Source organism: Streptomyces sp. NPDC058525 (genome assembly GCF_042719495.1).
In the GTDB taxonomy this organism is placed as follows: Bacteria; Actinomycetota; Actinomycetes; order Streptomycetales; family Streptomycetaceae; genus Streptomyces.
Window position 1 is genome coordinate 1 of sequence record NZ_JBHXNP010000006.1, and the last position, 110,837, is coordinate 110,837.

Sequence of the window (110,837 nt, forward strand, 5' to 3'; positions counted from 1 at the left end):
GTTTTTTCTTGATGTTGTTGGTGTTTGTCTGTTTACAGGTGACTTCGTCCATTCCCTGCAGGTAGACGTCGGTCGGCGAGCCCCACGTGGGCGCGACGGCGGTCCACGCCGAGCAGGACCGACCCGGCTTCGGCGGGGTCCGGCCAGAGGTTCATCCGGTAGTTGACGTCGAAGGACACGCGCGGGCGGCCGGGACGGGGGGCGGTCAGCGCACGCAGGAGGTCCAGGCAGTCCGGGGAGAGGGCGGCGGTGATGCCGGTCAGGTGCAGGACCTTGGTGGCGTCGAGCACGGCCCTGTCGACCGTGTCCGGGGACATGGCGGATGCGGCGGAGGCCTCGCGGTAGTAGGCGACCTCGGCCAGTTCCTGTTCGGGTTCGCCCTCGGCTCCGGTGGCGCGCTCGCCGACGGTGCGGAAGTAGACCCCCGTCGGGCGGTGGGGGTCCCGCGTCACGTGGGCGGTGTCGACGCCTCGGGCGGCTATCTCGCGTACCAGGTACTCGCCGAAGCCGTCCGCTCCGACGTGGCCGACCCAGCGGGCGCTGTGCCCCATGCCGGCCACCCCGCAGGCCACGTTCGACTCGGCACCGCCGAATCCCCGTGTGAATCCGGACACATCTGCGAGCGGGCCGGGGGTGGTGGGCCGTAGCGCGACCATCGACTCGCCGACGCAGGTCACGTCGACGACGGAGGCCCGGCCGCCCGCTGAGGTTGTGGACACGCTGGACTCCTTTGCGCTGTATGCCCGGTTCATCAGGTTTGTTGACCTGGCGTTGATCGGGATGTTAAGCACGGTGTAGCGAATAACGCAACGACCGTTGCACAGGATGCAACGCAGGTCGTTCGAGTCCAGGGAGCGCCGCATGACTGCCGACCACGCCGACCCCACCGCGCGCATCACCGCCCTCGCCGACGAGCGCGTCGACTTCCGCTTCAAGGGGCTGCCGCCGGACGCGGACGGTCTGACCGTCGGCGAGCTGGCGGCCCAGCGCCGCAACCTCTTCACCGGCGGATTCACCACACCGGCGATCGCGCTCTCCGCCGAACGCGTCGAGCACAACCTCGGCCTCATGGCCGACTACACGGCGCGCCACGGGCTCGTCTTCGCCCCGCACGGCAAGACCTCCATGGCTCCCGCCCTCTTCGCACGCCAAGTCGCCCACGGCGCCTGGGGCGTCACCCTCGCCACCCCCCACCAGGTACGCGTGGCGCGCGCCTTCGGCATGGAGCGCGTACTGCTGGCCAACGAGGTGGTCGACGCGGCCGCGCTGCACTGGATCTCCCGCGAACTGGACGCCCACCCGTCGTTCCGTTTCGTCTGCTACGTGGACTCCGTGCGCGGCGTCGAGCTGATGGACGAGGCGCTGCGCGCGGCCGGCGGCACCCGCCCGGTCGACGTCGTGGTCGAACTCGGCGCCGGCGCCGATGCCCGTACCGGCGCCCGTACGGAGGCCGAATGCGCGGCGGTCGCCGACGCCGTGGCCGCCACCCGGACGCTGCGCCTGATCGGGGTCAGCGGCTACGAGGGCGAGGTACCCGGGGCCGACCCGGAAAGCGTCAGGGCCTGGCTGCGCCGCCTCGTCTCCCTCCTCGCCGACTTCGACGCCGCGGGCCGCTTCACCGCGCTGGACGAGATCCTGGTCAGCGCGGGCGGCTCCGCCTGGTTCGACGCGGTGGCCGAGGTGTTCGCCGAGGTCCCCGCCCTGTCCGCGCCGGTCCTCAAGGTGCTGCGCTCGGGCGCGTACCTCTCGCACGACGACGGCCACTACCGCCGCTTGACCCCCTTCAACCGCGTCCCCGAGGAGGGCCGCCTCGAACCCGCCTTCCGCCTGTGGGCCCAGGTGATCTCGCGGCCCTCCCCGGAGCAGGCGTTCCTGAACGCGGGCAAGCGCGACGCCGCCTACGACCTGGACCTGCCCGAGGCCCAGGTGGTGCGCTCGGCCCGCGACGGCGCCCTGCGGGACGCGACGGGCATCACCGTGTCCGCAATCTCCGACCAGCACGGCTGGGTACGCACCGCACCGGACGCCCAGCTCGAGGTCGGCGACTGGCTGGGACTCGGCCTGTCGCACCCGTGCACCAGCTTCGACAAGTGGCAGCTGATCCCGCTGGTGGAGGCGGACGGCACGGTGCGGGACTTCGTACGCACGTACTTCTGACCGCCGGGCCGCCGGGCCGCCGCACGTCCTCACGTCCGCACGTCCGCACGTCACACCCCGCCCGCCCCACACCCACCCCGTCAGCCCCACGCCTCACCCCCACCGCAGGAGCACCGCCCACCATGGACCTGGTCATCCGCAACGCCCGTGTCATCGACGGCTCCGGCGCAGCCTCCTACCGCGCCGATGTGGCCCTTCGGGAGGGCCGCATCCAAGAGATCCGACGGGAGGGCGACGGTCCCAGGCCGTCCGCCCACCGGACCCTCGACGCCGACGGGCTCGCCCTGGCCCCCGGCTTCATCGACATGCACGCCCACAGCGACCTCGCCCTGCTGCGCGACCCCGACCACAGCGCGAAGGCCGCGCAGGGCGTGACCCTGGAGGTCCTGGGCCAGGACGGCCTGTCCTACGCGCCCGTCGACGACCACACCCTCGCCAAGGTCCGACAGGCCATCACGGGCTGGAACGGCGACGGCTCCGACATCGACTTCGACTGGCGGACGGTCGGCGAGTACCTCGACCGCCTCGACCGGGGATTCGACGGGCAGGGCATCGCGGTCAACGCCGCCTACCTCATCCCGCAGGGGACCGTCCGCATGCACGCCATGGGCTGGGAGGACCGCGACCCCACCGAGAGCGAACTCGACGGGATGCGCCGGCTCGTCGCCGAGGGCCTTCAGCAGGGCGCGGTGGGCATGTCATCGGGCCTCACCTACACCCCGGGCATGTACGCCAAGGACGGCGAACTCACCGAACTGTGCCGGGTGGTGGCCTCGTTCAACGGCTACTGCTGCCCCCACCACCGCTCGTACGGATCCGGCGCCCTCCAGGCCTACCAGGAGATGGTGGACCTCACGCGGGAAGCCGGCTGCGCGCTCCACCTGGCGCACGCCACCATGAACTTCGGCGTCAACAAGGGCAAGGCACCCGACCTGCTGGCCCTCCTGGACCGGGCCCTGGACCAGGGCGCGGACATCACGCTGGACACCTACCCCTACACACCCGGCTGCACCACCCTCGTCGCCATGCTCCCGAGCTGGGCCGGCGAAGGCGGGCCGCAGGCGGTGCTGGCCCGCCTCGCGGACGACGCGACGGCCGAGCGCATCCGGCACGAACTGGAGGACATCGGCTCCGACGGCTGCCACGGCGTGCCCATCGAATGGGACACGATCGAGATCTCCGGAGTCTCCGACCCGGGCCTGGCCTCGTGCGTGGGGAAGACCATCGCCGAATCGGCCCGGATGCGCGGCGAAGCCCCGTGGACCACGGCGCGCCGACTGCTGATCAACGACCGGCTCGGGTCGACGATCCTGCAACACGTCGGCCACGAGGAGAACGTCCGCCTCATCATGAAGCACCGCGCCCACACCGCCGGTTCGGACGGCATCCTCCAGGGCTACAAGCCCCACCCGCGCGCCTACGGCACCTTCCCCCAGTACCTCGGGAAGTACGTCCGCGAGCTCGGCGAGCTCTCCCTGGAGGAGTGCGTGGCCCACATGACCTCCCGCCCCGCCGCCCGCCTGCGGCTGCCGGACCGGGGCCTGGTCAGCGAGGGCTACCGAGCCGACCTGGTCCTCTTCGACCCCGAGACGGTCTCCGCGGGCTCCTCGTTCGAAGCACCACGCACCCTCCCGCACGGCATCCCCCACGTCCTGATCGACGGACGCTTCGTCATCCAGGACGGCAAGCGCACGCAGGTACTCGCCGGCAAGTCGGTCCGCCGCACGCCGTGAGCCCCGTAGACCCGAATTCACCGAAGTCACTGAACTCACCGAAGTCACTGAGCTCACCGAACTCACTGCACGCACTGCACGCACTGCACGCACTGAAGTCACCCAACTCACCGACGAACCAGGAGCCCTCCCCCATGACTTGCCACCCGTACGCCGTCATCGCCGCGCAACGCCTGCTGCCCGTACTGCGCAACGCCGACGCGGACGAAGCCGTACGCCAGACCACCGCACTGCTCGCGGCGGGCTGCCGTGCGGTCGAGCTGACCACCACCACCCCGGGCTGGGCGGAGGCCCTGGCCCGCACGGTCCCCCTCACCGACCACCGCGGCCGCCCGGCGGCGATCGGCATGGGCACCGTCACCACGGCCGAGCAGGCACACACCGCTCTGGACGCCGGCGCCGCCTTCCTCATCTCCCCCTATCCGGCGCCCGAAGTGCGCGAGGTGGCACGAGAACGCGGCGCCGTCTTCATCGAAGGCGGCTTCACCCCCGGCGAAGTGGCGGCCGCCATCCGCGCGGCCGGAGCCGCGAAGGTCTTCCCGGCGCACGTGGGCGGCCCCCAGTTCATCCGCTCCCTCACGGCCGTGCTGCCCGGAGCCGTCATCATCCCCACCGGCGGCATACGCCCCGACGGCGTCCAGCCCTGGCTGGACGCGGGCGCCACCGCGGTCGGTGTGGGCAACGGCCTGCCGGCCGATCCCGCCGACCTGGCCGCCCTCTTCACCGAACTCGCGCGGCCCTGCTGCTCCGAGTGCGGGTAGGGGCGTGAGGGCGGGGGTCTAGATGAGGAGCCCTGCGCGTTCGGCGTGGAGCGCGGCCTGGACGCGGCCGATGACTTCGAGTTTGGCCAGGATGGTGCTGACATGGTCCTTCACGGTGCCGACGCCGAGGTGGAGGCGACGAGCGATGTCGGCGTTGGAGAAGCCGGCGGCGAGCAGGACCAGTACGTCGTGTTCCCGGGCCGTGAGACGTGAGGTGCGCGTGGTGTCGGGCAGCTGCCCGATGTGGTCGAGGAAGGCGCCGACGACGGCCGCGTACTCCGGGTCCGCCGACCTCGACAGGACACACACCGCAGGCGGCGCGACAAGCCGTCCCAGCCCTTCGCCGATGTGGGCCGCTTCGGTGGTGCAGCAGTCCAGCAGCACCACCTGAGGCTGCGCGTCAGCGATCGCGGCCACAGCCTCGCCCACGGGCACGGCCGCGGACCTGTGTGAGTCCGGCTCTGATCAGCGGTTCGTCGTCTACGACCACTACGTCGATCATGGCGCTCCCAGCGAGTGCCCCCTCGTACCAGTCTTCCCGCCACACCAAGCGACAAAACGGACATCACTTCCCCCGCCGGCCACCGGCCACCGGCTCCCTGGGAACTCGACGCTCCTCAGAGCCCGCGGCCGGGCGCGTCAGTTCCGGCCGGGCTCGGCGTTCTCGCGGGTGCCGACCTTGCCGAGTGCGTAGGTCATGGCACCCGCTATGACGGCGGTGGCCACGAGCTCACCCCAGTACGGGCTGATCAGGAACCTGTTGACGATGACCAGGATGGCGAACGACACGGCGACGATGATGATTCTGGGCAACATGGTGCGGGCTCCTGTCAGCCGAGCATCGAGCTGATGCAGCCGGTGGCCTCGGCCGCGACGGTGTTCACGGCGATCTCCCGGGCCACCTTCTTGTTGACCCTACCGACGATCAGCGCGGCGGCACTGCCCACCCCCGCCCTGATCAGGCAGTCTTTCGCCGCCAAAAAAGGTGGATCCAGAGCAGGAACGACATGCCGCCGCCGCAATGGCCATCCCCACGTGCAGACTCAGCCACCCCAACACATCCCCGGCTCACCCTTCCGAGCTGGTGAGGCCCTCGACCTTCCGGGCCGCCGCATCCGCCCGTGCCCGCGCCTTCGCAGCCGCTCGCTCTGCCACCCTCAGGCCCGCGGCCGCGTCCTTGCTCACCGTACGTGCCGTCTCCAGCCGTTCCTTCGCGGCCTGTACGTCTTCCTCGGCGGCAGCCAAGTCGGCGGCCGCACCATCCACCAGTTCCTGCGCGGCAACCTGCTCCGCTTCAAGGCGATCCGCTTCCGCCCGAGTGCCGGCCAACTCCGCCCGGGCCGCCTTCACCCGCTCCCGTCTCGCCTGCACCCTCCGCCTGTCCACGTCCGGCTCCGATTCCGGTTCTTGGGACGGGACGCGCCCGGTCCCAGATCCGGCGGTCGAGGCCTTCGGAGCCCGTTGAGGAGCCGCGGCGCCGGGCAACGTTTCCAGCCCGGTGAACCCCGACCCCACATCCGGAGCCTTCGCCAGCCGACCTCCCACCCACTGCTCGGCCACATCAGCATCAGCGAGAACCGCACGGAGGATCTGCTCGACCTCGTGCAGCACCGGCTCACTCACCGCCTGGCCGGCTTCGGCGGCCAGAGCATGCGCCGTACGCGCGAGCTCGCCGATCACCGCATGCTGATCGTGTGACAGCTTCCGCAGCTGCCCGGCGTCCAGCGTCCGGTGTGCGACACGGAGCGCCTCGCCGAGCTGCACGAGGCCGAGCGCCTCCTTCGGCCGCCGGCGGGCCAGCAGGCCGGCCGTCCACACCGCGACGGTCGGCTTCCGCAACGCCGCAATCGCGGCGGCCAGGCGCTTGTCCCCCGCTTTGCGCGCCTTGGCCACGTAATCGTCCCGGGCCGCGGTGAACTCCCCCGGCCGCAACCCGTACAACTCAACCGCCACCGACTCCACATCCATGCCCTGAAGTCTCCCGCCGACGCCTCCGCCGCGCCGACACCCCGCAGGACTCCGCGCGTCGACCGCCAGTGCGCCCGAGGCTCTACTCGCGGTGGGCCGGGTGCCCGTCGGTGAGGAGGGTGCCGTAGGCCAGGGCCAGGACGGGGAAGCCGAGATCGGCCAAGGCGAGGCGTGCGGTCTCCGCGCTGGAAGGGCGGAGGCCCGTGGCCTTCTCGATCAACGCGACGACGTAGTGCAGGCCACCGCCGACAAGGGCGAACCACGCCTGGTTCTTGCTGAACTGTTCGCTGTGCGCGGGCGGCAGGACAGCGGCGGCCTGCTGGATCTGGGCGCGCGTGACCTCGTGCCTCGTGCCGTCGGAGAGGAACGTGGTGGGGGTGCTGGGCAAGGTGGTGGCCTTTCAGTCGTTGCAGGTCACCGAGACAGTGACCGTCACTTCGCCGGGCTTCGTCTGGGGCCGGCGGTCGGTGAAGTCGTGGGTACCTATGACCCGGCACCCGTCCTGCTTCTCGGCCCGTAGCAGACTGGCGTCCGCACCGGCAGGCTCAACCTGCCAGCCCCGCCGCTGAGCGAGATTGTCGAAACCCTTGGTGAAGGATGCCCTCACCGTGGCTTCAGGGTGCGTGCCCATCACGACGGCACTGGTGCGAGTCACCATCGCCTGCGCGGTGACTCCGGCGTCCGCCAGAGCCGCATTCACTTCATCCGCTGCGGCACGGACCTTCTTCTGATGCGCCTCCAGGTCCGCGCGCTGCTTCGCCGTCCCGCCCGGCGAACCAGTGGCTTCACCCGCCGGTGTCGCCCCTTCGGAGCCCGCACCACAGCCCGCGAGCACCATCGTCACGGCCAAGGCCACGGCTACGGACCCGATGCTTGTTCCTGCTCTTGTCTTCAACGCATCTCCATCACACTCACAGTCGGGCGTGCATGATCGCCAGACTGAATCCGGGGCCGGCTCTCCCACGAAAGGGAGACCGCGGGGGTGTGAACATCCCGGCAACACCGGCGTCACGGGTGGCCAAGCACCGGCCACACCGCCAAGCTACACGCCACGCACCCCACCTGACCTGCCAATTATGTACGGCCCCAGCAGTGCCCGGTGGCCGGCGTCGATGGGCCAGAACAGGGGCTCGGCCAGGAGCTCGGCCTGGTGGGGGTGCTGCGATGGGTGGACCCGGGCATGGGGAGTGTCATACGGCTCTGGTCGGCTGCGGTCCATGACGGACGATCCCATCGAGGAGACACAGACGCCGAAGCGCCGCATCACGGATCCGGCAGAGCCTCTCGCAGCGCTTGAGCGCTCTCCCGGGCTTGGTCGACCATCGCCGGTCGGCGCCGGCCGTGCTCGACTGGGCCTTGGTCGAGGAGAGCCTGGGCACGGCGCTGCCCGCCGACTACAAGTACCTCGCCGAGTGGTACCCGGCGTTCACGATCGGCGCCTACATTCTCGTCGCGCTGCCCGCGCCGGGCGAGGAGCACCTCGTGCACCGTGAGTTCCAGAGCACGCTGGATGTACTTGTCGACGCGTGGCTGGAACCGGATCTCGGCCTGCTGGCCTATCCCGCACCGGGCGGCCTGCTGCCTTGGTCGGAGTCGGACGAGAGCGACAAGTTCATGTGGAGCACTGCCGGAGAAACCCCGCAGGAGTGGTTCGTTACCGTGGCCGGTCGCGGTGGGGCTTGGTGGCACTACGTGGGTGGAGCGGTTCAGTTCCTGGCCGAACTCTGCGACAGCACAATGGAGCCCTGGGGCCTGCGCATTTTCGAGCCCGAGGTGACGCGCTGCTGATCTGCTGCCGGGGACGTCACCGCAGCACCAGGAGCCCAGCAGCACAGGCCGGCCGCCGCCGCGAGCCGCCGAAGCAGGACCGCCCCGCGCGGGCCTCGGGCGCGGTGACGTGGTGTTCCTTCCGGCTCCGTACCTGTTCAATCAGCAGGTGAGCGAAAGCGATGCCGACCTGGGTGCATGGGCCGCGCTGTCCGACGGCTACGGCCCGGCCCCCTGCCAGCGCGTAGCCCGCGCGTGGTTGCGCGGTCTGGGTGCCAACCGGGGAGCACCGGCGGATGTGCTGGTCGCCCTCTTCGATACGGGGAATCCCCTCTTCCTGAGCTTCCTGTACCGCGCTGACCTTCCGTCCGGCGTCCTGGACGCAGCCGTGGTCCACCCTGCGAAGGCGGTCCGCGGCACAGTCGCGGAATCGGGGCGGCTCTCGCCGGAGCAGTGGAGTCGGATGCTTGCTTCGACTACGGAGCCGAAGATCCGCGATGCTCTGGCGGAGCTGGCTATGGAGCAGGCTGCGCATCGGGACTCCGGGGCGCGGGTCGGTGTCGAGAGGGCGCCGGACTCAGACTCCCGGCCGCCTGCGGGTCCGGCCGAGATCGCCGCGATGGCAGCCACCGTTCCGGACGTCGCCACCGGTCATGTCTCGTACGCGGTGTGGTGGATCGCTGCCCTCCACGGTGACGCCGACGCGATGCGCCAGCTCGCGGCGTCGCCGAACCGGTGGATCCGGCGCAGTGTGGCCCGCGCCCGGCACCTTCCGCCGGACGTGATGGAGCTCCTCGCCCACGACGAGGACCGCATCGTGCGCCTCTTCCTCACGGAGTCCTGCGAGGACGCACCCGCCGACGTGCTGCTGGACGTTTGGAGCTGGTGGGAGGGCAGCTTCTCCTTCCCGGGCCGCCCCCGCAACCACCCCAACTTCCCTCGCCACGACCTGCTCCGCTTCGCCCTGGACCCGGAGCCCCGCCTACGCCTGCTCGCGCTCGCCGATCCCGCATCGGATGCCGCCCTCGTCGAACGGTTCAGCCGCGATCCCGACGCTCATGTACGAAGCGGCGCCGCGGGCGACCCTCGCCTGTCTCCCGAGTCCGCTGCGAGGCTGACCGCCGACGCCGACCAGGCTGTCCGCGGCTGCGCCCGACGGAATCCGGCCCTGCCGCCCGCAGCCCTGATCCGTTTGCTCCTCGACGAGCACAGCGCCGAAGACGCCGCCCAGAACCCGGCAATTCCGCCGGTCGCCATGCACCGCATGATCGACCTGGCAGCTGCACGCCTCTGACGTCCTTGCGAGCCAGCACGTACCCGTCGTGGCTGGCACAAGCGCACCCGCTTGGGCGCGCCTTCGGCTACGCAGGCTCGAACGGCGGCGTGCTGGTCGGCACATCAGCGCGCCGGCTGACGGAACGCGACGAACGGCCGTCCGTCGCATCGGGTCCGAGGTGTGTCAGCGGTGCTGTCCGAATCGCCAGAGGACATGAACGACACGAATCACAGCGAGAACTCCGGCAACCCAAGCCCCGGCGACCAGAAGGGTCTTCTCGAGGGCAGAAGGCAGGTGCCAGACCGCAGCCGGCCCGGCGATCGTCGCGAACACGATCGCGCCGAGGAAACACGCGCTCAGCAGCGCGTACCCGATCTCAACCGGGATCGCGTCTCGTTCGGCCTGGCTGCGTCGTCTCGTCGTCATGGGTGAAGAATCGCACTGGGGCCTGCCGGTGGTCCATCAGGTAGCCGGCCTTGGCCGACTCCTCGGCACGGGCTCGGGCGCAAGCCCCGGCGAGGCGGCAGGCGTCGGTCGGCGGCAGCCGTACGCGGCCGAACCACAGTCGCGCAACCGCGCGCGACCACCTCGTGGCGCCCTCTCCCCCTGCCTGACGTCGGAACGCACGGCCAGGTATTCCGACCAGCCGGGACCGCATCCGCCCGGCCAGGCAGCGGCCGCCCAGACCCCCGGGCGCCCGGCAGGGCGTGCGGTCGGGCGCTGTGTGTGGCCAGGAGCATGCGGGGGGGTCCAGGCACCCGGGGCCGACTCCGGTCAGAGCGGCCAGGTGTGCGTCGGCGGTGTCGGGAGCGACGCGGCAGGCGGCTGTGACGTGCGAGGTGAGCGGGTGGCGGTGGCGCTCTGGCCTGTCTGGGGGGAATCGTGATTTAAGATTCAGGCTGGCCGCGGGGCTGCGGCTCGTCGCTGTGCGCGGCGGCTGCGGAAAAGGGCAGGTCGGCCGGTCGATGAGGGCGGCCTGTGTCGGGGTTCTGGTGCGGGTGGGGACCGTACGGCGCTGATCATGAAGCTCCCGGGGAATCGCGCGCCCGTCGGTGTGCGTCTCAGTGGTGCGGGGTGCCCAGCCCGCCCGTCCGCGAACAGAAGATCCCCAGGGAGAAGTGAGGTATGTCAGTGATCTGCGTCGGAGGCATGATCGGGATCGGCAAGACGAGTGTTGCCGAGCTGCTCGCCAAGGAGCTCGGCAGCGAAGTCTTCTACGAGAGTGTCGAAGACAACCCGATCCTTCCGCTCTTCTACACGGCGAGCCCCGAGGAGATCCAGGCCAGGCGTTACCCCTTCCTGCTCCAGCTGTACTTCCTGCAGACCCGGTTCGCCTCGATCAAGGAGGCGTACAAGCAGGGCGACAACGTCCTGGACCGGTCCATCTACGAGGACTGGTACTTCGCCAAGGTCAATCACGACCTGGGCCGGATCAGCTCCCTCGAGATGCAGGTGTACGAGGGGCTGCTGGGCGAGATGATGCGCGAGATCGACGGCCTGCCCTACCGCAAGGCACCCGATCTCATGGTCTACCTCAAGGCCGACTTCGAGACCGTCCTGCACCGCATCGGACTGCGCGGCCGCGATTTCGAACAGGACGAGAGCCTCATCGAGTACTACCGGACGCTGTGGTCCGGCTACGACGACTGGGTGCACAAGCACTACTCGGCCAGCGAAGTCCTCATCATCGACATGAACCGGACGGACGTGGTGAACAACCCCGACGACGCCGCCCGCGTCGTCCAGGAAGTGAAGAACGCCCTGGCTATGGTCAGGCACCAGGGCTGAACACGCAGCCCGTGACGCGGGCAAGCCCCCGCCCCCGCACTCCGCATCGAGGAGACGCGGGCGCGGGGGCTTCCTGGTGAAGCGGTCAGGTCGTCGAGGGGGCCGGGCTCGCGGGTGTGCGGAGGGTTCGGCGGATGGCGTTGCGGAGCCAGTGGTGGGCTCGGTCGGCTGCGTGGCGGGGGTGCCAGGCCATGCCGACGGTCACGGGCGGCAGGGTCAGCGGGATGTCCAGGAGGTGCAGTCCGAGGGCGATGGCGTCGCCGGTGAGGGGTGAGGGGGCGGCGCCGGGGGGTGCGGCGGGCACGAGGCAGACGACGTCGCTGCGAGCGGCGAGGGTCATGGCGGCCAGGTGGCTGGGCAGGACGATGCCGACCCGCCGTTGAAGGTCCTGCTCGGCCAGGGCGGCGTCGAGGGGGCCGGTGAAGCGGCCGCGGCGGCTGACCGCGACGTGCTGGGCGGCGGCGAGCCGGGCCGGGGTCAGGGGGCCTTCGGTCAGCGGATGGCCGGGCCGGACGGCCGCCACCATGCGGAGGCTGACCAGCTCCTCGACCCTGGTTTCGGGTTCCACATGGTCGATGGACCCGACCTCCAGGTCGATCCGGCCGTCGCGCAGCGCGGGGCCGGCCTCCCACTCCTCGGCCCGGAGCCGGAACGAGACCCCCGGCGCCTCCTGCTCGGCCAGGCGCAGCAGTCCGGGGGCCAGCGCCGCGCCGACCAGGTCGGCCGTCTGGAGCGTGAAGGTGCTGCGCAGGGTGGCGGGGTCGACACCGGTATCGGGGCTGAGCAGCGCTCCGAGGCGCTGCACCACGGCCGCGGCTTCCTCGCGCAGGGCCAGGGCGCGCGGGGTGGGGACCATGGCCTGCCCGGCCCGGACCAGCAGCGGATCCTGCAGGGTGCGGCGCAGGCGGGCGAGCGTACGGCTCATGGCGGCGGGCGAGGTGTGCAGGCGGGCCGTGCGCGACCCCGACCGGCTGCCGGACACGGCGCGCGGACGCGTCGAGGTGATCACCGGCTCGCACGGAGACGCCGAGGTCGTCGACCGGGCCTTCGAGGGTGCGGACGCCGTCTTCTGGCTCGTCCCTCCGGATGCCTCCCTGACTCCGCGGGACGCTTTCAGCGGCTTCACCGGGCCCGCCGTGAAGGCGCTCGCCGCCCACGGCATCGGCCACGTCGTCGGCGTCTCCGCGCTCGGCCGCGGGACCCCGCTCGCCGACCGGGCCGGCCTCGTCACCGCCTCCCTGGCCATGGACGACCTCATCGCCAGCAGCGGAGTCGCCTACCGGGCCCTGGCCTGCCCCTCCTTCTTCGAGAACCTCTTGGAGGAGACCGACTCGATCCGCGACAGGGGCGTCTTCACCGATGTCGTCGACCCCGACCGGAAGGCGCCCCTCGTCGCCACCGCCGATATCGCGGCCGTCGCCGCCGGCCTGCTCCTGGACCGCTCGTGGACCGGAACCGACAGCGTCCCGGTCCTCGGCCCGCAGGACCTCTCCCCCGTCGACCTGGCCCGCATCATGACCGAACAGTTCGGCCGCCCCGTCCGCTACGCGCGCCGGCCGCTCGGCGAACTGCACACCACCCTCGTCGGCCACGGCCTCAACGAGGCGTTCGTCCAGGGCATCGTCGACATGAAGCGGGCCAAGGACCAGGGCCTGGACGCCGCCGTCGCCCGCACCCCGGGCACCGCCTCCCCCACCGGCTTCGAGCAGTGGTGCGCCCGGACCCTCAGGCCCGCCGTCTTCTCCTGAAGCCGTCGCGCGACTGCCGCGATGCCCTCCGGCCCGTCGTGGCCGGAGGGCATCGCAGCAGTGTGAACCAGAGACGTCAGCTCTCGGACCGGGCTCGCGGAGCGTCTAGCACTCGCGCAGGCCCGGCGCGGGGTCGACCGACGTGTGGACGTCCACCGCCGCCACGTTGCCCCACTGGCCGTTGTCCAGCTTGGTCCAGTACCAGACGTTGTTGCCGCCGGAGTGCTGGTCGCCGCGGCCCCAGCACTGGAACCAGCTGGGGCTCGTGTTCAGCGGCCCGCGCACCGCGGAGTTGTAGCGGCGGTGCTCGTAGCCCTTGGCCCCGACCCGGTTGCCGCACCACAGCTTGCCGTCGGCACGGACACCGCATTCGGCGGCCGCGCTCTGCCCGGTGGCGGGCGTCGCCACGGCGGGCCCGGTCACGGTGGCCATGCCGCCCGCCAGTGCGGCGGCGGCGAGACCCAGGGCGATCTTCCTGCTTGCAGACATGCTTCCTCCTCGAAAGGGCTCCCTCGGGAGCCGGGTGATGGGTGTGTCCGATGCGGTGGTGCAGGTTCGGCCGGCGATCAGGGACAGGTGCGTACGCCGTCCAGCCAGGCGGGGCCCTTGATGTAGATGTTGGTGATCCACGCCCCGTACTCGGGCAGGTAGGACCAGGCGTCGTTGGTGTAGCCCTCAGCCGTCACCGGTTCGGCGTGCTTCTGGCACTCGATGCGCACCGTGGTCGGGCCGGGGAACCGGTGTACGCGCGGGCTCGTGGTGGACGGCTCCTTGTGGGTCCACACATCGGTGCCCCAGGTGCTGAACGTGCCGGGAGCCGCCGCGGCGGAGATGCGGACCGCTCCCGCGTAGTCCCCGCCCAACCGCACGTCGCTGACGGTGATTCGGGTGCCCGATTCCCGGGCCTCGACCATCTTGCCGGCACCCAGGTAGATCGCGATGTGGTGGACGGAGCCCCCCGACCCCCAGGCCAGCAGGTCCCCCGGCAGGAGTGGCGCAGTCCCCTGCGCCGCCGAAAAACGCTGCTTCACCTGCGGCGCGTGGAATTGGTGGTAGGCGTTCCCGGGCAGCGGGTCCCCGCCGGCCGCACGGGCGTAGGCGTACCGGACCAGCCCCGAGCAGTCGAAGCCCAGCCGTTCCGGATCGTGTTCGCTGTCCGGGTCGCTCGGGTCGACCTGACCGTACGTCGGCCCGGGCTGCGGCCCGTGGCCGCCGCCCCAGGTGTACCAGACCCCGATCTGTTCGCATGCGGCCCGTACGGCCGCCTCCGCCACCGCCGAGGCCCCGGGGGCGAGCACATCGCACGCCCCGGCCGCCCCCGCCGCCTTCGGTACCGCGGCCGCCGAGGCGCCATGTACGCCTCCCCACGCGGCCAGCAGGGTCACCGCGGCCACCGCCGCCGCCCCGACCGCCGTTCTCCGCATCCTCATGTCCGTTCCCCCGTCCCCGCCAAGGTGTCGCGCGGGTCTCCGTGCTCGTCGTGATGGTGAGGTTCGCCGGCGTGCTCGGCTCGTCGTACGAAGCCACGCACCGGCCTGCCGCCGACACTTCGAGACTGTGCCCCGCCAGCCCTCCATGTCGAGAAGGCAGGAGTGGCCCACCGCAACGGGAAACGGGAAACGCCCGGGAAACCCTCTCTCACCAGGAACTTTGACCAGCCGTCAAGGGACGGAGAGCGGGCGCGGGCGCGGCCCGACAGCCGGGGACCGCATCAAGGCGCGCCGGTGTCCCCGGCTCGCGCGGCGGCCGCCGCCTCCAGGAGCTGCCAGCCGTCGACCTCCACCACGCGCCGCTCCCCCGGGTGCCACCCACGCGCCAACGCCACGTCGAGCAGGGCCCGGACGGCGCCGGGCTCGTGCAGGTTCAGGTCCGCGCCTTGGGCGAAGCCCACGTCTCCGGAGCCCAAGGGGGCGCCGCCCGGGACGTACCGGCCGGGCCCGGCGGCGAAGACGATGCGCAGCGGGCCGCCGGTGCCGGCCGGCTGCGGGGACAGGGAGAGGGTTTGGCGACAGTCGACGGGCCGGCCGTCCTGGTCCCTTCGGTGGCTGTGGCGCATCGACCACATGTATACGCGCCCGTCGGCGACCAGTCGGCGGGGCTTCTTCACATGGCGAGGCACCAGCCGAGCGTACGCGCCCCCACCGGGAGGTCTCCCGGGGCGGTCTACCGGGGCTGGTTATGCAGTGGCCGGCAGGACGTGGGCGCCGGTCTTGTCGGTGCTCAGGCACAACGAGCAGACGGCCGCGTCGTGCGTGACGCAGGCGGTGAGGTCGGGGCGCTCGTACGGCTGGTGGCAGACGTGGCAGTCGAGGGTGACCGCGCTCGGGTTGCCGTCGGTGTCCAGCAGGGGCTCGGCGATGCCGTCGTCGGTGCGGCGCACGTAGTAACGGCCCTTGGTGACCGCGGCCATCAGCGGGGTGACGACGAAGGCGATGAGGGCTGCGGCCACGGGCGAGTAGGGCTGGAGGGTGTCGCCGAGGAGGTGGAAGTACATCGCGATCGACAGGCCGGAGGCGGCGACGAAGGCCACGACGCCGACCGGATTGACCGCGTGGAGCATGCCCCGGCGGAACTCCGGCTGGAGCGGCGACAGCTTCAGTCTGGCTGATGACGACCAGGACCACGGCCAGCGGGACGACCAGCCAGGACGGCATCATCGCGTCGAAGGCGCCGCGGAACTGCTGGATGGGCTCGGGGGCGGCGGCCGGTCCGACCTCGGCGATGATGTAGACGGCGAGGAAGACGCCGATAGCCTGCTTGAGCGCACCGAGCACGACCCACCCGGGGCCGGCCATGACCACGGCGGTCCACCAAGCGCGCTTGTTCGCCTCGGTCTTGGGCGGCATGAAGCGCAGGTAGTCGATCTGCTCTCCGATCTGCGCGATCAGGGACAGGCACACGCCCGCCCCGAGCAGGACGGAGGCGGTGTTGACGGCGCCGTCGCCGTTCGTGCCGGCGTAGCCGAGGAAACGGTCCACCGTGCCGGGGTCGTTGGCGACCAGGTAGACGAGCGGAGCGACCATGAGCAGGAGCCAGACCGGGGTGGTCCACACCTGGAGCTTGCTGAGCGCCTTCATGCCGTAGATGACCAGCGGGATCACCATGAGCGTGGAGACGGCATAGCCCAGCCACAGCGGCAGTCCGAGGCCGAGCTTGAGGCCCTGGGCCGTGATCGCGCCTTCGAGGGCGAAGAAGATGAAGGTGAAGCTGGCGAAGATGATGCTGGTGATGACCGAACCGTAGTAGCCGAAGCCGGAGCCGCGGGTGATCAGGTCGAGGTCGATGTTGTAGCGGGCGCCGTAGTAGGCCAGCGGGAAGCCGGTGATGAAGATGACGACCGCGGCGACGGCGATGGCCACGAGCGCGTTGCCGGTGCCGTGGGCCAGGCCGATGCCGGCGCCGATGGAGAAGTCGGCCATGTAGGCGATGCCGCCGAGGGCGGTGGTGGCCACGACCATGGGGGACCAGCGGCGGTAACTGCGGGGTGCGAAACGGAGGGTGTAGTCCTCGAGCGTCTCCTTGACTGCCTGGTCGGCAACAGCAGGCTCCTTCATGGCCGCTGTTGCTGTTGTTGCCGATGAGTCTGTCGCATCCGTCGTACGCGTCGTCGTCCGTCGTGACTCGGTGGTGCTCATGCCACGCCTCCCGGTGGGGGCTGGGTGCAGGTGCGGGTGCACGTGGTGCGATGCGGTGGGGAGCCCGTGCGGCGCCGTTGACAGGACGGGGGCGACGGGCCCGTCACGGGTGGTTCCCGGCAGCCCTGTTTACGCCTGATCCCACGGTCGGTCACGCTAGAAAGCGGTTGTTACCCCCGGCGGCGCGATGTCGTGAACACCATGTTGCCGCAGGGGCCGTGGCTGCCTGCGTACGCAACATGCCCCGGCCCGCTGCGCTGTGGCACGGAGCCGCCAGGCGCGCGGTGGCCTCAGGTGTCGCTTCCGGCACCGCGGTCGGGTGCGCTCATGTCCCCCGTCGCGGGGATGCCGTCGGCGAGCCCGTAGCGCAGGTACACGGTGCCCTTCGGGCTGGCCACCGGGGGTGCGAGGAGCGTGATGTTGGTCGGCACCGCGCCGTCCTCGAACAGCTTCTTGCCGACGCCGAGCACGATCGGGTGCAGCCAGAGGTCGATTCGGTCGAAGAGCCTTTCGCGCAGCAGGGTCTGCACGAGGTTCAGGCTCCCGACGACCTTCACGTTCTCGTGCCGGTCACGGATCTCGCGTACCTCGGCGGCGAGGTCCGGGCCGAGCTGCGTGGACCCGGCCCACGAGAGGTCGGGCTTGCCGCGAGAAGCCACGTACTTCGGGATGCTGTTGAAGAGCGTGGCGATCTCGCTGTCCTCGCTCCCCTCGTAGTACGGCCAGAAGGCGGCGAAGATGTCGTACGTCCGCCGGCCGAGCAGGAGCGCATCCGTGCCCTCGTACGCGGCACCGACTTGCGCCCCGGCGACTTCGTCCAGCAAGGGCGCCTGCCAGCCTCCGAACGGGAACCCCTCCGGGTCCTCGTCGGGGCCGCCGGGCGCCTGCCCGACGAGGTCGAGGGTCGCGAACATCTCGATATGGATGAGGCCCATGGCTTGCTCCCGGTGAGTCGGTCGTCTCCGTCAAGAGGTAGACCTCCCGGTGCGCGCAGACTCATCGCCACGCCGGGCCCGGTTTCACCCAGTCGGGGGTTAGACGGCCCGGACGAAGTGCGCGGCGAGGCGATGGTGGGCCGGTGGGCCGCCGGATGCGGGGCTCGGACAAGCCCCGATCAGGGCTATTCGGTGCCGGCTTCGACTTTGTGCAGCATGTGGGCCAGCAGCAGGGCTCCCCCGGCTGCTGCCCCTACCGCTCCCGCAGCCAGGAAACCGTGAGAAGAACGCCAGGACAGCACCGACCACCGCGACTGCGCGGAAAACACCGATCCCGTACTCAGCCACGACCCGGTTGAGATCAGCGACAGGGAGGAACCGATCGACCCGACCGACAAGGCGCTCCCGATGGACGCGATCGACAGGGCCGAACCGACGGAGCCCACGGACAGGACGGATCCCACTGAGCCGATCGACAGCACGGAGTCGTGTGACCACAGCGACAGCAGTGAGCCAGAGGAGGCACGACCCGACCGTACGGACAGTTTTGTCATGAGGTCATCTTGCCCGCTGGTGCTGGTCTTCGGTTTCGTTCACCAGTCCCGGCCCGCGATCAGTTCCTCCACATCCGCGTCGGTGAACCCGTATGCCGACGCGACGAACCAGAAGTCCTCGGCGATCCACTCGCGCGCAACCGTCTCTATCTCGCTCCCGGCCGCCTCGAACTCCGCCTCCAGCAGGTTGAACTCCTCCGTCGCGGCCTGCGTCAGCGCATACAGAGCCTTCAGGTCCGACGGCTGGTCAGCCTCAATGCGCTCGCACAGGCGCAGCAGGATCGCTCCACCCTGGCCGACGACGTGATCGGGGTAGTACGAGTCCCCGTACATGTGCCGCAGAAATACGTGCTCTGCCACCCGCTGGTTCGTGATCGGCATGCGCTTCCCCATCCCCGTAGAAGAACTGACACACCGATCATGCACGCCACCACTGACAACGGCGCCGCCCATGTGCACCAGGCCCCAGGCACCAGGTCCCACCGCACGCCCAGCCCCTTCACAACTGACCCTAAAGTTGACGTTTAGCGTTTCGGCCGTTATCCGCTTCGCCGGGGCTTCGACGGCACGGGCGGACGCCCCGAGGCGCAGCGCAGCGAACTTCGCCGGATCCTGCTCGACTCGCTCCCGGCCGGGACCGTCCGATGGGGGCACAAGGCCGGCAGCGCCCGCGCGCTCGGGGAGGGCCGCCACGAGGTGACGTTCACGGACGGCAGCACCGTCATCAGCAGTCTGCTGGTCGGCGCGGACGGCGCGTGGTCGCGGGTCCGGCCGCTGCTCTCGGCCGCCACACCCGAGTACACCGGCACGTCGTTCGTCGAGACGTACCTGTTCGACGCCGACACCCGGCATCCCGGCGCCGCGAAGGCGGTCGGCGGCGGAATGCTGATCGCGCCCGAGCCGGGCACGGAGATCTTCGCCCACCGGGAAAGCGGAGACACTCTGCACACCTATGTGGCGCTGGCGAGGCCGCTCGACTGGTTCGCCGCCATCGACTTCACCGATGCGGCCGCGGCCACCGCGCGCATCGCGCAGGAGTTCGACGGCTGGGCGGCGGAGCTCACCGCGCTGATCACCGACGGCGATACCGGGCCGGTTCTGCGACCCCACTACGCTCTGCCGACCGGGCACCGGTGGGACCGGGTGCCGGGAGTGACGCTTCTCGGCGATGCCGCCCACCTCGCGGCCCCGAACGGCGAAGGCGCCAACCTGGCGATGCTCGACGGCGCCGAACTCGGCCGGGCCCTCGCCGCGCACCCCGACGACATCGAGGCCGCGTTCACCGCATACGAGCAGGCCATGTTCCTCCGCAGCACCGAGGTCGTCACTTTTGAAGGGGTCGAGCTCGCCGATCTCTCCTCGGGTGACAACACGGTGCAGAGCCTGATCGACATGATCACCGAGAAGGGGCAGTGAGCCGCTGAGGGAGGTCACGAGGCGGCTGTGGGTCTGTGACATGTGGTCTGTGGCCTGTGGGCTGTGACATGCGGTCTGCAGTCTGTCACAGCACTGCAACTCCGCCCCACCCCCAGCCGCCGACAATCCACCATGTCCTGATGCGTACACACCACACCATCGCCCTTGCCGCAGCCGCCGCCACAGCTCTCCTCGCTCTCACTGGATGCTCCGATCCGGACGCGGACCACGCGGGCATGAGCGACGAAAGCAAACCGAAGCCCAGCGCCTCCGCACCCGCCTCGACGCCCACTGCCGACCCCGGGGCCACACAATCCGCAGCCGGCATCCCGCCGAGCCCGGCTCCCGCCCAGCGCGCGATATACCTCGCAGCGCTCAACAAGATCGACCCCGAGATCGTGGGCGGCGACGACGACAAGGCCATCAGTCGCGGCTTGAACCAGTGCCAGTCCATGAAGGACGAGAAGGACCCGACCAAGCGCGTCGAGTCAACGAACCGGCGCTTCACCGGCCCCAACCACCCGGACGGCTTCGGCCCCACCAAGGCCGCGTTCATCCTCGCCGCCGTGCAGACCAACCTCTGCCCGACCTACTGACAGGGCTGAGGCTTCGCGGGTGCAGCAACCGGGGGTGAGAAGACCCACCGCTGCACGTCCGCCGCGGCGCTCCCCTCCCGGGTCGCCGACCGTCAGGTGCGGGGACCGGCCCCGAGGCCGCGCCGGAGGGGCGGGGGCTCGGTCCCCTCACGCGGGGCGGGCTGCTGAGGTGCTTCCTCGGCGGCCCGCTCGGAGGCCGTCCGGCCACGGGTAGTGCGGACGGTCTGACCGTCGTCGAGGGGGATCGGTCCGTGCCCGAGAGGGCGGCGCGTGGTGCTCACCACCGAAGTCTCTCAGCCGGGTTGGGCTCAAGTGCCGCCGCCCTCCCGTACTGAGCACGCACTGTCTCTAATGACTCCCGATTCGCTGCGGCCCCACAGGCCAGTGGACCGGGCCGGAGGCTGCGGTCGCTGACCTGCCGCAAGGAGCGGCGGAGGGAATCCGCGAGGGTCTGGTTGTCACCACGCTTGTGTAACATCCCAATCAAGGTCGGGGGCATTACTCGGAGGGGTGTCCGGATGTTGGATCTCGCGCGCTCGTGGGTCGAGGGATGGACCGTCTCGCGGCGGGCGCCGAAGCCGGTGGACGTGCCGTGGGGGTTGAGCATTCAGGTCGGGCTGCCGTCCGAGACGGTCCGTCACGTCCTACTCGACGCCGATGCCGAGACCGCGCGCGAGCTCGTCGGCTCGATCACCGAACCGGCCACCTGCATCAAGGGCTTCCTGGAACCGGACGTCATGCAGCCGTGGTTCTCGCCGGAATGGGAACCGACCGATCCCGGGTTTCTGATGGCCGTCGACCTGCGTCCGGCCGTCGTACGCGCCCCCGACGGTTACACGTCCACCGCCGAGACCTCCGACGGTGTCGTAAGTGTGCGCATCCTGGCCGCAGACGGGGCGCTCGCCGCGCGCGGTCAGGTCGGGCTGACGGGTGCCGCGTGCGTCTTCGATCAGATCATCACCGAGGAGGCTCATCAGCGCCTCGGCCTGGGGACGGTGGTGATGGGCGCACTCACCAACGCGGCCATCGAGAACGGTGTGGCCACCGGCATCCTCGCCGCGACCGTCCAAGGCCGTGCGCTCTACGAAACGCTCGACTGGAAGGTCCTCGCGCCGTTGACCGGCTTCATCTACCGGCCAGTCGCTACCTGAGCCGTAGTCCTCGTACCCGGAACAGCGCCGCACCCGCACGCCCTTGAGAGGGCACCGGCCCAGGAGTCCGGACGGGACCGGGCCGGGCCGGGCCGGACGGGGTCGGGTCGGGTCGGACGGGGTCGGGTCGGGTCGGACTGCCGTGGTCCGTCTCCGCCGCGGTGCGGGGATCAGGGATTGTGGAAGACCATCTCCGGGTTGGCCGGCGACGGTCCGTCGAGCAGCGGCTGGGCGGTGCCCTTCAGGTGCCGGTCGAAGAACGCCGCGACATAGGCGCGGGTGAGGACCAGGGCCCGATCCGCCGGCAGCGGGCTGCGCGGCACGCCGAAGTGGTCCAGGATGACGGCCCCGTCCGTGAAGGTGAAGTGGTCGGACCCGGCCAGGGTCAGCCACCGCTTCCAGCCGCCGAACCGCTCCCACGCCTCGTCCCAGGTGTGGTCCGTGCCGCCGGGCCGGTGCATGTCGTCGTCCGTGCCGAGCAGCATGAACGGGCGCCCTCCCAGGCCCTCCTCGGGCAGGGTGTCGTGGAAGGAACCGTCCATGTTGATGCCCGCGCGGATCCGCTCGTCGGCCAGCATCGCGGTCGCGGCGGCGGCGCCGCCGATGGAGTGACCGGCCATGCCGATCCTGCGCCGGTCGATCGTCTCGGCGTACTTCCAGACCGGGTGCCGTCCCGTCAGCCGGTCCACGACGTACGACACGTCGCGGGCCCGACCCGCGGTGATCTTGCTCTCCGGTACTTGCCCCTCGCTGATGGGCCCGCACGCCGCGCAGGTCAGCAGCCGCCCGTCGGGGGTCTGGATCCCGAGGGACTCGTACGCGTGGTCCACGGAGGCCACCACGTAGCCGCGACTGGCCAGGCCCTCGGCGAGAGCGGTGAGGGTATAGCGGGAGACCGTGAAGCCGGGAGACAGGACGACGAGCGGGTACCGGCCCGGTGCCGGGCGCGCGTCCTTCCTCGCGTACGTGCGCATCGCGCTCAACTCGGCTGCCGAGATGGCTTCGCCGAGCCCATACCCATCGATCAACGCCTGGGTCTCCGCGGTGGTCGCGTACGGGGTCGTGCGCCCGGCTCCGCCGGTGCGCGCGGCGGGGTAGTGGAGAGTCACCATCAGCTCGCGCCCGTGCGCCTCCGGCATCCACGGGTCGGGGCGCGAGCGGTCCACGAGATGGAGGACGGAGCTGCCGACGGGCGACGGGCCGGTCGGGCGCGGGAGTGCGGCCCGGCCCTCGGTCCCGACCTCGGCCGGCGCCTCGGCCACATGCCTCGGTACGGACGGGGCCGCGGCCGAGGCCGGGCCGGCGAGGGCGAGCGGCAGGGACAGGGACAGGGCGAGTGCGACTGCGGCGGCGGTGGCCGCCCTGGAGAGAGTGGTCATGTCCACGAAACTAGCCAGCAGTGGCGGCAGTCGGCGTCAGACCGTGGTTGCTGTGACGTACCCCGTCGGGTGTATTTGCCTGTCAACTCATCGTATGAGACGGGGACTTGGGGAGATGCTGCGAGCCGGGCCGTATCGATGGTGATGAGCAGGCCCAACCAGGTGGGAGCCGAGTCTCCGGGACACCAGGCCCCGGAGACCAGACGCGGCGCTCTCGCCGATCGACACCCTCACCGCCGAACGCGTCGGCGTTCTTCGGCGTTCGTCGACGTTAGTCGGCGTCGGGGCAGGCGGGCCCCTAGCGTGCCATCCCGTAGTCCTGTGATGCCGGGACGGGGCGGGCCCGGGACAGCTTCACCGCCCTGCCGCGCGCGGCCTCGAAGGCCAGGACCGGGTTCCCCTCCTTGCGCCAGGGTTCGGCTCCGCACCATGCGCCGATCTGCCGGAACTGCTCCAGGGCGGGGCCGTACATCATCGACCGCAGCATGTAGTGCGCCAGCAGGTGGCGCAGGACCGGCAGGCGCTCGTCGTCCGGCGCGACCTGGTCGAAGGAGGCGGCGACCCGCTTCAGCAGACTCCTCGCCATGGGCGTGACGGGCAGCGCGGCCCCGGGCGAGCGCTCGGTGAGCTCGTTCAGCGCGTGCAGGTAGATCCCGGCGAGCGGGCTGCCGGCCGGGGCCTTGCGGACCGCCTGGCGGGCGAACCGCATCATCCGCCGGTTGCTGCCGAACCACTTGGCGCACCAGTACTGGAGGGCCTGCCAGTGGCCCTCGTAGTGGTGGGGCGCGCGGGCGACGAGCCCCTCCCAGAGCGGCTTGAACTGCGAGTGGCCGTACTGGGCTCCGCGCGCCGCCGTGACCATGACGACCCAGGGGCCCGGGTTGGCGGGGTCGAGCAGCGCGGCCTTCCGGGCCTCCTCGATCGCGGCCGGGAGCATGGCGCGGAAGCGGTTCATGTCCGAGGTCGGGACCTCGTGGGCGTAGGCGCTGCCCCGGATCTCCCAGGCGCGCCGGACCATGATGCTTGCGTGCAGGGTGGCCGCGTCGCAGTCGCCCGGCTCGGCGGCGCGCCAGGCGTCGAGCCAGGTGTCGTCCTGCCGGGCGATCTCCTTCAGGAGCTCGAGCCGGGACCAGCGCTCGTCCCACTCCTCGCCCGCAGCCCGGACGTACCGCGCGGCGGAATTCCAGTCCCCTTCCCACGCGGCGTCGGCGACGGCCTGCATCTCGCGTGCCCGGTGTGCGGGCGGGGGCGGGCCGGGGCGCCGGTTGTCGAGCACTTCACGGGGCGGCAGGCCGTAGGCGGATGCCACGAAGTGCTTGCCGACCCAGCGGTCGACACGGCTGGGGGTGATGAAGACGAGGTAGAGCACGATGAGAAACACGCCGAGTGCGACGGCGAGAAAGATGGTCACGGCGGGGAATCATTCCCGAATCGATCACTCTCCGCAATAGCTCAGGCCAACGATAAGGCGAGGTCAGAGCGGCCGCATCGGCACACGGATCGGCTGCACGGGCGGCTGGTGGCCTTCGCCGGTTACCCCGGGTGAAGGCCGGCCGAGGGGTCATCCGGGGCAAAGGAGCCGAACAACAGCCGTAGCTGATTCCCCATCACGGTTGTCCAGGGCGCCGGGCGGGTGGGGATCGTCGGCCCGGAACGGCGCCCGGCGCTCACCCCATCCGCCGGTGAGATCCTGAACGGATGAACGAGACATCCGCCGCTCGGGCGGCTGCCCGCTGGCCGCCGGCTGCGGCCGGGGAGACCGATTGGCTGCGGGAACTGGCCGACGATGACGGACTCACCGGGTTCATGCCGCCAGCACTGCCCGACGCCGCCTGGGTGCTCCACTCCATGTACGAACACGAGCTCGGGCCGACCGGCATGTCCTACCTCACGTACCAGCGGGCCGTGCTGAACGGCGGTGGGCCCGAGATCGTGCCGGGCCTCGACCCCGCAGAAGTATTCACCGGCACCGTGGGCGAGCACCCCGGTCCCCGTTGGCGCCGACTGCGCTGGGCGGAGCTCACTCAGCGCACCGATGACCCCCTGGTCCCGGAGGGACACCTTCCGTGCCGCACTTCCTTCCCGTCGATCAAGCCGGGCGGCTGGCCGGTCGGCATCAAAGCACCGTCCGAGGGCAGGCTGGACCGACCCGACTGGGACCGCCTGATCGATGTCCTCGTCAGGCACAGCCCGCAGGGCGGGGAAACCTGCTGCCTGGCCTACTACAACCCGCTGCTTCAGGGGGCCGAGGACTTCGACAACCTGCACGTCCGTGCCGGCGCGCTCGCGGACGCCAAGTCGCTGTACGACCACCCCGAAGAGGACGCTTGGACTCCGTCCAATCTCTGGGCCCGGGACCAGTCCTGGATCCTCTGCACGGACTACGACCTCTGGGCCACCAAGGTGGCGGGCCCCGCCGCACTCATCGAGGCCCTGCTCTGCGATACGGAAATCGAGGCCGTACGACTGCCTTGGGCCCCCTGATCACGGGCCAGTGCCAGGGCTTCCCCGCGGGGAACACGCAGCCCGTGTACCTCAACGAAGGACCTGCTGAAGTGCAGCTCCCACATCCCGACCCACGGGCGAAGTTGGCGCAGCAGCGGTTCGGCGTGCGCTGGCCAAGGGGCGTCTCCGTCATCAGAGATCGCTTGCCGGTCGATCGCGGCAAGGGGCACGGACATGGCCTCCCCCGCCGCCACGGGCCACAGCATGGTCCTGCGCGGCGCTTGAGAAGATCGCTTTATGGCACATGCAGATGATCAGCCGAAGCGCGTCCCCTTGGGAGTGTCAGAGGCAGCCGACGCGGTTCGCGCCGATGCCGCGTGGCTGCTCGAAGTCGATGTCGCTCTGTACGTGGAGTGGATCGTGGGGATCGCCACGAACAGCGCGGCGCCGGAGGACGTGCTGCGGCGCGTGTTCGCGATCGATCCGCTGCCCGACGCCCGGTCCTGGCTCGCCTACCGGAAGTTGTCGCCCCGGGCGGCCGGAGCCGCCGTCGCGCACTCCGACCCGCAGGTCCGTCTGATGCTGGCCGAGAATCCGTTCCTGCCGCCGGAGGCACTCGCGGTGCTGGCCGAGGATACGGACCCCAAAGTGCAACGCACCGCAGTGATGGTGGCGCGTGAGTACGGGGTCGAGCTGCCGGCAGAGCTGACCGTACGCCTCGCCACCGGTCCGCAGGCGCGGCTGCGGTTCCTCGCCGCGGGGCTGCCCGGCCTGCCGGACGGGATGCGGCTCTCGCTCGCCGAGGATCCCGACCCCCGGGTGCGGGCCGCCGCCATCAGCTCGTGGAGCTGGCCCAGGCTGCGCCCGGAGGTACGGGCCGCGGCCGAATCCGACCCCGATCCCCAGGTGCGGAAGGCGGTCGCGCGCGCCACCCACGTCGAGGTACCGCTGCCGACGACGGTCGAGGGCTTCCTCGCCGAGACGGACGAACGCCGCCGCCGCGACGCCGCGTTCAGCGCGCCCGTCGACGCGGCCTTGGCCGCGCTCCTCGCGACCCACGAGGACCGTTCGCTGCGTCACGGCGCGGCCCGCAACCCGCACGTACCCACCGCGCTCGCCCTCCAACTGGCCGCCGATCCCGAGCCTTTCGTGCGGCTCGCCGTGTCCCTGCGCGCGGATGTGACCGAGGAGCAGCGGGCGGCGATCGACTACACGGTGCCGGAGGGCCGGCATCCGGTGCCGGCCTGGGTGGAGGAACGCTTCGGCGACCCGGATGCGCTGCGGGAGATGGCCGCCTCCAGCCATGTCCTGGTGCGTCGCGGTGTCACGAGTGCACCGGAGCTGCCCGCCGATGTGATCGAGCTGTTGGCGGCCGACGAGGACTACTACGTCAAGCTGATGCTCTGCGAGAACGACCGCGCCCCGCACGAGCTCCTCGTGGAGATGTACGCCGACTGGAACGGGTTGAGCTGGGGCATGCTGGCGCTCCACCGCAACTTCGCGCGCCCCGGTCTGGCCCGGTTCGCGGACGACCCGAACCACCGGCTGCGCCATGCGGCCCTGCTCGACCCGGAGGCCGGACCGGAGCTCATCGAGCGCCTCTCCCACGACACGGAGCGAATGGTCCGCGACCGTGCCGCCTCCCATCCGGACCTGCCGCATGCCCGCCTCGTCGAGCTTCTTGGCTCGCCCCCGGAGGGGATGGCGCGAGCGGCGGCGCGGAACCCCGCCCTGACCGCCGCACTCATGCACCGGCTTCTCGACATCGCCGGCGTGCCGCACTGAGCCGGAGCAGGGCCTCGCGACTCCCGCGTACGACACGGCGCCCGGTCCGGGAGCCTGAGCTCCCGGGCCGGGCGCCGTCCTGCGATGTGGATGCCCCGAACCCGCCCTCGTCGCGACCGGATCTGCACGTGGTGATGAGATGTGCGCAATGCGCTGTGACATGTCACGCTGCTGAGCTGCACTGTCGTCTCGGGAGTCGAACCCGATGCGCTGCTCTCCGCGCGCCACGCGGGCCGGTAACCGCCGGCCCTCGGTTGTGCACGCCTCCGGAGCGACTACCTGCTCCACATCGCGGGTCTCAGTCCAGGAGGTCGGCCTCCCAGTTGGTGCGCTGGATCCGTACGTCGATCTCGCGGATCTCGCGAGCGGCGTCGTCGGCGCGGGCGCGGAGATCGGCTACGGGCAGTGCGGGGAGCACCATCAGCTCGGAGCGCAGCTGGCGGCCGTAGCCGCGGTCCCCGCTGCCCGCGGCGGCGTCGGCGGCCGAGGTCAGGACGGAGTGGCGCAGGCGCAGGGTGTCGCGGCGGGCGAGGGCGTCGGTGAGGGTTCCGTCGGCGCCCATGTCGACGGTGGCGTTGGTCCGGTTGATGCGCCGGATCAGCGACTCCAGGGCGTCGAGGGTCTCGTCGGCCTCGGCGAGCAGTGCGGCCGGGTCCTCGGCGGGGGTTTCGCCCTCTTGGTGGCGGGCGTTGGCCACGATGCGGGACCGCAGCTGTTCTACGCGGCGAGCTGCCTCCGCGCGCTCCGCCAGTGCTTCGCCGAGCTTCATCGTGAAGGGTCCCGTCCCTGGTGCCGTCCGTCGGGCGCCACTGCGATTCCGGTACCCGTACTGGTACCGCTGCGCCGCCGATCACCCTACGTCACGCCGCGGCCGGCCCGGCGCGGACGGCTCGCGCTCGGGGCGTCGTTCGCGTGCGGACCGGCATGGACGAGCTCAACGGCGGCGGCGGTACAGCTCCAGTGCGGCGACGACCGCCACGCCGAGGGTGAGGTGCATGAGCGCCAGGGCCGCGACGGTGCCGCCGTCGGCGCCGGACGACAGCGGGCCGGCCACCGACAGCAGTGCCAGCCCGCCGCCCACGTACTGCGCGATCCGCAGGAAGACCGGCTTCCACAGGGCCAGCAAGAGGGCGGCGCCCATGCCGACGACCAGCGGGACGACGGAGGCGCTGATGACGCCCCCGACCGTGATCGGGTGCTCCTGGCCGCTGTCCACGACGACGAGCGAGGCATCGGCCAGCTTGGCGACGGCAAGGACGATCAGATTGACCACGACCGCGCCGGCCGCGCCGGTGGCGAGCGCCTTCCACCAGGTGAAGCCGGAACGGCGGACCGAGGGGGCGGTGACGGACACGGCGGGGCCGGCGGGGCCCGAGTTGGGAACTGCGTTGCTCGACATGGGACTTCCTCCAACGTGTGAAGTGCTGCGCTGCCCTACGGCCGGCCAGCGGCATACGAGGAAGCCTCCAACCTGAACCTCGCTTGAGGTCAACCCCCGTCCCGGCCTTGCCCGGTCGGACGGCGGCTCATGGACGTGACGCGCAGCGGCCCCAGCGGGGTTTCGCGCAGCGTGGTGAAGCCGAAGTGGCGGTAGAGGGGGACGTTCGCCGGGTCTGCGGTGGTCAGGTACAGGCCGTGGGGGGCGGGTGCGGTCGCCAGGACGTGGTCCAGGAGGAGGCGGCCGGCGCCGCGTCCGGTCAGGTCGGGGCGGACGCCGACGAACTCCAGGGTCCAGGCCCCCGGGGGTGCGCCCGCGTCGGTGGCGTCCAGGTAGCGCAGGGTCCTGCCGAGGGCGCGCGGCCCGCAGCGCAGCCCGGTACGGGCGGCCCAGAGGGCGCGTGCGCCGGCGGCCGGGGTCGCGCCCGGCGGGGTGAGGACGGCCGCCGCGAGGAGCGGGCCGTCCGCGCCCACCAGCGCGGTACGACGGGCTCCGTCGAGGCCGGCGTGGGTGCGCAGGGTGGCCCGGAACCAGTGGGTGCGTACGCGGACCGAGCCGCCGCAGATCCAGGAGACGGCGGGCTCCCGCGCGAAGGCGGCGGCCAGCAGGTCGGCGCAGGCGTCGGGGTCGGGATCGGTGTCGATCCGCCAGGAGGGGTCGGCTCCGGCTTCAGGCATCTCGGCTCCGCTCCAGCGGCGCTTCGGGCACCAGGTGGCAGACGAGCAGCTTGAGGAAGAAGAGCGGCGCGAACCAGGCGAGCGCGGCGGGCACCGGCAGCCAGAACAGGTTGACCAGGACGGCCGCCATCAGCAGGGCCATCGCCACCGGCCGCCTGACGTGCACCGGCGCGAACTCCACGACCGCCGCCCCGCCGAGCAGCAGCGCGGCGTTGGCCAGCGTCCACTTGAGGTCACCGGACAGGACGATCAGCCCCATCGCGGCGAGGTGGATCAGGTGGGCGGAGACGAACAGCAGCCGGGCGCGCCTGGCTCCGGGGTCGGCCCGGTGGTACCAACGCTTCGCCGCGTTGGTGGCGTTGGTGAGCACGCCGCCGATGAGGTCGAGTCCGGCGAGGGCGATCACGACGAGTTGCGCGGTGGACCAGTCGCGTGCGGCCCCCGAGGTCCACAGGCCGGCGGCCAGGAGCGCGGAGCAGCCGAGGATGCCGAGGGTCTCCACCATGGACTCGGAACGGGACTTGCCCGGGCCCATGAACCGCTCCAGACGTCCCGCGAGGCCGGGCGGGGTGTCCGGTATGTCCCAGGAGATCCGCAGGTCAGCGCGCATCGGTCGGGTCCTCTCCGGCAGTTGCGGCGGCATTGGCGGCCGCCCCGCCCCACAGTCCGAGCAGCAGACGCCACAGCTGTGCCGAGCTCTCGTCCTCCGGGAAGCCGGCGGCTTCGGGGCGGGGTTCGGCCGTCATCCGGGCCAAGGCCCAGGCATCGGCGGCCCGGATGACCGCCGCGGTGGCCGACACCAGCAGCCCGTGGTCCACGTCGGTCCGGATCATCCCGAGCCGCTGCCCGTCCGTGACCAGGGCTTCGAACCAGGCGAGCCATGGGCCCGCGTGGGTGCGTCCGATGGCGGCGTCGGCGAGGGCCAGGTCCTCGGGGTGGTCGCGCAGGTGGGTGGCGAGGGCGGCGGAGCCGGCGGCGAACCGGGACCGGAAGTCGGCCTGGTCACGGGCCGGGGCCCAGGGGCCGAGGGCGTCGAGCAAGCGTCCCAACACCCGGTCGAGGACTGCGGTCAGCAGGTCTTCGCGGCCGTCGAAGTAGTGGTAGGCGGCGGTCTTGGAGACCCCCGCGGCTTCGATGATCTTGTTGTAGGAGGCGCCTTCGGTGCCGTGCTCGGCGAAGTGCCGGCGGGCCACGGCCAGGATGAGCTCCCGGCGCTCTGCGGGCAGGCGATCGAAACGGGGAAGAGGCATGACCTCACGGTACCACTGGGGTGTACTGGTGGTACACCCCAGCGGTACTCCCCCGTGGTACACCCGCGGAGCGGATTCAGAGGTACGGCGCGATGCGGTCTCTCGGACACGTTTCCTCGCGTCGCAGTCGGGGGAGGGCTCGGGCGCCGGACAGCGCCCGGCACGCCGCCCGATGGGACGCGTCAGGCACGCCCACCCGGCTCGAGGCTCGCGGTCAATGCGACCGGGAGCGTCGCGGGCGACGTGGACAGGTCGCGGAGCCGGCCGGTCCGCCGGTGCGCCGTCGTCTGGCGGTAGCCAACGCTGCGCCCCCTCGGCGCCACAGCCGCACCCTTCCATTCATTGCAGATTCATGAATTGAACCTCTCATTCGAAGGCCATAGGGCAATTTCGATCTACGATCCAGCCATCCTTTCGTTTGGTTCTTCCTCTGCACATGGATCACACAATGATTTCTGCACTGCCGCGTCGACGTACCCTGCTCGCCGCATCCACCGCCGCCGTCCTCACGCTCCTCCTGTCCGGCTGCGGCCTCGGAGGCTCGGACGAGCACCGCATCCGGGTCGGCGTCTCCGGCGACTCCCCCGAGTGGGACGTCCTCGCCAAGGAGGCCAAGAAGGAGGGACTCACCGTGGAGACGGTGGTGTTCGACGACTACTCGCTGCCCAACAAGGCGCTCAGTGCCGGCGACATCGAGCTCAACGCCTTCCAGCACCTGGTCTTCCTCGCCCAGTCCAACACCGAGAACAAGACCGACATCGCCCCCATCGCCGCGACCACGGTCGTCCCCCTCGGCCTCTACTCCAGCAAGCACAAGCAGCTCGCCGACCTCCCCGACCGGGCCGCGATAGCCCTGCCCAACGACCCCGCCAACCAGGGGCGCGGCCTGCGCCTGCTGGAACAGGCGAAGATCATCGAGCTGCGGAAGGACGCAGGCCTCTTCGCCACCCCCGACGACATCACCGCCAACCCCAAGCACGTCAAGCTCACTCCGGTCAACGCCCAGCAGACCCCCCGGGCCCTCAAGGACACGGACGCCGCGATCATCAACGACGGCGTCGCCGAACTCGCCGGCATCAAGGCCGACACCGCACTCTTCAAGGACGATCCCGCCGGGCCGCAGTCCGTCCCCTACCTCAACGTCATCGCCGCCCGCGCGGACCAGAAGGACAACGCGGACTACCAGAAGATCGTCAAGCTCTACGCGTCGCAGGTCGTCCAGGACGAGGTCCGCCGCACCAGCAACGGCACCGCCCACCACATCGAGCTGCCCGCCGCCGAACTGCAGGCCGAGGTGGCCCGTATCCAGAAGCAGCTGAAGCGATGACCGCCGCCGTGGAACTGCGCGACGTCGCGAAGGAGTTCCCGGGCGGGGCGCGCGCCGTCGACGGCGTCAGCCTCACCGTCGAGGCGGGCACGGTCTTCGGCGTCGTCGGGCACAGCGGTGCGGGCAAGTCCACCCTGTTGCGCCTGGTCAACGGCCTGGAGGAGCCGACCTCGGGCAGCGTGCTGCTGGACGGCCAGGACCTTTCCTCCCTCGGCGAGCGCCAACTGCGCCCCATCCGCCGTGAGATCGGCATGATCTTCCAGCAGTTCAACCTCTTCCGCTCGCGCACCGTCCTGGGCAACGTGCTCTACCCGCTGCGGCTGGCCGGGATGGACCGCGCGGCGGCCCGGGCCCGCGCCGAGGAGACGCTGGACTTCGTCGGTCTCGCGGGTCACGGGAAGCGCTACCCCGAACAGCTCTCGGGCGGCCAGCGCCAGCGCGTGGGCATCGCCCGCGCGCTCGCCACCCGCCCGAAGGTCCTGCTGTGCGACGAGGCGACCTCCGCCCTCGACCCGCAGACCACCGGCGAGGTACTGGCCCTGCTGCGCCGCGTCAACCGCGAGCTGGGCGTCACGATCCTCCTCATCACCCACGAGATGGAGGTCGTCCGGACCCTGTGCGACCGCGTCGCGGTCATGGAGGACGGCAAGGTGGTCGAGAGCGGCGAGGTGTACGAGGTCTTCGCGCGGCCCGGCCACCCGACCACGGCCGCCTTCGTCCGCTCCGCGCAGCACGGCGAGCCGGACGCCGGCCTCCTGGAACAGTTGCGCGCCCGCCACCCCGGCCGCCTGGTCACGCTGCCCGTCGTCGACGGCAACCCCGCCCTGGACGGCCTCTCCGAGCTCCTGCGCGTCCACGGCGTCGACTTCACCTTCGTCCACGGAGGCGTCACCGAGGTTCGCGGACGCCCCCTGGGCAGTGTGACGCTGGAACTGCGCGGCGAGGACCGCGCGGTCGAGGCCGTCGTCGCCGGGCTGCGCGTCCCCGACCGCGTGGAAGCGGGTGTCCGGTGAAGGCGGATTGGAGCACGTTCTGGCCCAAGGTCCTCGACGCCACCGGCGAGACCGTCTACATGGTGCTGATCACCCTGGCGCTGTCGACCGTGAGCGGACTGGCGGTGGGACTCACCCTCTATGCCACCCGCAAGGGCGGTGTCCTGCCGAACCGGTTCGTCCACACGGTCCTGGGCCTGCTCATCAACATCATCCGGCCCGTGCCGTTCATCATCGCGATCGTCGCGCTCGCCCCGGTCACCCGCGGGGTGGTCGGCACGATGATCGGCACGAACGCCGCGATCTTCCCGATGACGGTCGTCGCGACGTTCGGGGTCGCCCGCATCGTGGAGTCCAACCTGCTGTCCGTCGAACCCGGCGTGATCGAGGCGGCCCGCTCCATGGGCGCGAGCCCGCTGCGGATCCTGCTCACGGTCCTCGTCCCGGAGGCGCTCGGACCCCTGGTCCTCGGCATGACCTTCATGCTCGTCGCACTGATCGACTTCTCGGCGGTGGCCGGCACGGTCGGCGGCGGAGGTGTCGGCAACCTGGCGATGACCTACGGCTACCTGCGCTTCGACACCTCGGTGATGGTGGTGACGGTCCTCGTACTGATCGCGCTCGTGCAGTCGGCGCAGCTCCTCGGCAACGCGGTGTCCCGCAAGGTGCTCCGCCGCTGACACCACGCACCGCGGCGGACCGCGGTGAAGGGGTGGCGGGCCGCGGGGCGGGCGGCGAGGATCAACCCCATGGGTGGGGGAAGAAGCTGGGGCGTCCGTGCGGGAGTGGCCTGCTGTGTGGCCGCGGTGGTCTGGCTGGGCGCCATGGCGGTGCGTGACGGTTGGGGCGGGGCGGATCCCGTCGCCAGTGTGCTGGGCGCCACGGCGGGGATCGCCGCGCTCGTCGCGGCGCTGCGCACGTCCCGCGCCGGTCAGGCCTCGGAGGCGGGCCTCCCGCTGTCCGCCGCGCCGGTGGTGCCCGAATGGGTGGTGGAACGGGCCCAGGTGAGGGAGGTCGTCGCCGCCGTGTGCGGGCGGCGGGGCGGTGGAGCGGTGGGCATCACCACCGGTCTCCACGGGGCGGGCGGTTTCGGGAAGACCATGCTGGCCAATGTGGTGTGCGCCGATCCCAAGGTGCGCCGGCACTTCCGCGGTCACGTCTACATCGTCACCATCGGGCGCGAGGTGCGCGGCCGGTCGGCGATCGCGGCGAAGGTGGCGGAGGTGACCCGGTACCTCACCGGCGACGCACGCGACATCGGCCAGGACCCCGACCTGGCAGGCCGGCACTTGGCGGGGCTGCTCGCACAGCGGCCGCGCATGCTGCTCGTCCTGGACGACGTCTGGGAGGCCGAGCAGCTGGCGCCGTTCATGCACGGTGCTCCGCGTACGTGCGTCAGACTCGTCACCACGCGCAACCCGGGTGTGCTGCCCCCGGGATCGAGTCCGGTCACCGTGGACCGGATGTCCTCGCAGCAGGCCCTCGCGGTCCTGAACCACGGCCTGGACCTGCCCGAGTCGATCTCGCGCGCCCTGGTCGATGCCACGGGCCGGTGGGCGCTGCTCCTGCGCATGGCCAATCAGCGTCTGGCCGCTCAGGCCGCCACCGGCGCCGACCCCGCCGCCGCTGCCTACCAGCTCCTGACCCGGCTGCGTGCGCAGGGGCCGACCGGGGCGGACGATCCCGATGCCCCGCTGGATCTGAACGACCCCAAGCGCCGCAATGCCGCCGTGCGCGCGAGCATTCAGGCCGCCACCACCCTCCTGCCGCCCGACGGCGCCCGGCGCTTCTCCGAACTCGGCATCTTCGCCGAGGACGAGACCGTGCCCGTGCCCCTCCTGCTGCGGCTCTGGCAGACCACGGGGCATCTGGACGAAGCACGGGCGCGGGCCTTGTGCAAGCAGATGGCGGACCTGTCCCTGCTCACGCTCGACACCACCGTGGCCGAAGGCGTCGTACGGATCCACGACGTCGTCCGGGACTACCAGCGTGCCGAACTCGGCGGCGAACTGGCCTTGGTGAACCGTGCGTTCGTGGACGCCTTGGCCGCGGACCTGCCGCGTCTGGCCGCCGGCCCGGATACGACAGCGCTCGTGGACCGGGCCTGGTGGCGAACCGAGAGCCGCTACGTACGGGACCACCTCGTCGAGCACCTCGTGGACGCCGACCGGACGGACGCCGCCGAAGCCCTGGCCGGTGATCTGCGCTGGATCAGGGCGCACCTGGAGGAGCTGGGGCCCAACGCCGCCATCCGCGACCTCGACCGTGTCCGGACACCTGCGACGCGCACGATGGCACGGGATCTGGCACGTGCGGCGCACCTGCTCACCCCGACGGACCCTCCCGAGGCCCTCGAAGCCGTGCTCCACAGCCGCCTCGGGTCGCTTCCCCATTGGCACGCCCGCCGCGTGCCCCTCGCCAGGTCCCGTCCCACGCTGGTCGACAAGTGGCTCCCGCCCGACCTCCCCGACCCCTCGCTGATGCGCGACCACACCGACGCGCAGCACGGTGCCACCGCCCTGGCCGTCAACGCGCACAGCTCATGGTTCGCCACCGCCGGCCAGGACGGCACCGTCCGTCTCCGGAGCGTCAGCACGGGCACCGAGATCAGGACCCTGGGAGGGGAACAGAACGGTCCCTTGAGCGCGTTGGCGATCGGTCCGGCGGACGCGTGGCTGGCCACCGCGGGTGCGGACGGACGCGTGCGGGTGTGGGACACCGCGTCCGGAGCCCATGTGCACACCCTCAGTGGCAACACCAGCTGGGTGACCGCGCTCGTCGCCGATCCGAACGCCTTATGGCTGGCGACCGTCAATCGGGACGGCACCTCCCAACTGTGGAGCACCGCTTCCTGGAGACGGCTGCGCACTCTGGCCCTGCCCAACGGCACACCGACGATCTGGTCCCCGAACGCCGTACGGGCGGCCGGTGCGACCCCTGACGGCGCACTGCTCACCACTGTCGACTCCGTCGGCACGGCGCGGACCTGGAACACCGCCGACGGCACGCTGCTGACCACCGTCACCTGCGGTACGGGCTCGGTGCGTGCCGCCGCCGTCAGCCCGGACGGCAGCTGGCTCGCCATTGCCGCCGGCAACGGCACGCTGAGCCTCCACACCACTGATACGGGCACCGAGATCCGTGCGCTGACCCCGCGTTTGCGCGCGGTGGACACCGTCTCCGTCAGCCCGGACGGCGCGTGGCTGGCCGTCGGCGGCACCGACGGCACGGTGCGGTTGTGGGATGCCGCGAGCGGTGCCGAGCTCAGTCCCCTCACCGGAATCGGCCACGTGCGGAGCATCGCCATCAGTCCCGACCGCACGTGGCTGGCCGCTCTCAAGTCGGACGGTGCGGTACGCGTCTGTGACCCGTCCGTCGGCACCGGGCCGTCCGGCGGACCTCGGCCGGTGGTCGCCGTACGTACGCTGGCGATCGGTGCGGACGGGACCTGGATCGCGACGACCGGCGACGACGGGCTGGCCCGCACCTGGAGCCCCGCGACCGGGGAGGAGACGGGAACACTGACGGGTCACCGCGGCCACCTCGAGGCAGTGGCCGGCAGCCCGGACGGAACGGCGGTCGCGACGGGTGCCCGGGACGGTTCCGTACGCCTGTTCAACCGCGTCACCGGGGAGGAGTCGGTCTCGAGCCATCGGAGCAGCGTGCGAGCACTGGCGGTCAGACCGGACAACACCACGGTCATCGCCGTCAACCAGGACGGCACAGTGGGCCGCCGAACCCCTTCGGGGGGCCACGACATCCCCTACATGAGTGGGGCCACGTCCGTGGCCGTCAGTTCCGACGGCTCCTGGTTCGCGCTCGGGATCTGGGAAGGCATCCAGATGGTCACCGGGGACGGAGCGTCGTGGGAGGACCGCCTCGAACTGCGCAACGACGGGTGGACGGAGACCACGAGCGTGGCGATCAGCCCCGACGACACGTGGCTGGCGGCCGCTCAGGACCGTGACGGGGAGATCCAGATCTGGGACACCCGCGGCCGCCGGCTGCTCCGGACGCTCAGCGGCCATACCGGTCGGGTCAACGCGGTGGCCATCAGCCCGGACGGCACGCTGATCGCGTCGGCCGGCGCCGATATGACCGTGCGGATCTGGGACCCGGAGCAGGAGGGCGCGTTGACCCTCATGCGCACCCGCGGCGCACTGCACGCCCTCGCGTTCGGACCGGACGGCCGCTCCCTGTACGTCGGTGGCGACCACGGCTTGTTCGGCTACTCCCTTGACCCGGTCACCACGCCACGGCCCTGACCCGCGGAGGCGGGCGCGGGCGCGGGTCAGAGCATGACGTGTTTGACCTGGGTGTAGTCCAGGAGGCCCGCCATGGAGAGGTCGCTGCCGTAGCCCGAGTGCCGGACACCGCCGTGGGGCATCTCCGAGACGGTGGTGCCGTGGGTGTTGACCCAGACGATGCCGGTGTGCAGGGCGCGGGTCGCGCGCATGGCCCGGTCGTGGTTCTTCGTCCAGATGCTCGCGGCCAGGCCGTGGCGGACGTCGTTGGCCAGGTGCAGGGACTGCGCCTCGTCCGTGAAGGGCTGCACGGTCACCACGGGTCCGAAGATCTCCTCCTGCACGATCTCGTCGCCTTGGCGCACGTTCCCGACGACGGTGGGCTCGTGGAAGTAGCCCGGGCGCGGGAGGCGGGCGCCGCCGGTCACGATCTCGGCGTGGCTCGGGAGCCGTTGCAGCAGGCCGCGGACCGAGGCGAGTTGGGCGGCGTTGTTCAGGGGGCCGAGGTCGCTGTCCGGTTCGTCCGGGCCGCCCGTGCGGAGTTTCGCCGCCGCGGCCGCGAAGGCGGTGAGGAACGCGTCGTGGATCCGGTGGTGGACGAGGAAGCGGGTGGGGGCGGTGCAGTCCTGGCCCGCGTTGTAGAAGGCGACCGCGGCGAGGGCGGTGGCCGTCTCCTCGATGTCGGTGTCCTCGTGGACGATGACCGGGGCGTTGCCGCCGAGTTCCAGGTGGACGCGTTTGAGGTCGGCGGCCGCGGCGGCCGCGATCTCCCGGCCCGCGCGCACGCTTCCGGTGAGCGCGACGAGGGCGACGGCCGGGTGGGCGGTGAGTGCGCGGCCGGTGTCGCGGTCGCCGCAGACCACGTTGAGCACGCCCGGCGGCAGGTGCTCGGCGGCGATGCGTGCGAGGAGGGCGGTCGAGGAGGGGGTGGTGTCCGCGGGTTTGAGCACGGTCGTGTTGCCTGCCGCGATCGCCGGGGCGATCTTCCACACGGCCATCATCAGGGGGTAGTTCCACGGTGTGATCTGGGCGCAGACGCCGACCGGTTCGCGGCGCAGCAGGGAGGTGCGGCCCTCGGTGTACTCGGCGGCGGCGAGGCCGGGCAGGTTCCGTGCGGCTCCCGCGAAGAAGCGTACGGTGTCGGTGATCGCGGGCAGTTCCTCGTCCCTGAACTGGTGCGCGGGTTTGCCGGTGTCGCCCGTCTCGGCTGCCACGAGGGCGTCCGCGTGCCGCTCGATGGCGTCGGCGATGCCGAGCAGGGCGCGCTGGCGTACGGCCGGGGTGGTCGTGGACCAGTGTGCGTACGCCGTGGCGGCGGCGGTGCAGGCGGCGTCGACGTCGGCCGGGCCGGAGCGGGGGGCGTGGCGGTGGGCCCGGCCGGTGGCGGGGTCGACCAGTTCCGTCGTCTCGCCCGAGGCCGCGGGCCGGTCCTCGCCGGCGATGTGGTTGTGCACGGCGTACGCGTACGTGGACATGGACGTGTTCGGGGTCTCAGCCACGGCGCAGCGCCTCCTTCGCGGCGTCGCGTCCGGTGCGTACGGCGCCCTCCATGTAGCCGGCCACCCACTGGTCGGATCCGCAGACGTAGAAGGGCGGTTCGTGGGTGCCGTGGCGGGGGCCGACGGCCGTGACGTCGCCGGGGGTCCACTGGGTGACGTAGCCCTGGGTCCAGGGGTCGGTGCCCCAGAGGCGGATGTGGGTGGCGAGGGGGTGGTGCGCTTCGTCGCCGTAGAGGCGGGCGATGTCGTCGAGCAGTTCGCGGGTGCGCAGCGGGGCGGGCGTGCCGAGCAGGACGCCGAGCCGCTCGGGGGGTACGAGGGCGGAGAGGATGCCGTCGCTCTGCGGCCAGGTGCTGCCGAGGACGCCTTCGCATTCGGAGAGTCCGCTGCGGCCGCGGTCGCGCCAGAACGGGCGGTCGTATGCGGCGACGAACTTCGCGGCGAGTGCCTGTCGTTGGCGGTGCAGGGAGGCGAGGCGCTCCTCGGAGACGCCGGTGACGGTGACGGTACGGAGCGGGCCGACGGGCAGGGCGCTGACGACGGCCCCCGCGGTGAGGGTCTCGCCTCCGGCCAGTCGAACGGAGCAGGTGCCGGGGCGGCGTACGGTGACGGCTGCGACGGGTGAGCCGGTACGTATGCGTCCGCCGAGGGCGGCGGCCATGCGCAGGGCGACCGTGGCGGAGCCCTCGGCCACGCGGAGTCCTTCCCAGGCGTCGTAGTCGTAGTGGTCGGGGCCGGGTGAGGGTACGGCGGCGTGCTTGCGCAGGGCGGCGAGCAGGGAGGTGCGCTCGTAGGAGCCGTCGGCGAGGGCGAGCTGGCCGATCTCCCAGAGGCGGACGACGGCCGGGGTGGCGCCCTGGGCGCGCAGCCAGTCGCCGACGGAGGTCCGGTCCAGGGCCGTGGCGTCGGGGTGGGCCCAGGGGTCGGCGGGGTCGACGGTGCGGGCGAGTGCGCAGAAGGCGGCGGTGACCTTCTGGTGGCAGCTGTCGTCGCCGGGGCCGAACCAGTGGGGCGGGTCGCCCGCGGAGATCCCTTCGGGGGTGGCGCGGGTGAGCGCGCCGGGTTCGGCGACGTAGCTGGGGGTGAGGGTGAGGCCGAGTTCCGCGACCAGGGCCGTGTACGCGGTGTGGGCGCGGCCGACGACCTCGCCGCCGAGCTGGACCAGCCGGCCGTCGGGGAGTTCGGTCTGTTCGACGCGTCCGCCGACGCGGTCGCGGGCCTCGACGACGAGGACGTCGGCTCCGCCGGCGGCGAGGTCGTGTGCGGCGGCGAGGCCGGCGAGGCCCGCGCCGAGCACGATGACGTCGTGGTTCATGGGGTTTCCTTCGGTCGGGGCCGTTTCAGTCCAGGACGAGGCAGTGTTCGGGCTTCCAGCCGATCTCGACGCTTTCGCCGCCGGACCAGCGGTCCTCCCTGCGGGAGCGGACGGTGTTCTGCTCCAGTACGGACACCGTGACCCCGGGGGCGAGTTCGATGAGGTAGGTGGTGGTCGGTCCGCAGTAGACGGTTTCCCGGACGACTCCGGTGGCGCGGGCCATGCCGGGTTCCAGGTCGGACAGCCAGATCTTCTCGGGGCGGATCGACAGGTTGACGCGGCTGCCGTCGGGGACGGCCGCGCGGGTGCCGACGGGCAGTTCGGGGCCGTCGTCGAGGACGACGCGGCCGGAGCGGTAGGTGCCGGGGACGAGGTTGGAGGTGCCCATGAAGGAGGCGGTGAAGCTGCTGGTGGGGCGCTCGTAGACGTCCTCGGGGGTTCCGCACTGTTCGACGCGGCCCTCGTTCATGACGGCGAGGCGGTCCGACATGGTCAGGGCCTCGTCCTGGTCGTGGGTGACGAAGACGAAGGTGATGCCGACCTCGCGCTGGATCTGCTTGAGCTCGACCTGCATGTGCCTGCGGAGCTTGAGGTCGAGGGCGGCCAGCGGCTCGTCGAGGAGCAGTACCTGGGGTCGGTTGACGAGGGCGCGGGCGAGGGCGACGCGCTGCTTCTGGCCGCCGGAGAGGGTGGCCGGTTTGCGGCTCGCGAGGTGTGCGAGCTGGACGAGGTCGAGCATGTCGGTGACGCGCCGGCGGATCTCGGTGCGCTCGACGCCGCTGCGCTTGAGGCCGAAGGCCACGTTGTCCGCGAGGGAGAGGTGGTCGAAGAGGGCGTAGCTCTGGAAGACGGTGTTGACGTTGCGCTTGTTGGGCGGGAGACCGGTGACGTCCTGGCCGTCGAGCAGGACGCTGCCCCGCGTGGGGTCGGCGAAGCCGCCGATCATGCGCAGCAGGGTGGTCTTGCCGCAGCCTGAGGGGCCGAGGAGGGAGAAGAACTCGCCTTGCGCTATGTCGAGTTCGACATCGTGCACGGCGTAGGCGGCGCCCGCGCCGGAGTACCGCTTGCTGACGTGGTCGAGCCGGACGGCGGGGTTCGGGTGCACGGCTGTGGGGTGCATGAGGGTCACTTCCCGGAGAGCAGGTCGAGGCCGCCGCGGCGCCCGAACAGGCGCGGGATGGCGAGTGCGAGGACGATCAGGGCGACGGATCCGGCCAGCATCAGCGTGCCGACGGCGTTGATGGTGGGCTGTACGCCGAAGCGGATCGCCGAGTAGATCCGTACGGACAGCGGCTGCGGGTCGACGCCGGTGGTGAAGTAGGCGAGGACGAAGTCGTCGAAGACGAGGGCGAAGATCAGCACTGCGGAGGCGAGGATGCTCGGGAGCAGTGCGGGCAGGGTGACCAGCCGCAGTGCCTGGCGGCGGGTGGCTCCGAGGTCCATGGCGGCTTCTTCGACCTCGGGATTGAGGGCGGCGATGCGGGAGCGGAGGATCACCGTCACGTACGAGATCGAGAAGGTGATCTCGGCCAGCATCACGGTGGTGGTGGACAGGGGGATGCCCAGGCCCTTGAAGAGCAGCATCGCGGCGACGCCGGTGACGATCTCCGGGGTGATCAGCGGGACGAGCATGACCAGGCCGGCGAAGGAGCCGAGGCGGCTGCGGCTGCGTACGAGGCCCAGGGCCAGGGCCACGCCGAGGACCAGTGAGCCGGCCATGGCGACGAGGGACACCTGCAGGCTCATGCCGACGGAGTCGAGGAGCACGGTGTCGTGGACGAGGGCCGAGTACCAGCGCAGGCTCGCGCCGTCGAAGACGGTGAGGGACTTCTGCGCGTTGAAGGAGAACAGGACGACGACGCCGACCGGGAGGTAGAGCAGGGCGAAGAACACGGCGGTGACGGTGAGGGCGAAGCGGGGCCGGCGCTCGGCGCCGCGCGGCCGGCGGCGCCGCTGGGGGGTGCTCATCGGGCGGCCTCCGCCTCGTCCTTGCGGGCGCGTCGCAGGTAGCCGAGCATTCCGAGGAACAGGACCGCCATCAGGAGCATGGTGAGGGCCGATCCCAGGGGCCAGTTCTGGCCCTGGAAGAACTTGTCCTGGATCAGGTTGCCGATCATGATCTGGTCGGGGCCTCCCATGAGCTGGGCGCTGACGAAGTCGCCCATGGCGGGCAGGAAGACGAGGACGCAGCCGGCGGCCGCTCCCTGGCGGGTGGCGGGGACGGTGACGAAGAGGAACGTGCGCAGGGGGCCGCCGTAGAGGTCGCGGCCGGCTTCGATGAGCGAGGTGTCCATGCGTTCCATCGCCGCGTACAGCGGGATGACCATGAAGACGACGAAGCCGTAGACGAGTCCGGCGATGACGCCTGCGCCGGTCTGGAGGATCTTGGTGCCGTCGTCGGCGAGGCCGGTCGCCCGCAGGGCCTTCAGGAGGGGGCCGTCGTCGGAGAGCACGACGGACCAGCCGTACATCCGTACCAGGTAGTTGGCGAAGAAGGGGACGACGATGGCGGCGATCAGGAGGTTCTTGAAACGGCCGCCGTGCAGGGCGATGGCGTAGGCGACCGGGTAGGCGACGGCGAGGCTGACGAGGCAGGTGATCAGCGCGTAGCCGACGGAGCGCAGCAGGACGGTGCTGTAGGCGGGGTCGGCCAGCGCGGTGAGGTTGTCGAAGTTGAGTCCGAAGCGCGGGTTGCCGAGCGGGTCGGTCGTGCCGAGCGCGAGGGTGGCCACCAGGAGGAGGGAGGCGAGGAGGAAGACGGTCATCCAGACGGTGCCGGGCAGCAGGAGCCAGGTCCACAGTCGGGGCGGTCGTCGCGCGGCGTCGGGGCGGTCGGTTCGTGTGGGTGCCATGTCAGCCGGCCTTCACATCGGTCCACGCGGTGTCGCGGGCCTGTTCGCCGCGGGCGTCGCGGTTGCGGAAGAACAGGTCCGCCTTGAGGTCGTCGGCGGTGACCACGCACTGCGGGAAGGGCTCGACGAGCGCGGCGTACGTGTCCTCGGTGCCGCCGACGGGCATCGGGTAGCCGATGTACTCGATGTTCTTGCGCACGTTCTCCGGGCGGAGCATGTAGTCGATGAAGAGCATCGCGGTGCCGGGGTGCTGGGCGTCGGCGGGGATGGCGTAGCAGTCGGAGTTGACGGGGGCTCCCTCGCGGGCCACCTCGAAGCCGAAGACGGCCGGGTCCTGGGCCTGGGCGAGCATGGCGGCCATGTCGCCGCTCCACGCCTGCGTCATGTCGGCGTTGCCGTTGAGCAGGTTGTTGTAGCTGTCGCTGGAGAAGCCCCGCAGGTGGGGTCGGAGCGATCGGAGGGTGTCGGTGACGCGGGCGAGATCGCCCTTGTCACCGGTGGTGAGGTCGAGGCCGAGCTTGAGCGCGCCGATTCCGAGGACCTCGTCGCGGTCGTCGAGGACGAAGACCTTGCCCTGGGCCTTGGCGTTCCACAGGTCGCTCCAGGAGCCGGTGAGGTCGCCGAGCCGGTCGCGGCGCCAGCCGATGCCCGTCTTGTACATGGTGAAGGGGACGGTGTGCGCGGACCGGCGGTCGTACCAGGGGTCGGCGAAGTAGCCGTAGCCGCCGAACACGGCTTCGGTGCCCCGCAGTTTGGAGTGGTCGATGGTGCGCAGCCGGCCGCCGTTGACCAGCCGCTCGGCCCACTTCGCGGTGGGGAAGATGATGTCGTAGCGGTTGCCGGCGTTGAGTTTGGCGGCCATGCCTTCCATGGAGTCGTAGTTCGACTGGATGACCTTGACGCCGTACTCCTTCTGGAAGCCTTCGAAGACGGTGGGGTCGACGAAGTCCGCCCAGTTGAAGTAGACGAGGTCCCCGTCGACCTTGACGTCGATGGGGGCTTGGGCGGCTGCCGTGCGGGCCTGGTCGTCACCGGAGGCGAAGCCGCAGCCGGAGGCGGCGAGGGCGAGGGCGGCGGCGGTGCCGGCTCGGAGGAACGAGCGTCTGGTGGGAGAGAGTGCCTCGGCGGACATGGGGTCCTTCCGTAGGGGCCGCAGGGGGACGGCGCGAACGACGGCGGTCCGGGGGGGGGAGCCGGTCGTGCGGTGCGGTGTGGTGGTCTACGACTCTGCGCCGTCGAGGTCCGCGCGGATCCGGCCGGCGAACCAGGCGACCGCGGCCTCGCGGCGCGACAGGGGTCCGGGCTCGAACCCGGGGGTGGTGAGCCCGTTCTGGACGCGGGCGACGAGTTCGGCGTCCTCGTCGTTGGTGATCCAGCCGATGTGGATGTTCAGACGGCGGGCAAGGCGGGTGCGCAGTCCGGTGCCGCGGCGGGTGTAGAAGGCGCCGGGCACGGCCACGCGGTCGACGCCGGTCGGGACCGCCGTCCAGGCCAGTACGTGGTCGGGGTAGAAGTCGATGAGGGTGTTCGGGTAGATGACGGCGTAGCGCCAGACCCGGCGGTCGGCCTCGCCGAGGCCGGGCATGGGGGCGGCGATGCGCTGGTAGAGGCGTTCGGCCCAGTTGGAGGACGGCTTGTCGCGCAGCGGTGAGGCGAACAGCGCGTAGTCCTCCTCGATCTCGCAGCTGTAGCCCTGGTAGTCGAGCAGCCGCATCAGGCCGGGGTGGGCGACCGGGACGTGGTAGCCCTCCAGGTAGTTGTCGACCGCCACCTTCCAGTTGGCCTGCTGCACCTCGGCTCCGGCCAGGTCGTGGATACGGGCGCGGCCGACCGGGACCAGGTCGGCTCCGGCGTAGTGGCCGACCGCCTCCGCGAGGCCGGCGCAGCTCTTGGCCAGCGGTACGGCGTCGGGGTCGAGGTTGACGAAGACGAAGCCGAGGAACGACTCGACGGCCGCCGGGAACAGGCCGAGCCTCGGCTTGTCCAGGCAGGGGATCTGCCGTGCCTCCGGGGCGCCGACGAGGCTTCCGTCGAGGCGGTACGTCCAGCCGTGGTACGGGCAGCGGATGGCCTTGCCGTCCGGCTCCGGCTTGGTGACCAGGCGGGTGCCGCGGTGACGGCAGACGTTGAGGTGGGCGGCCAGGGAGCCGTCCTCCGTGCGGACGACGATGACCTCCCGGTCGGCGACTTTGGCCGCGAGCCGCGCACCGGGGGCGGGGAGGTCCGACTCGTGGCAGACGAGCTGCCAGGACTTGGCGAAGACGTGCCGGGTCTCGGCGGCGGCGGTCGCGGGGTCGGTGTAGTAGCGCGCCGGGAGGGCGGGGCCGGGGATGTCGGGGGTGGTGGCGGGAGTGGGAGCGGGAGCGGGAGTGTCCGGGGCTTGCTGCCCGGGTCCGGGTCCGGGTCCGGGGGCACGGCCCGGCGGGCCGGTCCGGCCGGCGTGCTCGAGGTGGGCCGTGGGGGCGGTGGGGACGGTGGGGACGGATCGGACGGTGGGGACGGTGGGGACGGATCGGGCGGTGGGGTCCGTGGGTGTTCCGGGAACTCTGGACTGCATCGGTGACTCCTCCGTGCCGGTGTACGGCGGTCGGTGTCGGCGTTCCATAGCGAGGCGACCCTGCTGCGGACAGGCGGTCGGGGCGGGAAGCCGGGACCTGGCTGACCGATTGGACAGCCACATTGCTGGCTCGTTTCCGCCGGGTCAAGACTTGTTCACTGACCGATCGGTCAGCTAGCGTGATTCTTGCCTGACCGATCGGTCAGCAAACGTGCTTTCCTGTCGCCGCACGGGCTGCGCTCCGCATTCCTCCTGCTCACCGGGGATGTACGCAGCCGGACGGCCCGCCCGTCTCCACCCGGGCCCCGCACCCCGATCTCTCGATCCCTCGATCACCGGATCACCCGATCCCCGATCCCCGATCCCTCGATCACCCGATCTCCCGATCCGCCCGATCCCCGCCCGGCACCGCACCGCACCCCACCGCACCGGCCCGGCCCGGCGGCGGCATCCCACCTCCCGGAGGCACGCATGAGCGGTCGTCGGCGTCTGGACTGGCTCGGGCTGACGCCCGAACCGGAGCGAGAACTCCCCCTGGCGGTCGCCGCCCTGCGCACCTCGTCACGCGGTGCGCCCAGCAGGTCACCGGAAGACCTGGCCGCAGCCGAGCGGCGCCGCGTCGAACACCTGATCCTGCGCGGCAGCCGGCACAGCTGGCTGCGCTACCTCGCCGAGGTCACCGACCTGGTGACCGGCGTGGCCGCCGGATCCCGGGCGGGCGACCCGTCCGCCGCCCTGCTCGCCGGCGAGGTCGTCCTCGACCACCACCGCATGCTCATCGGCCTCCCGGGACCGGGGTACGGCCGCACCGCGCAGGACCGCGGCGCGCTGGAGAGCGCCGTACGGACCCTGCGCAGCCGCACCCGCACACCGACCCACACCCTGGAAGGAGCCGGCCGATGACCACCATCCGCCTCCCGACGACGCCGTCGGGCTCCGTGCTCGGGCCTGCCCCGCACCGTACCGAGAGCGCCGCCGCCTACCGGGCCACCGGCGGCTACGGCGCGGCCGCCACCGGCCCGGAGGAGCTGCTCGCCCACCTCACCGACGCCGGACTGCGCGGCCGCGGCGGTGCCGGATTCCCCGCCGCCGTCAAGCTGCGCTCCGTACGCGACGGCGGCGGCGCCCCCGTCGTCGTGGCCAACGGCGAGGAGGGCGAACCCGGTTCGGCCAAGGACCGGTGGCTGCTGCGGGCCCGGCCCCACCTGGTGCTCGACGGCCTCGCCCGGGCCGCCGAAATCACCGGTGCGGTACGGGGCTTCGTGTACCTCTCGGACCCGGCCGCGGCCGCGAGCGTACGCAGAGCCCTCGCCGAACACCCGCCGCCGCTGCCCGTCGAGGTCGTCGAGACCGAGCACACCTACGTCGCCGGTGAGGAGACGGCCGCGGTCCGCAGGATCGACGGCGGACCGGCACTGCCGACGGCCAAGCCGCCCCGGCCGTTCGAACGCGGGGTCGGCGGGGCGCCGACCCTGGTGTCCAACGTCGAGACGCTCGCCCGGATCGCGCTCACCGCCGCCCGGCCCGACCTGCGGCGCGACATCGCCCACGGCACGCTGGTGACCCTGTCGGGCCGCGCGGCCGGACCCGTACTCACCGAAGCCCCGTACGGCATCCCCCTGCGCACCCTGGCGGAACGGTACGGCAGCCCCGACGCGACCGGCGCGCTGATGGGCGGGCTGTTCGGCGGGCTCGTCGACGCCCGCGCCCTGGACCTCCCCCTCGAACCGGCCGCGCTCGCGGCGGCGGGCACCGCCCTGGGCTGCGGAGCGATCCGCTTCCTCGGCCCGGGCGACTGCCCGGTCACCACCGCGGCCGACGCGGCCGCCCACCTCACGGCCGAGAGCGCACGGCAGTGCGGGGTCTGCGTCTCCGCGACCGGCGCCATCGGCAACGCCCTGCACGCCCTCGCCGCCGGGGCCGCAGGCCCGGACACCCCGGACCACCTGCACCGCTGGGCGCGGGGCCTGCCCGGACGCGGCGCCTGCGGGCTTCTCGACGCGGCCGCCGGCATCGCGGGCAGCCTGCTCCGCTCCTTCCCCGCGCTCGTCCGCTCCCATCTCGCCGCCCCCTGCCCGGAATGCGCCGGCTCCGCCCCCGCGGACGGCCGTCGCCGCCTCACCGTGGCCGTACCGGAGGTCGCCGTCCCGCCCGGCCGGATCCCGGCTCCCCCGCAGCCACCCGCCGGCCGCGCCACCGGAGCGTCCGGGGCCTCCTCCCCCACCGCAATTCCGCTGCCCACGCTGAAAGGAACGCCGTGAAGCTCCTGCTGGACTCCACCCGCTGCCAGGGGTACGGGCTGTGCCAGGAACCGGCACCCGACCTGGTCGAACTCGACGAATGGGGCTACGCGCAGATCCTGGCCGTCGTCGTCCCGCCCGGCGGCGAGGATGCCGCCCGCGCCTGCGCCGACAGCTGCCCCAACTCCGCCCTCCGCGTGGAGGGATGACATGGCCCGCGACCTGACCGCCCTCTTCGACCCGCGCTCCGTCGCCGTCGTCGGCGCCAGCGACGACCCGGCCAAGTACGGCCACGCCGTGGCCTCCCAGGCACTGCGCGCCCCCGACCGGCGGCCCGTTCACCTGGTCAACCGGCGCGGCGGCACGGTCCTCGGCCGGACCGCCGCCACCTCCCTCGCCGAGATCGGCGAGCCCGTCGAACTCGTGGTGGTCTCCGTGCCCGGCGCCGGCTTCGAGGCCGCCGTCGACGACGCGCTGGCCTGCGGGGCGAAGGCGATCGTCGCCATCACCGCGGGCTTCGCGGAGGCCGGACCGGCCGGTCTGGCCCGGCAGCGGGCGGTCGCCGCACGCGTACGCGCCGCCGGAGCGGTCCTCGTCGGCCCCAACTGCCTGGGCATCGCCGACAACACCACCGAGCTGTACCTCGCCTCGGACCGCTTCGCCCCCGGAGGCGTCGCCTTGCTCAGCCAGAGCGGGAACCTCGCCCTCGAGCTCCAGCTCCGCGGTGAACCGCACGGCCTGGGCTTCTCCCGCTTCGTCTCCCTCGGCAACCAGGCCGACGTCACCCTCGTCGACCTCGTCACGGACTGCGCCCGCCACGAGGCCACCACCGCCATAGCCGTGTACGCCGAGGACTTCGGCGACGGCCGGGCCTTCGCGAGGGCCGCCGCGGCGGCGGGCAAGCCGGTGGTGCTGCTCACCGCGGGCCGCGGCACCGCTTCGGCGCGCAGCGCCCAGTCCCACACCGGAGCGCTCACCACCTCCGCCGACGTGGTCGCCGCCGCCTGCCGGGACGCCGGAGTCGAACTCGTGCGGACGCCCCGGGAGATGACCGTCGTACTGGCGGCGCTCGGCTCGGGCTTCCGCACGGCCGGCCTGCGCACCACGGTCTTCACCGACGGCGGCGGGCACGGCGCGATCGCCGCGGACGCGGCCGAGGACGCCGGTCTCGCCGTACCGGAACTCGGCGCGCCGACACAGGACAGGCTGCGGAGCGTGCTGTGGGAGCAGTCCTCCGTCGGGAACCCGGTCGACCTGGCGGGGATGGGCGAACAGCGGCCGCTGTCGTACGCGGACACGGTCGGGGAACTCCTCGCCGCCGAGGAGGTCGACGCCGTCCTGATGACCGGCTACTTCGGCGGCTACGCGGCCTCCGAGGGCGGTCTGGGCGGAGGCCCGGGCGGCGGTTCTCCGCTCGCGGAGGGCGAGGCACGGGCCGCCAAGGAGATCGTCGGCCACCTCGCCTCGGGCGCGAAGCCGCTGGTGGTGCAGTCGATGTACCCGCAGTCGCCGAGCTGCCGCGTGCTGGCCGAAGCCGGGGTGCCGGTGTTCTCCGCCACCGAGGACGCCGCCCGCGCCCTTGCGGCGATCACCGGCCGGCAACCGGCCGGGCCCGACGCGGACGGTGTGCCCCCGCTCCCGGCGGCCGCCACACCACTGCGGGACCCGGGATACCACGGGGTGCGGGCCCTGCTCGGCGCCGCCGGCGTGCCGTTCCCGGCCGCGCGCGAGATCACGGACGAGAGGGAACTCCTTGCCGCCGCAGCGGAGTTCGAAGGACCGTACGTGCTCAAGGCGCTGCACGTGCTGCACAAGTCCGACGCCGGCGGGGTGGCGCTGCGCCTGCCCGACCGGGACGCGCTGCTCGCCGCGTACCGGGAGATGCACGCACGGCTCGGTGCTCCCGCGTACTCGGTCGAGGCGATGGCCGACCTCGCGGACGGCGTCGAGCTGATCGTGGGCGTGCACCAGGACCCGCGGTTCGGGCCGGTCGCCCTGGTCGGCCTGGGCGGCGTCCTCACCGAGACGCTGCGCGACGTCGCCTTCGCGCTGGCTCCCGTACCGGCCCGGCGCGCCGAGGTGCTGCTGCGGGGCTTGCGCAGCGCCGCCCTGCTGGACGGCGTACGCGGCCGGCCGGCCGTCGACGTGGCCGCGGCGGCCGCCGTCATCGAGCGCATCACCACGGTGGCCGCGGCGCACCCGGAGATCGCCGAACTGGAGGTCAACCCGCTGCTGGTGCGCCCCGACGGCGCCCTCGCACTGGACGCACGGGCCGTCCTGGGCGCGCCGGACGCCCCGGACGCCCTCGAAGCCCGCCCCGTCACGAACTGAACGACGCCCCCTCCCCCTCCCCCCGTCCGCACCACCTGTGCCCCGGAGGACACATGGACTTCCGCTACACACCCGAGCAAGCCGACCTCAAGGCGCGCGCCGCCGCGTACGCGCGGCTCCTGATGAGGTATGAGGACCAGTCCGAGGAGGCGGGCGGCCCGCTGCCCGCCGACACGGTCCGCGAACTGACCCGCGCCGCCGTCGAGGCCGGTGTCTACGCGATCAACATGCCCGCCGAATGGGGCGGCGCCGGGCTGTCCCTCCTCGACCAGGTGATCGTCGAAGAGGAGTTCGGCAAGGTGACCAACTGTCTCTGGGACATCCCCTGGCGGCCCGCGAACGTGCTCGCGTACGGCACCGAGGAGCAGCGCGAGAAGTACCTGCTGCCCGTCATCCGGGGCGAGCGGTTCGACGCGTTCGCCGTGACCGAGCCCGGGGCGGGCTCCGACCCCGGCTCGGGCACGAGCACCGCCGTCCGTACCGAGGGCGGCTGGCTGCTGAACGGCGAGAAGTGGTTCGTCACCTGCGGCGACATCGCGGACTTCCTGCTGGTGCAGGCCGACGCGGGGCCCGAGCGGGCGGCGACCCTGTTCTTCGTCGACAAGCAGGCGCCCGGGGTCGAGATGACGCGCGTCCCGCGGTTTATGCACTCCGCGGTGAACGGGCACCCCGAGTTCACCTTCACCGACGTGTTCGTGCCCGACGAGGACGTGCTGGGCGGGGTCGGCAACGGCTACGAGCTGACGAAGGAGTGGTTCACGGACGAGCGGCTGATGATCGCCGCGCGGACGGTCGGCGCCGCCGAGCGGGCCCTGGAGCTGGCCCGCGACTGGGCGGTCTCGCGCCGCCAGTTCGGCTCCCCCATCGCCGACTTCCAGCTCATCCAGGGCATGCTCGCCGACTGCGCCGTCGACATCGCCGTCAACCGCGCCTACACCCACCAGGTCGCCTGGGAGGCCGACCGGCCCGAGACCGACCGCAAGACGCTGCACGCGAAGGCGTCGACGGCGAAGCTCGCGGCGAGCGAGGCCGCCGGACGGGTCATCGACCGCTGCGTGCAGATCTTCGGCGGCCGCGGCTACGACCGCTCGTACCCCGTCGAGCGCATGTACCGCGAACTGCGCGTCGACCGGATCTGGGAGGGCACCTCCGAGATCCAGCGCCTGATCATCGCCAACGAGCTGATCAAGCGCGGCACCCGGGCCCTCGCCCTGCCCACGGACTCCTGACGACCGCCCCCGCCCATCGCCCGCACGATCTCCTTCTCCTTCTAAGGACAGACATGGACTTCCGCCTCACCGCCCGTCAGGAAGAGCTCCGGGACGCGGCGCGCGCGCTCACGGACTTCATCACGAAGTACGAGCTCGACTGCGAGGAGAACAACGGCCTGCCGCCGCAGGCCCACGCCGAGATCCGCGACGCCGTCCTCGACAGCGGCCTGCAGGCCGTCAACATGCCGCGGGAATGGGGCGGCGCCGGCCTCACCATCCTGGAGCAGGTGACCGTGCAGGCGGAGCTCGGACGGCTCACCGGAGCGCTGTGGGACATGGTGTGGCGGCCGGCCAACGCCCTGTCCTTCTGCACGCCCGAGCAGCGCGAGCGCTACCTCGTCCCCGTGATCCGGGGACAGCGCCGGGACTGCTACGCGGTGACGGAGCCCGAGGCGGGCTCGGACCCGCAGAACCTCAAGACGACGGCGACGCGGGCCGACGGCGGCTGGGTGCTGAACGGCGAGAAGTGGTTCGTCACGGTCGGCGACCACGCGGACTTCATGATCGTGCTGGCCGCGGCCGGCGACGAGCGCGCACCGACCCTGTTCCTCGTCGACAAGGACACGACGGGCGTCGAGATGACGCGCGTGCCGCGCTGGATGCACACCTTCGTCTACGAGCACCCCGAGTTCACCTTCACGGAGGTGTTCGTCCCCGACGGCGCGGTGCTCGGCGAGGTGGGGCAGGGCTACGACATCACCCGCTCCTGGTTCACGGAGGAGCGGCTGATGATCGCGGCCCGGACGATCGGGGCGGCGGAGCGGGCCCTGGAGCTGGCCCGCGACTGGGCGGTCGAACGCCGCCAGTTCGGCTCCCGCATCGCCGACTTCCAGCTCATCCAGGGCATGCTCGCCGACAGCGCCGTCGACATCGCCGTCAACCGCGCCTACACCCACCAGGTCGCCTGGGAGGTGGACCAGGGCCTCGCCGACCGCAAGACGCTGCACGCCAAGGCCGCCATCGCCAAGCTGGCGGCGAGCGAGGCCTCGGGCCGGGTCATCGACCGCTGCCTGCAGATCTTCGGCGGCCGCGGCTACGACCGCTCGTACCCCGTCGAACGCCTCTACCGCGAGCTGCGCGTCGACCGGATCTGGGAGGGCACCTCCGAGATCCAGCGCCTGATCATCGCGGGCGAGCTCGTCAAGCGCGGCACGGGCGTCTTGCGGATGCCGTCGGCGGACTGACGCGGAGCCCGGGGTGCGGAGAAGAACGCTGAAAGGGGAACGCAGACCCATGAGCAGCACGGTCAGTGTCAATGGCTACACCGATGTCGACACCGATGTCGACACCGATGTGGATGTCGATGTCGATGTCCAACGGGTCGGGATCGTGGGCTGCGGACTGATGGGGTCCGGCATCGCCGAGGTCTGCGCCCAGGCCGGACGGGACGTCGTGGTCGTGGAGACGACCCGTACGGCCGCGGCCGCCGGCCTGGAGCGGATCACCCGCTCCCTGGCGCGCGCCGTGGCATCCGGCAAGCTGACCGGAGCCCAGCGGGACGCCGCCGTCGGCCGGATCGTGGTCACGGCGGACATGGCTCGGATGGCGGACCGGGACCTCGTCGTCGAGGCGGTGGCCGAGGACGAGCGGGCGAAGCTGGAGGTGTTCGCCCGGCTCGACGACGTGGTGGAGCGCGCGGACGCCGTCCTCGCGACGAACACCTCCTCCATCCCCGTCATCCGGCTGGCCGCCGCCGTCTCGCGGCCGCGGCAGGTCATCGGCCTGCACTTCTTCAACCCCGTACCGGTGCTGCCGCTGGTCGAGCTGGTGCCGTCCCTGCTGACCGGCGACGAGACCGTCCGGCGGACGCACGCGTTCGCCACCGGGGTCCTGGACAAGGAGGTCGTCCGCGCCCAGGACCGCGCTGGTTTCGTCGTGAACGCGCTCCTCGTGCCGTACCTGCTGGCCGCCGTGCGCATGGCCGAGAGCGGTATGGCGTCGGCTCAGGACATCGACCGGGGCATGACCCTGGGCTGTGCACACCCCCTGGGTCCGCTGGCCCTGGCCGACCTGATCGGGCTGGACACGGTGCAGGCCATCGCGCGGTCGATGTACGAGGAGTACCGGGAACCGCTGTACGCTCCGCCGCCGCTGCTCGCCCGGATGGTCGACGCCGGCCTGCTGGGCCGCAAGACGGGCAGGGGCTTCCACGGCTACGGCGGTTCCGGGGACGGCGGCGCGATGCGCGAGGATGGTGCCGTGGTGGCCGGGGCAGCCGGGCCAGCCCGCCCGGTCCACGGGCGCCGACACGGGGAGCAGCCGAGGTGACCAAGGTCGAACGCGCACTCGAGACACGTGAGCGGATCCTCACGGCCGCGTGCGAAGTCATCGCGGAGATCGGGTTCGAGAACGTCAGCATGCGCAAGGTCGCCGACCACGCCGGCGTCTCGAAGGCCTTGCTCCACTACCACTTCGACACGAGGGAGAAGCTGTTCGCGGAGGCCATGACGCATTCCTTCGCCCAGACCGGTGCGGACCCCGACACCGGCACCGGCGCCGAGGGCGGGGCGGACGCGGTACCGGCGGCCGTCGCCCTGGCCCGCATCCTGCGGAGCATGCTGCCGACGGATGCGGAACTGCGCCAGGACTGGAAGCTGTGGCAGGAGTTGTGGGTGCGCGCCCAGCGCGATGCGGCGGCCCGGCACCTGGCGGTCGACTTGTACGACCAGCTGCACGCGTGGGTCGGTGGGGCCATCGAACGGGGCATCGAGAGCGGGGAGTTCACCGACTGCGACGTGGCGGCCGTGAGCACCTTGGTGCTGGCCCTGTGCGACGGTCTCGGCATCCGCCTGATGCTCGACGACCCCCGGCTGGACCTGGCCACCGCCCGCTCGACGATCTGGCGCGCGATCTCCCCCGCCCTGGGCGTCGCGGACACCTTCCCGGAGATCTGAGCGGCTGCTATCCGGCCGGCTGCGACTCAGGCCGGATGCCACCCGATGAGGCGGGCCACCCCGTGGGGGTGGCCCGCCTCATGCGCGTCGCCGCGGTGTCACTTGGACTGGTAGACACCGAAGACGTCGAGCACCAGGTCGGCGTCCTCATGGCCCTGGTTCCAGAAGGTGATGACGCCGTGCTCGCCGTCGCTCGCCTGCACCAGGTTCGGGACGGTGTCGCCGGCCGTCCAGTTCAGGGTGGAGGAGCCGGGGCGCGGCCCGGCGGGCGCGGCGGGCCCGCCCTCTACGGGAAGCGCGGAGGGGCTCGGCGCCACCGAGAGGAATCCGGTGCCGCCCGTCCCGGTGACGGTGGTGTTCAGTACGTAGGCCTCGACACCCGTCGCGGCCTCGGGCGTGAACCCCTGCGTGATGAACTCACGGGCGCGGAACCTGCCGCCGGGCCAGCCGTAGGCCTCCTCGCGGGTGTCGAGCGTCCGGAACGGGGTGAAGGGCAGGAAGGCGGCCTTGCTGTCGTTGCTGTAGTAGCCGACGACGTCGACCACCACGTGGGCGGGCATCCACGACCCGTTGAAGACCTTGATCGTCCCGTCCGCGGCCACCGGCACGATCACCGCGTTGGCCACCGTCTGACCGGGCACGAAGTTCAGGTTCGACGCGGTCGGGACCGGCCCGCTGCCGGAGTAGGCGGTCAAGTGGCCCGGTCCTGCGGGTTCGGTCACCGTGACGTTCAGCGCGACGGCCGAGATGCCCTGGGGCACGCCTTGCAGGCCGCCGATCCGGGTCGTGAACGCGCTGCGCGCGGCGAGCCTGCCCTTGGTGGCGCCGACACCGTCGCGGGTGTCCACGAACCGGGCGGGCGTCATCGAGGTGTAGCCGGCGGCCGAGGCCCGGGTGAAGTAGCCGGTGACGTCGGCGATCAGGTCGACGGGCTGCGGGCCGCCGTTGTAGAGCTCCACGTAGCCGTCCTCGCCGACCGGCACGATCACCAGGTTCGGTACGGACCGTCCGGGCGTGTAGTTCAGGTTCGAGGTGCCGGGGCGGTCGTAGCCCGCGCCGGGCCACGCGGTCACGTACCCGCTGTCGACGGTCTCGGTGACCGTGACGTTGAGGGCGACCGCGGTGACGCCCGCCGGGACGGAGGCGTTGCCGGCCACCTTCACCCGGGCCGAACCCTGCCCGGCGACCTTACCCGTGGGCGCGCCGGTGCCGTTGCGGGTGTCGAGGAGCCGGGTCGGGGTGTGCGGGGTGAAGTCGGAGCCGGGGGTGAGGAAGGCACCGCCGTTGACGGCCTGGACGGCGTTGGCGGTGTCGGTCACCGTCACCTTCACCTGGTACTCGCCGGACTTGTCGTACGTGTGCGAGCGGCGCACTTCGGCGTTGCCCTGGGCGGTGACGGTGTCCGTCTTCCCGTCGCCCCAGTCGATGACGACGTCGAGCGCGAAGTCGGCGCTCGTGATCAGGGCGGTGAGATCGATCCCGTGCGCGGTGTAGCTGGTGCCGCTGACGTCGACCGCGAGGGCCGGGTTGGCCCCCGCGTCCAGCGCGGCCTGCTCGGACTGCACGGTCTGCGCGGTCTGCGCGGCTTGCGCGCTCTGCGGTGCGGCGGTCTTGGCGTTCGCCGTGCCGTTCCCCTCGGCGGCAGCGGACGGCAGGGCGGTACGGATCGTGCGGCCGGCCGGGCTGTGGAAGCCCTCGGAGGTGGATGCCGCGGCGATCGCCTCGGCCACGCCCGCCGCGACGGGTACGGGATCCGCCGCCTGCGCGGTGCCCGGAATGATGCCGAGACCGGCTGCCACGAGGGCAGCGGTCATTACGAGTCGGTGGTTGCGCACCGGCCCCCCAGTTGTGGTGATGAACGAAGAGCGGCCAACGTATGGAGGGTTCCGGCCGGGGGTCACGGGGTTCTGGCGCGATTCACTCCATAGGGGCCAAGGCTTTACCGGCTGTGCGGTTTGCGATCGAGGCGGGACCGCCGACGCCCGTGGACCCGGGGGCCGGCTCGGGCCAATGCAGTTGCTTTTGACCCGTGGAGGCCGTTGCCCCGGGTGTGACGGGGTGGGGAGCGGGGCAGCGGGTGCGGATCGGGATTCTGACGAAGGTGTTCACTGTCGAGCTGGTCGACGCGGCGATAGCCAAGCACGGCCGAGCTGAGCAGCGGCGCCGCCCCCTACCGGCGCGGCTGGTCGTGTACTTCGTCCTGGCCCTGTGTCTGTTCGCCCAGGAGTCGTACGAGGAGGTGCTGCGCGTGCTGGCTGGCGGGATACCGAGCAGCCGTGCCTTGGCCAGGGTGAACCGGTCCTCGTTATGCCGAGCGCGGTCCCGGCTCGGTGAGGATGTGCTGGAGACCCTGTTCAGAGAGGTGGCCGGTCCGCTCGCCACTCCGGACACACCCGGGGCATGGTGGCGAGGGCTACGGCTGCTCGCTCTGGACGGCACCCAGTTCGACCTTCCCGACTCGGTGAGCAACGGCGACACGTTCGACGGCCCTTCCACCACGGGTGGCCTCCCATTCGGGTTCCCCCAGGTGAGGGCGGTAGTCCTCGTCGAGATCGGAACACACGGAGTGCTTGATGCCCGCCTCGGCGGCTACCGAGACGGAGAACGGAGCTTGGCCTACCAGCTGGCCGGCTCCACCAGTTCGGGTGACCTGGTCATCGCCGACCGGGGCTTCTGGTCGGTCGAGTTCGCCCACACCTTCACCGCAGCCGGAGCGAACCTGCTGGTCAGGCTCCAGTCCAATCACCTCGGCACCCTTCAGGAGGAGCTTCCCGACGGCTCGTACCTGTCGATGGCGCGTCCGGGCAAGGCACTCCGGCTCCGCGCAAGCCGCGAAGGCAGGACCCTGCCCAAGCACACGGTCTACCGCGTCATCACCTTCACGAAGGACGACAAGGTCACCTTCCTCGGCACGACACTGCTGGACCCCGAGCAGCATCCGGCGGCCGAGCTGGTCGCGCTCTACCGGGAACGCTGGGAGATCGAGCTGGCCTTCGACGAGATCAAGAACCACCTCGGCCCTGGTGGGCCGATCCGGTCGCGCACGCCGGAAGGCGTCCGGCAGGAGCTGCGGGCCTACCTCGCCGTTCACCACGCGATCCGCCGGTTCGCCCACGCCGCCGCCCTCTCCGGCCCCGCCGTGGACGCGGACCGAGTTTCCTACCTCAAGTGCGTCCGGATCATCCGCCGAAGCGTTCCGTCCCAGCTTGGAGCCACTACGGCCAAGCTCACCCGATCCCTCACCGAGGCTGAGCAGGAAGCACGCAGCCGCTTGCTCCCGGCCCGCCGGAGCCGGAACTGTCCACGAGCCGTCAAGAAGCCCAACCGGTGGCCCGTGCTGCGGACCCGTGCCAAACGAGGCGCGGTCGAGCCAGGCCGCTGGGTCCTCAGTCAGACCAAGAAGACCAAGAGCAGCCGGCGGGCGGGAAGACCCGTGCTCAAGCCGTCCCCCAGCACCGTCAGGAGAACCGCTTGAACCCGGGCGGCGAGACCAGCTCGAACAAGGAGGCTGACCCTGACATACGGGGGCCGCTACGTGAGACCCGTCTTCGGGCATCCCAGAGCAGTCATCACCCACTCATACGAGAGCCGCAGGCCCTCGGGCTGGCCGTTCACCAGCCAGGAACCGTCCCATTCAACCCGCCACACCTCACCGTGTGAGTTCTCGAACTCCACGAAACTGCCATGAGCACCCTCAAGAAGCCCGAGCTCCCGCAGCAGCACGTCCTGCGTGGTGAACCTGCGGGACCTACCCACGCTGCCGCTACCGGTCCGCGTGTTCTCGTACCGCATGCGCAGGTACGGGACCGGCAGCCGAGACAGGAGGGTCGGCCGCAGCATGCGCTTAAACCGCAGAACCGCTTCCTCCAGGTTCTCATCACCGCGGAACTCGCACCGGTACGCGGGGAAGACTGCCGAGACGACCTCGTTCAAGGCCTCGTTCCGCCCGTGGTGGTACCCATGCACAGTCGGCGACGCCGCTGCCACGGCATCGAATCGATAGGCCCCATACGAAAACCCGGGAAGGACGGTAAGTGGCCGAGCCTCCCGTCCACGGCCGAGCTGATGCTGCCTCGCGAACGCCAGAACAGCCCTGGCCAGACCGGCGTCGTGCACATCGAGCGAGTTCATCTGGTAGGCCCAGCGCCCGTCAGGATCCATCGCCAGGGAGAACACGAACCGAGACATGGGTGACCACTGCCAGGCCATGGGCAGACCTGGCATGGCGTGAGCGTTCCCGATCTCTGCAACAGCCCCGTCGATGTTCACGCCCCTCATCCTTCCCGACTCGATCCGGCCGCTGTGATCCGGGGGAGGGCATGGCTCGCCCACGGCCAGGGCCAGACTCGGGTGCTCACTTAAGACAACTGCATTGGCCTGCTCGGGCCCCGGGTGCCGTTCGGGTCAGGCGTGTGGTTTCAGCCGGCGCCGGCCGGTGCCAGTGCTGCCGGTGTGGGCTCGCTCCCTCCCATGTCCAGTCGGAACGGCGGGTACTTGTCGGTCATCAGGGACGCGTAGACGAATACGCGCAAGGCCCATCGCAGCAGACCCATGAGGAAGTCGAACAGGTCCCGCGGATAGGTCCCCGTGACCGTCAGGATCACCACCGCGACCAGGGAGAGCAGGCCGATGAGCCCGGAGGAGAAGGGGCTGTAGTCGTCCATGTAGCGGAATATGTCCCAGCCGCTGGTGACGAGGATCGCGATCACCAGGAACTGCGGGATGACCAGCAGCCACTTGACCAGGACCAGTCCGCGGGAAAGCCGCTCGGGATAGGTGACATCGACCTGGATCGGGTAGCCGGGTGCTTCTTTCAGGGTGAACGGCGGATACGCGTCGGTGCCGAGCACGGTGGAGGAGTAGTAGCTGACGCGCATGCTCCAGCGTATGACTCCGACATTGAAACGGAAGAGAGATCGGGGATATCTGCCGGTGATGAGAATGCTGAAGAACGCGACGATCGTCACCAGGAAGAAGGCGATGTACAGGAAGATCAGCACGAAGTAGTGGGGCAGGGCGAGGATCCATTTCACCAGCCATTTCCATCGGCTGAGCCGGGGATCCAGGGTCGCTGTGATGTACGCGGGATGAGGGGAAGAGGGAGACATCTCTGCCACATCCTTTCCAAGGAGGCAGGGGGAATGCGTCCCGCGCAGGGCACCGGGTGTACGGGGCGCTTGCGCGGTACGCGCCGTATCCCCATTAGGCCCGTGCGTTCGGATCACGTCATGCCCCTGCATCGCGTGGCACGAAAACGCGTGACTGGACGAAGCGCGACCGGTCTGCCACCAGCGCAGATGCCAGCCGCGCCCGGCCGGTCCCCCGATGTACGGAATACGTCCGCCGGAAACCAAGACCAGCCCATACCCCTGTTCTTCCTCGGACTCGGGACGGTTCCACTCTTCCGCCGTGGGCGGCCCAGCTGACCCGTGCGCCGCCCGGCGAACGCGGAACGCGGAACGCGGAACGCGTCAGATGGTGGCTACGTCGATGACGAAGCGGTAGCGGACGTCGCTGGCGAGGACCCGCTCGTAGGCTTCGTTGATCCCGTCCGCGCCGATCAGCTCGATCTCGGCCCCCACCGCGTGGTCGGCGCAGAAGTCCAGCATCTCCTGGGTTTCGGCGATGCCTCCGATACCCGAACTGCTCATGCTGCGACGACCGCCGAACAGCGACTGCAGTTCCAGCTGCGCCGCCTCTTCCGGGAGGCCGAGGTTGACCATGGTCCCGTCCGTGCGCAGGAGGGAGAAGTAGGCGGCGAAGTCGAGCGGGGCGGAGACGGTGTTGAGGATGACGTCGAAGCTCCCCGCCAGGTTCTCGAATGTCGCCGGGGCGGAGGTGGCGTAGTAGTGGTCGGCCCCCATCCGCAGTCCGTCGTCCCTCTTGGACAGGCTCTGGGAGAGCACGGTGACATCGGCGCCGAGCGCGTGTGCGATCTTGACGGCCATGTGGCCGAGCCCGCCGAGGCCGACGACGGCGACCTTCTTGCCGGGCCCGGCGTTCCAGTGCCGCAGCGGCGAGTAGGTGGTGATGCCCGCGCACAGCAGTGGGGCGGCGACGTCCAGTGACAGCGCCTGCGGGATGCGCACGACGTAGTTCTCGTCGACGACGATCTTCTGCGAGTAGCCGCCGTCCGTGGGCTTGCCGTCCTTGCCGACGGCGTTGTACGTCCACACGGGGCCCTCGGCGCAGTACTGCTCCAGGCCGGCCCGGCAGTTCGTGCACTCCCGGCAGGAGTCGACCATGCAGCCGACGCCGACCCGGTCGCCGACCTCGAACCTCGTCACTCCGGCGCCGGTCTGGGAGACGACACCGGCGATCTCGTGCCCGGGCACCATCGGGAAGATCGCCTTGCCCCAGCCCTCGCGGACCTGGTGGATGTCGGAGTGGCAGATGCCGACGAAGGCGATGTCGATCAGCACGTCCTTCTCACCGACGGCGCGGCGCTCGATGGTCATGCGTTCGAGAGGCGCCTTGGCGGCGGGGGCGGCGTAGGCGGCAACGGTGGTCATGGGGGTCATGGGGGTGCATGCCCTTCTCTGGGGGATCCGGGGCGCGCCGCGGATCACGGCTCGCACAGGCGTACGGCGAGGGCGGCGATGTCGTCGTCGAGGCGTCCTCTGCTGTAGCGGAGGAGGTCGTGGTGGAGGGCTGTGAGCAGGTCGCGGGGCGGCGTCGGGGGCTGTCCGCGCATCCAGGCCGCCAGCGGGAAGAACTCGCCGTCGCGGGCGCGGGCCTCGGCGATCCCGTCGGTGTAGAGGAGCAGCAGGTCGCCGGGGGCGAAATCGAAGGAGTCGACGTTGTAGTGATCGCCGATGAGCTCGGCGAGGCTGAGCAGGGGTGAGGGCGTGGCCGACTCGAGGACGCGGAGTGCGCTGCCGTTCAGGAGCAGTGGCGGGGGGTGTCCGCAGTTGAGGATGTTGATACGGCTGCCCTCGTGCGGGATCTCGACGAGAAGGGCCGTGGCGAAGCGCTCCATCGGCCCCTCTGGCGGAAAGGCGGAGTTGTAACGGGTGCTGCTGGCGTCGAGCCTGCGGGCGACGTCGACCATGTCGGTCTCGTCGTAGGCCGCCTCCCGGAACGCGTTGACGATCGCCGCGGCCGCCCCCACGGCCGGCAGGCCCTTGCCCCGCACATCGCCGATGAGCAGCCTGACCCCGTACGGCGTGTCGACGACCTCGTAGAAGTCCCCGCCGATCCGGGCCTCCGCCGCGGCCGCGAGGTAGAGCGACTCGATCTCGATGCTGCCGAAGCGGCGCGGCATCGGGCTCAGCACCACCTGCTGCGCGGCGTCGGCGACGAGCCTCACCTGAAAGAGGGTGCGCTCCCGCTGGAGCCGGACGTGGCTTCCGTACGCGGCGGCCACGGTGACCGCGATGATGCCCGCGGCCGTCCACCAGGTGCCGAGATCGGGGAAGACGAGGCCGAGGCCGATCATCAGGCAGAGGCAGACCGTCCCGAGCAGAACGGTCGGGAGGACCGGCCACATGGCGGCGGCCAGGGCCGGCGCCGCGGGCAGCAGGCGGCTGAAGGCCATCTCCGGCGGAGTGGCGTAGGCGAGGCTGGCGATCACGACGGTCAGGAAGACCGGCGACAGCCGCACGAACGTCCCCCGGCCGTATCGCCGACGGAGCCGCGGCCGTCCAGACTCGATCACATTTCCCAGAGTATCCACGCAATGAGGGCATAGCGCCCTGACGGACGGAGCCGATGCCCCCCGCTCCGGCTCCACAGCTGGTGAGCGGCCCCGCCGGCCCCTGCCGCGAGGCGCATCCCGCCCCGGCGGACAGCGACTCTTCACCGTGAGTCACCACGCACAACCACTCTGCGTGATCGACCACCACCGCTGCGTCCCCTCGACGGGATGCGCCCGGTCTGGCGGAGGGCCGTCACGGGAGACAAGGGCGGCCCGGGGTCGCATGGGCCCGGGCCGCCCTTGCGTTCGGTGTTACGGCGCCGTCAGGGGCATGGCGTGGCCGAGCAGGCCCTCCCTCGTATAGGGCCCCTCGCAGTCGGCTCGGTTGGAGACGAAGTGGTCGAACACGGACGGTATGTAGCACCGGTACAGGGGTACCGAGCCCGGCACCGGCCTGGTGTACACGTATCCGACCGCGCCGAGCGGCTGTTGGCCCTCGCACCCCGGGTCGGGGGTGAGCAGGGAGTGGTTCGCCGCCTTGCACTCGTAGAGCCGGACCGTGCCGGGAGCGGGCTCCCTCAGCACCTTCCAGACCGCCTCGTGCGTGAAACCGGCGGGGAGGGGGCGTGAGGAGGCCAGGTGTCCGGCGTGCGGGTGGTAGCCGCGGACCAGGGGTGCGTAGGGGGTGGTGTGGCCGCTGGTGCGCTCCCACATCCGCAGGTATCCCTCGGCGCCCTGCATGAGCTCGTCCACCACGTCCTGGCCGCCGGTGACGCGGATGTCCTCGATCCAGTCCGGTACGAGGCCGTAGTGGGTGCCGCCCCCGTCGGTGTTGACGTCCCACACGCGCGAGCCGGTGACCTGCCGGTCGAGGAGCGAGCCGCCGTCGGGGCTGCGGAAGGGGTAGCGGACCGGGTTGCCGTCGGCGGCCCGGGGGCCGGGGAGCCAGGCGAAGCCGTTCATGTCGGTGCCGATCCCGTACCCCGCGCCGTACTTGGCCCGCAGGGCGGCGTGACGGCGCGTCTCGGCGGTGAACGCCGGTGCCTCGTACATGTGGCCGGTGATGAAGCCGCCGAGACCGTAGACCCGCTCGGTCCAGTGGTCGTCCATCCAGCCGTGGGTGGACAGCACGCCGGAGTAGCGCTCGGATTCGAGCAGGTCCAGCGCCCGGTCGGCCGCCTTGACGCTCATGTGGTCGATCTCCAGCATCATGCCGCGCTTCATCATGCCCCGCACCGCGTACTCCCCCAGCGCGGTCAGGCCGCGCCGGTTGCACTGTGCCTGGAGCGAGGGACCGTACGCGGGCAGTTCGGCCCCCGCAGGCAGCGCGGCCCGAATCCTGGCTTCGACCTCCGCCGGCGAGGTGCCGGGCTCCTCGGCCGCGTCGTGCCCGTGCGCCCCCTCGGCCGACAGCCCTGCGGCGAGCCCGAAGCCGATCGGGTTGTCGTGCTGCGGGCCGGAACACGGCTCGGTGCTCCAGAACGTCCCCGTCGACAGGAACTGCCCGACGTTGATGGCCATGCCCTGGGTGCCCGAGTCGAAGCGGACTCCGCACAGGGCGTTGTCGAACTTGTGGCACAGGAACATGTTGCGCACGCCGAGGCGGTGCAGTTCGTCCAGACCGCGGTCGATGTCGGCCATCGTGCACTGTGCCCGGTCGAAGGACTGCTTGCAGCCGAACGGTTCGGAGGTCTCCACCCCGAGGACGACCGCGAGCTTGCCCTCCTCGATCACCTCGCGCGCCTGGGAGGCCTCGGTGACGACGCGGAACCAGCCCTTGCCGGGGCCGCCGTACATGGCGTCGACGTAGGCTTGGAGTTCGTACGTCTTCTGGATCTGGATCCTGATCGCGGTCATCTCGTCGCAGCCGCGATCCTTGAAGAAGTACAGGGAGCAGATGACTCCGTTGGTGACCATGTCGTTCACCAGGATCCGCTGGCCACCGCGCCAGGCCCGCTCCACCCAGGCGTAGTAGGTCTGCTGGTGGGTGGCGGAGTCGTGGGCCGGCCAGTCGCGGAACGCCGGCCAGCCGTTCGGGTCGTGCAGGCCGTCGCCGCCCTTGGTGATCATGTCGAAGAGGGCGAGGACGCCGTTCGGATAGTGCTCGGGGCAGTCCTTGAGGGCGTCCGCCACGCCCGCGGTGGAGAAGACCTTTCCGCAGACCAGCCGCCCTCCGAAGCCCTGGTTGGACATCAGGTGGACGTGCGCGTCGACGTATCCGCGGACTCGGCCCTGGATGGTGCTCGGTCCGCCGGTCCGCGGTCGCTCGCGTGCGCCGTGTGGGCCCGGCTCAAGCCGGCCGGTGCACCGCTCCCGACGCGTGGGCGCGGACCAGGTCCAGGTACTCCGCCGCCAGGCGGTGGCAGTCACCGGGCCAGCGCGCGGAGACGTAGTTGCCGTCCCTGACGGTGAAGCCGCGTCCGGTGCGGGCCGCGGTGTCGCGGACGGGCAGGGGCGGGCCCGCGATGAAGTGGCGCGGATCGGCGAGCGCCGCGGTGACCTCCTGCTGCACGGTGGTGCGGTACGTGCAGTAGTAGCGCCCCAGCCACAGCCGGGTGAGGTTCCACCCGGTCAGCTCCAGCAGGGAGGTCAAAGCCGTCGTCCGCCTGCCGTGGAGCACCGACCGCCCGGTGGCAGGGTCCTTGGCCCGGGCGGCGAGCAACACGCCGTGGCAGACGGCCCCCACCGGCAGCCCTTGGGTGAAGGCCCGGGAGAACAGCTGCTGGGCGGTGGCGTCCTCGAGCAGCGTCCGCATGCCCGAGGCGTGCCCGCCGGGCACGAACAGGCCCGTGAGGGCGGCCGGGTCGACATCGGCGTACGAGGACGGGGCGAGGAACCAGGGGTCTTGGGTGAGGCGCCGGTAGGCGGCCAGCTCGGCGCGGCGGGTCATCAGCCAGGGGGACAGCCAGGAGAAGCCGAGGTCCGTGAGCCGGGGGTCGGCGAGCGCCACCTTCCCGCCGGGGGTGGCGAAGCGCACCTCGAAGCCGGCGTCCCGCAGCGCCGCCCAGGGCACGGCCGCCTCAGTCGGGTCGTAGTCGCCTGCGGGGAGCAGGAAGAGAATCACGGCGTACTCCTCTGAGCGGTGGTGATCAGGGCCGTACGCTCGCCCGGCGCTCCGCGGGCCCCTGACCCCGTCGGTGTCCGAAGGCCGACCTTAGGAGCGGCGGGCGGCCGCGTCATTCACTCGGGCGGCCATGGCGTTGACTCCCCGAGCCCGGCTCTCAACCGGCGGCTCCCGGCCGACGGCTCCCGGCCGACGGCTCCCGGCCGTCGGCTCCCGACCGTCGGCTCCCGACCCGGACTCCCGGCGGCCGAGTCCCGCCGCCGGGCCCGCCGACGGTGTTGACGGGGGTGGTGTGCGCGCATTGACTGACGGCCGTGTCCAGCATCGAGCCGCCCTCCGTCACCGCCTGCTACGCCCTGTCCGTCCTGAACGCCACGGCGGACGGCGCCGGCGAATCCGGCTCCTGGGCCCTGCCCACGGACCGGCTGCAGTTCGGCGAAATGCGCGCCGTGTGGGACGCGGTGCTCGCGGCCGGGGACGCCGGGCCGCACACCGGGCTCCTCGTGGGCGACCGCATCCGGCCCGAAGGGCTGCACATCCTCGGCCATCTCGTCCTCACCTGCGCCAGCCTCGCCGACGCCGCGCTGGCCGCCGAGCGCTACCACCCGCTGGTGAGCCAGGTGGGCACGGTGTCCGTGCACCGCGGCAGCGGTGTCACCCGGATCCGCTACCGGCCGAACGTCGACCCGGCGGCCCTGCACCCCCAGCAGTTGGAGGCGATCGTCAGCAGCATGGTGCGGGCCGCCCGTTGGGTCGCCGGGGACGACTGGGCGCCCCTGGCCGTGTCGTTCGCCCATCCCCGCGCGGGCTCGGCCGAGCCGTACGCCCGCGTCCTCGGCTGCCAGGTCGCCTTCGACGCCCCGGAGCACGCGATCACGGTCGCCAACGAGGACCTCGACCGGCACCGTCCCCTGTACGACCCGGCGCTCAACGCCCTCCACCGGGCCTACGCCGACCGGCTCCTGGACCAGCTGTCCGCCACGACCGCCGCCGCGACCGCGGCCGAGCGCGTGCGGCAGTGGCTGGAGCACGCCGCGCTCGCGGACGCGGGCCCCGAGGGCCCCGCCGGGGAACTCAACCTGAGCGTCCGGAGCCTGCGCAGGGCCCTGCACGCGGAGGGCACGTCGTGGCGCGCGCTCCTCGACTCCGCCCGCCACGGCCGGGCCAGACGGCTGCTGGAGACCACGGCCCTGCCGTTGGACCGTATCGCTCCGCTCATCGGACTGAGCGGCGCGACCGCCCTCGTCCGCGCCTTCACCCGGTGGGAGGGCATGCCTCCCGGGGCGTACCGCAGCCGGCACCGGCCCGCGCCGGCGGCGGATCGGGGCCGGGCCGACGGCGGGTGAGGAGCGGCCGGACCCCGCTGTCCGGCGCCGACGTTACCACCGGATCACCATCCGGCCCGGAACACCACGTGGTGCGCGTCGAGTCCCGTGCGGGTGCGTACGGGCGGCTCCGATCCCCCGGACAACGCCCGCCGGCCCGCTCCGCGACACGCCGGTCGCCAAGGGTGCTTCCGTGGCCCGATGAGGGTGATTCCGCAGCACAAGCGGCTGATGGGCCGGATGGCTTTACCCAAACGAGACCTTTGAATTGAACAAAAGCGTGACGAATCGGACATCTTGCGGAAGACTGAGCGGCCGTCGAGAGCAAAGGGCGTCTCGCCGGGGCCAGTTCCTTCGGCGAGAGGCCGTTCCTGCACCCCGTACGGAGGTTTCACGATGGCCTGCACCCGAACGGACATGCCGAGTTCTCCAGGCGATTCCCGGCCCGCGTTCCACCGCCCGCACGCCCTCACGGCGCCCCTGCTCGTGCTCTTCCTCGCCGTCTCCACGGTGACGTGCAGCACCACCTCGGCCGAGGCGGCCGCGCCCTACGGGGTCAAGGCCGTGGCGGTGGCGGCCTCCAAACGGGGTGCCCCGTACGCCTACGGCGCCACGGGGCCGAAACGTTTCGACTGCTCGGGCCTGACGCTCTACGCCTTCCGCGAGGCGGGCCGCCGGCTGCCGCGCACGGCCAACCAGCAGTACGAGCAGACCCGCCACATCCCCTCGGTACAACGCGCCCCCGGCGACCTGGTGTTCTTCCCGAAGGGTTCGACCATGGGCCACGTCGGCATCTACGCCGGACGCGACAAGATCTGGCACGCCCCGCGACCCGGCGGCCGCGTACGGCTGGAACAAATCTGGAGCGGCAACGTCCGCTACGGGCGCGCCTCCTGAACGCCGGCCGCCCCGACCGGGCCGACAGGCCGCACCGGTTCGGTGCGCGACCTCCTCGCCCCGGGTGATCCGCTGTCGACGACACAGGAGTTCGACACCGGCACAGACCTTCGCGACCGACCGGCCGGGGGGACGGGCACGTCTTCGGCCACAACCGGCCCGGCCCTCCCGCTCGTTACGCGTACAAGGCTGGCGCCGAGCGCCCCGGCCCTCCTCGCGGGGGCCGGGGCCGGCGCGCGTCTGCGCGGGGCCGCCGCGGGCGGTGGGTCAGGCCCCCGTCGGGTCCTCGGCAATCGGGTGCACCTCGACCGGGTCGCTGCCGGGAACCCCGCCCGGGCCGGGGCACGCCGATGCCCGGGCGGCGATCTCCAGGGCCCGTTCCTCGCTCTTGACGTCGACCACCCAGTACCCGGCCAGGATGTGTCCGGCCTGGCCGGGCCCCTCGGTCACCTGCGGCCGTCCGTCGCTCCCGGCCCGCACCGTCTTGACCTGGGAGGGACCGCCCAGCCCCTGTCCCTCCACCCACTCCCCGTTGGAGGTCAGGTCCTCGTTGAGGGCGTTCATGTGGGCGAACATGGCCTCCATGTCGTCCTTGGAGTACGACGACATGATGGCGTCCCACTCCGCGAGCGGCACGTTCATCTGGATCATGTACTTCATGTTCCTCACCCTTCCAGGGCTGCTACCGGATTCCGGCCTTACGGAGAGGTAGACCGCCGGGCAGCGGAAAACTCATCGGTGCCGGCTCGGATCAGCCGGCCTCCCCCAGGCAGCCCAGCGCCTCGCGGAAGTCGGCCAGGGCGGGCGCGAACTCGTGCGCGGCGGTGTGGAAGATCGATCGGTCGATCAGGACCCTGGCCAGGATCCGCGTTCCGCCCGCCGGATCGTGCCGGGACAGCCGACGGGCCAGGTCCACGCCGTCGTCGAACAGGGAGCGCATACGCACCGCGAACAGATGCGTACGCTGCGCCCAGTACACGGCGGAGCGGACGGTGAGGGCCCTGTGGAGCCGGACCAGTTCGGCCAGATACCGGTCCGGATCCTCGGCGGCTCGCGGAGCAAGAGCGTCCACCTCCGTACGGAGGGCATGACGGCCGTCGACGTAGCGCCGCTTGGCATCGGACGACCAGGGCAGCGGAGCCGCACCCGAGGGCGGACGCGGCCCACCGGGCCCGGGCCGGTCGCCTTCGGCGCCGGAGTAGGACAGGAGAACCGCCCAGAACGACGCCCGGTGGCCGCTCCAGGACTGCCGCTCTCCGCTTTCGGCCAACTCCGTCAGCAAGGCGAGCGCCCCCTGCCGTACGAGCGCCGCCTGCTCCCCTCGCCCGTGGACTTCGAGCATGTGCGCGTGCCCGATGAGCACGTGCAGATGGGAGGTGCTCGGGCCGCGTTCCTCCGCGGCTTCGGCCCCTTCCCTGCCGACGAGCGTTTCGAACGCGGCGAGCGCTTCGCCGGACCGGCCGGCGTCATGGAGAGCGGCGATCCACTCCAGGAACAACGGGGCGAGATCCCCGCTGCGGGACCCGCCGGGCAGGACCGCCGCGACCAACTCGCTCATGGCATCGGCGGCCTCGGCATACCGTCCTGCCTCGGAAAGACCGGCGGCCCACTCGCGCAGCCCTTGGACCACGGGGTCTCCGGACCGTGCGGCCCGTGCACGGCCCATGGCGAGCATCTCGGCGCGCAGGGCGAACCCCTCGGCCCCGCGGCCCAGGACGTACAGCTCTCGCTGGCACCAGTCGAGGGCCCTGTACAGCACATCCTCGCGGGTGGGTTCCGCCGGGCCGATGGACCGCGCCACCGCCACCGCTTCCTCGCACAGCGCGAGACAGGCCGCATGCTTCTTGCCGGTGTCGGTGCCGTAACCCAGGCGCAGCAGCGCCGCAGCCAGGCGCGGCAGGTACGCGGCGGGGCTGACCTGAGCGAGCACCCGGTAGGCGTCGACTTCCTCGCGCGCCGTGCGTTGTCCCGATGCGAGCAGCACATTCCGTGCCCGCAGTATGTCGTCCTGATCGAATGTCCCCGAGTGATTCACAACGGAGATTCTGGGCGTCCCGGAAAGGGCCGGACAAGGCCGGCAACCTGTGCCTTTCGTCCTACGAAAACACCCGCTGACCTGTCATGATGGGTGTGGCATCACTTTCCCGGGCGCATCGGCGGTGCAGCATCCCGCCCGCCCCTTTTCCCCTCCTCTCGGAGTTCGGTGCCGGCGGTGTCAAGCCCCGAATTCCAGCGACATGAGGCGATGCGCCCGCTCGGGCTCAATGGAGACACGGGCTCGCGGAGCCCGTCAGTACCGCTTCGAGGAGGCGTCTCCATGGCCCGTAATCGCGCGCTGCCCGTTGTTCTGCTCACCGTCGGTGCCGCACTGGCCGCAGGAAGCGTCTCCCTCTTCTCCGGCTCCGTGGGCACCCCCGCGACACCGCGCCCCGCCGCCACGGTGATAGCCCCGGGCACCACGGGCGACGCGGGCGACACGGGTGACCACCGGCGGGGCGGGCTCGGGGAGCTGTGGACCACGCTGGACGGCCCCGCCGTCTATTCGGTCAGGTAAGCCCGCCTCTTGGCCCCTGAGGGGTCTCCGCTTCGAGGACGAAGGCGTGGCCGGCCGGGTCGGCGTAGCGGCGCAGGGTGGTGCGGCTGCCCGGCGCGGCGCCGTCGTCCGTCGCGGCCACCGGGCGGGCCCCGAGGGCCACGGCCTCGCGTTCGGCCTCGTCGAGGCTCTGCGCGGCGACGAGGATGCACAGGTGGGCCTGCTGGGAGCCCTCCGGGAGCGGCCAGCTCGGCGGTGCGTGGCCGGGGTCGCGGCGGACGCCGAGTACCGCGCCCGTGGAGCCGGTGACGAGGATGAGGTCCCCGTCGGCCGGCGACGGTCCCGCCGTGGCACCGAGCAGTTCGGCGTAGAAGCGTGCCAGCAGCTCGGGCTCGGCACTGTCGAGGACGAGAACGGTCGTCTTGGGTACGGTCATGCACCCCGTTTGCCCCGTGTCGGCGTCCGTACGCAGGGTCACGCGGGGATTTGTCGTGGAGCTCTGAGGCGGCGTCAGGTCCGGCACGGCTTCGGTACGCGCCCCGTCGTCCCGCCCGGCGAGGAGGTCTCCGCCTCCGGTGCCGACGCGAGGACCACCCGGGGCAGGGCCTCCGGGTGCTTCTGCGAGAGCCAGGCGACCAGTTGCTCCCGTACGGCGCAGCGCACCGTCCACAGGTCGTCCGCGTCCTTAGCGGTGACGATCGCGCGTACGACGATGGTGGACGGCGTCGTCTCGGTGACGGCGACATCCCAGCCCCGGCCGTCCCACTCCCGGCAGTGGTGCAGGATCTCGTGCACCTTGTCGCGGATGAGGTCCACGGGTGCACAGTGGCCGATGTGGAGGAAGACGGTGCCGGTCATCTGGACGCCGCCGCGGGACCAGTTCTCGAAGGGGCGCGACGTGAAGTACGAGACGGGCATGGTGATGCGGCGTTCGTCCCAGGTGCGTACGGCGAGGAACGTGAGCGTGATGTCCTCCACCACGCCCCATTCGCCGGCGACCACGACCGTGTCCCCGATGCGCACCATGTCGCCGAAGGCGATCTGGAAGCCCGCGAAGAGGTTGCCCAGCGTGGACTGGGCGGCAATGCCCGCGACGATGCCGATGATCCCGGCGGAGGCGAGCATGGAGGTGCCGAGCGCGCGGAAGCTGGGGAAGGCGAGCAGCATGGCGGCGACGGCGACGACCGCGACGACGGCGGTCACCACCCGCATGATCAGGCTCACCTGGGTGCGGACCCTGCGGACCCGGGCCGGGTCGCGGGTGCCGGTGGCGTAACGGGCGTACCCGGTCTCGACGGCGGCGGAGGCCACGCCCACGACGAGCCAGGCGCCCGCGCCGATCAGCGCGAGCGAGAGGACCCGGCCGACGACGGCCTGGTTCTCCTGGAGCGGTGGCCATGCGGTCTGCCGGTACGCGCCCCTGAGCAGCGCGGCGAGCAGCACGATCTGCAGCGCGGGGAGGCAGCGGCGCAGCTTGATCCACAGGGGCGTCTCCGGGTGGCGGGCGTCGGCCCGGCGCAGCAGCAGGCCGGCGACCCATCCGGCCACGACGGTGAGCAGGACCGAGCCGCCCAGGACGATCAGCAGGCGAAGAGCGGTGTTCATGTCTCCTCAGCGGTTGTCGGGGGCATGGACTGCCACGCGCCTGCCCGCGAGCGGCGCGCCGACACGTCGGACCGTGCATGGCCGCGGGCACCTTCGGGCACCCGCGTTCCGTGACAGGGATCCCGAACACCGCATCGCGCGGCGCAGGCGGCCGACTCGCCGGCGTCGCGGCGCGCACCCGTGGCGCGCTCGCGCGTACGGCCGTGCGCGTCTGGAGCGACAACGTCGCCGACCAGGCTGCTGCGCTCACCTACTACGCGGTCCTCGCGCTGCTGCCCGCGCTCGTCATCGCGGTGTCCCTGGTGGGGCTGCTGGGCGGGGCCACGCGCGACCGTCTGGTCGCCGAGCTCACCTCGTACGCGCCGCCGCAGTCGGCGCAGGTGCTGCGCGAGGCGCTCGACGGGCTGTCGGCGGCCGGCACCTCGATGTGGGTGCTGCTGGCCAGCGGTGTGGTCAGCGCGCTGTGGTCGGCGTGCAGCTATCTGGCGGTGTTCCGCCGGGCCCTGCACACGATGCACCGGGTGCCCGACACGCGGCCGCCGCTGCGGGCGGCGCACACGCTGCTCATCACCGCCACGCTGCTGCTGGTCCTGCTGGTGGCGGGCGCGGCCGTGCTGGTGGTGTCGGGGCCGGTGGCGCGCTGGGCCGCGCAGACCGCGGGCGGGGGCACCGTGCACAGCGTCGCGCTGCTGCGCTGGCCGGTGCTGCTGGTGGTCGTCACCCTGCTCGTCCTGGTGCTGTTCCGTACCGGCCCGGCGCAGACCCGCGGCAAGCGCCGGGGTCTGCCCGGTGGCGTACTGGCGGCCCTGCTCTGGCTCGCCGCGTCGGGGCTCTTCACGCTGTACACGCAGTTGGACACCTACGGCCGGCTCTACGGTTCGCTGGCCGGGATCGTGGTCTTCGTCGTCTGGCTGTGGTTCGCGAACCTCGCCCTGCTCACCGGGGCCCAGTTCAACGCGGAACGGGCCCGGGACCGGGGCGGCCGGACCTGACATCGCGGTTCCGCTCGCGGCCGCCGTCCCCGTGGCGTCCCTTCAGGGCAGGCATGCTTCAGGAGGACATCGCGGCCCGCTCGGCCGCACTGCGGAGTACGCAGAACTCATTGCCCTCGGGATCCGCGAGGACGGCCCAGCCCGCGCCGTCGGCTTCCCGGCGATCGGTGACGAGGGTGGCGCCGAGGGCCAGCAACCGCTCGACCTCCTCCTCGCGCGATGTCTCCGGGCGCAGGCACAGGTGGATCCTGTTCTTGATCGTCTTGGGCTCCGGCACCTGGTTGAAGTAGAGCAACGGCCCCTGCGGCAGCAGCACCTCGACCGCCTCGTCACCCGGCTCGCCCTCCGGGTTCAGCGGGGAACCGAGCACTTCGCTCCAGAACCGGGCCAGCCCATGGGCGTCCGCACAGTCGATCGCTACGTTTTGCATCACCGAGACCATGTCCATGATCTTGCCCCGGTCAGCCCTCGGTCCGCCACCACGAATCCGCGGAACACGGCCGGCCGGTTACCCGTTCGCGCCGGCCCGGCCCCGTCCGGCAGGATCCTGGGCCATGGGTACCGACATACATGGGTTCATCGAGGTCAGAGACCGTTTCATCGACCTCTCCGAACCCGACGACGAGGACGAAATCCTCCGCTGGCACCCGGCCGGCGCCTTGGACCACTACTACGACGGCCGGTCCTACTACGCCTTCGGCTGCCTGTTCGGCGTACGGGACCGCACGTTCGAGCCCCTGGCCCCGGGGCGCGGCTTCCCCGAGGACGCGTCCCGGGCCTCGACCAGGGCATTCCGTGAGGACACCGACGCCCACAGCCCGTCATGGATCAGCTGGGGCGAACTCGAGTCGGCCGCGTGGGACGAACCGGCCGCGTCGCGGGTGCACTCGCGTGCGTTCGAGTACCACCGCGGGCCCGACGGCGAGTGGGTCTGGTACGGGTGCGGCACCTCGGACGAACGCCTCGCCGAACTGACGAAGACCAGCCTGCGGACCGTCATGCACGCGGACGAGCACTGGCCCGAAGGCACGGAATGGCTCGACGGGGACCGCCTCTTCCGCATCTCGCGACTCACCCGCCGACAGGTGGTCCCGGACGAGGAATGGGGCGACGTGTGGACCGTGATGAAAACCCTGGCCAAGCGCCACGGCCCCGACCACGTCCGCCTCGTGGTGTGGTTCGACAACTAGTGACCTCGCACTGGGCGGACCCGGTGTTGCTCGTTCAGCGACAGATGTCACCTTCCGGCCGCCGTCGATGAGCTTGATCGATGGCGCTGGCGCCCGCTGCGAGAGCACGAACGGGACGGGCACTCCCCCGCAGCTGGGGCCCGCCAAGCAACGCGAGGCCGCGATCCGCTACGCGACCGCGTTCTTCGACGAGCACCTGAAATAGCCGACCCGCCCGCCGAGCCGCTCAGGGCCGGTAGACCTTGCCGGGCTGTGGGCGGGCCGGGGCGAGGAGGCCGGAGACGGTGACGAAGGTGTATCCGCGTGCGCGGAGCGCGGGGATTATGTCGGCTACGGCGGGGATGGTGCCGTCGTAGCGCTCGTGGAGCAGGATGATGCCGTCGCGGCGGGTCTGGTCGAGTACGCGCTTCTCGATGAGCCGTGTGTCGGTCGTCTGGTAGTCCTTCGCGGTGACGCTCCACAGGATCTGAGCGAGTCCGAGGTCCTTCAGCACCGCCGAGACGTCGTCGTTGGTGGCGCCGCCGGGCGGTCGCATCAGGGTGGGGGCGTGGCCGGTGGCCTTCTCTATGTCGCGTTGCACCGGTTCGATCTCGGCCCGTATCTGATCGGGGGTCAGCTTGGTGAGGTCTTCGTGGGACCAGGTGTGGTTCGCGATCTCGTGGCCTTCGTCGGCCATGCGGCGCACGGTGTCGGGATGGGTGTCGGTATGGCCCTTGCCCTGGAGGAAGAAGGTCGCCGGGACGTGCTCGCGCTGGAGCATGTCCAGGAGGCGGGGGGTCGGTTCACTGGGGCCGCCGTCGAACGTGAGGGCGACGCACTTGGAGACCGTGCAGTCCACCGGCCCCGGGGAACCGCCGTCGGCGGCAGCCTTGTTGCGGACCGCGGCCGGTGAGAGGACCCCGGTCAGCGAGGAACAGGCTGTCAGGGCCGCGGCGAGGACGAGTGCTGTCGCGCCGGCCCGTAGGCGCCCGGCCCTGGCGGGCTTGGCCGGCTCGTCGTGGGGCGCGGCTGGGGCAGGGGTCAGGGGCTGTCGATTGTCGATCATCACGCCGCCGCCCGGCAGGTCTTCAGTGCGGGGCGGGCAGTGGAGCGCAGGGTGTGTGCCGTGTTGATCGTGCCGGTACGCGCCCGGTGTGCGGTTTCCCGTACGGGACTGAGCGTGCGCCGTCCGGGGCCGCGCCGCAGCAGGTCCTGGTAGAGGGCCAGGTGACGCTCGGCCACGCGGGCCGGGTCGAACCGGGCCGCGTTCTTCAGCGCTGCCTCGCCCATGCGCCGCCGCAGCGCGTCGTTCCGTACCAGCTCGAGGAGTGCGGCTGCCATGGCCCGGTGGTCGCCGGGGCGGACCAGGCGTCCGTCGACACCGTCTTCGATGATCTCGCGCGGTCCGACGGGACAGTCCGTGGAGACGACGGGAAGACCGCAGCGCATCGCTTCCACGATGGTCATGCCGAACGACTCCCGATCGGAGGCGGACGCGGCGATGGAGCCCTTCGCCCACTGCGCTTCCAGCGGGTCGGCATCGCCCATCAGCCGGACGCTGTCGCCCAGGCCGAGTTCGGCTGTCAGGGCGGACAGGTTCGCCTTCTCGTTGCCGGTGGCGTCACCGCTGCCGAAGATGCGCAACTGCCACTGCGGGTATGCGGCGACGACCTCGGCGAAGGCCCGTACGAGCACGTCGTACCGCTTGACCGGCGTGAGCCGGCCTGCCGCCACAACGATCCGGCCGGTGCCGTCGGCGGGATCCACCCGGGGCGCGGGAACGCTGTTCGGTATGGCCTCCACCCTGACTCCGGGCACGCCGAACTGCCGGTAGGTACGCGCGTCGGCGTCGGTCACGGTGGTGAGGGCGTCCAGCAGCCGGTAGCGGTGGCGTATCTCGTACCGCATGCGCCGGCCATGGCCCGCGAGGGTCAAGTGCTCCTGCCCCACTCGGATGGCGGCGCGGTGCGCCTGGCGGGCGATGTGCACGTTCAGCCCCGGCCTGGTCCCGACGACCACGTCGGCGTCCAGCGCCGACAGGTGCCGGCCGATGCGTTCGTCGGTCAGGCGGCTGTACTGCCCGTGCCGGCCGTCCGCGCGGGGGAAGACCCGGGCCGGCCGGGCATGGCGGGGATCGTCGATGTCGGTGTCCGGGGCGGTTGCGCGCAAGTCGACCAGCGGGGTCAGACGCACCTTGGGGGGCACGCCCATGGTCGGCACGCTGCGGTGGCGGAGCACCGAGACGATCTCGACGTCGTGCTGCTCCGCCAGTGCCCCGGCGAGGTTGAACGTCGACCTGATCGTGCCTCCGATGCCGTAGGCGTTGTGAAGGAGGAAGGAAATGCGCATGTGAGGGCACGTCTTTCGGTAGTGCAGGACATCCTTGGGGGAAGGGCGGGGCGCGGTGACGGGCAAGAGGCCGATGCACCGGCAGGCCGCTCGACATGGGCCGGTGGCCCCGCGGGGGCCCCACTATGCGCAGGTCATCCTTAACCGTTCCTCAAGGCCGGAGGCGCGGCGGTACGGGCGGACGGCCGGCTTCCGCGCGCACCCGATCCCCGCGGGGCCGTGCGCGGTGGGCCGCCTCCGCGGTGCCATGCTGGCGTGGTGGACATTCTGGTGGTGGAGGACGACCCGGTGATCGCGGCCGCTGTGCGGGACGGCCTGGAGGCCGCGGGGTACACGGTCACGCACACGGCGGACGGCCTGTCCGCCGTGGACCTCGCCGCCACGGCCGGCTTCGCGGCGATCGTCCTGGATGTCATGCTGCCGTCGCTGGACGGGTTCGCCGTGTGCGCACGGCTCAGGGCGCTGGGCGTCGACACGCCGGTGCTGATGCTGACGGCCAGGGACGAGGAACTCGACGAGGCCCGTGGCCTGGACACCGGGGCGGACGACTACCTGACGAGAGCGGCGATCAGTACGCGGAAGACCGCGGGACCCGGCAGTGCGAAGACCCTGAGGGCGGCTCCGGCGACCACCCCGGGCAGGGTCCCGATCACCAGGTGGCGGGTGAGCGGCGACCGCAGAGTGCCGTCCGGTGGTACCGCCACAGGGCGCCGGGCCGGCGACGACGTTGTACCGGAGGTTCGTCGGGGTGACGGCCGGGTTCGGGACGCCGAAGAGGCTGAGCTGCACCGGAAGCAGGAACACCGCTCCGGAGACCCCGACCGGCGCGGTCACCAGGGAGATCAGCAACCCGGCTGCCGGACCTGCCGCAACAGCCACCCGTCCACCACTGCCCCCGCCCGAAGATCGTCCGGCCAGTATCGCCCGCCCCCGACCCCAACACAGGGCCGACACAGGATTATTGACCGATCGTTCTAGATAGGCTTATGATCTTCAGCATGGCCCGGACCAAGGAATTCGACCCCGACGCCGCGCTGCAGTCAGCCCTCGAGCTGTTCTGGCAGCGCGGCTACGAGGCGACGTCGCTGACGGACCTCGTCGACCACCTGGGCATCGGCCGCGCCAGCCTCTACGCGACCTTCGGCAGCAAGCACGAGCTGTACCTGAAGGCGATGGACCGGTACGCCGAGACGCACAACCCGCCGCTCCTGTCGGAGCTGTCCCAGCCGGGGCCCGCCCTGCCTGCGGTTCGGGCGCTGGTACGGCGCTTCGCCGCGGAGGCCGCCTCCCCCGGAACCCGGCTGAACGGCTGCTTCGTCACCAACACGGCGGCCGAGTTGGCCGCGCACGACCACACCGCGGCCCGCCGGGTCGAGACCAGCTGGGAACACCTCGAAGCCGTACTGCACTCCGCACTCGTACGGGCCCGGGCCCAGGGCGAGCTGCCCGAGCACCGGGATCCGCACGCACTGGCCCGCATGCTGCTGGTCCTGCTACAGGGCCTTCGGGTCGTCGGCAAGGCGTCGAGCGACCCCGCCCGGGTACGGGACGCGGCCGAGCAGGCACTGACCCTGCTGGACTGACCTCAACCCCAACCTAAGCCGCACCAAACCGAACCAAACCAAACCGACCCATCCGAACGGCACGCACCGAAGCCACCCGGCTTCCTTCTTCATGCCCAGATATTGAACCGATCAGTCAAGAATGGTGGGACATGAAAACGCAGGAGAGGACCGCCGCGGCCGCCGCCGCAGACGCCGCCCCGGTCTCCGCCACGCGCCACCGCTACGCCTTCGTCCTGCTCGGCGGCGTCCAGGCCGTGCTGATCTTCACGCTCGCCGCGATCAACGTGCCGCTGCCCCGCATCGGGCATGAACTAGGCCTGCAACGCTCCGACTTGATCCTGCTCAGCGCCGCCTACGGACTGACCTTCGCCGGGCTGCTGCTGTTCGGCGGACGCCTCGCCGACCGCTACGGCGGCCGGCGCGTCCTCACCGCCGGCCTGGCCCTCTTCGCCGGCGCCTCGGCCGCCGCCCCGCTCGCCCCCGGCATCGAGGCACTGCTCGCGGCGCGCTTCGCACAGGGCGCGGGCGCGGCCCTGGTCGCGCCGGCCGCCATGGCGGTGCTGCGCGCCGTCTTCCCCTCTTCGGCCGCCTACGGCAAGGCCATGGCCACGTGGGGCGGGCTGTCCGTGCTCGGCGCGACGGCCGGCAATCTGCTCTCCGGGGTCATCTCGTCGCTGCTGTCGTGGCGTTGGACCTTCGCCGTACCGCTCGTGGTGGCGATCGCGGCCCTCGCCCTCACGCCGCGGCTGCTGCCGGACACCGCACCCGACCGGAGCAGGACCCTCGACCTGCCCGGGGCCCTGCTCGCCACCGTCGGGATCACCCTGGCCAGTTGCGGGCTCGTCGTCACCGAGGCCCACTCCTGGTCCTCGGCCGCGGTGCTCGTGCCGCTGCTCGCCGGAGCAGCGCTGCTGGCCGCGTTCTGGTACGCCGAGCGCCGGGGCGCCGACCCGCTGCTGCCGCCCCGCTTCCTGCTCGACCGGCGGCGGGCCCTCGCCCTCACCGCCATCGCCATGAGCGCCTGCGGCACCGCGATGGCCTTCGTGGTCCTCTCGCTCCACCTCCAGCAGGTGCGCGACTGGTCGCAGTTGCAGACCTCGGCCGCTTTCGTTCCGTTCGCCGTCACGCTGATCGCCTCGGGCCGCGCGGCGAGCCCCCTGATCGGCCGCTACGGTGCCCGAGCCGTCACGGTCGCCGGACTGGCCACGGGCGCGGCCGGGCTCGCCGTCCTCGCGTTCACCGGGCTCGACGCGCACACCTCGTACGCCTACGGGCTGTTGCCGGGGCTCCTGCTGCTCCCGGCCGGCACGGCGGCCTCCTTCGCGGGCGGCGCCGTACTCGCCACCGAAGGCGTACCGCAGGGGCAGACCGGGCTCGCCGGGGGCGTGTTGAACACCGCGATGGAGTTCGGCCCGACCATCCTCTTCGCCGTCCTGCTCACCCTGGGCAGCGACGCCTCGTCCCTGGGCGCGGCGGGGGCCGCCTTCGCCCTCGTCGCCCTCCTGAACCACCGCACCAAGTAACCCCTCTCTCAAGGAAGTCACCCACATGAACCGCTTCACCGGCAAGACCGTCCTCGTCACCGGCGCAGGCTCGGGCCTCGGCCGCGCGATCGCACTCGCCTTCGCCGCCGAGGGCGCATCGGTGGTCGTCGCGGGACGCACCGCGGCCTCCCTGGACGAGACGGTCGGCCTCATCGAGGCCGCGCACGGCACGGCCGCCGCCGTCACGGCCGACGTCACCGACGCAGGCCAGCTCCAGAACCTCGTGCTCGAGAGCGTCAACCGCTTCGGCACGCTCGACATCGCGGTCAACAACGCCGGGATACTCCGCGGCACCGTACCCGTCGACGAGGTGAGCGAGGAGGACTGGGACGCGGTGCTGCGGACGAACGTCACCGGTGTCTGGCTGGCCATGAAGCACGAGATCGCCCATATGAAGGCGAACGGCGGCGGCACCATCGTCAACATCTCCTCGAACCTCGGCGCGCACCAGCGGATCCCGAACGCCGCCGCGTACATCACCTCGAAGGCCGCCGTCACCGCCCTGACCCGGGCCGCCGCTCTCGACCACATCCACCAGGGCATCCGCATCAACGCGGTCAGCCCGGGCGCCTCCGCCGCGCCGATGTCGCTGCAGCCGGGCGAGAGCGAGGCCGGCCGTGCCGAGCGGGTGAAGGGCGAGAACCCCCTCGGCCGGGTGGCGGAGGCCGAGGAGGTGGCCGCCGCGGTGCTCTACATCGCCTCCCCCGCGGCCGGCTCGGTGGTCGGCACCGACCTCGTGATCGACAGCGGGTCTTCGGCCTGACGATGCCCCGGCCACCGGCGGGGGGCCGGGGTCAGCAGGTGACGACCTTGCCGTAGGAACCGCGGCCCCAGTTCCACTCCCACTGCTCTCCCTTCTGATACGTCAGACAGCGGGAGTCGGGGCCCCGGTCGATGACCACCTTCAGGTGCATCGCCACGTCGCAGGTGTTGGTCACCTTCACGTACTTCTCGTGCTTCACGACGTCCCGCTTGACGCAGGCCGGTGCGGTGTTCGCGGCGTGGGCACTGACGGGGGTGACGAGGAGCGGGGCGAGAGCCGCGGCGGCGACGAGGACCGCCGTGCGCAGGGCCGCCCGTGCGGCAGAGTGCCTGATGTCGTCCTTTGTATGGATCATGAGGCCACAACTACAGGCAACCGCCGACCGCCCGACAGGGATCCCCGAGCGAACCCCCCGAACGAGGTACCCCCGGCCCCCGCGAGGTCAGCGGAGCCCGCCGGAGCGGCGAGCCACACCGCACCGGCCTAAACTGGAGCCGCAGCCAGTCAGGCACATCGGGTGGCCCGGGAGTGCCTCTGGCCGGCCCGGGAGGCGTGATGACCGTACCCTCCGACGCAGCGCCCGAGCGCCCGCAGAACGACCCCGAGGACGTGCTCAGACAGCTCGGCGGCTCGTGGCAGTGGGCGCTCGGCTTCGCCCTCGCGACTCTGATCCCCGGCATCCTCGTACTCGTCTGGCCGGGCGAGACGCTGCACATCCTGGCCGTGATCATCGGCCTTCAGCTCCTGGTGGCCGGCGGCTTCCGCTTCGTCACGGCCTTCTCGCACAGCAGGGACGGGGGCGGCAGCAGGCTGGCGGGAGTCCTGATCGCCATGCTGGCGTTCCTGGCGGGTGTCCTGGTGCTGCGGCACCCGATGCAGACGATCGGTGCGCTGTCCCTGGTCGTCGGGGTGTTCTGGCTGCTGACGGGAGTGCTGACCGCGTACGTCGCGATCGCGGACCGCGCGCTCCTGCACCGCGGCCTGCTCTTCGCGCTGGGCGCCCTGGGCGCCGTCGCCGGAATCGTCGTGCTCAGCTTCCCGGTGGACTCCGCGGTGGCCCTGACGCGCCTGCTGGGGCTGTGGCTCGTCCTGCTCGGCGTCTTCGAAGTGGTGATGGCCCTCGCACTGCGCGGGGCCACCCGTCAGGTCAGCCGGTGATGGCCCGTACCTCGACCACCGCGATGCGAGCGGTACCGCACAGCACCCCGGCGGAACGCGCGGCCCGCGGCAAGGAGGCCCGCAGACGTGCGCCCCGGTCGCGGCACGCCGTGTACCGGCCGTCCCCGGACCGGCCCGACCCGCTGGAGATCCTGGAGGCGCAGTCCGCGGCGCGGGTACCGGAGCTGGTGCCGATCCGCTACGGCAGGATGTCGGAGTCTCCCTTCCGGTTCTATCGGGGAGCCGCCGCGATCATGGCGTCCGACCTGGCCGGCACCCCGGACTCGGGGATCACGGCCCAGCTGTGCGGGGACGCGCACCTGCTGAACTTCCGGCTGTTGGCCTCCCCGGAGCGGCGGCTGATGTTCGACATCAACGACTTCGACGAGACGCTTCCCGGCCCCTGGGAGTGGGACGTCAAACGCCTGTCGGCGAGCCTGGTCATCGCGGGCCGGGCGAACGGCTTCGACGACGCCGAGCGCGCGCGCATCGTCAGCTCCGGCGTGCGCTCGTACCGCGAGGCGATGCGCGGTTTCGCGGGCATGGGCAACCTCGACGTCTGGTACGCGAAGATCGACTCGGACCGTCTGGAGGCCCTGGCCGCCGATCAGCTCGACGCGAGCGGGCGCAAGAAGCTGGCCGGTGCGCTGGCGAAGGCCCGTACGCGTGACTCCTTGCAGGCTTTCGGGAAGCTCACGGAGCTGGTCGGCGGACGGCCGAGAATCGCGGCGGACGCTCCGCTGCTGGTTCCGATCGCGGACCTCCTGCCGGACGTCGAGCGCGGTGTGCTCGAAGACCGGTTCCGGCAGCTGCTCGACCGCTACGGCCGGACGATCGCGAGCGACCGGCGGGCGCTCCTGGAGGACTACCGGATGGTCGACATGGCCCGCAAGGTGGTCGGCGTCGGCAGTGTCGGTACGCGCTGCTGGATCCTGTTGCTGCTCGGCCGCGACGGCAGGGACCCGCTCCTCCTACAGGCCAAGGAAGCCGACACCTCCGTGCTCGCCGCCCATGTCGGCGCGAGCCGGTACGACAACCAGGGCGAGCGCGTGGTCGCGGGCCAGCGGCTGATGCAGGCGGCCAGCGACATCTTCCTCGGCTGGGAACGGCTCGAGGGGCTCGACGGCGTGCAGCGCGACTTCTACGTCCGCCAGCTGCGCGACTGGAAGGGGATCGCCATGCCGGAAACGATGTCGCCCGGGCAGCTGAGCACGTTCGGCGAGGTGTGCGGCATCACTCTGGCCCGGGCCCACGCACGGTCGGGCGACCGGATCGCGATCGCCGCCTACCTGGGCCGCGGCGATACCTTCGACCGGGCGCTGGTCGGCTTCGCCGAGGCCTATGCCGACCAGAACGAGCGGGACCATCAGGCCCTGGTCGACGCGATCCGCGCGGAACGGCTGCCCGCGCGACCGCTGCCGACCGCCTGACCAGGCCTTTCGGCCCTTGTCACACGCCTGTGACAGTCGGCGGACACGCTCGCGACGTGACCCAGCCAGTCTTTTAACAACAGACAAACCCGGGCATTCAGCCCACCTGCTTTCGAGGGCGCGAGCAGTGATGACCCAGCCGATCCGGCGGAGGAAATCCCATGAGCCTCACCCTCACCACCCCCCACACCCCGGCCCCCACCGCCACCGCCACGCTGGCCCCGCGCGAGCAGGAAGCCCTGCGCCACATCGCCGCCGGCCGCACCTACCTGCAGACCGCCCGCACCATGGGACTGTCCAAGCACACCGTCGACGCCTACCTCCGCCGCATCCGCGCCAAGCTGGGCATCAACACGACGGCGGAGATGACCCGCCTGGCCGTCTCCCTGGGGCTGTGACATCGCGCCACTCCTACGATACGCCGAGTCACCTTCCAGGGCGGAACCCCGTACGAAGGGCCGTCAATCGGCGGGGCAGGGCGGGCTGAAGTCGACCGCCGGGAAGTGCCGCGCCCATTGGGCCTTGGTGATCCTGGGGTGGGCGCTGTCGCAGATGCGGGCCACGACCCGGTCCGGTTCGGTGTCCCACAGCCGGATCGTGAAGTCGTTCCCGCCGGTGGCCAGGGTCTTGCCGTCGGGGCTGAACGCCACCGCCGGTACCGGGTTCGCGTGGCCGGTGAGGGCCGTGGGCGCGGCCGTACCGTTCACGTCCCACAGCAGGGCCTTGCTGTCCGCGGCGCCGGCCGCCAGCCGGCGGCCGTCCGCGGCGAGGCTCAGCGTGTAGATCCAGGAGCCGGACGCCGACAGCTGCCTCGCCTTCGCCGGGCGGCCCATGTCCTTGACGTCGATCAGCCAGACCGTCCTGTCCGTCCGGTGGATCGCGGCCAGCGCACGGTTGTCCGGGCTGAACACGCCTCCGGTCAGGGGGTCGGACCGGAACGGGGACGGCAGCTCCCGGGGGCTGCGCGGATCGGCGATGTCCCAGAAGCGGAGCGAACCGCTCTCGCCGGTGCTCGTCACCAGCGTGCGGCCGTCCGGCCGGAACGAGGCCAGCGTGACGTGCGGCCCGCCCTCGCCGATCCGGCTCAGCGGCCGGGGTCGGCCCGGATCGGCCATGTCCCACAGTCCGGCCCCCTGCTGAGCCCAGACGACGAGCAGACGCCCGTCCGGGCCGAAGCCGGCGCCCCCGACCTCGCCGGAGCCGGGGGTGAGGACCGAGGTCAGCCGCGGTGCGCGCGGATCGGCCACGTCCCAGACGCGGACGGTGGTGTCCTCGCTCGCGGTGACGAGGGTCCGCCCGTCCGGGCTGAAGGCCACGGACCGGACGAACTTGGTGTGCCCGTTCAGGACCGACAGCGGCCACAGGGCCCGGCCGCCGGTGACCTGCCACAGCCGTGCGGTGCCGTCCCAGCTGGCGCTGGCCAGCAGCCGGCCGCCGGGGCTGAACGCCAGGGACGTGACCACGTCGTCGTGGGTGGCGAGGGACAGGTCCCGCAGGTCCAGGAGCCGGTCGGAGTTGACGAACGTACGGCCGTCCGGGCTGAACGCCGCTTGGTACGCACCACCTTGAACCGTGCTGAACCGCTTCGGGTGTGCCGGGGCGGCGACGTCCCAGAACAGGGTGGATCCCCCCACCGAGACCAGCGTGCGGCCGTCCTGACTGAACGCCACCGACCAGACGATCGCGGAATGGCCCAGCAGCACGGCCGGTTGTCGCGTCCGCGGGCTGCCGCCGATGTCCCAGACCCGCGCGGTGCGATCCCAGCTGCCGGTCGCCACGGTCCGGCCGTCAGGGCCGAAGGCGGCCGAGGTCACCGTATCGGTGTGTCCGCGCAGGACGTCGAGGAGGAGCGGGCGCACGGGGTCGGTGACATTCCACAGTCGTGCGGTGGTGTCACCGGTGGTGGCCAGCGTGCGGCCGTCCGGACTGAACGTCACGGAGGTGACCGGGCCGGTGTGGCCCGGTACGTCGGCCACCAGCCGCGGGCGGCGGGGGTCCTTCACGTCCCACAGCCGCGCCGCGCCGTCGCTGTGCCCGGTGGCGATGACTCCGCCGGGCCCGGACGCCACCCACGTCGGCGCGGACCGCTGGTCCGGCAGCGTGCTGAGCTCGGCGGGCGCCCGCCGGTTCGTCACGTCCCACAGCCGCACCGATCGTTCGCCCGCCGTGGCCAGGACCCGGCCGTCCGCACCGAACGCCACCGACCTCAGCTCCTCCGGCTGGTTCAGGACGGCCAGCTGTACGGGGCGGTGGGCGTTCCCGGTGTCCCACAGCCGGACCGTGCGGTCCCAGCTCGCGGTGGCCAGGACCGTGCTCTTCGGGGCGAAGGAGATCGAGACCAGGTCGGAGGTGTGGCCGGTGAGCCTGCTCGTGTACGGCGTCGCGAACGCGGTCATCAACTGGTCGCGGACATCGCCGGTGGCCGCGAGCCGGTACGCGGCCAGGTTCAGCTGTACGGCGAGCGCGGGGTTGTGCTGCCGTACCTCGGCCGCGTCCGCGGCGGCCTTCCGCGCGATGGCCACGTTGCGCTGCCGGATGGCCGAGTCGCGCGAGTCGACGGCCAGCCCGCCCGCGGTCGCCGCGACGGCCACCAGCACGGTGAGCAGCGTGACCAGCTGCCGCAGCCGGACCGTCCGCCGCCTGACCTCCGCCGTCTCACCGGCCTGCGCTTCCCGGCTCGCGTCGAGGAAGCGGCGTTCCCTGGAGCTCAGCCGGCTGCCGTCGGCGGCGGCCAGGTCCAGCGCCGCAGCCAGGCGGGCGCCCCGGTACAAGGCGTGCGGGTCGCGGTCCTGTGCTTCCCAGCCGGCGGTCGCTTCGGTGAGCTGCCGGTGCAGGAGCAGTCGGTCCCGGTCCTCGGTCAGCCAGCCGCGCAGCCGCGGCCAGCACCGGATGATCGCCTCGTGGGTGATCTCGACGTACCCCTCGTCCAGGGTCACCAGCCGTTGCCGGGCGAGGGATTCGAGCACGCGGGCGGTGTCGGGGTTCGGGTCCAGCTCGTTCCTGGTGATCCGGCGCCTGGTGTCCTCCGTACCGTCGCCCAGCGCGGTCAGCCGCAGGAACAGCGCTCTGGCGAGCTCCTGCTGCGCCGGCGACAGCGCCCGGTAGGCGGACTCGGCGGTGTGCGCGAGCGCGTGCCGGATGCCGCCGGCCGCCAGATATCCGTCCAGGGTGAGGCGGCTGCCGCTGCGACGGCGCCAGGTCTCCGCCATGGCGTGCGAGACCAGCGGCAGCGCGCCCGGCTGACCGGTCGCGTCCGCGACCACGGCCGCCAGCAGCGGGCCGGTCACCGTGCAGTCGGCGAGCACGGCGGGCCGGGTGATGGCCTCGCGCAGCTCCTGGCTGCTCATCGGGCCGACCGCGATCTGGGCGTCGCGCATCGCCTCGACCAATCCGGGGTGCTGGACGCAGTGTCCGTAGAAGTCGGCGCGCACGCCGAGCACCACCCGGGTCCGGCTGGTGCTCGCCGTGGTGGCGGCGATCAGCATGGCGATGAACGCGTTTCGTTCCTCCGGGTCCCCGCAGAGGGTGAAGACCTCCTCGAACTGGTCGACCACGAGCAGTGCGTCGACGTCCGGTGTGCGGTCGAGTACCGCTTGCCGGATCCGAAGGTGCAGCGCCGTGGGGTCGGCCCGCAGCTCGGCCATCAGCGTGCCGGCCGTCTCCCCCGTGACCGCGGCCAGCCGGACCGCGCACTCCTCCAGGGGACGCGGGCCCGGCGTGAACAGCACCACCGGCCACCCCTCGGCCCGCGCGCGGGCGACGAGCCCCGCCCGCAGCAACGAGGACTTCCCGGATCCGGACGGCCCGAAGACCGTCAGGAACCGGCGCTCGCGCACCTTCGCGAGCAACTCGCCGGTCAGCCGCTCCCGTCCGAAGAAGCGGTCGGCGTCTTCCGGCTGGAACGCCGACAGCCCCGCGTACGGGGCGCCCTGCCCGCCGGTCTCCCCCGGCTCGTCGGCATGGGCGTGCGCGCTGGCGCTCGCGCTCGCGGCGAGCTCGGCGGCGACCGCGTGCCATCGGGTTTCCCATGCGAGACGGTCGCCCTGGCACGCCTCGACGTAGGCGAGCGTGACGCCGAGGCTCGGAAACCGGTGTCCGCCGGCGGCGTCCGACAGTGTCGTGGACGAGTAGTGGGCCTTCCTGGCCAGTGCCCGGTAGGGCGGCCGTCCCGCCGTCTCGCGCAGCTTCCGAAGGTCGGCCGCGAACCGGGTCAGCGGGCCGGTGTCCGGGGCGAGCGGGCGTTCGGGGCGTGGCATGGCCTTCCTCTCCGTGTCTTTCGGCAGCCGTGATGGGTGGTGGTTGTCCAGCTTTTGATGTCCGGAATCCCCGTTCCGGCGCCGGACATCGACCGGTGGCTAGACAGGGGTCAGCGCAACCGCGCAACGGCGATCCGAAGGAGAATCATGAGGGCTGTACGAGGACTGATGCTGCTGGCGGCGGCCACCGGACTGCTGGCCGGCGCGACCTTGACGGGCGGGCCCGCGTTCGCGGCGGCGCCGCTGCTCAAGTCGAACCTGAACGGACGGTGCGCCGACATCTTCATGTTCCATCAGGAGAACGGCGCCTCCGTCGTGACGTGGGACTGCACCGGCAACACCAACCAGCAGTGGCGGTGGGACGGTGAGCAGATCCGGTCGAGCCTGAACGGCAAGTGTCTGGAGATCTACGGCCCCCATCTGGGTGACCAGGGCTCGGTGGCCATGTGGGACTGCAACGGCGGTCTCCACCAGAAGTGGTTCCGCAACGGCAACGAGATCCGCAACCGGGTCAACGGAAAGTGCCTCGACATCCTGGCCGGACGGCCGGAGAACGGCCAGCTCCTGGTGAGCTGGTCCTGCAACGGCGCACTGAGCCAGAGCTGGAACTTCTGAACGCCGGCCCGGCCCGGCGCGCGATGCGCCGGGCCGGGCCGCCGTCGGACTGGATCCGTCGGGCGGCCGCGGCGCGGGCGGCCGCCGCTTCGGTGCCGGCCTTATCCGCTCCTCGGGTGCCAAGAGCGATACTTGGCCGGACCCGCTCCGCGACGGGACGCGGGCTCGGCCGACAACGAGGGAGCCGTACATGACCACGGCGCAAGACCTGTTCACCATCGCCCTGGAACCCCAGCCGGAGCGCAATGTGGGACAGGGCGACCTGTCCCTGTCCCTCGCGGGCGCCGAGCTGATCGACCTCCTCAGTGCGCAGGCCATCGACCTGGACGGCGACCTCATCGTGCCGGGCCCGCAGCCGGCCCTGGACGACCGGCTCCTCGACGCGTCGGCTTCGGCACTCCGTCGGCAGGCGCCGTACGAACACGTCGAGGAGTGGCTGTGGCGCAGGGGCCGTGATCTGGCAGCCGCCTACCAGAGCGCGTTCGAGGAGGACGGCCTGCTGACGCGTGCGCGGCGCGGCCGCCTGGGCCTCGGGGCCGAGCGCATGGAGCTGGCCGACACGCCTGCCCGGCGCCTTGCGCAGACCCGCTGGGAGGAGGACGAACCCGTCCTGGCGGCCCTGGCCGCAGCCATCGGGATCCACCGGGCCGAGGGCGCCCAGGACGATGCGGACCCGGGCAGCGAAGCGGTGACGACCGTGCTGGCCGCCGTCAACGACGCGGTGATGGAACTGGAAGCGGTGCGGCAGCGACGCACGATCGAGAACTCGGCCTTCGCCAACGTATGGCGAGTGCCGTAGCCACCACACCAGGAGATGTCCACTGTTGAAGCGTGTGCCCGGCTGCCCGTCTCCGGGCCCAAACCCGGTCGGCCCGTGCCACCACCGCCGATGCGGAGGGCCGGCGCTGACGGTCGTGTGCGCGGCCCAGCGCCCGGCTTCCGTCCGTTCGTGGACGGAAGCCGGGCCGGCTGGGACGGCGCGGTCGGTCAGACGCGGTCGGCCGCGATCAGGACGTACTGGAAGGAGCCGTCCTTGTAGGAGTTGATGAACGCCTCCTCGATGCCCGTGACCAGGGAGGACGTGGCCCGCAGCTCCCAGTAGGGCAGGGTTTCGGGCGTCAGGTCGATGACGGCCTGCGGTACGAGGCGGTTGTCGGCCATCGCGCGCAGGTACTCCCGCCGGGAGTGGATGTTGCACTCGAAGTGGGCGTTGATCAGGGAGACCCACTTCGAGGGCTGGCCGTAACGCGGGTTCCAGCAGCCCGTGATGGTCACGTAGCGGCCGCCGACCTCGAGGATGCGGGAGTGCTCGGCGAAGAGGTCGTGCAGGTCGACGTACATGCTCGACTCGTTGTTCCACGAGGCCGCGGCCTGCCCGGTCTCGAAGGTGGTGCCGAGCATGTTGCAGACGCGGGCGCGGACGTGGTCCTCGATGCCGAGTTCGCGGGCGCGCTGGTTGGCGAAGTCGGCCTGCTTCGCCGAGAGGGTCACGCCCTCGACCCTGCTCCCGAAGCGCTGGTGGGCCATGACCATCGAGCCGCCGCGGCCGCAGCCGGCGTCCACGAGGGTGTCGTCGCGCCCGATGGGGCCGAGGTGGTCCAGCAGGACTTCGGCCTGTGCCGATTCCAGGCGGTGGAGTTCGGCGATCAGCCGCTGCTCGTAACCGCTGTCGTCCGCGTCGCCGAGCGCTGAACGGTCGACGTCGCCGATGCCGTAGTGGTGGTGATAGAGGCCGTCCACGTCACCGAGACGCAGGTTGACGGGCCTGGCCTCGTGGTCCCAGTAGCGGGCGATGTCCCCTTGGTAGGCAGTCGCCGGGGAGGGAATGAAGACGGAGGTGGCGGCGGTAAGGTCAACATCAGTCATGGAATGTCCCATCGTTGGCAGGCTCTACCAGAAATCGGGCAGGCTGTAGCGGTAGGTGTTGGTCTGGTGCCAGTAGTGGTTGCCGTCGACCCAAGCGGCCACTCCTCGCAGGAAACGCAGCACGCTCGGGACGGGGCAGGCGACGGCCAGGGCGGCGGCTTCGCCCTCGAAGGCGTGCATGAGGTCGTTGTGGACCTCGACCGCCTTCAGGTAGGCGTCCCGCTCGGAGACGCCCTCGCGGTCGGCGATCACCACGGGAAGGTTCAGGTGCCGGCCCGGACTGGCGAGTTCCTTGGTGTACGAGTACAGGTCGTTGACGATGGTGGTCGCGTTCGCGGCGAGCGCGATGACGCGTTGCATGGCGGGCAGCGCGTGGAGGTCCGCCGGAAGTTCGTAGCCGCCGACGGTGTCGGTGATGGTGGGGCAGGGGCGGAAGTTGTTGAACTGCCGCATCGCCAGGTACTCCCACACCTCCGGGACGTGCTCCGTCTCGGCCCAGGCGGCCTCGGCCAGGTAGCCCAGGTGCAGCCGGGCCATGTCGTGCCGGAACCGGTCGGCCTGGGAGGGCGAGGACTGCCCGACGAAGTACTCCATGGCGGAGCGGTAGGCGCGCCGAGGTGCGTCCGAGTGGAGCGACTCCGCCCACTGCGGCTGGTACTCCCCCGTCGTGTGGAGGGGGTCGAGGGCGGTGTGGGCCAGCAGGAGCCGTCCGCCGAGACCGATGGGCGAGCCGCCGTGGTCCTCGCAGTAGCAGTCGTCGACCGCGTTCTCGGCGACCATCAGCCGCGTGGCGAGCATCAGGTGCTCGACGGTCGGAGCGTCCGGATGGCAGGCGACCATGTACCGCCCGACGGAGAAGCCGTCGAACTGCTCCTCCCACTCCTCCGGGTACAGCTCGACCTCGTCCATCGCCCAGGCCTTGATCCTGCGGCTGACCTCCTCCACCCGCGCGGGATCGGGCTCGGCCACCGGGTGGTGGTAGAGGCCCGGTACCGGATTGCCGACCACCGTCGCCGGGGCCGCCGTCTCCGCGTCGGCCGCCGCTTCCGCCAACACCGGTTCGGATACCGACACTGGCTGCGGTACGGGCTCTTGAGGTTCCGTCAGGTACAGACCGGCCGTGCCCAGACCGCTCGGGCCGCGCAGGATCCGGTCGAGGACACCCGGGTCGCCGAAGGAGTCGGCGCCGCCCGCGGGTTGCCGTACCGATACGTCAGCGGGTACGACGGCCTCCGCGGCCATGCCGGGAACGGCCGGCACTCCGGGCAGGGCGGGCAGGGCGTCGAGGTCGGCGGTTGCGTGGACCTGGGCGTTCGCGAGGACGTAGGCCCCGAAGTGAGCGGCAGCGGCGGGCACGCCCGATTGGGGGGAAAGCCCGGGGTCGGGCATCCGAAGCTCCTTGTGAGGTGGGTGAGCTGTCTGGCTTCCGGGCATACCCGACCGGCCCGGAAGCTCCGGGAAGGCCGATGCCACGGGAAGCGCATGCCCTGGGCGCGCCCGGGCAGCGGCCCGGGCCATGGCGGCCTGGGGCATGGCGGCCCGGAGCACGGGGCCCGGGCAGTGGGGCGCGGGGCAGTTGAGGGGGCGGGGCAGTTGAGGGGGCGGGGCCCGCTAGTCGCGCCTGCGCCCGATCTGTACGTTCTCCAGCACGCCGAGCGCGTCGGGCACCAGGATGGCGGCGGAGAAGTAGGTGGTGACCAGGTACGAGATGATCGACCGTTCATCGATGCCCATGAAACGCACCGACAGGCCCGGCTCGTACTCCTCCGGCAGGCCCGTCTGACGCAGCCCGATGACGCCCTGGTTCTCCTCGCCGGTTCGCATGACGAGGATCGAGCTGGTGTTCTCCTTGGTGATGGGGATCTTGCTGCACGGCAGGATGGGGACGCCGCGCCAGGCCGGGACCTGCTGCCCGCCGAGATCGACGTGGTCCGGATAGAGCCCGCGCGCGTTGAACTCCCGCCCCATCGCCGCGATCGCCCTGGGGTGGGCCAGGAAGAACTTGGATCCGCGCCGCCGGCAGAGCAGCTCGTCGAGGTCGTCCGGGGTGGGAGGGCCCGAGTGGGTCTGGATCCGCTGCTTGTAGGCGGCGTTGTGGAGGAGGCCGAACTCCCGGTTGTTGATGAGCTCGTGCTCCTGGCGCTCGCGCAGCGCCTCGATGGTGAGCCGGAGTTGCTCCTTGGTCTGGTTCATCGGCTCGTTGTAGAGGTCGGCGACCCTCGTGTGGACCCGCAGCACGGTCTGCGCGAGGGAGAGTTCGTACTCCCGCGGGTTGAGTTCGTAGTCGACGTACGTTCCGGGCAGGTCGGGCTCGCCGGTGTGCCCGGCAGACATCGCGATCTCGGCCTCGCCGTGCTTGTTCTGCCGCTGGAGGGGAAGCGCGCTGAACTGCCGGATGTGGGCCTGGAGGCCGGGCGCCGTGGACACCACGGCAGCGAAGTCGGCACGGGAGAGGGTGAGCAGGGTGCCCGAGGTCTCGGCGGTGGCCGTGCAGTCCCACGTGGCGTCGGCGTCCAGCAGGGCGTTCTCACCGAACTGATCGCCGTCGGCCAGCACCGCGACCGCGACCTCGTCCCCGTACTTGCCCACGGTGGTCTGGCTGATCCGGCCGTGGGCGATGAGGTGGATCCGCTCGGCGGCGGTGCCGCGCTCCGCGAGCACCTCGCCGGCCCGGAAGTCCTGCTGTACGCACCGGATGGCGAGCGCGGTGAGCACCTCCAGGTCGTCGAAGCCCTTCAGCAGGGCCAGTTCGCCGAGTTCGCGGGGGATCACCCGGACGCTGGCGCCGTCCTGGACGAATTCGACGCGCCCGTCGCCGACGGTGTAGCTGAGCCGGCGGTTGACCCGGTAGGTGCCGCCCTTCGTCTCCACCCACGGGAGTACCCGGAGCAGCCAGCGGGAGGTGATCTCCTGCATCTGCGGGGCGGACTTGGTCGTCGTGGCGAGGTTCCGCGCGGCCGCGGTCCCCAGGCTCGACTGCCGAGGCTGCTCCAGCTGCTCTTCCCGGCCGGTGTCAACGGTCATCGGCGACTTCTCCTTCGCAAGGCAACAACGAATTAGGAACAAATATCCGGGAATGGGTCCAGATCCGTTGAGAACCGTATCGGGCGATGCCCGTGCGCCCCGGAGAGGCCGGTGGGATTACCTCAATGAGGTGATCTTGTCGGGCGGGGAGTTTGTCCGGGCCGCTAACGGTATGCCGAGGTGACCGGGGGGCTCCGGAGGCCCAGATGTCGCTTCAGGGACATTTCGACGGTCAGGGTCACAGCGGGTCTCCCAGGGGTCCGTACTCCTCTTCCAGGTTCTCGGCCCAGTGGGCGGCGAAGTCCGGCTGTGTGCCGTCGGCGTCGGTGAAGCCGTACTCCCGGTACAGGCCCCACGTGGCCAGTGCCCGGCCGGTCTTGGCCATGACCTCTGGGTCGGCGGCCAGTGCGGCGACGGCCCGGCCGAGGTAGGCCGGGGTCTCCGAGTGGGCGAAGTTCGGGTCCTGGGCCACACCGTCGCGCCAGTTGGCCTCGGTGACGCCGAAGTGCTCCAGCATGGCCTCCGAGCGCAGGAAACCGGGCGTGATGGCGACGGCCGCGACGCCGTGGGACTTGAGCTCGGCAGCCTGGGCGACGGCGAGGCGGATGACCGCGGACTTCGCCAGGTCGTAGAAGAACGTACCGCGGTAGCGGGCGGTGTTGCCGTCGGTGACCTCCACGACCAGGCCGCTCTTGCGGGCGACCATCAGGGGCAGGGCGAACCGGCTCGTGATCACGTGGGTCTCCACCGCCTGCCGCAACAGCCTCAGCCCGGTGTCCAGTTCCTGCTCCCACAGGGGGTGTTCCCAGTCGGTCAACGGGTCTCCGCCCCATACGGAGTTGACCAGGACGTCGAGCCGTCCGTCCTGTTCGGCGGCGATCCTGTCGACGAGGGCCCGGACCTCGTCGGGACGGCTGTGGTCGGTTCGGGCGGGGATGCCCAGCCCGCCCGCCGCGGTGACCTGTGCGGCCGTCTGCTCGATGGTCTCCGGGCGATCCAGATCGGAGCGTCCGCCCGTGCTGCTGCGGCCGCTGACGTACACCGTGGCGCCGGCGGCGCCGAGTTCGACGGCGATGCCCCGTCCGCCGCCCCGGGTGCCGCCCGCGACCAGGGCCACCTTTCCGGCGAGCGGGCGCGCGTCGGTGGTCGTCATGATTCCTCCAGGTCGTGGCCGTGTCGGGGTGGGAGGTGCGGGGACAGCGCCGCGTCGAGCTCCTGCCGGAGCCGCTGTTCGAGGGTGCCCTCGCGTTCGAGCGCCCAGGTCAGGCCCGCACCGGCGATGACCGCCTGCACCGTGCGGGCCAGTGCCACGGCATCCGTTGCGGCGCGGAGCTCGCCCGCCCCGGCCGCCTCCCTCAGCAGCTCCTCGACGCCCTGCTGCTGCGTACGGTGAATGGCGAGGGCCCGCTCGTACAGCTGCGGGTCGACGAGGTCCACGCACAGGAACGCCAGATGATGGGCGAAGCTCTCCGGCGTGGCCATCGCGGCCGTCGATTCCACCGTCAGCGCGGCCAGGGCCGCGAGCGCCGAGTCGTGCGACCGACGCACCCGTCCGGTCATCTCGCGCGCCTCCTTCTCGGACCGGTCGGCGAGCGCCAGCAGCAGGCCGTGCTTGGACCCGAACCGCTGCACGAGGGTTCCGGGCACCAACCCGACCTCGCCGGCCACGGCGGCCAAGGTGAGCCCTCCCGGCCCCACCCGGCCCATGACCTGCGCCGCCGCACGCAGGATCACCTCGTCCTCGACCCCGCGGGGACGCCCCATCCCTGCCCTCCCTCATTAATAAATGCTCGTTCATTCATTAAATCGGGCAGGGGCCCTTCCTGACAAGTTCCAGCGCCCGGCAGCCCGAGTCTCCGCCGGTCAGGCGCGGCAGGCCGGCCGGGATTCCAGCCACGTGCGTGCGGAGTCGACGACCGGGTCCCCGGCGCCGCGGGACATGTTCTGCTCGGTGAAGTCCACGTGGACGTCGGGGGCGATGGGCGTGTTGCCGTACTGGCGCCCGGTCCGGTCCAGGTCCGCCGATTCGGTCAGGATGAGGAGCGAGCCGTCGTCGAAGGGGTACGAGGCGTTCCCCGTGGCGAGCCCCGCCGTGGGCAGTCCGAAGCTGCGGGTCTGCGGCCGGCCGCGGAAGGCGATCAGGGTGGCCTCGGCGGCGCTCGCCGTGTCGGGTCCCGTCAGGACCGCGACCGGTGGCTTGGGGCGCTGGAGGACGTACGCGTTGTGGGTCACGTAGTTCTCGATGCCGTCTGCGCCCGTTTCGACGCTCGGTTGAAGGTCCTTCTCGATGACCTCTCCGCCGATGGACAGCTTGCCCTTGCTGAGCTCCCATGCGCTCTTGTTGCCGTCGGCGTCGACGAAGGCGCCGAGCCGGCCGTCACCGAGCAGCGGTGCCAGGGCGTCGAGCTTGGGCCAGATGGCTCCCCCGCCGTCCCCGCGCAGGTCGACGATCCACCCGCAGGGCTTGGAGGCGTCGAGCGTGCGGACCAGCTGGGCGCCGGCCTGCGCGTAGCCCGGGATCTTGTCCGTGGTCGGGAGGGACACGTAGCCGATCTTCTGCCCGATGAGGTGGCCCTGGGGTACGGGTACCGGTCCGCCCGTGCCGGGCACTTCGACGGGCGGGTCGAACGCGGCGGCCTGGTCCGGCCTCAGGAAGCCGGTGTGCGGATTGCCGAGGGCTTTGACGGCGTTTTCGATCGCGTCGTAGGTGTCGGCGGTGGTCTTGGCCCCGGCGGCTTCGGCGAAGGCCTGACGCCGCACCTCCGGCCAGTCGACCGTGTGCCGCTCGAACGACTTCTCCTGGAGCAGGTCCAGCACGTGGGTGAGGAACAGCTCCGCCGCGGCCGACATGTCCGTGGTGGGTTCCGGTGACGGGGCGGCGGCCGGCACGCCCACCGGCGCGTGCGCCCGTACGGAGGCGGTGGCGCCTGCGGAGCTCGCGGGGCCACCGCCGGCGGTCACGAGCCCGGCGGCCAGCGCCACGGAGATGGAGAGCAGTACCCCACGCTTTCGCGTACCTGTGGCCACAAGGGCCTCCTCGGTGGGTTCAGAGGCCTCCCTTTTCATCGTCACGCCCGGACGGACGCCCGGCAAGCGGTGGCCGCCGCTAGCGACGCGCCTCCGGCAGCAGTTCGACGGTGACGTGCGGGGACAGGGCGCTCAGGAAGGCGGCGGCGTCGAACATCTCCCCCGCCGAGGCGACGCCGACCGCACGGGTGCGTCCGGTGAGGACGCGGTCGAGCGCTTCCACGACGAGCGGCGCGGTGACGGCGTAGATGTCCTGACCGCGCGCGACGGCCCGTCGTTCGGTGTCGCCCGAGCGCACGACGGCGTCGATGAGGAAGGTCTGGTCGGAGCGGCCGCTCGCGTCGGCCGCGGCCGGCGCGGGCGTGTCGGGGGCCACGACCTCGCGGGCCGCCTCTGCCGTCATGTAGGTGGTCACGTCCGGGATGGACAGGTGGGTGGGTACCGTCACGACGTCGGCCATCGTGAACTCGCCGACGACGGACCGCGGGCCCGTCGGCTCGGGGAAGGGCCATTCCAGGGTGGGCGGGGCGTCGGTGCGCTGCTCCCACTGGCCGCCGGCGTAGCGCAGCCGGTACGCGCCGCGCCGCTCCCGGGTGACCGCGCTCGACCGGCGCGTCCCGGCGGTGGGGTGCCAGCTGCTCAGTGCGTACGCGATGTGCGCCGAGTCGGCCTTGGTCCAGTCGCCCATCGCCGCGGTGGCCAGCAGGTCGCCCAGGCCGCCGAAGAAGGCCATCGCCGGGACGACGACCGCTCCCGCCTCGCGCGCCCGGTCGGCGAAGTCCGCGAAGGTGTCGAGGTTGGCCTCGATCTCGGCCGCCACGTCCAGGTACGGGATGCGCGCCCGCAGGGCCGACTCGATCACCGGGGCGATGGTCGAGGCGAACGGGCCCGCGCAGTTGATCACGGCCGCCGTACCGGCCAATGCCTCGTCGAGCGAGGCCGGGTCGTCGGCCGACGCCACCCGGGCGTCCAGGCCGGTCTCGTGCGCCAAGGCCGTCAGCTTGTCGGCGTCGCGGCCGGCGAGCACCGGGACGTACCCGCGCTCCAGCAGTTCCGCCACCACGAACCGCCCGGTGTGCCCGTACGCACCGAACACCGCCACCGTCTGACCCGATCCCATGAGTTGCTCCCCTGCCCTGGTCCACTGATCCGCTGATCTACTGATCCACTGGAGCGCAGCTGGTCCGCCGCGTTCCGTCGTGGACACCATCCTGGCGAGGAAGCGGACCCCACACGAGTGTCCGGAACGACGTAGCCCATACAATTCCGGACATGCATACTGTCGCGCTGGCCGTCACCGAGGGCATGCTGCACTTCGAGCTGTCCATGGCGATCGAGGTCTTCGGCTCGGACCTGACCCACATCGTGAACCCCTGGTACGAGTTCTCCGTCTGCGGACCGGGCGCCGTACAGGTCGACCGCTTCCGCCTGGAGCCCGACCACGGCCTCGACCACCTCGCGCACGCGGACACCGTGATCGTCCCCGGCTGGGCCGACACCGACGTGGACCCGCCGGCCGAGCTCGTCGACGCGGTGCGCGCGGCCCACGCGGCGGGCGCACGCGTGGCCTCCCTGTGCACGGGCGCCTTCGTCCTGGCGGCCGCAGGGCTGCTGGACGGCAAGCGCGCCACCACCCACTGGGCGCACACCGGGGAACTGGCCAGGCGCCACCCGGACGTCACCGTGGACCCGGACGTCCTCTACGTCGACAACGGCGACGTGCTCACCTCCGCCGGCAAGGCCGCGGCCATGGACCTGTGCCTGCACCTGGTCCGCCTCGACCACGGCTCGTCCAATGCCAACAAGATCGCCCGCCGGCTGGTCGTACCTCCCCACCGCGACGGCGGGCAGGCCCAGTTCATCGCCACGCCCGTCCCCGCCCCGGGCAACCACCCCCTCGGCGATCTCTTCCCCTGGGCGCTCCAACGGCTGGACGAACCCCTCACCGTGGAAGACCTGGCCCGTCAGGCACGGATGAGCTCACGCCACCTGGGCCGCCACTTCAAATCGCTCACCGGCACCACCCCGCTGCAGTGGCTGCACGTCCAACGCATCCGCCACGCCCAGGCCTTGCTGGAGACCACGGACGACACGATCGACACCATCGCCACGGCCACCGGCATGGGCACGTCCACCACCCTGCGCCGGCACTTCCACCGGACCGTCGGTGTCCCGCCGGACACCTACCGCCGCACTTTCCGCTCCCACTCCCTCCCGCACCCCGACGGCACCTCCGGTACGAGGCACGAGGTGTGACGTGTGACGTGTGAGGAACCGCCTCAGGGCAGGGTGAGGACGCAGAACTCGTGGCCCGCCGGGTCGGCCAGGCACGTCCCCGCGACGTCGCCCCCGCCCCGGCCGAGGTCGAGGTCGGTGGCGCCGAGGGCCCGCAGCCGGGCCACCTCGGCCTTCTCGTCGTCACCGGAGTACGGCAGCAGGTCGAGGCGGACCCGGTCCGGCACGGTCTTCACATCGGGCGTACGGAGGAACTCCAGATACGGGCCGACGCCCTGGGCGGAGCGCAGCGCCGCCCCCTCGCCAGCCACCTCGTGCAGGGTCCGGTCCGTCGCCTCGGCCCAGAACCGGGCCGTGGCCTGCGGATCCGTGCAGTCGACCACCACCGCGGCGATCGGCCCGGTGTCCCGGTACACGTCCCTGGGCTCCAGCACGCAGAACTCGTTGCCCTCCGGATCGGCGAGGACCGTCCACGGCACGTCGCCCTGGCCCACGTCGACGGGCCTCGCACCGAGAGCCCGGAGGCGGGCGACCAACTCCGTCTGGTGGGCCTCGGAGGTGGTGGCCAGATCGAGGTGCACGCGGTTCTTCGTCGCGGTCTTGGGTTCCGGGACGGGAACGACGGCGATGCCGAGGGCGACCGGGTCCGGGCGGACGAGGCCGCCGGCGGGGCCGACGTAGGTGGTCGCGCCGTGGCCGTACGCACTCCAGCCGAGCGCCTCCGCCCAGAACCGGCCGACCGCCGTGCTGTCGACGGCCTTGATGTTCACCTGCACGGGTCGCAGTGCCATGCTTGCGACCCTATGCGTCCGTGCCGCCGAGCGGCCGCAGGAAGCGGCGCTCGTACCGCTTGATGCAGCGGGTTTCGCGCGCGAGGTCGAAGGCCGCCAGGCACTCCGGGTCGGACATGCTGTCCGTCCGGTACTGCTCGTAGGCGGCGAAGCCCGGAAAGGAGAAGAGGGCGTAGGCGATGTCGCTGTCGCCCTCGCTGGGCAGGAAGTAGCCGTGGTGGGTGCCGCCGAACCGGTTGACCAGCTTGACCCAACGGCGGGCGTACTCCTCGAAGTCCTCGAGCTTGTCGACGTCGATCTCGTACTTCAGATGAATGGTGATCACCTGCCCCATCATGCCCGGCGGCCGGGCCGTTCGGGCGGCCTGTACACGACCACGACCACGGCACCGGCACCGGCACCGGCACCGGCACCGGCGTACGGCTACGCGAGGACCGCCGTGGCTTCGATCTCGACCAGGAGGTCCGGTTCGCCCAGTGCCGCAACGCCCAGCAGGGTGATCGGCTTGACCGGGTCGATGCCCAGCTTCGCGGCGGCCCGGGCCACGCCCTCGCCCAGCAGCGGCATCTTCTCGGGGCTCCAGTCGACGACGTAGACGGTCAGCTTCGCCACGTCGTCGAAGGAGCCGCCGACTCCGGCGAGGGCGGTGGCGATGTTGAGATAGCACTGCTCGACCTGCGCGGCCAAGTCGCCTTCACCCACGGGGCGGCCGTCGGCGTCGCGGGCGACCTGCCCCGCGAGGAAGACCAGCTTCGATCCGGTGGCGACCGACAACTGCCGGTAGACATCGGGCTTCGGCAGTCCCTCGGGGTTGACCAGCGTCACGGGCGATGGCCGTCTACACCTACTTCGGCGGCATGGACGGCCTGTGGACGGCGCTGCGGCAGGAACGCTTCGTCCGGCTGACGGCCAAACTCGCGGCCGTCAGGATGTCCGCGGACCCGGTGCGGGACCTCGCCGCCCTGGGGGCCGCGTACCTCTCGAACGCCCTGGAGAGCCCGGATCTCTACCGCGTCATGTTCGACGCGGGCTTCGGCCTCGAAGACGCCGGCGCCGCGGACGAGACCCTGCACTGCCTGGTTCGCGCCGTCGAACGGGGCAAGGCGGGTGGCCGCTTCGGGAGCGGGGTCGACCCGCTGGGACTGGCGACGCAGAGCTGGATCATCGGGCACGGCCTCGCCTCGCTCGTCTCCACGGGCCCACTGCCGCACCAGGCGCTCGCCAACGGCGTGCCCATGCTGACCGCGCTGTTCACCGGAGCGGGAGACGAACCGGACCGGTGCCGACGGTCGGTCGAGCGGGGCTGGGGGCGGATGGCGGTGCCCCCACCGGAATCCCGGCGCTCGTGATCGGGGAGACGGGCCTTAGCGGGTGTTGGCCGGCGGCCCGTCAGGCGGGCAGAAGAGGGTCCGCAACTCGGCGGCGGTCACGGGCACCGGGTCAGGCACGGGCCGGCCGAGGTCGGATGGCCAATCGGGGCGGTGGCGTGCGAGGAAGGCCGTGAAGTCCTTGCGCAGGTACCGAGGATCGGACGGCTTCAGCCGGATCTGCCGACGGCTGTCGGCCCACCAGATCTCGAACTCGGCGACCGTGCCTTCCGTCGGCCAGTCCTCGCTCTCGTCCGGCAGCAACAGAGCGTCGACGAAGCCTCCGACGCTCAGGCCGATGTCCACGAAGATCCCGATCCCACCGGGCTGCGGTACCCGCACCACGGTGCCCTCGAAGACCTGCCCGAAGCGCAGGCCTTCGCGTATCCGGTCCCACTCGGCATCTGTCTCCACGCAAGGATCATCGCACCTTCGTCCGGATTCCGGCCGACTGGGCCTTGCTCGGATCGGCGACCAGTCCTTCAGACCATCAGTCCTTCAGTCCTTCGCACCGCCGAAATCGGGCAGGGTGACCGAGCCGTCTGCGGCGAGGGGGAATCCCGGGTTGTACGCGACTTCCCAGGCATGGCCGTCCGGGTCCACGAAGGCACTGGAGTAGAACCCGATCGCATTGACGGCGGCGGGCTTGGTGATGCTGCCGCCTGCCCCTCGTACCGCGGCGAGCAGTTCGTCCACCTCGGCCTCGGAACGGACGTTGTGGGCCAGGCCAATCCCGCCGAACCCGCCGGACCCGCCCGGTCCGCCGACCGGTCCAGGCTCCACGCCACAGTCGCGGGCCAGCTTCTCCCGGTCCCACAACACCAGCGCGAGCCCGCCCGCCTGAAAGAAGACCGTCTCCTCGACCTCCTGCCCCCGCCAGCCCAGAGCCTCGTAGAAGCCCTTGGCGCGGGCGATGTCGGAAACCCCCAAAGTGACCAGGGTGATGCGCTGTTCCATGCGAGCACCCTAGAACGCCCGGCGGGACGGCGGCCTCCGACGCACCGCCCGCGCACCGCCGACACACCAGGGGCACCGGGCTTGGCCTTAGGGTTGCGGTCTCTCCCGCGTGATCCGGATGCTCGCGCTGACGCCCGGGCGGCCGGGCCTGGAGCAGTTGGTCCGGCTGATGGAAGAGCACGGCACCTCCGTGAACCAGCGGATGAACGAGCGGTTCATCGCCTCGCTCCTCGCCGAGGGACAACGACCGGCCGACCTCATCGAGTTGCTGTACGCGCACGGGCGGCGCGACGGGCTCGACGAGCTGCGGTCCTGCCTGTTCCACGAGTTGCTGCTGCGCGGCGCCGACGTATCGGCCCTGCGCCCGACCGGACGCTTCGGCTGGAGCCCCCTCGTGTGGCTCCCGCAGGAGCTGCGCCCCTTCGAGACGGGCGCCCCCTTTCCCACCCGCAAGGCCGACGGCAGCGGCTCCGGCGGGGTGTGGACGGGCGCCACCGGCGCGGACCGGCTGGAGCCCGCGACGCCTCGACAGCAGCCGCCCTCGCCGCTGCCCGACCGGGCGACGCGCGAACTGCACGAGGCGATCGTCGCGGCGCCGCACGCCGGGGACTTCGGCTGCTACGGGGCCTGGGTCTTTCGCCCCGATGCAGCCACTGGACCCGGCACTGTTTCCGCATTCGTGCCCACCCTGCCCATGCCCTGCGTCGAAGGGCTCGCTGCCGAAGGCCGGTTCGAGATCTCGCGCATGAGCCTGGCGGAGATCTGGCGGATGCTCTTCAGTGCCGCGTCGGAGGGCGGTGTGTACGGCGGCGGGGCGCACGGCGCGTACGGCCGGCGGGCGGCGTGGTGGTCGCTGGCCGGCCTCAGCGGCGCGGCGCTCGACGCGACCGCCGAGGAGGTGGAGCGTCAGGCGGTGCAGACCACCTGGTTCCGCTTCGAGTGCGATACGGAGTGGTTCCACAACGAGATCTACGACTACGGGATCGTCGCCCTCTCCCCCGACCACCGCCGGATCGCGGTACTGGCGGTCACGGACACCGACTAGGCGGTCCGCCGCTGCCCTCACCAGCGCCTCGCTGTCCGCCGTACCTTCCTGAAGGCCGTCCGCGCGGAGGAACGGGCGCAGGGCACCCAGCAGGGCGCCGACGCAGGTGTCGCGCAGCTCCGTCCGCGTACACGTCTCCACGGTGAGCCAGTCCAGGAGCGTTGTCCGAGGGCTGGCCGCGGTGTTCCTGGTGGGGGGCTTCGGGCGGCTGCTCTCGGTCGCCGTGCACGGGTGGCCCGACGGCTTCCAGGTGGCGCTGACCGTGGTCGAACTGGTCATGCCGCCGTTGTACTTCTGGCTCGCGGACGCCGACGAGAAGGCACACCGGGCGGCAGGGACGTCCGTCCCGGCCTGAGCCGGGCGTCCCGGCAGGGGCATCACGTCATCGGCGGGGCCCGATGACGTCCTCCAGGGCGACGCCGTCCGTGTCCTCGAAGCCCGAGGCGATGAGTGCGGCGACGGCGGGCGCGGTGTCGAGTCGGCCCTGCCATGCGCGGACGACATCGTGCAGCGCGGTGAGGTAGTACGTCTGCCTCGACTCCTCCAGCGCGGCATCCCAGTCACGGTCGAAGGCGGGGAGCCAGCGGCCGGCGGCAGAGTGCGCGGCGATCCGGGCGCGGAGTTTCGCGGCGGCGGCCGGGGCAGGAGCCGGGGCCGGGGCCGGTGGGAGCTGGTGTGCGGACTCGGCACTCATGCGGTGGTCCTTTCCTCGGTGTTGAGTCTGCCGTCCGGCGGTGCGCCGAGTCGAGTGCGCGTCGGCGTACTCGAGGTCCCGGGCCGCCGGGACGGGATGCAGCCCGCCATGACACGCGCCGTGCTGGAGGGGAGGGGTGCGATATCGCCGAGCGCGAGGACACGAACGCATCGACGGCCGAATCGGATTGTTTCTCGGGGACCGAAATCCTCAGACGCGGAGGCAATCATGGCCGGAACGCTTCGGACGCGCATGTGCACCGCACTCGCCGCCGTGCTGCTCGCCGTGACCGGCGGCGGTTACGCATACGGCCTGCCCGCAACCGTCGGTGAAGACACGCTGGAGCAGGACATCGCCGCGGCGGCGGAGGGCGTCGACGCGTTCTGGCAGAAGCACTGGTCGGAGTTCTTCACCGAGTCCTACGTGTCACCGACCGTCCTCGGCCTGTACGACGGCACCGCGCCGGACGCCCCCACGTGCGGCGGAGAGAAGCTGGAGCCCGGCAACGCGTTCTACTGCATCCCCGAGGACTACGTGGCCTGGGACATCAACCTGATGAACACGGGCCACGCGGCCGGGGACGCCTACGTGTACTTCATCGTCGCGCACGAATGGGGGCACGCCGTACAGAGCCGTCTCGCCAGCCCGGCGCAGGACATCGGGCGGGAACTGCAGGCGGACTGCTTCGCCGGAGCAGAGCTCCAGGGCGCCAGCCAGGATGAAACGATCATTTTCGAAGCCGGGGACCAAGAAGAGCCGGCCGCGGCGATCGCCAGCGTTTCCGACACCTTGCCGTGGAGCAATTCCGCCGACCACGGTTCCGTCGAGCAGCGCATCCACGCCTACAACAAGGGAGTGGAGGGCGGCGTCGAAGACTGCCTACCCCTGACCACTCCCCGCTAGAGCGACCGGGCCAGGGCCATTGACGGTGCATCGGGCCGGCCAGCGCGTCGGGGTCGTTTCAGGACGGGTCCGCGTAGTGGGCGGCCATCGCGGCCGCGCGGTGGCGCAGGGCGGTGCGCAGCGACTGCGGGGCCAGAGCTTCCGCGTCCGTGCCGAGCTGCCACAGGGCCCATTCGGCGTGCCGGGAATCCTGGAAGGTCACCTCCAGCCGCAGCCGGCCGTCGGCGTCGGGCTCTTCCGCGCGGACGGCCAGCGCGGTGTCCAGCAGGTCCTCCCGTCGGGCCGGGTTCACCCGTACGAGCAAGGTGAGGTGGCCGTCGGAGAGGAACTGCGCGGACCGCTCCCGCCAGATCCGGTCCAGGTCGACCCGGTTCGGCCGCTCGGCCGTTTCGGGGAGTTCCTCGGCGGCCAGCACCCGCGAAAGGCGGTAGGTGCGGTCCTCGCCGGCTCTCGTGGCCAGCAGATAGCCCCGGTCGCGTACGGTGACCAGCCCGATCGGGTCCACCGTGCGCCACTGCGGCGCCTGGCCGGTGGCCGCGTAGTGGATGCGCAGCTTGTGTCCGGCGAGCACCGCGCGCCTGACCTCGATCATCGTGGTGCGCGGTACCTCGTCGGTGACCAGCCGGCGTGAGAGCAGGTCGGTTTCCGGTTCCACGAGGAACCGCTGGGCGGCGTCGCTCGCGGAGGTCCGGTGGCCCTCGGGCAGCGCGTCGACCACCTTCCGCATGGCCGAAGCGAGCGCCGAGCCGAGGCCGAACACCTGATCGCCGCGCCCCGATCCGGCGGTCAACAGGGCCAGGGCCTCGTCGTGGTTCAGTCCGGTGAGCTCGGTCTGGAAACCGGGCAGCAGCGCGAAGCCGCCGTGCCGGCCGCGTTCGGCGTAGACCGGGACACCGGCCGCGGACAGCGCCTCGATGTCGCGCAGCACGGTGCGGGTGGACACCTCCAGCTCGCGGGCCAGGGCCTCCGCTGTCAGCCGACCGCGTCGGCGCAGCAGTAGGACGAGTGAGACCAGCCGGTCGGCGCGCATGCGCGCACTTTATCGAAATACATGACAGAGGGTGTCGTGATTTGTTGCCAGGCTCGTTTCTGCGACGTCGAGCGCGTACGTCCGTACGCGTGACGAATCGAATGGAGCTGATGGGGCAATGGAACGAACGGCGATCAACCCGGTGACGTGGTCTCAGGAACTGGGGTTCAACCAGGGCGAGCTCGTCTCCGGACACACCCGGACCCTGTACGTCTCGGGGCAGACGGCGATGAGCGGCGACGGCAAGCCCCAGCACGACGGTGACATCGCCGGGCAGTTGGCGCTGAGCATCGACAATCTGGAGGCCGTGCTCGGCGAGGCCGGCATGACGCTCGCGAACCTCGTGCGGCTCAACGTCTACACGACCGACGTCGACCTCCTCTTCCAGCACTACGGCGTGCTGGCGGCGCGGCTGGGTGCCGCGGGGGTGGCGCCGGCCTCCACGATGCTCGGAGTGACGCGGCTGGCGATCCCCGGCCAGCTGGTCGAGCTCGAGGGAACCGCCGTCGCGTAACGTCGCGCCTCGGGAATTCGTGCCTTGACAGACCGGCGGACTGCCATTTCACGGCAAGGGTGGCCGCGAACGGCCCGCCCAGGCGCGTCCCCCGGCTGTCAAGTCCCGAACATCAGGGACGTGAGGCCGGGCGGGACGGCGAGGTGCAATGGCGGTACGGGCTGAGACCTGGCGCGCGTACGAAGGCGGGCCGGGCCGAGGCCTCCACCGTGTCCCACGATGAGGAGAAAGCCATGAACCGTCCCACCTGGTCCCGGCGTTGGATCGCGTTCGCCGGTGTCGGCGCTCTGGCGGCAGGGGCTGTGCTCATGCCCTCCGGCGCCTTCGCCGGAGACTGTGACGGGTTTCCGGGTGGGGTGTGCCCGCCGTTCTCCGACCACCGGAAGCCGCCGGAGTTCGGCGACATCTGGTGGAACATCAAGAGCGCGCGGACGGACGATCTGGTCGCGGAGGAGTCCGGTGGCGGCTTCAGGGTGCGGCCGCAGGCCGGCCTGAAGAGTCAGCTGTTCCGCTTCCTGAAGAGCAGCGAAGCGGACGCCCACCACGGCCCCGTCTACCAGATCCAGGTCATGCCCACGGTGCGGCCGCCCGTCCCCGACACTCCGATGTGCCTGGAGGGAAGCGACGGCGGCCCGCACGGAGCCGGGGTCCATACGAATCCGTGCGAGAAGACGGGCAGCCAGTTCTGGGAGATCGAACCCCACCCGAAGGGCTTCTTCAGAATCAGGCGGGGAACGGGCGCCATGCGCTGCCTCGACGCGCACAACCCGCCCATGACGCCACCGCCGCCGGGAACCCACCTCCAGGAGTGGACCTGCCACGACAGGGACAACCAGGCCTGGACGTTCGTGACCGCCCCGTCCCAGCCGAAGGATCGTGGGCCCGGACCCCACGACGACATCGACTTCGGCACATGGGTCGGCCCCTGAGCGCGCTGGACGGCGAGAGGCGGTGGCCGGGGCTGGGGCTGGGGCCGGGCCTCGGTCACCCGCCGGGCTTTTCTCAACCGACGGGTTGACGACGCGGCATCGCGACAGCCCTAGCATTCCTCGGTGCACATAAATCCAGCCGCCGCCCGGAGGACCGCCGACATCGTGCTCGGCGTGGGCGTCGCGGCGGCGGGCTGCGTGGCGGGTGCGCAGTACCCGGCGGAGCGTTGGCTGCCGTTCGACGGCTGGGCCTATGTGCTGACCGTGGCGACGGCGCTCACCCTCACGGTGCGGCGGGATCTGCCGGTCGCGGTGCTCCTCGCTTCGTGCCTGGGGTACGCCGGCTACCTCGCGCTCGGTCACCCGCCCTCGCTGAACTTCTGGGTTCCGGTGATCTCTCTGGTGAGTCTGGCGGCGCAGCGCCCACCGCGCGTGGCGAGACCTGCGGCGCTGCTGACGGCGGCGGTCGTGCTGTACAGCGGAGTGCAAGGAGGGGTGTCGCTGCTCCTGGCCGCGGTGCAGGCGGTGTGCGTACCGGCGGTGGCGCTGTTCCTCGGTACGAACCAGCGCACCCTGGCCCAGCGCAACGCGGACCTCGCACGGCTCACGGTGCGGCTGGCCCGGGCGCAGGAGGAGGAGGCCGGCCGGGCGGTGGTGGACGAGCGGATCCGGATCGCCCGGGAGTTGCACGACGTCCTCGCGCAGCAGATGGCCGTGATCACGGTCCAGTCCGGGCTGGCCCGCTACGTGTACTCCTCCGACCCGCCCACCGCGCAGGCGGCCTTGGACGCGGTGGCGGGCGCGGGCCGGGACGCTCTCGATGAACTACGGCGACTGCTCGGCGTGTTGAGGGTCGGCCCCGACGGGGAGAGCGATGCGCCGCCGCTGCGGCCGCTGCCGGGCATCGACCGCATCCCCGAACTGGCCGAGCGGATCGAGGCGGCCGGCGTCAGGGTGCAGACGCATACGGAGGGTGTGGTGCGGCCGCTCGGGGCGGGGCTGGAGTTGTGCGCGTACCGGGTGGTGCAGGAATCGCTGACCAACGTCGTCAAGCACGCGGGTGCCACCCGGGCCGAGGTGCGCATCCGCTATCTCGGCGACCGGCTCCTGATCACTATCCGCGACGACGGGCGCGGGCACGGCGGCGGGCAGGGAAGTGCGCAGGGCAAGGGTCAGGGCAAGGGGCACGGCGGCGAGTCGGCCGCGACGGACACGGGGTCGGGCCTGGGGCTCCTCGGACTGCGCGAGCGCGTCAAGATCTGGAACGGCGTGCTGAGCACGGGTGCACGGCCCGGGGGCGGTTTCGAGGTGCGCCTCTCACTGCCGCTGCCGTCGGCCTCCCGGCGGTGACGGCCACAGCCGCAGCCACGGGCATGACTGCGGCCGTCGCGCTCGCCTAGCGGGACCAGACCGTGCCGCGGGCCTCGTATTCCAGCATGGCCTCGACGCGTGTGGCCGTGTCGGCGCCGAGTTCGCGGCGTACCAGCCACAGGGCCAGTTCCAGGCCCGAGGTGATGCCTCCGGCGGTGACCAGCTCGCCGTCGTCCACGACGCGGGCGTCCTTCAGTACGCCGCCCTGCCGCTCCAGGTCCGGGCGGGCCTTGTGGTGGGTGGTGCAGGGCCGGCCGCGGGTCAGTCCGGCGGCGGACAGCAGCATGACGCCCGTGCACAGCGCGCCGAGGGTGAGCCCGGGCCGCGGCGCGGCTTCCAGCGCGCGTACGAGAGCGCCGCGGCGGATCTCGGCCCAGACCCCGGGCCCGTCCTTGCGAGCGTAGCCGCCGCCCGGGACCACGATGATGTCGGCCTGCTCCGGGGCCCAGCCGTGCTCGACGCGCACCTGCGTCCCGTACGACGCCCGGACGGGGCCGGGGCGGGAAGCGGTGACGTAGCGGACGTCGACCGGCCGGTCCGTGAAGAAACGGGAGGCCGAGAAGACCTCGTACGGGGCGGCGAAGTCCAGCTCCTCCACACCGTCGTACATGACGATGTGCACGTTCAGGGGCTTGCGTGCTTCGGCGGCGGGGCTCCCGGTCGCGGCGGCGGCCGGGCCGGCGCCGAGTCCGGTGACGCCGGTGGCTCCGGCGAGCGCGCCGGTGGCGCCCAGCACGGTCGAGGCACGGAGTACGTGCCTTCGGTTCAGGGGCATTCTGGCTCTCCTCGTCCATGGTTCGGGCGGGAGCCGGCCGGTTGGCGCCCGTGAGCCCGCGAGCGACACGGCGGGGTACGGGACCGACCGGTTCCACACTTCGAAGCAGTCGGGTGGCCGGCCCCGGAGGTTCCCGCTGACCAGGAGCGAAACCGCGGCGGGAGGCCTCAGTCCTGTCCGCGCACGGCCGCCAGGCACTGGTCGTAGGGGTCCGCCAGGTCGAGTCGTCCGTCGTGTCCGGCCCAGAGTTCGGTCGCCGTGTCGACGCAGGCGAAGACCGTCGCGACGATCGCCTTGGCGCGCGGGTCGGGGACCGGGGCAGGGACCGGGCCGGTTGCGGCGGCCAGCCGGGCCTGGATCACGGGTCTCAGTTCCGCCTGCCAGCGCAGTCGCTTCTCAATGTAGCGGGCGTGCAGCGAGGGGGTGTCGAAGATGAGGCGGGACAGCTCCAGCGCGCGCTCCGGTGTGTGGTTGGCGGTCAGGACGACCTCGAAGCCGGCGCGCAGGGCGTCCCACGCGGACACCTCGGCCGGCTGTTGTTCGACGGTCTTCTTCAGCAGCTCGCCCAGCGCGTCCTGGTCCCCGCAAGCTCGCCTCACCCGCCGATGTCGTCGACACCGCACTGGCCTGATCCGGGTGATGGCCTCCCTCGCCCGCCGCCTGGCCACCCGTCGGCAGGTCATCCGGGCCATCGGCCGGCTCACGGCCGATGGCGCCTGACGGCCTGTCGGCGATGGTTGTCAGCGGGGCGGCGGGGTCAGGCCGGCCTCGTGTGCGGCGATGGCCGCCTCCACCCGGTTGCGCGCGCCCAACTTCGTCAATACGGCGCTGACATGGGCCTTCACCGTGCCCTCGACGAGGTGCAGCCGGCCCGCGATCTCCGCGTTGGACAGGCCGGCGCCGAGCCCGGCCAGCACCTCGCGCTCCCGGTCCGTCAGCCGGCTCAGGGAGCGGTGGGGGTGTGCCGACCGGTGGGCGCGCATGCCGGCGATGACCCGCGCGGCCACACGCGGCGACAGATAGGCCCCGCCGGCGCCGACGGCCCGTACGCCGTTGAGGAGTTCCCTCGGGTCGTCGGCCTTCAGCAGGAAGCCGTCGGCGCCTTCTTCGAGGGCGCGGGTGATGAACTCGTCCTGGCCGAAGGTCGTCAGCATGATCACACCGACCGGCGTCGACTCCCGGCGCAGCCGCCCCACCGCCGTCAGCCCGTCGAGGCCGGGCATCTGGATGTCCAACAGGACCACGTCGGGCCGGTGTCGGCGGGTCAGCTCGATGGCCTCGTGCCCGTCCCCCGCCTCGGCGACCACGTCGACGTGCGGGTCCCGGGCCAGGATGGCGCGCACGCCGGCCCGCACCATCGCCTCGTCGTCGGCCACCAGGACCCGGAGCGGCCGACCGCTCGGTGATGTCGTCTCTTCCACCCGGCGAGCCTACGGGCGGCTCACCGCCGCACCCCCGGTGCGTCCCGCAGATCCGTCCCAGGTCCGGGCCCACCCCCGACGAAAGGCAGGACAGCGGTTCCCTTCGTCCCATGGGCGCGGGCCGCGGGCGCTCGTAGCGTCGCTGCCGTACGGGAAACGCGGCGGCCGTCCGCGTCCCGTACGCCGCGCCCGGCGCCCTGTGCGCCGGGCTCCGCGACCGACAGCGAAGGAACTCTCGTGATCAGCCTCCGAGGCCTGACGAAACGCTACGGCGGCACGCTCGCCGTGGACGACCTGACGTTCGAGATCCGGCCCGGCCGGGTGACCGGCTTCCTCGGCCCCAACGGGTCCGGGAAGTCCACCACCATGCGCATGGTGCTGGGCCTCGACCATCCCACGCGCGGGCGGGCCCTGATCGCCGGCCGGCCCTACGCGGACCTGCGCCGGCCGTTGCGGGCGGTCGGCGCGATGCTCGACGCCCGGGCCGTCCACCCGGCCCGCTCCGGCCGCGCGCACCTCGTCGCCCAGGCCCGGGCCAACGGCATCCCGGTGCGCCGGGTGGACGAGGTGCTGGAGACGGTGGGGCTGGCGAAAGCGGCCCGCAGGCCGGCCGGTACGTACTCGCTGGGCATGAGCGGGCGCCTCGGGGTGGCGGGCGCACTGCTCGGCGACCCGCCCGTGCTCGTCCTGGACGAACCGGTCAACGGCCTCGACCCGGACGGTGTGCGGTGGATCCGCCGGCTCGTGCGCGACCAGGCGGCGGAGGGGCGCACCGTGTTCCTCTCCAGCCATCTGATGAGCGAGATGCAGCTGACGGCCGATCACCTCGTCGTCATCGGGCGGGGGCGGCTGCTCAGCGACACGTCGATGACGCAGTTCCTGGCCGCCGCGTCGCCCGCGTCGGCGCGCGCCTCGGTGCCCGACCCGGAGGAGCGGTCCGTGCTGGTCCGCTGCCTGATGGCGGCCGACGGCGCGAGCGTCGAGACGGCCGAGGACGGCGAGGTCACCGTCGCGGGCAGGACCGCGGCCGAGGTCGGCGACCTCGCCCACCACTGCGGCGTACGACTGCACGCGCTGAGCGATGTGCGGGTGTCGCTGGAACAGGCGTACATGGACCTGACCGCGCGCAGTGTCGAGTACGCGACGGTCGCCACCGGAGACGGGGGACGACAGTGAAAGGGGTGAACAGTGTGGTGACAGTGACGGTGACGACGGATGAGGGGCGGGCGGTGGCGCCGGGGCTCGTGCACGACGCTCCGGGACGGCGCTCGCCCGGCGCTCTCGCGGGGGCGGTCGCGTCGGAGTGGACGAAGCTGTGGTCCGTCCGGGCCTCCTGGCTCAGCCTCCTGGCGGGGTTGGTGATCACCGGTGTGTTCACCTACTACTACGCCTCGATCGCCCGCATCAACGGGCACCCGGTCGAGGCCGTCGGGAACGCGGCGGCCTCCTCCGCCGTGGTCACGCAGTTCGCCTTCGTCGTCCTGGCCACGGTCGCGGTGACCTCCGAGTACGCGACGGGGACCGTACGGGCCTCGCTGCTGTGGGTGCCGCGGCGGCACCGGGTCCAGGCGGCGAAGGCACTGGTGGCGGCCGCGGTCGCGTTCCTCGGCGGTGCCCTGTTCGCCGTCGCGGGCACGGCCGTCGCCTGGGCGGCGTTCGACGGGAGGGCCTCGTTCGACGCGGGCACGACGCTCGGCCAGGTCCTCGCCGTCGGGGCCTACCAGGCGTTTGTAGCCGTGCTCACCGTCGGCGTGGCCTTCGCCACCCGGCATCCGGCCGGCGCGCTGTCGATCCTGGCCGGGTTGCTGTGGGCGCTGCCGAGCGTACTGCTGGGGCTCGGCGGCGAGACCCTCGCGGCCGTCAACGACCTTCTGCCGTACGGGGCGGGCGGTCACTTCATGCGCGTCGGCGGCGGTGCTCCGTACTCCACGGCGACGGGCGTTCTCATCGTGGCCGCGTGGACCGCGGCGGCGCACCTGGCGGGCCTGTACGTGCTGCGCCGCAGG

Annotated in this window: 108 protein-coding genes and 6 pseudogenes (1 of these 114 running past the window's edge); 50 read left to right on the forward strand and 64 right to left on the reverse strand. The window is 71.6% G+C overall.

Annotation, left to right across the window (positions count from 1 at the left end):
* Window positions 1–98: 98 nt before the first annotated feature.
* A pseudogene (locus ACFWP3_RS04695) lies at window positions 99–752 on the reverse strand (sugar kinase); the annotation flags it as partial.
* 109 nt (window positions 753–861) lie between these two features.
* On the opposite strand from ACFWP3_RS04695, the gene ACFWP3_RS04700 reads away from it, so the two are divergent.
* The 3 genes from ACFWP3_RS04700 (at window position 862) to ACFWP3_RS04710 (ending at window position 4,651) form a co-directional block, all read left to right on the forward strand.
* A complete protein-coding gene (locus ACFWP3_RS04700) occupies window positions 862–2,157 on the forward strand; it encodes an alanine racemase (protein ID WP_384216155.1) in 1,296 nt (431 codons plus the stop codon).
* Between the two features lie 122 nt (window positions 2,158–2,279).
* Window positions 2,280–3,890 carry an amidohydrolase family protein gene (locus ACFWP3_RS04705; protein WP_384216156.1) on the forward strand — a complete coding sequence of 537 codons (1,611 nt, stop codon included), beginning with the start codon at window positions 2,280–2,282 and terminating at the stop codon, window positions 3,888–3,890.
* A 134-nt stretch (window positions 3,891–4,024) separates the two neighbouring features.
* Entirely contained in the window at window positions 4,025–4,651 is a 627-nt protein-coding gene (locus ACFWP3_RS04710) for a bifunctional 4-hydroxy-2-oxoglutarate aldolase/2-dehydro-3-deoxy-phosphogluconate aldolase (RefSeq protein WP_384216158.1), read from the forward strand.
* A gap of 18 nt (window positions 4,652–4,669) precedes the next feature.
* Here ACFWP3_RS04710 and ACFWP3_RS04715 read toward each other — a convergent pair whose 3' ends face one another.
* The 6 genes from ACFWP3_RS04715 to ACFWP3_RS04740 form a co-directional block, all read right to left on the reverse strand.
* The gene (locus tag ACFWP3_RS04715) at window positions 4,670–5,068 is read right to left on the reverse strand and encodes a LuxR C-terminal-related transcriptional regulator (RefSeq protein WP_384216160.1); all 399 of its coding nucleotides are present in this window, start codon (window positions 5,066–5,068) and stop codon (window positions 4,670–4,672) included.
* A 222-nt stretch (window positions 5,069–5,290) separates the two neighbouring features.
* Window positions 5,291–5,467, reverse strand: coding sequence for a hypothetical protein (locus tag ACFWP3_RS04720; RefSeq protein WP_384216162.1), 177 nt, complete (start codon window positions 5,465–5,467; stop codon window positions 5,291–5,293).
* A 14-nt stretch (window positions 5,468–5,481) separates the two neighbouring features.
* The gene (locus tag ACFWP3_RS04725) at window positions 5,482–5,631 is read right to left on the reverse strand and encodes a hypothetical protein (RefSeq protein WP_384216164.1); all 150 of its coding nucleotides are present in this window, start codon (window positions 5,629–5,631) and stop codon (window positions 5,482–5,484) included.
* 88 nt (window positions 5,632–5,719) lie between these two features.
* Window positions 5,720–6,619 carry a hypothetical protein gene (locus ACFWP3_RS04730; protein WP_384216166.1) on the reverse strand — a complete coding sequence of 300 codons (900 nt, stop codon included), beginning with the start codon at window positions 6,617–6,619 and terminating at the stop codon, window positions 5,720–5,722.
* An 82-nt stretch (window positions 6,620–6,701) separates the two neighbouring features.
* Window positions 6,702–7,007 (reverse strand): hypothetical protein, encoded by a 306-nt coding sequence (locus ACFWP3_RS04735; RefSeq protein WP_384216168.1) that lies wholly within the window; start codon window positions 7,005–7,007, stop codon window positions 6,702–6,704.
* Between the two features lie 12 nt (window positions 7,008–7,019).
* Window positions 7,020–7,463 carry a hypothetical protein gene (locus tag ACFWP3_RS04740; RefSeq protein ID WP_384216170.1) on the reverse strand — a complete coding sequence of 148 codons (444 nt, stop codon included), beginning with the start codon at window positions 7,461–7,463 and terminating at the stop codon, window positions 7,020–7,022.
* A gap of 467 nt (window positions 7,464–7,930) precedes the next feature.
* Between ACFWP3_RS04740 and ACFWP3_RS04745 the strand changes: the two genes are divergently transcribed.
* Window positions 7,931–8,407 carry an SMI1/KNR4 family protein gene (locus ACFWP3_RS04745; RefSeq protein WP_384216172.1) on the forward strand — a complete coding sequence of 159 codons (477 nt, stop codon included), beginning with the start codon at window positions 7,931–7,933 and terminating at the stop codon, window positions 8,405–8,407.
* Between the two features lie 148 nt (window positions 8,408–8,555).
* Window positions 8,556–9,680 (forward strand): hypothetical protein, encoded by a 1,125-nt coding sequence (locus ACFWP3_RS04750; RefSeq protein ID WP_384216174.1) that lies wholly within the window; start codon window positions 8,556–8,558, stop codon window positions 9,678–9,680.
* Window positions 9,681–9,845: 165 nt separating this feature from the next.
* Here ACFWP3_RS04750 and ACFWP3_RS04755 read toward each other — a convergent pair whose 3' ends face one another.
* Window positions 9,846–10,088 carry a DUF6332 family protein gene (locus ACFWP3_RS04755; RefSeq protein WP_384216176.1) on the reverse strand — a complete coding sequence of 81 codons (243 nt, stop codon included), beginning with the start codon at window positions 10,086–10,088 and terminating at the stop codon, window positions 9,846–9,848.
* Between the two features lie 699 nt (window positions 10,089–10,787).
* On the opposite strand from ACFWP3_RS04755, the gene ACFWP3_RS04760 reads away from it, so the two are divergent.
* Window positions 10,788–11,450, forward strand: coding sequence for a deoxynucleoside kinase (locus tag ACFWP3_RS04760; RefSeq protein ID WP_384216178.1), 663 nt, complete (start codon window positions 10,788–10,790; stop codon window positions 11,448–11,450).
* 85 nt (window positions 11,451–11,535) lie between these two features.
* On the opposite strand, the gene ACFWP3_RS04765 is transcribed toward ACFWP3_RS04760, so the two are convergent.
* Window positions 11,536–12,459 (reverse strand): LysR family transcriptional regulator, encoded by a 924-nt coding sequence (locus ACFWP3_RS04765; RefSeq protein ID WP_384216180.1) that lies wholly within the window; start codon window positions 12,457–12,459, stop codon window positions 11,536–11,538.
* Between ACFWP3_RS04765 and ACFWP3_RS04770 the strand changes: the two genes are divergently transcribed.
* A complete protein-coding gene (locus ACFWP3_RS04770) occupies window positions 12,374–13,198 on the forward strand; it encodes an NAD(P)H-binding protein (protein ID WP_384216182.1) in 825 nt (274 codons plus the stop codon). The genes ACFWP3_RS04765 and ACFWP3_RS04770 overlap by 86 nt on opposite strands.
* A gap of 105 nt (window positions 13,199–13,303) precedes the next feature.
* Here the strand turns inward: ACFWP3_RS04770 and ACFWP3_RS04775 are convergent, their stop codons facing one another.
* The 7 genes and pseudogenes from ACFWP3_RS04775 to ACFWP3_RS04805 all read right to left on the reverse strand — a co-directional run bounded on the left by ACFWP3_RS04775 (window position 13,304) and on the right by ACFWP3_RS04805 (window position 18,703).
* On the reverse strand, window positions 13,304–13,687 hold the full coding sequence (locus ACFWP3_RS04775; RefSeq protein WP_384216184.1) for a hypothetical protein: 384 nt from the start codon (window positions 13,685–13,687) through the stop codon (window positions 13,304–13,306).
* A gap of 77 nt (window positions 13,688–13,764) precedes the next feature.
* Window positions 13,765–14,628 carry a C40 family peptidase gene (locus tag ACFWP3_RS04780; protein ID WP_384216186.1) on the reverse strand — a complete coding sequence of 288 codons (864 nt, stop codon included), beginning with the start codon at window positions 14,626–14,628 and terminating at the stop codon, window positions 13,765–13,767.
* Between the two features lie 281 nt (window positions 14,629–14,909).
* Window positions 14,910–15,317 (reverse strand): hypothetical protein, encoded by a 408-nt coding sequence (locus tag ACFWP3_RS04785; RefSeq protein ID WP_384216188.1) that lies wholly within the window; start codon window positions 15,315–15,317, stop codon window positions 14,910–14,912.
* Window positions 15,318–15,374: 57 nt separating this feature from the next.
* A pseudogene (locus ACFWP3_RS04790) lies at window positions 15,375–16,833 on the reverse strand (allantoin permease).
* Window positions 16,834–17,123: 290 nt separating this feature from the next.
* Window positions 17,124–17,768: a dihydrofolate reductase family protein gene (locus tag ACFWP3_RS04795; protein ID WP_384216190.1), complete on the reverse strand. Its 645-nt coding sequence runs from the start codon at window positions 17,766–17,768 to the stop codon at window positions 17,124–17,126.
* A gap of 185 nt (window positions 17,769–17,953) precedes the next feature.
* The gene (locus ACFWP3_RS04800) at window positions 17,954–18,322 is read right to left on the reverse strand and encodes a hypothetical protein (RefSeq protein WP_384216192.1); all 369 of its coding nucleotides are present in this window, start codon (window positions 18,320–18,322) and stop codon (window positions 17,954–17,956) included.
* 39 nt (window positions 18,323–18,361) lie between these two features.
* Entirely contained in the window at window positions 18,362–18,703 is a 342-nt protein-coding gene (locus ACFWP3_RS04805) for a DUF5713 family protein (RefSeq protein WP_384216194.1), read from the reverse strand.
* Between the two features lie 180 nt (window positions 18,704–18,883).
* Between ACFWP3_RS04805 and ACFWP3_RS04810 the strand changes: the two are divergent.
* The 3 genes and pseudogenes from ACFWP3_RS04810 to ACFWP3_RS04820 form a co-directional block, all read left to right on the forward strand.
* A pseudogene (locus ACFWP3_RS04810) lies at window positions 18,884–19,738 on the forward strand (FAD-dependent oxidoreductase); the annotation flags it as partial.
* 140 nt (window positions 19,739–19,878) lie between these two features.
* Complete coding sequence (locus ACFWP3_RS04815) at window positions 19,879–20,334, forward strand: DUF732 domain-containing protein (RefSeq protein ID WP_384216196.1); 456 nt, start codon at window positions 19,879–19,881, stop codon at window positions 20,332–20,334.
* A 518-nt stretch (window positions 20,335–20,852) separates the two neighbouring features.
* On the forward strand, window positions 20,853–21,485 hold the full coding sequence (locus ACFWP3_RS04820; RefSeq protein ID WP_384216198.1) for a GNAT family N-acetyltransferase: 633 nt from the start codon (window positions 20,853–20,855) through the stop codon (window positions 21,483–21,485).
* Between the two features lie 170 nt (window positions 21,486–21,655).
* Here the strand turns inward: ACFWP3_RS04820 and ACFWP3_RS04825 are convergent, their stop codons facing one another.
* The gene (locus ACFWP3_RS04825) at window positions 21,656–22,864 is read right to left on the reverse strand and encodes an alpha/beta hydrolase family protein (protein ID WP_384216200.1); all 1,209 of its coding nucleotides are present in this window, start codon (window positions 22,862–22,864) and stop codon (window positions 21,656–21,658) included.
* 298 nt (window positions 22,865–23,162) lie between these two features.
* Window positions 23,163–24,275: a hypothetical protein gene (locus ACFWP3_RS04830; RefSeq protein ID WP_384216202.1), complete on the reverse strand. Its 1,113-nt coding sequence runs from the start codon at window positions 24,273–24,275 to the stop codon at window positions 23,163–23,165.
* A 287-nt stretch (window positions 24,276–24,562) separates the two neighbouring features.
* Between ACFWP3_RS04830 and ACFWP3_RS04835 the strand changes: the two genes are divergently transcribed.
* Window positions 24,563–25,348 carry a hypothetical protein gene (locus tag ACFWP3_RS04835; RefSeq protein WP_384216204.1) on the forward strand — a complete coding sequence of 262 codons (786 nt, stop codon included), beginning with the start codon at window positions 24,563–24,565 and terminating at the stop codon, window positions 25,346–25,348.
* Window positions 25,349–25,648: 300 nt separating this feature from the next.
* On the forward strand, window positions 25,649–27,094 hold the full coding sequence (locus ACFWP3_RS04840) for a hypothetical protein (protein WP_384216205.1): 1,446 nt from the start codon (window positions 25,649–25,651) through the stop codon (window positions 27,092–27,094).
* 298 nt (window positions 27,095–27,392) lie between these two features.
* Here ACFWP3_RS04840 and ACFWP3_RS04845 read toward each other — a convergent pair whose 3' ends face one another.
* The 5 genes from ACFWP3_RS04845 to ACFWP3_RS04865 all read right to left on the reverse strand — a co-directional run bounded on the left by ACFWP3_RS04845 (window position 27,393) and on the right by ACFWP3_RS04865 (window position 30,459).
* Window positions 27,393–27,863: a DIP1984 family protein gene (locus ACFWP3_RS04845; protein ID WP_384216207.1), complete on the reverse strand. Its 471-nt coding sequence runs from the start codon at window positions 27,861–27,863 to the stop codon at window positions 27,393–27,395.
* Between the two features lie 165 nt (window positions 27,864–28,028).
* A complete protein-coding gene (locus ACFWP3_RS04850; RefSeq protein WP_384216209.1) occupies window positions 28,029–28,493 on the reverse strand; it encodes a DUF6069 family protein in 465 nt (154 codons plus the stop codon).
* An 89-nt stretch (window positions 28,494–28,582) separates the two neighbouring features.
* Window positions 28,583–29,209, reverse strand: a complete 627-nt coding sequence (locus tag ACFWP3_RS04855) for a GNAT family N-acetyltransferase (protein WP_384216211.1) — start codon at window positions 29,207–29,209, stop codon at window positions 28,583–28,585.
* Entirely contained in the window at window positions 29,202–29,819 is a 618-nt protein-coding gene (locus tag ACFWP3_RS04860) for a hypothetical protein (protein WP_384216213.1), read from the reverse strand. Before ACFWP3_RS04860 ends, ACFWP3_RS04855 begins: the two co-directional genes overlap by 8 nt.
* Complete coding sequence (locus tag ACFWP3_RS04865) at window positions 29,809–30,459, reverse strand: TetR/AcrR family transcriptional regulator (protein WP_384216215.1); 651 nt, start codon at window positions 30,457–30,459, stop codon at window positions 29,809–29,811. The genes ACFWP3_RS04860 and ACFWP3_RS04865 overlap by 11 nt, the downstream gene beginning before the upstream one ends.
* Window positions 30,460–30,907: 448 nt before the next feature.
* Between ACFWP3_RS04865 and ACFWP3_RS04870 the strand changes: the two genes are divergently transcribed.
* The 4 genes from ACFWP3_RS04870 (at window position 30,908) to ACFWP3_RS04885 (ending at window position 37,043) form a co-directional block, all read left to right on the forward strand.
* Window positions 30,908–31,786 (forward strand): MetQ/NlpA family ABC transporter substrate-binding protein, encoded by an 879-nt coding sequence (locus tag ACFWP3_RS04870; protein ID WP_384216217.1) that lies wholly within the window; start codon window positions 30,908–30,910, stop codon window positions 31,784–31,786.
* Window positions 31,783–32,799 carry a methionine ABC transporter ATP-binding protein gene (locus tag ACFWP3_RS04875; RefSeq protein WP_384216220.1) on the forward strand — a complete coding sequence of 339 codons (1,017 nt, stop codon included), beginning with the start codon at window positions 31,783–31,785 and terminating at the stop codon, window positions 32,797–32,799. Before ACFWP3_RS04870 ends, ACFWP3_RS04875 begins: the two co-directional genes overlap by 4 nt.
* Entirely contained in the window at window positions 32,796–33,458 is a 663-nt protein-coding gene (locus tag ACFWP3_RS04880; protein WP_384216222.1) for a methionine ABC transporter permease, read from the forward strand. Before ACFWP3_RS04875 ends, ACFWP3_RS04880 begins: the two co-directional genes overlap by 4 nt.
* 69 nt (window positions 33,459–33,527) lie before the next feature.
* Complete coding sequence (locus ACFWP3_RS04885; protein WP_384216224.1) at window positions 33,528–37,043, forward strand: NB-ARC domain-containing protein; 3,516 nt, start codon at window positions 33,528–33,530, stop codon at window positions 37,041–37,043.
* A gap of 26 nt (window positions 37,044–37,069) precedes the next feature.
* Here ACFWP3_RS04885 and ACFWP3_RS04890 read toward each other — a convergent pair whose 3' ends face one another.
* The 7 genes from ACFWP3_RS04890 to ACFWP3_RS04920 form a co-directional block, all read right to left on the reverse strand.
* Complete coding sequence (locus ACFWP3_RS04890) at window positions 37,070–38,497, reverse strand: aminobutyraldehyde dehydrogenase (RefSeq protein ID WP_384216462.1); 1,428 nt, start codon at window positions 38,495–38,497, stop codon at window positions 37,070–37,072.
* 16 nt (window positions 38,498–38,513) lie between these two features.
* A complete protein-coding gene (locus ACFWP3_RS04895; protein ID WP_384216226.1) occupies window positions 38,514–39,836 on the reverse strand; it encodes a flavin monoamine oxidase family protein in 1,323 nt (440 codons plus the stop codon).
* 25 nt (window positions 39,837–39,861) lie between these two features.
* Complete coding sequence (locus tag ACFWP3_RS04900; protein ID WP_384216228.1) at window positions 39,862–40,956, reverse strand: ABC transporter ATP-binding protein; 1,095 nt, start codon at window positions 40,954–40,956, stop codon at window positions 39,862–39,864.
* A 5-nt stretch (window positions 40,957–40,961) separates the two neighbouring features.
* Window positions 40,962–41,804, reverse strand: coding sequence for an ABC transporter permease (locus tag ACFWP3_RS04905; protein ID WP_384216229.1), 843 nt, complete (start codon window positions 41,802–41,804; stop codon window positions 40,962–40,964).
* Entirely contained in the window at window positions 41,801–42,688 is an 888-nt protein-coding gene (locus tag ACFWP3_RS04910) for an ABC transporter permease (RefSeq protein ID WP_384216231.1), read from the reverse strand. The genes ACFWP3_RS04905 and ACFWP3_RS04910 overlap by 4 nt, the downstream gene beginning before the upstream one ends.
* A gap of 1 nt (window position 42,689) precedes the next feature.
* Window positions 42,690–43,820: a spermidine/putrescine ABC transporter substrate-binding protein gene (locus ACFWP3_RS04915; RefSeq protein ID WP_384216233.1), complete on the reverse strand. Its 1,131-nt coding sequence runs from the start codon at window positions 43,818–43,820 to the stop codon at window positions 42,690–42,692.
* Between the two features lie 87 nt (window positions 43,821–43,907).
* Window positions 43,908–45,245 (reverse strand): aromatic ring-hydroxylating dioxygenase subunit alpha, encoded by a 1,338-nt coding sequence (locus ACFWP3_RS04920; RefSeq protein ID WP_384216235.1) that lies wholly within the window; start codon window positions 45,243–45,245, stop codon window positions 43,908–43,910.
* Window positions 45,246–45,716: 471 nt separating this feature from the next.
* Between ACFWP3_RS04920 and ACFWP3_RS04925 the strand changes: the two genes are divergently transcribed.
* Genes ACFWP3_RS04925 through ACFWP3_RS04960 form a run of 8 tightly spaced genes read left to right on the forward strand, consistent with a single transcriptional unit; the run spans window position 45,717 to window position 53,981 of the window.
* Window positions 45,717–46,148, forward strand: a complete 432-nt coding sequence (locus ACFWP3_RS04925; RefSeq protein ID WP_384216237.1) for a hypothetical protein — start codon at window positions 45,717–45,719, stop codon at window positions 46,146–46,148.
* The gene (locus ACFWP3_RS04930) at window positions 46,145–47,506 is read left to right on the forward strand and encodes an NADH-ubiquinone oxidoreductase-F iron-sulfur binding region domain-containing protein (protein WP_384216239.1); all 1,362 of its coding nucleotides are present in this window, start codon (window positions 46,145–46,147) and stop codon (window positions 47,504–47,506) included. The genes ACFWP3_RS04925 and ACFWP3_RS04930 overlap by 4 nt, the downstream gene beginning before the upstream one ends.
* Complete coding sequence (locus ACFWP3_RS04935; protein WP_384216241.1) at window positions 47,503–47,694, forward strand: ferredoxin; 192 nt, start codon at window positions 47,503–47,505, stop codon at window positions 47,692–47,694. The genes ACFWP3_RS04930 and ACFWP3_RS04935 overlap by 4 nt, the downstream gene beginning before the upstream one ends.
* Window position 47,695: 1 nt before the next feature.
* Entirely contained in the window at window positions 47,696–49,816 is a 2,121-nt protein-coding gene (locus ACFWP3_RS04940; RefSeq protein WP_384216243.1) for an acetate--CoA ligase family protein, read from the forward strand.
* A gap of 53 nt (window positions 49,817–49,869) precedes the next feature.
* Window positions 49,870–51,045 (forward strand): acyl-CoA dehydrogenase family protein, encoded by a 1,176-nt coding sequence (locus ACFWP3_RS04945; protein WP_384216245.1) that lies wholly within the window; start codon window positions 49,870–49,872, stop codon window positions 51,043–51,045.
* Window positions 51,046–51,098: 53 nt separating this feature from the next.
* Window positions 51,099–52,271 (forward strand): acyl-CoA dehydrogenase family protein, encoded by a 1,173-nt coding sequence (locus ACFWP3_RS04950; protein ID WP_384216247.1) that lies wholly within the window; start codon window positions 51,099–51,101, stop codon window positions 52,269–52,271.
* A gap of 49 nt (window positions 52,272–52,320) precedes the next feature.
* Window positions 52,321–53,355, forward strand: coding sequence for a 3-hydroxybutyryl-CoA dehydrogenase (locus tag ACFWP3_RS04955; RefSeq protein ID WP_384216249.1), 1,035 nt, complete (start codon window positions 52,321–52,323; stop codon window positions 53,353–53,355).
* Window positions 53,352–53,981, forward strand: coding sequence for a TetR/AcrR family transcriptional regulator (locus ACFWP3_RS04960; RefSeq protein WP_384216251.1), 630 nt, complete (start codon window positions 53,352–53,354; stop codon window positions 53,979–53,981). The genes ACFWP3_RS04955 and ACFWP3_RS04960 overlap by 4 nt, the downstream gene beginning before the upstream one ends.
* Window positions 53,982–54,079: 98 nt before the next feature.
* Here the strand turns inward: ACFWP3_RS04960 and ACFWP3_RS04965 are convergent, their stop codons facing one another.
* The gene (locus ACFWP3_RS04965) at window positions 54,080–55,795 is read right to left on the reverse strand and encodes a PKD domain-containing protein (protein ID WP_384216253.1); all 1,716 of its coding nucleotides are present in this window, start codon (window positions 55,793–55,795) and stop codon (window positions 54,080–54,082) included.
* Between the two features lie 263 nt (window positions 55,796–56,058).
* On the opposite strand from ACFWP3_RS04965, the gene ACFWP3_RS04970 reads away from it, so the two are divergent.
* Complete coding sequence (locus tag ACFWP3_RS04970) at window positions 56,059–57,456, forward strand: IS4 family transposase (protein ID WP_384216255.1); 1,398 nt, start codon at window positions 56,059–56,061, stop codon at window positions 57,454–57,456.
* A 56-nt stretch (window positions 57,457–57,512) separates the two neighbouring features.
* On the opposite strand, the gene ACFWP3_RS04975 is transcribed toward ACFWP3_RS04970, so the two are convergent.
* From ACFWP3_RS04975 to ACFWP3_RS05000, 6 genes and pseudogenes are all read right to left on the reverse strand, one after another.
* The gene (locus tag ACFWP3_RS04975) at window positions 57,513–58,250 is read right to left on the reverse strand and encodes a hypothetical protein (protein ID WP_384216257.1); all 738 of its coding nucleotides are present in this window, start codon (window positions 58,248–58,250) and stop codon (window positions 57,513–57,515) included.
* Between the two features lie 149 nt (window positions 58,251–58,399).
* A complete protein-coding gene (locus tag ACFWP3_RS04980; protein WP_384216259.1) occupies window positions 58,400–59,089 on the reverse strand; it encodes a DUF4389 domain-containing protein in 690 nt (229 codons plus the stop codon).
* Window positions 59,090–59,452: 363 nt separating this feature from the next.
* Complete coding sequence (locus tag ACFWP3_RS04985; RefSeq protein ID WP_384216261.1) at window positions 59,453–60,493, reverse strand: NAD(P)-dependent alcohol dehydrogenase; 1,041 nt, start codon at window positions 60,491–60,493, stop codon at window positions 59,453–59,455.
* 53 nt (window positions 60,494–60,546) lie between these two features.
* Window positions 60,547–61,584 carry a PP2C family protein-serine/threonine phosphatase gene (locus ACFWP3_RS04990; protein WP_384216263.1) on the reverse strand — a complete coding sequence of 346 codons (1,038 nt, stop codon included), beginning with the start codon at window positions 61,582–61,584 and terminating at the stop codon, window positions 60,547–60,549.
* Window positions 61,585–62,307: 723 nt separating this feature from the next.
* Window positions 62,308–63,855: pseudogene (locus ACFWP3_RS04995) on the reverse strand (hypothetical protein); the annotation flags it as partial.
* Between the two features lie 52 nt (window positions 63,856–63,907).
* Window positions 63,908–64,681, reverse strand: coding sequence for a type 1 glutamine amidotransferase domain-containing protein (locus tag ACFWP3_RS05000; RefSeq protein WP_384216265.1), 774 nt, complete (start codon window positions 64,679–64,681; stop codon window positions 63,908–63,910).
* A 314-nt stretch (window positions 64,682–64,995) separates the two neighbouring features.
* On the opposite strand from ACFWP3_RS05000, the gene ACFWP3_RS05005 reads away from it, so the two are divergent.
* Window positions 64,996–66,027: an AraC family transcriptional regulator ligand-binding domain-containing protein gene (locus tag ACFWP3_RS05005; protein ID WP_384216267.1), complete on the forward strand. Its 1,032-nt coding sequence runs from the start codon at window positions 64,996–64,998 to the stop codon at window positions 66,025–66,027.
* Between the two features lie 396 nt (window positions 66,028–66,423).
* Window positions 66,424–66,903: a C40 family peptidase gene (locus ACFWP3_RS05010; RefSeq protein WP_384216269.1), complete on the forward strand. Its 480-nt coding sequence runs from the start codon at window positions 66,424–66,426 to the stop codon at window positions 66,901–66,903.
* A gap of 267 nt (window positions 66,904–67,170) precedes the next feature.
* Here ACFWP3_RS05010 and ACFWP3_RS05015 read toward each other — a convergent pair whose 3' ends face one another.
* Window positions 67,171–67,563, reverse strand: coding sequence for a YciI family protein (locus tag ACFWP3_RS05015; protein ID WP_384216271.1), 393 nt, complete (start codon window positions 67,561–67,563; stop codon window positions 67,171–67,173).
* Window positions 67,564–67,654: 91 nt separating this feature from the next.
* The gene (locus tag ACFWP3_RS05020) at window positions 67,655–68,887 is read right to left on the reverse strand and encodes a hypothetical protein (RefSeq protein WP_384216273.1); all 1,233 of its coding nucleotides are present in this window, start codon (window positions 68,885–68,887) and stop codon (window positions 67,655–67,657) included.
* 333 nt (window positions 68,888–69,220) lie between these two features.
* Here ACFWP3_RS05020 and ACFWP3_RS05025 point away from each other — a divergent pair, with 333 nt between their 5' ends.
* Window positions 69,221–69,457: a hypothetical protein gene (locus ACFWP3_RS05025; protein ID WP_384216275.1), complete on the forward strand. Its 237-nt coding sequence runs from the start codon at window positions 69,221–69,223 to the stop codon at window positions 69,455–69,457.
* Here the strand turns inward: ACFWP3_RS05025 and ACFWP3_RS05030 are convergent.
* Both ACFWP3_RS05030 and ACFWP3_RS05035 read right to left on the reverse strand, forming a co-directional pair.
* Window positions 69,450–69,872, reverse strand: coding sequence for a VOC family protein (locus ACFWP3_RS05030; RefSeq protein ID WP_384216277.1), 423 nt, complete (start codon window positions 69,870–69,872; stop codon window positions 69,450–69,452). The genes ACFWP3_RS05025 and ACFWP3_RS05030 overlap by 8 nt on opposite strands.
* Before the next feature lie 74 nt (window positions 69,873–69,946).
* Entirely contained in the window at window positions 69,947–71,041 is a 1,095-nt protein-coding gene (locus tag ACFWP3_RS05035) for a mechanosensitive ion channel family protein (RefSeq protein WP_384216279.1), read from the reverse strand.
* Between the two features lie 110 nt (window positions 71,042–71,151).
* On the opposite strand from ACFWP3_RS05035, the gene ACFWP3_RS05040 reads away from it, so the two are divergent.
* Window positions 71,152–72,033 (forward strand): YihY/virulence factor BrkB family protein, encoded by an 882-nt coding sequence (locus tag ACFWP3_RS05040; protein ID WP_384216282.1) that lies wholly within the window; start codon window positions 71,152–71,154, stop codon window positions 72,031–72,033.
* A 58-nt stretch (window positions 72,034–72,091) separates the two neighbouring features.
* On the opposite strand, the gene ACFWP3_RS05045 is transcribed toward ACFWP3_RS05040, so the two are convergent.
* On the reverse strand, window positions 72,092–72,475 hold the full coding sequence (locus ACFWP3_RS05045; protein WP_384216284.1) for a VOC family protein: 384 nt from the start codon (window positions 72,473–72,475) through the stop codon (window positions 72,092–72,094).
* Window positions 72,476–72,587: 112 nt separating this feature from the next.
* Between ACFWP3_RS05045 and ACFWP3_RS05050 the strand changes: the two genes are divergently transcribed.
* Both ACFWP3_RS05050 and ACFWP3_RS05055 read left to right on the forward strand, forming a co-directional pair.
* Window positions 72,588–73,223: a hypothetical protein gene (locus ACFWP3_RS05050; RefSeq protein WP_384216286.1), complete on the forward strand. Its 636-nt coding sequence runs from the start codon at window positions 72,588–72,590 to the stop codon at window positions 73,221–73,223.
* A 67-nt stretch (window positions 73,224–73,290) separates the two neighbouring features.
* Window positions 73,291–73,428, forward strand: a complete 138-nt coding sequence (locus ACFWP3_RS05055) for a hypothetical protein (protein WP_384216288.1) — start codon at window positions 73,291–73,293, stop codon at window positions 73,426–73,428.
* Window positions 73,429–73,449: 21 nt separating this feature from the next.
* On the opposite strand, the gene ACFWP3_RS05060 is transcribed toward ACFWP3_RS05055, so the two are convergent.
* Entirely contained in the window at window positions 73,450–74,268 is an 819-nt protein-coding gene (locus tag ACFWP3_RS05060; protein WP_384216289.1) for a polysaccharide deacetylase family protein, read from the reverse strand.
* The gene (locus ACFWP3_RS05065) at window positions 74,268–75,551 is read right to left on the reverse strand and encodes a glycosyltransferase family 4 protein (protein ID WP_384216292.1); all 1,284 of its coding nucleotides are present in this window, start codon (window positions 75,549–75,551) and stop codon (window positions 74,268–74,270) included. The genes ACFWP3_RS05060 and ACFWP3_RS05065 overlap by 1 nt, the downstream gene beginning before the upstream one ends.
* Window positions 75,552–75,854: 303 nt before the next feature.
* On the opposite strand from ACFWP3_RS05065, the pseudogene ACFWP3_RS05070 reads away from it, so the two are divergent.
* Window positions 75,855–76,049 (forward strand): annotated as a pseudogene (locus ACFWP3_RS05070) (response regulator); the annotation flags it as partial.
* Window positions 76,050–76,105: 56 nt separating this feature from the next.
* On the opposite strand, the pseudogene ACFWP3_RS05075 reads toward ACFWP3_RS05070, so the two are convergent.
* A pseudogene (locus tag ACFWP3_RS05075) lies at window positions 76,106–76,430 on the reverse strand (TSUP family transporter); the annotation flags it as partial.
* A gap of 119 nt (window positions 76,431–76,549) precedes the next feature.
* Between ACFWP3_RS05075 and ACFWP3_RS05080 the strand changes: the two are divergent.
* From ACFWP3_RS05080 to ACFWP3_RS05090, 3 genes are all read left to right on the forward strand, one after another.
* Entirely contained in the window at window positions 76,550–77,134 is a 585-nt protein-coding gene (locus tag ACFWP3_RS05080; RefSeq protein ID WP_384216294.1) for a TetR/AcrR family transcriptional regulator, read from the forward strand.
* A gap of 131 nt (window positions 77,135–77,265) precedes the next feature.
* Window positions 77,266–78,639, forward strand: a complete 1,374-nt coding sequence (locus ACFWP3_RS05085) for an MFS transporter (RefSeq protein ID WP_384216296.1) — start codon at window positions 77,266–77,268, stop codon at window positions 78,637–78,639.
* Between the two features lie 25 nt (window positions 78,640–78,664).
* Window positions 78,665–79,423, forward strand: a complete 759-nt coding sequence (locus ACFWP3_RS05090) for an SDR family NAD(P)-dependent oxidoreductase (protein ID WP_384216298.1) — start codon at window positions 78,665–78,667, stop codon at window positions 79,421–79,423.
* Window positions 79,424–79,454: 31 nt separating this feature from the next.
* On the opposite strand, the gene ACFWP3_RS05095 is transcribed toward ACFWP3_RS05090, so the two are convergent.
* Window positions 79,455–79,778, reverse strand: a complete 324-nt coding sequence (locus tag ACFWP3_RS05095; protein WP_384216300.1) for a hypothetical protein — start codon at window positions 79,776–79,778, stop codon at window positions 79,455–79,457.
* A gap of 200 nt (window positions 79,779–79,978) precedes the next feature.
* On the opposite strand from ACFWP3_RS05095, the gene ACFWP3_RS05100 reads away from it, so the two are divergent.
* From ACFWP3_RS05100 to ACFWP3_RS05110, 3 genes are all read left to right on the forward strand, one after another.
* Window positions 79,979–80,581 (forward strand): HdeD family acid-resistance protein, encoded by a 603-nt coding sequence (locus tag ACFWP3_RS05100; RefSeq protein ID WP_384216302.1) that lies wholly within the window; start codon window positions 79,979–79,981, stop codon window positions 80,579–80,581.
* Complete coding sequence (locus ACFWP3_RS05105; protein WP_384216304.1) at window positions 80,581–82,011, forward strand: DUF2252 domain-containing protein; 1,431 nt, start codon at window positions 80,581–80,583, stop codon at window positions 82,009–82,011. Before ACFWP3_RS05100 ends, ACFWP3_RS05105 begins: the two co-directional genes overlap by 1 nt.
* A 161-nt stretch (window positions 82,012–82,172) precedes the next feature.
* On the forward strand, window positions 82,173–82,409 hold the full coding sequence (locus ACFWP3_RS05110; RefSeq protein WP_384216306.1) for a response regulator transcription factor: 237 nt from the start codon (window positions 82,173–82,175) through the stop codon (window positions 82,407–82,409).
* A 63-nt stretch (window positions 82,410–82,472) separates the two neighbouring features.
* On the opposite strand, the gene ACFWP3_RS05115 is transcribed toward ACFWP3_RS05110, so the two are convergent.
* Entirely contained in the window at window positions 82,473–86,267 is a 3,795-nt protein-coding gene (locus ACFWP3_RS05115) for a hypothetical protein (RefSeq protein ID WP_384216308.1), read from the reverse strand.
* A 147-nt stretch (window positions 86,268–86,414) separates the two neighbouring features.
* Here ACFWP3_RS05115 and ACFWP3_RS05120 point away from each other — a divergent pair, with 147 nt between their 5' ends.
* Together ACFWP3_RS05120 and ACFWP3_RS05125 are read left to right on the forward strand one after the other, a co-directional pair.
* A complete protein-coding gene (locus ACFWP3_RS05120; protein WP_384216309.1) occupies window positions 86,415–86,882 on the forward strand; it encodes an RICIN domain-containing protein in 468 nt (155 codons plus the stop codon).
* 190 nt (window positions 86,883–87,072) lie between these two features.
* Window positions 87,073–87,681 carry a GPP34 family phosphoprotein gene (locus ACFWP3_RS05125; RefSeq protein ID WP_384216311.1) on the forward strand — a complete coding sequence of 203 codons (609 nt, stop codon included), beginning with the start codon at window positions 87,073–87,075 and terminating at the stop codon, window positions 87,679–87,681.
* Between the two features lie 188 nt (window positions 87,682–87,869).
* Here the strand turns inward: ACFWP3_RS05125 and ACFWP3_RS05130 are convergent, their stop codons facing one another.
* The 7 genes from ACFWP3_RS05130 to ACFWP3_RS05160 form a co-directional block, all read right to left on the reverse strand.
* Window positions 87,870–88,748 carry a geranyl diphosphate 2-C-methyltransferase gene (locus ACFWP3_RS05130; protein ID WP_384216313.1) on the reverse strand — a complete coding sequence of 293 codons (879 nt, stop codon included), beginning with the start codon at window positions 88,746–88,748 and terminating at the stop codon, window positions 87,870–87,872.
* Window positions 88,749–88,772: 24 nt separating this feature from the next.
* Window positions 88,773–90,137, reverse strand: a complete 1,365-nt coding sequence (locus tag ACFWP3_RS05135; protein ID WP_384216315.1) for a family 2 encapsulin nanocompartment cargo protein terpene cyclase — start codon at window positions 90,135–90,137, stop codon at window positions 88,773–88,775.
* Window positions 90,138–90,359: 222 nt separating this feature from the next.
* Window positions 90,360–91,772, reverse strand: coding sequence for a family 2B encapsulin nanocompartment shell protein (locus ACFWP3_RS05140; protein WP_384216317.1), 1,413 nt, complete (start codon window positions 91,770–91,772; stop codon window positions 90,360–90,362).
* 238 nt (window positions 91,773–92,010) lie between these two features.
* Window positions 92,011–92,925 carry an SDR family oxidoreductase gene (locus ACFWP3_RS05145; protein WP_384216319.1) on the reverse strand — a complete coding sequence of 305 codons (915 nt, stop codon included), beginning with the start codon at window positions 92,923–92,925 and terminating at the stop codon, window positions 92,011–92,013.
* Window positions 92,922–93,536: a TetR/AcrR family transcriptional regulator gene (locus ACFWP3_RS05150; protein WP_384216321.1), complete on the reverse strand. Its 615-nt coding sequence runs from the start codon at window positions 93,534–93,536 to the stop codon at window positions 92,922–92,924. Before ACFWP3_RS05150 ends, ACFWP3_RS05145 begins: the two co-directional genes overlap by 4 nt.
* 99 nt (window positions 93,537–93,635) lie before the next feature.
* The gene (locus ACFWP3_RS05155) at window positions 93,636–94,799 is read right to left on the reverse strand and encodes a S41 family peptidase (protein WP_384216323.1); all 1,164 of its coding nucleotides are present in this window, start codon (window positions 94,797–94,799) and stop codon (window positions 93,636–93,638) included.
* A 79-nt stretch (window positions 94,800–94,878) separates the two neighbouring features.
* A complete protein-coding gene (locus tag ACFWP3_RS05160; protein ID WP_384216325.1) occupies window positions 94,879–95,919 on the reverse strand; it encodes a saccharopine dehydrogenase family protein in 1,041 nt (346 codons plus the stop codon).
* Window positions 95,920–96,071: 152 nt separating this feature from the next.
* Between ACFWP3_RS05160 and ACFWP3_RS05165 the strand changes: the two genes are divergently transcribed.
* Window positions 96,072–97,055 (forward strand): helix-turn-helix domain-containing protein, encoded by a 984-nt coding sequence (locus ACFWP3_RS05165; RefSeq protein WP_384216327.1) that lies wholly within the window; start codon window positions 96,072–96,074, stop codon window positions 97,053–97,055.
* Between the two features lie 23 nt (window positions 97,056–97,078).
* Here ACFWP3_RS05165 and ACFWP3_RS05170 read toward each other — a convergent pair whose 3' ends face one another.
* The 3 genes from ACFWP3_RS05170 to ACFWP3_RS05180 all read right to left on the reverse strand — a co-directional run bounded on the left by ACFWP3_RS05170 (window position 97,079) and on the right by ACFWP3_RS05180 (window position 98,650).
* Entirely contained in the window at window positions 97,079–97,825 is a 747-nt protein-coding gene (locus ACFWP3_RS05170) for a VOC family protein (protein ID WP_384216329.1), read from the reverse strand.
* A gap of 10 nt (window positions 97,826–97,835) precedes the next feature.
* Window positions 97,836–98,150, reverse strand: a complete 315-nt coding sequence (locus tag ACFWP3_RS05175) for an NIPSNAP family protein (RefSeq protein WP_384216331.1) — start codon at window positions 98,148–98,150, stop codon at window positions 97,836–97,838.
* Between the two features lie 98 nt (window positions 98,151–98,248).
* Complete coding sequence (locus ACFWP3_RS05180; RefSeq protein WP_384216333.1) at window positions 98,249–98,650, reverse strand: RidA family protein; 402 nt, start codon at window positions 98,648–98,650, stop codon at window positions 98,249–98,251.
* 5 nt (window positions 98,651–98,655) lie between these two features.
* On the opposite strand from ACFWP3_RS05180, the gene ACFWP3_RS05185 reads away from it, so the two are divergent.
* A complete protein-coding gene (locus tag ACFWP3_RS05185) occupies window positions 98,656–99,174 on the forward strand; it encodes a TetR/AcrR family transcriptional regulator (RefSeq protein WP_384216335.1) in 519 nt (172 codons plus the stop codon).
* Window positions 99,175–99,189: 15 nt separating this feature from the next.
* Here the strand turns inward: ACFWP3_RS05185 and ACFWP3_RS05190 are convergent, their stop codons facing one another.
* Together ACFWP3_RS05190 and ACFWP3_RS05195 are read right to left on the reverse strand one after the other, a co-directional pair.
* Complete coding sequence (locus ACFWP3_RS05190; protein WP_384216337.1) at window positions 99,190–99,606, reverse strand: hypothetical protein; 417 nt, start codon at window positions 99,604–99,606, stop codon at window positions 99,190–99,192.
* An 84-nt stretch (window positions 99,607–99,690) separates the two neighbouring features.
* Window positions 99,691–100,149 carry a VOC family protein gene (locus ACFWP3_RS05195; protein ID WP_384216339.1) on the reverse strand — a complete coding sequence of 153 codons (459 nt, stop codon included), beginning with the start codon at window positions 100,147–100,149 and terminating at the stop codon, window positions 99,691–99,693.
* A gap of 109 nt (window positions 100,150–100,258) precedes the next feature.
* Between ACFWP3_RS05195 and ACFWP3_RS05200 the strand changes: the two genes are divergently transcribed.
* Both ACFWP3_RS05200 and ACFWP3_RS05205 read left to right on the forward strand, forming a co-directional pair.
* A complete protein-coding gene (locus ACFWP3_RS05200; RefSeq protein ID WP_384216341.1) occupies window positions 100,259–101,194 on the forward strand; it encodes a DUF6183 family protein in 936 nt (311 codons plus the stop codon).
* A 142-nt stretch (window positions 101,195–101,336) separates the two neighbouring features.
* Window positions 101,337–101,549, forward strand: coding sequence for a DUF4345 domain-containing protein (locus tag ACFWP3_RS05205; protein WP_384216343.1), 213 nt, complete (start codon window positions 101,337–101,339; stop codon window positions 101,547–101,549).
* Between the two features lie 27 nt (window positions 101,550–101,576).
* On the opposite strand, the gene ACFWP3_RS05210 is transcribed toward ACFWP3_RS05205, so the two are convergent.
* Window positions 101,577–101,888: a DUF6247 family protein gene (locus tag ACFWP3_RS05210; RefSeq protein ID WP_384216345.1), complete on the reverse strand. Its 312-nt coding sequence runs from the start codon at window positions 101,886–101,888 to the stop codon at window positions 101,577–101,579.
* Between the two features lie 228 nt (window positions 101,889–102,116).
* Between ACFWP3_RS05210 and ACFWP3_RS05215 the strand changes: the two genes are divergently transcribed.
* Window positions 102,117–102,791, forward strand: a complete 675-nt coding sequence (locus ACFWP3_RS05215) for a neutral zinc metallopeptidase (RefSeq protein ID WP_384216347.1) — start codon at window positions 102,117–102,119, stop codon at window positions 102,789–102,791.
* 58 nt (window positions 102,792–102,849) lie between these two features.
* Here the strand turns inward: ACFWP3_RS05215 and ACFWP3_RS05220 are convergent, their stop codons facing one another.
* Entirely contained in the window at window positions 102,850–103,821 is a 972-nt protein-coding gene (locus ACFWP3_RS05220; RefSeq protein WP_384216349.1) for a helix-turn-helix transcriptional regulator, read from the reverse strand.
* Between the two features lie 118 nt (window positions 103,822–103,939).
* Between ACFWP3_RS05220 and ACFWP3_RS05225 the strand changes: the two genes are divergently transcribed.
* The 3 genes from ACFWP3_RS05225 (at window position 103,940) to ACFWP3_RS05235 (ending at window position 106,614) form a co-directional block, all read left to right on the forward strand.
* Window positions 103,940–104,335, forward strand: a complete 396-nt coding sequence (locus tag ACFWP3_RS05225; RefSeq protein WP_384216351.1) for a RidA family protein — start codon at window positions 103,940–103,942, stop codon at window positions 104,333–104,335.
* Between the two features lie 233 nt (window positions 104,336–104,568).
* Window positions 104,569–105,264 (forward strand): RICIN domain-containing protein, encoded by a 696-nt coding sequence (locus tag ACFWP3_RS05230; RefSeq protein WP_384216353.1) that lies wholly within the window; start codon window positions 104,569–104,571, stop codon window positions 105,262–105,264.
* A 123-nt stretch (window positions 105,265–105,387) separates the two neighbouring features.
* Window positions 105,388–106,614, forward strand: a complete 1,227-nt coding sequence (locus ACFWP3_RS05235) for a sensor histidine kinase (protein WP_384216355.1) — start codon at window positions 105,388–105,390, stop codon at window positions 106,612–106,614.
* 46 nt (window positions 106,615–106,660) lie between these two features.
* Here ACFWP3_RS05235 and ACFWP3_RS05240 read toward each other — a convergent pair whose 3' ends face one another.
* From ACFWP3_RS05240 to ACFWP3_RS05250, 3 genes are all read right to left on the reverse strand, one after another.
* Window positions 106,661–107,404 (reverse strand): DJ-1/PfpI family protein, encoded by a 744-nt coding sequence (locus tag ACFWP3_RS05240; RefSeq protein ID WP_384216464.1) that lies wholly within the window; start codon window positions 107,402–107,404, stop codon window positions 106,661–106,663.
* 173 nt (window positions 107,405–107,577) lie between these two features.
* The gene (locus ACFWP3_RS05245) at window positions 107,578–108,009 is read right to left on the reverse strand and encodes a hypothetical protein (protein WP_384216357.1); all 432 of its coding nucleotides are present in this window, start codon (window positions 108,007–108,009) and stop codon (window positions 107,578–107,580) included.
* A 141-nt stretch (window positions 108,010–108,150) separates the two neighbouring features.
* Complete coding sequence (locus ACFWP3_RS05250; RefSeq protein ID WP_384216359.1) at window positions 108,151–108,831, reverse strand: response regulator; 681 nt, start codon at window positions 108,829–108,831, stop codon at window positions 108,151–108,153.
* Window positions 108,832–109,068: 237 nt separating this feature from the next.
* Between ACFWP3_RS05250 and ACFWP3_RS05255 the strand changes: the two genes are divergently transcribed.
* Window positions 109,069–110,007 carry an ATP-binding cassette domain-containing protein gene (locus tag ACFWP3_RS05255; protein ID WP_384216361.1) on the forward strand — a complete coding sequence of 313 codons (939 nt, stop codon included), beginning with the start codon at window positions 109,069–109,071 and terminating at the stop codon, window positions 110,005–110,007.
* 29 nt (window positions 110,008–110,036) lie between these two features.
* Window positions 110,037–110,837, forward strand: partial view of an ABC transporter permease gene (locus ACFWP3_RS05260; RefSeq protein WP_384216363.1) — the 5' portion only. The gene runs 9 nt beyond the window's last position; the window shows 801 of its 810 coding nt (coding positions 1–801); the start codon lies at window positions 110,037–110,039; its stop codon lies beyond the right edge, outside the window.

Bases quoted from the DNA above. Each gene is read 5' to 3' on its own strand.
- ACFWP3_RS05185 (WP_384216335.1), top strand. From the start codon at position 98,656: ATGGCCGTCTACACCTACTTCGGCGGCATGGACGGCCTGTGGACGGCG.
- ACFWP3_RS04900 (WP_384216228.1), bottom strand. From the start codon at position 40,956: ATGCACCCCACAGCCGTGCACCCGAACCCCGCCGTCCGGCTCGACCAC.
- ACFWP3_RS05090 (WP_384216298.1), top strand. From the start codon at position 78,665: ATGAACCGCTTCACCGGCAAGACCGTCCTCGTCACCGGCGCAGGCTCG.
- ACFWP3_RS05050 (WP_384216286.1), top strand. From the start codon at position 72,588: ATGGGTACCGACATACATGGGTTCATCGAGGTCAGAGACCGTTTCATC.
- ACFWP3_RS04710 (WP_384216158.1), top strand. From the start codon at position 4,025: ATGACTTGCCACCCGTACGCCGTCATCGCCGCGCAACGCCTGCTGCCC.
- ACFWP3_RS04720 (WP_384216162.1), bottom strand. From the start codon at position 5,467: ATGTTGCCCAGAATCATCATCGTCGCCGTGTCGTTCGCCATCCTGGTC.
- ACFWP3_RS05010 (WP_384216269.1), top strand. From the start codon at position 66,424: ATGCCGAGTTCTCCAGGCGATTCCCGGCCCGCGTTCCACCGCCCGCAC.
- ACFWP3_RS05095 (WP_384216300.1), bottom strand. From the start codon at position 79,778: ATGATCCATACAAAGGACGACATCAGGCACTCTGCCGCACGGGCGGCC.
- ACFWP3_RS04930 (WP_384216239.1), top strand. From the start codon at position 46,145: ATGACCACCATCCGCCTCCCGACGACGCCGTCGGGCTCCGTGCTCGGG.
- ACFWP3_RS05135 (WP_384216315.1), bottom strand. From the start codon at position 90,137: ATGCCCGACCCCGGGCTTTCCCCCCAATCGGGCGTGCCCGCCGCTGCC.
- ACFWP3_RS04855 (WP_384216211.1), bottom strand. From the start codon at position 29,209: ATGCCTGAAGCCGGAGCCGACCCCTCCTGGCGGATCGACACCGATCCC.
- ACFWP3_RS05165 (WP_384216327.1), top strand. From the start codon at position 96,072: ATGCATACTGTCGCGCTGGCCGTCACCGAGGGCATGCTGCACTTCGAG.
- ACFWP3_RS04795 (WP_384216190.1), bottom strand. From the start codon at position 17,768: ATGGGCCTCATCCATATCGAGATGTTCGCGACCCTCGACCTCGTCGGG.
- ACFWP3_RS04950 (WP_384216247.1), top strand. From the start codon at position 51,099: ATGGACTTCCGCCTCACCGCCCGTCAGGAAGAGCTCCGGGACGCGGCG.
- ACFWP3_RS05030 (WP_384216277.1), bottom strand. From the start codon at position 69,872: ATGACCGTACCCAAGACGACCGTTCTCGTCCTCGACAGTGCCGAGCCC.
- ACFWP3_RS05140 (WP_384216317.1), bottom strand. From the start codon at position 91,772: ATGACCGTTGACACCGGCCGGGAAGAGCAGCTGGAGCAGCCTCGGCAG.
- ACFWP3_RS04980 (WP_384216259.1), bottom strand. From the start codon at position 59,089: ATGTCTCCCTCTTCCCCTCATCCCGCGTACATCACAGCGACCCTGGAT.
- ACFWP3_RS05080 (WP_384216294.1), top strand. From the start codon at position 76,550: ATGGCCCGGACCAAGGAATTCGACCCCGACGCCGCGCTGCAGTCAGCC.
- ACFWP3_RS04775 (WP_384216184.1), bottom strand. From the start codon at position 13,687: ATGTCTGCAAGCAGGAAGATCGCCCTGGGTCTCGCCGCCGCCGCACTG.
- ACFWP3_RS04955 (WP_384216249.1), top strand. From the start codon at position 52,321: ATGAGCAGCACGGTCAGTGTCAATGGCTACACCGATGTCGACACCGAT.
- ACFWP3_RS05060 (WP_384216289.1), bottom strand. From the start codon at position 74,268: ATGATCGACAATCGACAGCCCCTGACCCCTGCCCCAGCCGCGCCCCAC.
- ACFWP3_RS05150 (WP_384216321.1), bottom strand. From the start codon at position 93,536: ATGGGGCGTCCCCGCGGGGTCGAGGACGAGGTGATCCTGCGTGCGGCG.
- ACFWP3_RS05125 (WP_384216311.1), top strand. From the start codon at position 87,073: ATGACCACGGCGCAAGACCTGTTCACCATCGCCCTGGAACCCCAGCCG.
- ACFWP3_RS05230 (WP_384216353.1), top strand. From the start codon at position 104,569: ATGAACCGTCCCACCTGGTCCCGGCGTTGGATCGCGTTCGCCGGTGTC.
- ACFWP3_RS05115 (WP_384216308.1), bottom strand. From the start codon at position 86,267: ATGCCACGCCCCGAACGCCCGCTCGCCCCGGACACCGGCCCGCTGACC.
- ACFWP3_RS04835 (WP_384216204.1), top strand. From the start codon at position 24,563: ATGAACGAGACATCCGCCGCTCGGGCGGCTGCCCGCTGGCCGCCGGCT.
- ACFWP3_RS04850 (WP_384216209.1), bottom strand. From the start codon at position 28,493: ATGTCGAGCAACGCAGTTCCCAACTCGGGCCCCGCCGGCCCCGCCGTG.
- ACFWP3_RS05215 (WP_384216347.1), top strand. From the start codon at position 102,117: ATGGCCGGAACGCTTCGGACGCGCATGTGCACCGCACTCGCCGCCGTG.
- ACFWP3_RS04910 (WP_384216231.1), bottom strand. From the start codon at position 42,688: ATGGCACCCACACGAACCGACCGCCCCGACGCCGCGCGACGACCGCCC.
- ACFWP3_RS05195 (WP_384216339.1), bottom strand. From the start codon at position 100,149: ATGGAACAGCGCATCACCCTGGTCACTTTGGGGGTTTCCGACATCGCC.
- ACFWP3_RS04845 (WP_384216207.1), bottom strand. From the start codon at position 27,863: ATGAAGCTCGGCGAAGCACTGGCGGAGCGCGCGGAGGCAGCTCGCCGC.
- ACFWP3_RS05145 (WP_384216319.1), bottom strand. From the start codon at position 92,925: ATGACGACCACCGACGCGCGCCCGCTCGCCGGAAAGGTGGCCCTGGTC.
- ACFWP3_RS04820 (WP_384216198.1), top strand. From the start codon at position 20,853: ATGTTGGATCTCGCGCGCTCGTGGGTCGAGGGATGGACCGTCTCGCGG.
- ACFWP3_RS04875 (WP_384216220.1), top strand. From the start codon at position 31,783: ATGACCGCCGCCGTGGAACTGCGCGACGTCGCGAAGGAGTTCCCGGGC.
- ACFWP3_RS04985 (WP_384216261.1), bottom strand. From the start codon at position 60,493: ATGACCACCGTTGCCGCCTACGCCGCCCCCGCCGCCAAGGCGCCTCTC.
- ACFWP3_RS04755 (WP_384216176.1), bottom strand. From the start codon at position 10,088: ATGACGACGAGACGACGCAGCCAGGCCGAACGAGACGCGATCCCGGTT.
- ACFWP3_RS04965 (WP_384216253.1), bottom strand. From the start codon at position 55,795: ATGACCGCTGCCCTCGTGGCAGCCGGTCTCGGCATCATTCCGGGCACC.
- ACFWP3_RS05100 (WP_384216302.1), top strand. From the start codon at position 79,979: ATGACCGTACCCTCCGACGCAGCGCCCGAGCGCCCGCAGAACGACCCC.
- ACFWP3_RS04945 (WP_384216245.1), top strand. From the start codon at position 49,870: ATGGACTTCCGCTACACACCCGAGCAAGCCGACCTCAAGGCGCGCGCC.
- ACFWP3_RS05110 (WP_384216306.1), top strand. From the start codon at position 82,173: ATGAGCCTCACCCTCACCACCCCCCACACCCCGGCCCCCACCGCCACC.
- ACFWP3_RS05085 (WP_384216296.1), top strand. From the start codon at position 77,266: ATGAAAACGCAGGAGAGGACCGCCGCGGCCGCCGCCGCAGACGCCGCC.
- ACFWP3_RS04940 (WP_384216243.1), top strand. From the start codon at position 47,696: ATGGCCCGCGACCTGACCGCCCTCTTCGACCCGCGCTCCGTCGCCGTC.
- ACFWP3_RS04915 (WP_384216233.1), bottom strand. From the start codon at position 43,820: ATGTCCGCCGAGGCACTCTCTCCCACCAGACGCTCGTTCCTCCGAGCC.
- ACFWP3_RS05120 (WP_384216309.1), top strand. From the start codon at position 86,415: ATGAGGGCTGTACGAGGACTGATGCTGCTGGCGGCGGCCACCGGACTG.
- ACFWP3_RS04890 (WP_384216462.1), bottom strand. From the start codon at position 38,497: ATGTCCACGTACGCGTACGCCGTGCACAACCACATCGCCGGCGAGGAC.
- ACFWP3_RS04860 (WP_384216213.1), bottom strand. From the start codon at position 29,819: ATGCGCGCTGACCTGCGGATCTCCTGGGACATACCGGACACCCCGCCC.
- ACFWP3_RS04895 (WP_384216226.1), bottom strand. From the start codon at position 39,836: ATGAACCACGACGTCATCGTGCTCGGCGCGGGCCTCGCCGGCCTCGCC.
- ACFWP3_RS04760 (WP_384216178.1), top strand. From the start codon at position 10,788: ATGTCAGTGATCTGCGTCGGAGGCATGATCGGGATCGGCAAGACGAGT.
- ACFWP3_RS04865 (WP_384216215.1), bottom strand. From the start codon at position 30,459: ATGCCTCTTCCCCGTTTCGATCGCCTGCCCGCAGAGCGCCGGGAGCTC.
- ACFWP3_RS05015 (WP_384216271.1), bottom strand. From the start codon at position 67,563: ATGAAGTACATGATCCAGATGAACGTGCCGCTCGCGGAGTGGGACGCC.
- ACFWP3_RS05170 (WP_384216329.1), bottom strand. From the start codon at position 97,825: ATGGCACTGCGACCCGTGCAGGTGAACATCAAGGCCGTCGACAGCACG.
- ACFWP3_RS04700 (WP_384216155.1), top strand. From the start codon at position 862: ATGACTGCCGACCACGCCGACCCCACCGCGCGCATCACCGCCCTCGCC.
- ACFWP3_RS04730 (WP_384216166.1), bottom strand. From the start codon at position 6,619: ATGGATGTGGAGTCGGTGGCGGTTGAGTTGTACGGGTTGCGGCCGGGG.
- ACFWP3_RS05160 (WP_384216325.1), bottom strand. From the start codon at position 95,919: ATGGGATCGGGTCAGACGGTGGCGGTGTTCGGTGCGTACGGGCACACC.
- ACFWP3_RS04870 (WP_384216217.1), top strand. From the start codon at position 30,908: ATGATTTCTGCACTGCCGCGTCGACGTACCCTGCTCGCCGCATCCACC.
- ACFWP3_RS05045 (WP_384216284.1), bottom strand. From the start codon at position 72,475: ATGGTCTCGGTGATGCAAAACGTAGCGATCGACTGTGCGGACGCCCAT.
- ACFWP3_RS04780 (WP_384216186.1), bottom strand. From the start codon at position 14,628: ATGAGGATGCGGAGAACGGCGGTCGGGGCGGCGGCGGTGGCCGCGGTG.
- ACFWP3_RS04925 (WP_384216237.1), top strand. From the start codon at position 45,717: ATGAGCGGTCGTCGGCGTCTGGACTGGCTCGGGCTGACGCCCGAACCG.
- ACFWP3_RS05055 (WP_384216288.1), top strand. From the start codon at position 73,291: ATGAGCTTGATCGATGGCGCTGGCGCCCGCTGCGAGAGCACGAACGGG.
- ACFWP3_RS04905 (WP_384216229.1), bottom strand. From the start codon at position 41,804: ATGAGCACCCCCCAGCGGCGCCGCCGGCCGCGCGGCGCCGAGCGCCGG.
- ACFWP3_RS04805 (WP_384216194.1), bottom strand. From the start codon at position 18,703: ATGCCGATCACGAACCAGCGGGTGGCAGAGCACGTATTTCTGCGGCAC.
- ACFWP3_RS05220 (WP_384216349.1), bottom strand. From the start codon at position 103,821: ATGCGCGCCGACCGGCTGGTCTCACTCGTCCTACTGCTGCGCCGACGC.
- ACFWP3_RS05210 (WP_384216345.1), bottom strand. From the start codon at position 101,888: ATGAGTGCCGAGTCCGCACACCAGCTCCCACCGGCCCCGGCCCCGGCT.
- ACFWP3_RS04920 (WP_384216235.1), bottom strand. From the start codon at position 45,245: ATGCAGTCCAGAGTTCCCGGAACACCCACGGACCCCACCGCCCGATCC.
- ACFWP3_RS05105 (WP_384216304.1), top strand. From the start codon at position 80,581: ATGGCCCGTACCTCGACCACCGCGATGCGAGCGGTACCGCACAGCACC.
- ACFWP3_RS05035 (WP_384216279.1), bottom strand. From the start codon at position 71,041: ATGAACACCGCTCTTCGCCTGCTGATCGTCCTGGGCGGCTCGGTCCTG.
- ACFWP3_RS05130 (WP_384216313.1), bottom strand. From the start codon at position 88,748: ATGACTGATGTTGACCTTACCGCCGCCACCTCCGTCTTCATTCCCTCC.
- ACFWP3_RS05225 (WP_384216351.1), top strand. From the start codon at position 103,940: ATGGAACGAACGGCGATCAACCCGGTGACGTGGTCTCAGGAACTGGGG.
- ACFWP3_RS05065 (WP_384216292.1), bottom strand. From the start codon at position 75,551: ATGCGCATTTCCTTCCTCCTTCACAACGCCTACGGCATCGGAGGCACG.
- ACFWP3_RS04825 (WP_384216200.1), bottom strand. From the start codon at position 22,864: ATGACCACTCTCTCCAGGGCGGCCACCGCCGCCGCAGTCGCACTCGCC.
- ACFWP3_RS04800 (WP_384216192.1), bottom strand. From the start codon at position 18,322: ATGACAAAACTGTCCGTACGGTCGGGTCGTGCCTCCTCTGGCTCACTG.
- ACFWP3_RS04815 (WP_384216196.1), top strand. From the start codon at position 19,879: ATGCGTACACACCACACCATCGCCCTTGCCGCAGCCGCCGCCACAGCT.
- ACFWP3_RS05025 (WP_384216275.1), top strand. From the start codon at position 69,221: ATGGCCCGTAATCGCGCGCTGCCCGTTGTTCTGCTCACCGTCGGTGCC.
- ACFWP3_RS04885 (WP_384216224.1), top strand. From the start codon at position 33,528: ATGGGTGGGGGAAGAAGCTGGGGCGTCCGTGCGGGAGTGGCCTGCTGT.
- ACFWP3_RS04705 (WP_384216156.1), top strand. From the start codon at position 2,280: ATGGACCTGGTCATCCGCAACGCCCGTGTCATCGACGGCTCCGGCGCA.
- ACFWP3_RS04770 (WP_384216182.1), top strand. From the start codon at position 12,374: ATGGCGGCGGGCGAGGTGTGCAGGCGGGCCGTGCGCGACCCCGACCGG.